Annotated in this window: 115 protein-coding genes and 2 riboswitches (2 of these 117 running past the window's edge); of the genes, 37 read left to right on the top strand and 78 right to left on the bottom strand. The window is 69.9% G+C overall.

Features of this window, described 5'->3' with window-relative positions; translation table 11 throughout:
• From prcB to NQV15_RS09510, 9 genes are all read left to right on the top strand, one after another.
• Positions 1-343 carry the 3' portion of a proteasome subunit beta gene (gene prcB / locus NQV15_RS09470; RefSeq protein ID WP_232399813.1) on the top strand. Its footprint begins 479 nt before the window's first position, so only the last 343 of its 822 coding nucleotides appear in the window; its start codon lies off the left edge, out of view; the stop codon is at positions 341-343.
• A gap of 29 nt (positions 344-372) precedes the next feature.
• Positions 373-1,074 (top strand): proteasome subunit alpha, encoded by a 702-nt coding sequence (gene prcA / locus NQV15_RS09475; protein WP_232399576.1) that lies wholly within the window; start codon positions 373-375, stop codon positions 1,072-1,074.
• Positions 1,075-1,149: 75 nt separating this feature from the next.
• The gene (pafA, locus tag NQV15_RS09480; protein WP_232399577.1) at positions 1,150-2,511 is read left to right on the top strand and encodes a Pup--protein ligase; all 1,362 of its coding nucleotides are present in this window, start codon (positions 1,150-1,152) and stop codon (positions 2,509-2,511) included.
• 72 nt (positions 2,512-2,583) lie between these two features.
• A complete protein-coding gene (locus NQV15_RS09485) occupies positions 2,584-3,495 on the top strand; it encodes an FKBP-type peptidyl-prolyl cis-trans isomerase (RefSeq protein WP_257125035.1) in 912 nt (303 codons plus the stop codon).
• Positions 3,496-3,507: 12 nt separating this feature from the next.
• Positions 3,508-4,476, top strand: coding sequence for a helix-turn-helix transcriptional regulator (locus NQV15_RS09490; protein ID WP_232399579.1), 969 nt, complete (start codon positions 3,508-3,510; stop codon positions 4,474-4,476).
• Positions 4,473-5,450: a helix-turn-helix transcriptional regulator gene (locus NQV15_RS09495; protein ID WP_232399580.1), complete on the top strand. Its 978-nt coding sequence runs from the start codon at positions 4,473-4,475 to the stop codon at positions 5,448-5,450. The genes NQV15_RS09490 and NQV15_RS09495 overlap by 4 nt, the downstream gene beginning before the upstream one ends.
• Entirely contained in the window at positions 5,447-5,680 is a 234-nt protein-coding gene (gene tatA, locus NQV15_RS09500; protein ID WP_249372828.1) for a Sec-independent protein translocase subunit TatA, read from the top strand. Before NQV15_RS09495 ends, tatA begins: the two co-directional genes overlap by 4 nt.
• Before the next feature lie 3 nt (positions 5,681-5,683).
• Positions 5,684-6,529: a twin-arginine translocase subunit TatC gene (tatC, locus tag NQV15_RS09505; RefSeq protein WP_232399582.1), complete on the top strand. Its 846-nt coding sequence runs from the start codon at positions 5,684-5,686 to the stop codon at positions 6,527-6,529.
• A 47-nt stretch (positions 6,530-6,576) separates the two neighbouring features.
• Positions 6,577-9,303 (top strand): DEAD/DEAH box helicase, encoded by a 2,727-nt coding sequence (locus NQV15_RS09510; RefSeq protein ID WP_232399583.1) that lies wholly within the window; start codon positions 6,577-6,579, stop codon positions 9,301-9,303.
• A 55-nt stretch (positions 9,304-9,358) separates the two neighbouring features.
• Here the strand turns inward: NQV15_RS09510 and NQV15_RS09515 are convergent, their stop codons facing one another.
• Positions 9,359-10,273 (bottom strand): 5'-3' exonuclease, encoded by a 915-nt coding sequence (locus NQV15_RS09515; protein WP_232399584.1) that lies wholly within the window; start codon positions 10,271-10,273, stop codon positions 9,359-9,361.
• Positions 10,274-10,331: 58 nt separating this feature from the next.
• Positions 10,332-11,879 carry a M20/M25/M40 family metallo-hydrolase gene (locus tag NQV15_RS09520; RefSeq protein ID WP_232399585.1) on the bottom strand — a complete coding sequence of 516 codons (1,548 nt, stop codon included), beginning with the start codon at positions 11,877-11,879 and terminating at the stop codon, positions 10,332-10,334.
• A gap of 126 nt (positions 11,880-12,005) precedes the next feature.
• On the opposite strand from NQV15_RS09520, the gene NQV15_RS09525 reads away from it, so the two are divergent.
• The 3 genes from NQV15_RS09525 to NQV15_RS09535 are packed head-to-tail and all read left to right on the top strand — an operon-like array spanning position 12,006 to position 15,318.
• On the top strand, positions 12,006-13,085 hold the full coding sequence (locus NQV15_RS09525; RefSeq protein WP_232399586.1) for a M24 family metallopeptidase: 1,080 nt from the start codon (positions 12,006-12,008) through the stop codon (positions 13,083-13,085).
• Positions 13,082-14,590: an apolipoprotein N-acyltransferase gene (lnt, locus tag NQV15_RS09530; RefSeq protein WP_232399587.1), complete on the top strand. Its 1,509-nt coding sequence runs from the start codon at positions 13,082-13,084 to the stop codon at positions 14,588-14,590. Before NQV15_RS09525 ends, lnt begins: the two co-directional genes overlap by 4 nt.
• Positions 14,545-15,318, top strand: a complete 774-nt coding sequence (locus NQV15_RS09535; protein WP_232399588.1) for a polyprenol monophosphomannose synthase — start codon at positions 14,545-14,547, stop codon at positions 15,316-15,318. The genes lnt and NQV15_RS09535 overlap by 46 nt, the downstream gene beginning before the upstream one ends.
• Before the next feature lie 35 nt (positions 15,319-15,353).
• Here NQV15_RS09535 and NQV15_RS09540 read toward each other — a convergent pair whose 3' ends face one another.
• The 7 genes from NQV15_RS09540 to NQV15_RS09570 form a co-directional block, all read right to left on the bottom strand.
• A complete protein-coding gene (locus tag NQV15_RS09540) occupies positions 15,354-15,746 on the bottom strand; it encodes an RNA polymerase-binding protein RbpA (RefSeq protein WP_232399589.1) in 393 nt (130 codons plus the stop codon).
• A 71-nt stretch (positions 15,747-15,817) separates the two neighbouring features.
• Positions 15,818-17,131, bottom strand: coding sequence for an MFS transporter (locus tag NQV15_RS09545; protein ID WP_232399590.1), 1,314 nt, complete (start codon positions 17,129-17,131; stop codon positions 15,818-15,820).
• On the bottom strand, positions 17,128-17,895 hold the full coding sequence (locus NQV15_RS09550) for a glycerophosphodiester phosphodiesterase family protein (RefSeq protein WP_232399591.1): 768 nt from the start codon (positions 17,893-17,895) through the stop codon (positions 17,128-17,130). The genes NQV15_RS09545 and NQV15_RS09550 overlap by 4 nt, the downstream gene beginning before the upstream one ends.
• 46 nt (positions 17,896-17,941) lie before the next feature.
• Positions 17,942-19,477 carry a UDP-N-acetylglucosamine 1-carboxyvinyltransferase gene (locus NQV15_RS09555; RefSeq protein WP_232399592.1) on the bottom strand — a complete coding sequence of 512 codons (1,536 nt, stop codon included), beginning with the start codon at positions 19,475-19,477 and terminating at the stop codon, positions 17,942-17,944.
• A 47-nt stretch (positions 19,478-19,524) separates the two neighbouring features.
• A complete protein-coding gene (locus tag NQV15_RS09560; RefSeq protein WP_232399593.1) occupies positions 19,525-20,169 on the bottom strand; it encodes an MBL fold metallo-hydrolase in 645 nt (214 codons plus the stop codon).
• Between the two features lie 84 nt (positions 20,170-20,253).
• On the bottom strand, positions 20,254-20,502 hold the full coding sequence (locus tag NQV15_RS09565; protein WP_232399594.1) for a DUF2630 family protein: 249 nt from the start codon (positions 20,500-20,502) through the stop codon (positions 20,254-20,256).
• Positions 20,503-20,558: 56 nt separating this feature from the next.
• Positions 20,559-21,773, bottom strand: coding sequence for an oxygenase MpaB family protein (locus NQV15_RS09570; protein WP_232399595.1), 1,215 nt, complete (start codon positions 21,771-21,773; stop codon positions 20,559-20,561).
• Between the two features lie 44 nt (positions 21,774-21,817).
• Here NQV15_RS09570 and NQV15_RS09575 point away from each other — a divergent pair, with 44 nt between their 5' ends.
• Entirely contained in the window at positions 21,818-22,441 is a 624-nt protein-coding gene (locus NQV15_RS09575) for a TetR/AcrR family transcriptional regulator (RefSeq protein WP_232399596.1), read from the top strand.
• 46 nt (positions 22,442-22,487) lie between these two features.
• On the opposite strand, the gene NQV15_RS09580 is transcribed toward NQV15_RS09575, so the two are convergent.
• Positions 22,488-24,329 (bottom strand): thioester domain-containing protein, encoded by a 1,842-nt coding sequence (locus NQV15_RS09580; RefSeq protein WP_232399597.1) that lies wholly within the window; start codon positions 24,327-24,329, stop codon positions 22,488-22,490.
• Between the two features lie 274 nt (positions 24,330-24,603).
• On the bottom strand, positions 24,604-26,523 hold the full coding sequence (locus tag NQV15_RS09585; protein WP_232399598.1) for a thioester domain-containing protein: 1,920 nt from the start codon (positions 26,521-26,523) through the stop codon (positions 24,604-24,606).
• Positions 26,524-26,804: 281 nt separating this feature from the next.
• Between NQV15_RS09585 and NQV15_RS09590 the strand changes: the two genes are divergently transcribed.
• On the top strand, positions 26,805-27,092 hold the full coding sequence (locus NQV15_RS09590; RefSeq protein ID WP_232399599.1) for a Fe-S cluster assembly protein HesB: 288 nt from the start codon (positions 26,805-26,807) through the stop codon (positions 27,090-27,092).
• A gap of 56 nt (positions 27,093-27,148) precedes the next feature.
• Here NQV15_RS09590 and NQV15_RS09595 read toward each other — a convergent pair whose 3' ends face one another.
• Both NQV15_RS09595 and NQV15_RS09600 read right to left on the bottom strand, forming a co-directional pair.
• On the bottom strand, positions 27,149-27,871 hold the full coding sequence (locus NQV15_RS09595; RefSeq protein WP_232399600.1) for a VOC family protein: 723 nt from the start codon (positions 27,869-27,871) through the stop codon (positions 27,149-27,151).
• A gap of 157 nt (positions 27,872-28,028) precedes the next feature.
• Entirely contained in the window at positions 28,029-28,778 is a 750-nt protein-coding gene (locus NQV15_RS09600) for a hypothetical protein (protein WP_232399601.1), read from the bottom strand.
• A 182-nt stretch (positions 28,779-28,960) separates the two neighbouring features.
• Between NQV15_RS09600 and NQV15_RS09605 the strand changes: the two genes are divergently transcribed.
• Positions 28,961-29,668 carry a Type 1 glutamine amidotransferase-like domain-containing protein gene (locus NQV15_RS09605; RefSeq protein ID WP_232399602.1) on the top strand — a complete coding sequence of 236 codons (708 nt, stop codon included), beginning with the start codon at positions 28,961-28,963 and terminating at the stop codon, positions 29,666-29,668.
• 19 nt (positions 29,669-29,687) lie between these two features.
• Here NQV15_RS09605 and NQV15_RS09610 read toward each other — a convergent pair whose 3' ends face one another.
• The 3 genes from NQV15_RS09610 to NQV15_RS09620 are packed head-to-tail and all read right to left on the bottom strand — an operon-like array spanning position 29,688 to position 31,405.
• Entirely contained in the window at positions 29,688-30,071 is a 384-nt protein-coding gene (locus NQV15_RS09610; RefSeq protein ID WP_232399603.1) for a YunG family protein, read from the bottom strand.
• A gap of 51 nt (positions 30,072-30,122) precedes the next feature.
• Positions 30,123-30,578, bottom strand: a complete 456-nt coding sequence (locus tag NQV15_RS09615) for an anthrone oxygenase family protein (RefSeq protein ID WP_232399604.1) — start codon at positions 30,576-30,578, stop codon at positions 30,123-30,125.
• Positions 30,575-31,405 carry a Rossmann-fold NAD(P)-binding domain-containing protein gene (locus tag NQV15_RS09620; RefSeq protein WP_232399605.1) on the bottom strand — a complete coding sequence of 277 codons (831 nt, stop codon included), beginning with the start codon at positions 31,403-31,405 and terminating at the stop codon, positions 30,575-30,577. The genes NQV15_RS09615 and NQV15_RS09620 overlap by 4 nt, the downstream gene beginning before the upstream one ends.
• An 80-nt stretch (positions 31,406-31,485) precedes the next feature.
• Here NQV15_RS09620 and NQV15_RS09625 point away from each other — a divergent pair, with 80 nt between their 5' ends.
• Positions 31,486-32,418 carry an AraC family transcriptional regulator gene (locus tag NQV15_RS09625; protein ID WP_232399606.1) on the top strand — a complete coding sequence of 311 codons (933 nt, stop codon included), beginning with the start codon at positions 31,486-31,488 and terminating at the stop codon, positions 32,416-32,418.
• A 134-nt stretch (positions 32,419-32,552) separates the two neighbouring features.
• Here the strand turns inward: NQV15_RS09625 and NQV15_RS09630 are convergent, their stop codons facing one another.
• The 4 genes from NQV15_RS09630 to NQV15_RS09645 are packed head-to-tail and all read right to left on the bottom strand — an operon-like array spanning position 32,553 to position 39,100.
• Positions 32,553-33,803 carry an amino acid permease gene (locus tag NQV15_RS09630; protein ID WP_232399607.1) on the bottom strand — a complete coding sequence of 417 codons (1,251 nt, stop codon included), beginning with the start codon at positions 33,801-33,803 and terminating at the stop codon, positions 32,553-32,555.
• A gap of 4 nt (positions 33,804-33,807) precedes the next feature.
• The gene (gene lysX / locus NQV15_RS09635; RefSeq protein WP_232399608.1) at positions 33,808-37,191 is read right to left on the bottom strand and encodes a bifunctional lysylphosphatidylglycerol synthetase/lysine--tRNA ligase LysX; all 3,384 of its coding nucleotides are present in this window, start codon (positions 37,189-37,191) and stop codon (positions 33,808-33,810) included.
• Positions 37,188-37,862, bottom strand: a complete 675-nt coding sequence (locus tag NQV15_RS09640; RefSeq protein ID WP_232399609.1) for a DUF998 domain-containing protein — start codon at positions 37,860-37,862, stop codon at positions 37,188-37,190. Before NQV15_RS09640 ends, lysX begins: the two co-directional genes overlap by 4 nt.
• Positions 37,859-39,100: an LssY C-terminal domain-containing protein gene (locus NQV15_RS09645; RefSeq protein ID WP_232399610.1), complete on the bottom strand. Its 1,242-nt coding sequence runs from the start codon at positions 39,098-39,100 to the stop codon at positions 37,859-37,861. Before NQV15_RS09645 ends, NQV15_RS09640 begins: the two co-directional genes overlap by 4 nt.
• Before the next feature lie 53 nt (positions 39,101-39,153).
• Here NQV15_RS09645 and NQV15_RS09650 point away from each other — a divergent pair, with 53 nt between their 5' ends.
• Genes NQV15_RS09650 through NQV15_RS09665 form a run of 4 tightly spaced genes read left to right on the top strand, consistent with a single transcriptional unit; the run spans position 39,154 to position 42,860 of the window.
• The gene (locus NQV15_RS09650; RefSeq protein ID WP_232399611.1) at positions 39,154-40,047 is read left to right on the top strand and encodes a hypothetical protein; all 894 of its coding nucleotides are present in this window, start codon (positions 39,154-39,156) and stop codon (positions 40,045-40,047) included.
• Positions 40,048-40,093: 46 nt separating this feature from the next.
• Entirely contained in the window at positions 40,094-40,702 is a 609-nt protein-coding gene (locus NQV15_RS09655) for a DnaJ family domain-containing protein (RefSeq protein ID WP_232399612.1), read from the top strand.
• A 31-nt stretch (positions 40,703-40,733) separates the two neighbouring features.
• Entirely contained in the window at positions 40,734-41,663 is a 930-nt protein-coding gene (locus NQV15_RS09660) for a DNA-3-methyladenine glycosylase family protein (protein WP_232399613.1), read from the top strand.
• 36 nt (positions 41,664-41,699) lie between these two features.
• Entirely contained in the window at positions 41,700-42,860 is a 1,161-nt protein-coding gene (locus NQV15_RS09665; RefSeq protein WP_232399814.1) for an MFS transporter, read from the top strand.
• 18 nt (positions 42,861-42,878) lie between these two features.
• On the opposite strand, the gene NQV15_RS09670 is transcribed toward NQV15_RS09665, so the two are convergent.
• Positions 42,879-43,502 carry an L-threonylcarbamoyladenylate synthase gene (locus NQV15_RS09670; protein WP_232399614.1) on the bottom strand — a complete coding sequence of 208 codons (624 nt, stop codon included), beginning with the start codon at positions 43,500-43,502 and terminating at the stop codon, positions 42,879-42,881.
• A gap of 66 nt (positions 43,503-43,568) precedes the next feature.
• A complete protein-coding gene (locus NQV15_RS09675) occupies positions 43,569-43,712 on the bottom strand; it encodes a GPGG-motif small membrane protein (protein ID WP_232399615.1) in 144 nt (47 codons plus the stop codon).
• Between the two features lie 225 nt (positions 43,713-43,937).
• On the opposite strand from NQV15_RS09675, the gene NQV15_RS09680 reads away from it, so the two are divergent.
• From NQV15_RS09680 to cobA, 4 genes are read left to right on the top strand one after another with little or no spacing between them, the layout of a single operon-like run.
• Entirely contained in the window at positions 43,938-44,735 is a 798-nt protein-coding gene (locus NQV15_RS09680; protein ID WP_232399616.1) for a phosphoadenylyl-sulfate reductase, read from the top strand.
• 32 nt (positions 44,736-44,767) lie between these two features.
• Positions 44,768-45,679, top strand: coding sequence for a sulfate adenylyltransferase subunit CysD (gene cysD, locus NQV15_RS09685; protein ID WP_232399617.1), 912 nt, complete (start codon positions 44,768-44,770; stop codon positions 45,677-45,679).
• Positions 45,679-46,980, top strand: a complete 1,302-nt coding sequence (locus tag NQV15_RS09690) for a sulfate adenylyltransferase subunit 1 (protein WP_232399618.1) — start codon at positions 45,679-45,681, stop codon at positions 46,978-46,980. The genes cysD and NQV15_RS09690 overlap by 1 nt, the downstream gene beginning before the upstream one ends.
• The gene (gene cobA, locus NQV15_RS09695; protein ID WP_232399619.1) at positions 46,977-48,179 is read left to right on the top strand and encodes a uroporphyrinogen-III C-methyltransferase; all 1,203 of its coding nucleotides are present in this window, start codon (positions 46,977-46,979) and stop codon (positions 48,177-48,179) included. The genes NQV15_RS09690 and cobA overlap by 4 nt, the downstream gene beginning before the upstream one ends.
• Here cobA and NQV15_RS09700 read toward each other — a convergent pair.
• From NQV15_RS09700 to NQV15_RS09735, 8 genes are all read right to left on the bottom strand, one after another.
• Positions 48,145-48,438, bottom strand: a complete 294-nt coding sequence (locus tag NQV15_RS09700; RefSeq protein ID WP_232399620.1) for a hypothetical protein — start codon at positions 48,436-48,438, stop codon at positions 48,145-48,147. The two genes, cobA and NQV15_RS09700, sit on opposite strands and share 35 nt — an antisense overlap.
• 74 nt (positions 48,439-48,512) lie before the next feature.
• Entirely contained in the window at positions 48,513-49,685 is a 1,173-nt protein-coding gene (locus NQV15_RS09705; RefSeq protein WP_232399621.1) for an HNH endonuclease signature motif containing protein, read from the bottom strand.
• A gap of 240 nt (positions 49,686-49,925) precedes the next feature.
• On the bottom strand, positions 49,926-50,366 hold the full coding sequence (locus NQV15_RS09710; protein WP_232399622.1) for a CAP domain-containing protein: 441 nt from the start codon (positions 50,364-50,366) through the stop codon (positions 49,926-49,928).
• A gap of 125 nt (positions 50,367-50,491) precedes the next feature.
• Complete coding sequence (locus NQV15_RS09715) at positions 50,492-51,664, bottom strand: RtcB family protein (RefSeq protein WP_232399623.1); 1,173 nt, start codon at positions 51,662-51,664, stop codon at positions 50,492-50,494.
• A 251-nt stretch (positions 51,665-51,915) separates the two neighbouring features.
• Complete coding sequence (locus tag NQV15_RS09720) at positions 51,916-52,389, bottom strand: SRPBCC family protein (protein WP_232399624.1); 474 nt, start codon at positions 52,387-52,389, stop codon at positions 51,916-51,918.
• The gene (locus tag NQV15_RS09725) at positions 52,390-52,791 is read right to left on the bottom strand and encodes a hypothetical protein (protein ID WP_232399625.1); all 402 of its coding nucleotides are present in this window, start codon (positions 52,789-52,791) and stop codon (positions 52,390-52,392) included.
• The gene (locus NQV15_RS09730) at positions 52,784-53,149 is read right to left on the bottom strand and encodes a hypothetical protein (protein ID WP_232399626.1); all 366 of its coding nucleotides are present in this window, start codon (positions 53,147-53,149) and stop codon (positions 52,784-52,786) included. The genes NQV15_RS09725 and NQV15_RS09730 overlap by 8 nt, the downstream gene beginning before the upstream one ends.
• A 96-nt stretch (positions 53,150-53,245) precedes the next feature.
• Positions 53,246-54,418 (bottom strand): acyl-CoA dehydrogenase family protein, encoded by a 1,173-nt coding sequence (locus tag NQV15_RS09735; protein WP_232399627.1) that lies wholly within the window; start codon positions 54,416-54,418, stop codon positions 53,246-53,248.
• 132 nt (positions 54,419-54,550) lie between these two features.
• On the opposite strand from NQV15_RS09735, the gene sigK reads away from it, so the two are divergent.
• The 3 genes from sigK to NQV15_RS09750 are packed head-to-tail and all read left to right on the top strand — an operon-like array spanning position 54,551 to position 56,646.
• The gene (gene sigK, locus NQV15_RS09740; protein WP_232399628.1) at positions 54,551-55,147 is read left to right on the top strand and encodes an ECF RNA polymerase sigma factor SigK; all 597 of its coding nucleotides are present in this window, start codon (positions 54,551-54,553) and stop codon (positions 55,145-55,147) included.
• A complete protein-coding gene (locus NQV15_RS09745) occupies positions 55,144-55,845 on the top strand; it encodes an anti-sigma factor (protein WP_232399629.1) in 702 nt (233 codons plus the stop codon). The genes sigK and NQV15_RS09745 overlap by 4 nt, the downstream gene beginning before the upstream one ends.
• 42 nt (positions 55,846-55,887) lie before the next feature.
• Positions 55,888-56,646, top strand: a complete 759-nt coding sequence (locus NQV15_RS09750; RefSeq protein ID WP_232399630.1) for an alpha/beta fold hydrolase — start codon at positions 55,888-55,890, stop codon at positions 56,644-56,646.
• Positions 56,647-56,912: 266 nt separating this feature from the next.
• On the opposite strand, the gene gcvP is transcribed toward NQV15_RS09750, so the two are convergent.
• The 10 genes from gcvP to NQV15_RS09800 form a co-directional block, all read right to left on the bottom strand.
• On the bottom strand, positions 56,913-59,747 hold the full coding sequence (gene gcvP, locus NQV15_RS09755; protein WP_232399631.1) for an aminomethyl-transferring glycine dehydrogenase: 2,835 nt from the start codon (positions 59,745-59,747) through the stop codon (positions 56,913-56,915).
• Between the two features lie 79 nt (positions 59,748-59,826).
• Positions 59,827-59,913: riboswitch (glycine riboswitch) on the bottom strand.
• 78 nt (positions 59,914-59,991) lie between these two features.
• The gene (locus NQV15_RS09760) at positions 59,992-60,576 is read right to left on the bottom strand and encodes a MerR family transcriptional regulator (RefSeq protein WP_232399632.1); all 585 of its coding nucleotides are present in this window, start codon (positions 60,574-60,576) and stop codon (positions 59,992-59,994) included.
• A 175-nt stretch (positions 60,577-60,751) separates the two neighbouring features.
• Positions 60,752-61,216 (bottom strand): bifunctional nuclease family protein, encoded by a 465-nt coding sequence (locus NQV15_RS09765; RefSeq protein ID WP_232399633.1) that lies wholly within the window; start codon positions 61,214-61,216, stop codon positions 60,752-60,754.
• Position 61,217: 1 nt separating this feature from the next.
• A complete protein-coding gene (gene ftsR / locus NQV15_RS09770) occupies positions 61,218-61,937 on the bottom strand; it encodes a transcriptional regulator FtsR (protein ID WP_232399634.1) in 720 nt (239 codons plus the stop codon).
• Entirely contained in the window at positions 61,934-62,419 is a 486-nt protein-coding gene (locus NQV15_RS09775) for an FHA domain-containing protein (RefSeq protein ID WP_232399635.1), read from the bottom strand. The genes ftsR and NQV15_RS09775 overlap by 4 nt, the downstream gene beginning before the upstream one ends.
• A gap of 100 nt (positions 62,420-62,519) precedes the next feature.
• Entirely contained in the window at positions 62,520-62,897 is a 378-nt protein-coding gene (gcvH, locus tag NQV15_RS09780; RefSeq protein ID WP_232399636.1) for a glycine cleavage system protein GcvH, read from the bottom strand.
• 17 nt (positions 62,898-62,914) lie between these two features.
• Positions 62,915-63,643 (bottom strand): DUF881 domain-containing protein, encoded by a 729-nt coding sequence (locus NQV15_RS09785; protein ID WP_232399637.1) that lies wholly within the window; start codon positions 63,641-63,643, stop codon positions 62,915-62,917.
• The gene (locus NQV15_RS09790; protein WP_232399638.1) at positions 63,636-63,968 is read right to left on the bottom strand and encodes a small basic family protein; all 333 of its coding nucleotides are present in this window, start codon (positions 63,966-63,968) and stop codon (positions 63,636-63,638) included. The genes NQV15_RS09785 and NQV15_RS09790 overlap by 8 nt, the downstream gene beginning before the upstream one ends.
• Entirely contained in the window at positions 63,965-64,756 is a 792-nt protein-coding gene (locus NQV15_RS09795; protein ID WP_232399639.1) for a DUF881 domain-containing protein, read from the bottom strand. The genes NQV15_RS09790 and NQV15_RS09795 overlap by 4 nt, the downstream gene beginning before the upstream one ends.
• Positions 64,756-65,334: a CDP-alcohol phosphatidyltransferase family protein gene (locus NQV15_RS09800; protein ID WP_232399640.1), complete on the bottom strand. Its 579-nt coding sequence runs from the start codon at positions 65,332-65,334 to the stop codon at positions 64,756-64,758. Before NQV15_RS09800 ends, NQV15_RS09795 begins: the two co-directional genes overlap by 1 nt.
• Before the next feature lie 206 nt (positions 65,335-65,540).
• Between NQV15_RS09800 and NQV15_RS09805 the strand changes: the two genes are divergently transcribed.
• Positions 65,541-66,158, top strand: coding sequence for a superoxide dismutase (locus NQV15_RS09805; protein ID WP_232399641.1), 618 nt, complete (start codon positions 65,541-65,543; stop codon positions 66,156-66,158).
• A 56-nt stretch (positions 66,159-66,214) separates the two neighbouring features.
• Here NQV15_RS09805 and NQV15_RS09810 read toward each other — a convergent pair whose 3' ends face one another.
• Genes NQV15_RS09810 through NQV15_RS09825 form a run of 4 tightly spaced genes read right to left on the bottom strand, consistent with a single transcriptional unit; the run spans position 66,215 to position 69,941 of the window.
• A complete protein-coding gene (locus tag NQV15_RS09810) occupies positions 66,215-68,173 on the bottom strand; it encodes a bifunctional copper resistance protein CopD/cytochrome c oxidase assembly protein (RefSeq protein WP_257125036.1) in 1,959 nt (652 codons plus the stop codon).
• A complete protein-coding gene (locus tag NQV15_RS09815) occupies positions 68,154-68,693 on the bottom strand; it encodes a copper resistance CopC family protein (protein ID WP_232399643.1) in 540 nt (179 codons plus the stop codon). Before NQV15_RS09815 ends, NQV15_RS09810 begins: the two co-directional genes overlap by 20 nt.
• Complete coding sequence (locus NQV15_RS09820) at positions 68,686-69,372, bottom strand: YcnI family protein (RefSeq protein ID WP_232399644.1); 687 nt, start codon at positions 69,370-69,372, stop codon at positions 68,686-68,688. The genes NQV15_RS09815 and NQV15_RS09820 overlap by 8 nt, the downstream gene beginning before the upstream one ends.
• 38 nt (positions 69,373-69,410) lie before the next feature.
• Positions 69,411-69,941 (bottom strand): hypothetical protein, encoded by a 531-nt coding sequence (locus NQV15_RS09825; protein ID WP_232399645.1) that lies wholly within the window; start codon positions 69,939-69,941, stop codon positions 69,411-69,413.
• Between the two features lie 93 nt (positions 69,942-70,034).
• Here NQV15_RS09825 and rocD point away from each other — a divergent pair, with 93 nt between their 5' ends.
• From rocD to NQV15_RS09840, 3 genes are all read left to right on the top strand, one after another.
• A complete protein-coding gene (gene rocD, locus NQV15_RS09830; RefSeq protein ID WP_232399646.1) occupies positions 70,035-71,240 on the top strand; it encodes an ornithine--oxo-acid transaminase in 1,206 nt (401 codons plus the stop codon).
• 127 nt (positions 71,241-71,367) lie between these two features.
• Positions 71,368-71,760, top strand: coding sequence for an SHOCT domain-containing protein (locus NQV15_RS09835; RefSeq protein ID WP_232399647.1), 393 nt, complete (start codon positions 71,368-71,370; stop codon positions 71,758-71,760).
• A 54-nt stretch (positions 71,761-71,814) separates the two neighbouring features.
• The gene (locus NQV15_RS09840; RefSeq protein WP_232399648.1) at positions 71,815-72,333 is read left to right on the top strand and encodes a DUF1269 domain-containing protein; all 519 of its coding nucleotides are present in this window, start codon (positions 71,815-71,817) and stop codon (positions 72,331-72,333) included.
• Positions 72,334-72,338: 5 nt separating this feature from the next.
• Here NQV15_RS09840 and NQV15_RS09845 read toward each other — a convergent pair whose 3' ends face one another.
• From NQV15_RS09845 to argG, 11 genes are read right to left on the bottom strand one after another with little or no spacing between them, the layout of a single operon-like run.
• Positions 72,339-73,160 (bottom strand): spermidine synthase, encoded by an 822-nt coding sequence (locus tag NQV15_RS09845; RefSeq protein ID WP_232399649.1) that lies wholly within the window; start codon positions 73,158-73,160, stop codon positions 72,339-72,341.
• 58 nt (positions 73,161-73,218) lie between these two features.
• Complete coding sequence (locus NQV15_RS09850) at positions 73,219-73,809, bottom strand: DNA-3-methyladenine glycosylase (RefSeq protein ID WP_257125037.1); 591 nt, start codon at positions 73,807-73,809, stop codon at positions 73,219-73,221.
• Between the two features lie 7 nt (positions 73,810-73,816).
• Entirely contained in the window at positions 73,817-74,467 is a 651-nt protein-coding gene (locus tag NQV15_RS09855; protein ID WP_232399651.1) for a peptidylprolyl isomerase, read from the bottom strand.
• Between the two features lie 31 nt (positions 74,468-74,498).
• Positions 74,499-75,911: an argininosuccinate lyase gene (gene argH, locus NQV15_RS09860; RefSeq protein ID WP_232399652.1), complete on the bottom strand. Its 1,413-nt coding sequence runs from the start codon at positions 75,909-75,911 to the stop codon at positions 74,499-74,501.
• A complete protein-coding gene (gene argR / locus NQV15_RS09865) occupies positions 75,908-76,423 on the bottom strand; it encodes an arginine repressor (protein ID WP_232399653.1) in 516 nt (171 codons plus the stop codon). Before argR ends, argH begins: the two co-directional genes overlap by 4 nt.
• Complete coding sequence (gene argF / locus NQV15_RS09870; RefSeq protein WP_232399654.1) at positions 76,420-77,352, bottom strand: ornithine carbamoyltransferase; 933 nt, start codon at positions 77,350-77,352, stop codon at positions 76,420-76,422. The genes argR and argF overlap by 4 nt, the downstream gene beginning before the upstream one ends.
• Positions 77,349-78,521 carry an acetylornithine transaminase gene (locus tag NQV15_RS09875; protein ID WP_232399655.1) on the bottom strand — a complete coding sequence of 391 codons (1,173 nt, stop codon included), beginning with the start codon at positions 78,519-78,521 and terminating at the stop codon, positions 77,349-77,351. Before NQV15_RS09875 ends, argF begins: the two co-directional genes overlap by 4 nt.
• Positions 78,518-79,486: an acetylglutamate kinase gene (argB, locus tag NQV15_RS09880; protein WP_232399656.1), complete on the bottom strand. Its 969-nt coding sequence runs from the start codon at positions 79,484-79,486 to the stop codon at positions 78,518-78,520. The genes NQV15_RS09875 and argB overlap by 4 nt, the downstream gene beginning before the upstream one ends.
• On the bottom strand, positions 79,483-80,634 hold the full coding sequence (gene argJ, locus NQV15_RS09885; protein ID WP_232399657.1) for a bifunctional glutamate N-acetyltransferase/amino-acid acetyltransferase ArgJ: 1,152 nt from the start codon (positions 80,632-80,634) through the stop codon (positions 79,483-79,485). Before argJ ends, argB begins: the two co-directional genes overlap by 4 nt.
• A gap of 52 nt (positions 80,635-80,686) precedes the next feature.
• Positions 80,687-81,733: an N-acetyl-gamma-glutamyl-phosphate reductase gene (gene argC, locus NQV15_RS09890; protein WP_232399658.1), complete on the bottom strand. Its 1,047-nt coding sequence runs from the start codon at positions 81,731-81,733 to the stop codon at positions 80,687-80,689.
• 42 nt (positions 81,734-81,775) lie between these two features.
• Entirely contained in the window at positions 81,776-83,209 is a 1,434-nt protein-coding gene (argG, locus tag NQV15_RS09895; protein WP_232399659.1) for an argininosuccinate synthase, read from the bottom strand.
• Positions 83,210-83,306: 97 nt separating this feature from the next.
• On the opposite strand from argG, the gene NQV15_RS09900 reads away from it, so the two are divergent.
• Genes NQV15_RS09900 through NQV15_RS09910 form a run of 3 tightly spaced genes read left to right on the top strand, consistent with a single transcriptional unit; the run spans position 83,307 to position 87,909 of the window.
• Positions 83,307-85,463, top strand: a complete 2,157-nt coding sequence (locus tag NQV15_RS09900) for an acyltransferase family protein (RefSeq protein ID WP_232399660.1) — start codon at positions 83,307-83,309, stop codon at positions 85,461-85,463.
• A 35-nt stretch (positions 85,464-85,498) separates the two neighbouring features.
• Positions 85,499-87,295 carry a DUF2207 domain-containing protein gene (locus tag NQV15_RS09905; RefSeq protein WP_232399661.1) on the top strand — a complete coding sequence of 599 codons (1,797 nt, stop codon included), beginning with the start codon at positions 85,499-85,501 and terminating at the stop codon, positions 87,293-87,295.
• A 53-nt stretch (positions 87,296-87,348) separates the two neighbouring features.
• On the top strand, positions 87,349-87,909 hold the full coding sequence (locus NQV15_RS09910; RefSeq protein WP_232399662.1) for a LemA family protein: 561 nt from the start codon (positions 87,349-87,351) through the stop codon (positions 87,907-87,909).
• A 481-nt stretch (positions 87,910-88,390) separates the two neighbouring features.
• Here NQV15_RS09910 and pheT read toward each other — a convergent pair whose 3' ends face one another.
• The 7 genes from pheT to infC all read right to left on the bottom strand — a co-directional run bounded on the left by pheT (position 88,391) and on the right by infC (position 95,499).
• Positions 88,391-90,904 carry a phenylalanine--tRNA ligase subunit beta gene (pheT, locus tag NQV15_RS09915; RefSeq protein ID WP_232399663.1) on the bottom strand — a complete coding sequence of 838 codons (2,514 nt, stop codon included), beginning with the start codon at positions 90,902-90,904 and terminating at the stop codon, positions 88,391-88,393.
• Positions 90,901-92,004, bottom strand: a complete 1,104-nt coding sequence (pheS, locus tag NQV15_RS09920; protein WP_232399664.1) for a phenylalanine--tRNA ligase subunit alpha — start codon at positions 92,002-92,004, stop codon at positions 90,901-90,903. The genes pheT and pheS overlap by 4 nt, the downstream gene beginning before the upstream one ends.
• Positions 92,005-92,080: 76 nt before the next feature.
• Positions 92,081-93,121 carry a sensor histidine kinase gene (locus NQV15_RS09925; RefSeq protein WP_232399665.1) on the bottom strand — a complete coding sequence of 347 codons (1,041 nt, stop codon included), beginning with the start codon at positions 93,119-93,121 and terminating at the stop codon, positions 92,081-92,083.
• Between the two features lie 55 nt (positions 93,122-93,176).
• The gene (locus tag NQV15_RS09930) at positions 93,177-94,004 is read right to left on the bottom strand and encodes a TrmH family RNA methyltransferase (protein WP_257125038.1); all 828 of its coding nucleotides are present in this window, start codon (positions 94,002-94,004) and stop codon (positions 93,177-93,179) included.
• Between the two features lie 32 nt (positions 94,005-94,036).
• Positions 94,037-94,429 carry a 50S ribosomal protein L20 gene (gene rplT / locus NQV15_RS09935; protein WP_056214223.1) on the bottom strand — a complete coding sequence of 131 codons (393 nt, stop codon included), beginning with the start codon at positions 94,427-94,429 and terminating at the stop codon, positions 94,037-94,039.
• A 44-nt stretch (positions 94,430-94,473) separates the two neighbouring features.
• Positions 94,474-94,668, bottom strand: coding sequence for a 50S ribosomal protein L35 (gene rpmI / locus NQV15_RS09940; RefSeq protein ID WP_129183993.1), 195 nt, complete (start codon positions 94,666-94,668; stop codon positions 94,474-94,476).
• A complete protein-coding gene (gene infC, locus NQV15_RS09945) occupies positions 94,669-95,499 on the bottom strand; it encodes a translation initiation factor IF-3 (RefSeq protein ID WP_232399667.1) in 831 nt (276 codons plus the stop codon). It lies immediately after the preceding gene.
• 183 nt (positions 95,500-95,682) lie between these two features.
• Between infC and NQV15_RS09950 the strand changes: the two genes are divergently transcribed.
• Positions 95,683-96,702 carry a GNAT family N-acetyltransferase gene (locus NQV15_RS09950; protein ID WP_232399668.1) on the top strand — a complete coding sequence of 340 codons (1,020 nt, stop codon included), beginning with the start codon at positions 95,683-95,685 and terminating at the stop codon, positions 96,700-96,702.
• On the opposite strand, the gene NQV15_RS09955 is transcribed toward NQV15_RS09950, so the two are convergent.
• The 12 genes from NQV15_RS09955 to NQV15_RS10010 all read right to left on the bottom strand — a co-directional run bounded on the left by NQV15_RS09955 (position 96,683) and on the right by NQV15_RS10010 (position 107,422).
• Complete coding sequence (locus NQV15_RS09955) at positions 96,683-97,159, bottom strand: SseB family protein (protein ID WP_232399669.1); 477 nt, start codon at positions 97,157-97,159, stop codon at positions 96,683-96,685. The genes NQV15_RS09950 and NQV15_RS09955 overlap by 20 nt on opposite strands.
• Positions 97,159-97,572, bottom strand: a complete 414-nt coding sequence (locus tag NQV15_RS09960; protein WP_232399670.1) for a PH domain-containing protein — start codon at positions 97,570-97,572, stop codon at positions 97,159-97,161. Before NQV15_RS09960 ends, NQV15_RS09955 begins: the two co-directional genes overlap by 1 nt.
• Positions 97,560-98,405, bottom strand: a complete 846-nt coding sequence (gene hisG, locus NQV15_RS09965) for an ATP phosphoribosyltransferase (RefSeq protein WP_232399671.1) — start codon at positions 98,403-98,405, stop codon at positions 97,560-97,562. Before hisG ends, NQV15_RS09960 begins: the two co-directional genes overlap by 13 nt.
• A gap of 87 nt (positions 98,406-98,492) precedes the next feature.
• Positions 98,493-98,756, bottom strand: a complete 264-nt coding sequence (locus NQV15_RS09970) for a phosphoribosyl-ATP diphosphatase (protein ID WP_232399672.1) — start codon at positions 98,754-98,756, stop codon at positions 98,493-98,495.
• 22 nt (positions 98,757-98,778) lie between these two features.
• Positions 98,779-99,249: a 6,7-dimethyl-8-ribityllumazine synthase gene (gene ribH, locus NQV15_RS09975; RefSeq protein WP_232399673.1), complete on the bottom strand. Its 471-nt coding sequence runs from the start codon at positions 99,247-99,249 to the stop codon at positions 98,779-98,781.
• A complete protein-coding gene (locus NQV15_RS09980) occupies positions 99,249-100,481 on the bottom strand; it encodes a bifunctional 3,4-dihydroxy-2-butanone-4-phosphate synthase/GTP cyclohydrolase II (RefSeq protein ID WP_232399674.1) in 1,233 nt (410 codons plus the stop codon). Before NQV15_RS09980 ends, ribH begins: the two co-directional genes overlap by 1 nt.
• Positions 100,478-101,107 (bottom strand): riboflavin synthase, encoded by a 630-nt coding sequence (locus tag NQV15_RS09985; RefSeq protein ID WP_232399675.1) that lies wholly within the window; start codon positions 101,105-101,107, stop codon positions 100,478-100,480. Before NQV15_RS09985 ends, NQV15_RS09980 begins: the two co-directional genes overlap by 4 nt.
• Positions 101,107-102,144, bottom strand: coding sequence for a bifunctional diaminohydroxyphosphoribosylaminopyrimidine deaminase/5-amino-6-(5-phosphoribosylamino)uracil reductase RibD (gene ribD / locus NQV15_RS09990; protein ID WP_232399676.1), 1,038 nt, complete (start codon positions 102,142-102,144; stop codon positions 101,107-101,109). Before ribD ends, NQV15_RS09985 begins: the two co-directional genes overlap by 1 nt.
• Positions 102,145-102,235: 91 nt before the next feature.
• Positions 102,236-102,368, bottom strand: a riboswitch (FMN riboswitch).
• Between the two features lie 41 nt (positions 102,369-102,409).
• On the bottom strand, positions 102,410-103,081 hold the full coding sequence (gene rpe / locus NQV15_RS09995) for a ribulose-phosphate 3-epimerase (RefSeq protein ID WP_232399677.1): 672 nt from the start codon (positions 103,079-103,081) through the stop codon (positions 102,410-102,412).
• A gap of 42 nt (positions 103,082-103,123) precedes the next feature.
• Positions 103,124-104,407, bottom strand: a complete 1,284-nt coding sequence (locus NQV15_RS10000; RefSeq protein ID WP_232399678.1) for an RsmB/NOP family class I SAM-dependent RNA methyltransferase — start codon at positions 104,405-104,407, stop codon at positions 103,124-103,126.
• Positions 104,404-105,339, bottom strand: a complete 936-nt coding sequence (fmt, locus tag NQV15_RS10005) for a methionyl-tRNA formyltransferase (RefSeq protein WP_232399679.1) — start codon at positions 105,337-105,339, stop codon at positions 104,404-104,406. The genes NQV15_RS10000 and fmt overlap by 4 nt, the downstream gene beginning before the upstream one ends.
• A gap of 61 nt (positions 105,340-105,400) precedes the next feature.
• The gene (locus tag NQV15_RS10010; RefSeq protein WP_232399680.1) at positions 105,401-107,422 is read right to left on the bottom strand and encodes a primosomal protein N'; all 2,022 of its coding nucleotides are present in this window, start codon (positions 107,420-107,422) and stop codon (positions 105,401-105,403) included.
• A gap of 104 nt (positions 107,423-107,526) precedes the next feature.
• On the opposite strand from NQV15_RS10010, the gene NQV15_RS10015 reads away from it, so the two are divergent.
• Together NQV15_RS10015 and NQV15_RS10020 are read left to right on the top strand one after the other, a co-directional pair.
• The gene (locus tag NQV15_RS10015) at positions 107,527-107,871 is read left to right on the top strand and encodes an ArsR/SmtB family transcription factor (RefSeq protein ID WP_232399681.1); all 345 of its coding nucleotides are present in this window, start codon (positions 107,527-107,529) and stop codon (positions 107,869-107,871) included.
• The gene (locus NQV15_RS10020; RefSeq protein ID WP_232399682.1) at positions 107,868-108,359 is read left to right on the top strand and encodes an SRPBCC family protein; all 492 of its coding nucleotides are present in this window, start codon (positions 107,868-107,870) and stop codon (positions 108,357-108,359) included. Before NQV15_RS10015 ends, NQV15_RS10020 begins: the two co-directional genes overlap by 4 nt.
• A 65-nt stretch (positions 108,360-108,424) precedes the next feature.
• Here NQV15_RS10020 and metK read toward each other — a convergent pair whose 3' ends face one another.
• From metK to gmk, 4 genes are all read right to left on the bottom strand, one after another.
• On the bottom strand, positions 108,425-109,618 hold the full coding sequence (gene metK, locus NQV15_RS10025) for a methionine adenosyltransferase (protein WP_232399683.1): 1,194 nt from the start codon (positions 109,616-109,618) through the stop codon (positions 108,425-108,427).
• A gap of 63 nt (positions 109,619-109,681) precedes the next feature.
• Positions 109,682-110,887 (bottom strand): bifunctional phosphopantothenoylcysteine decarboxylase/phosphopantothenate--cysteine ligase CoaBC, encoded by a 1,206-nt coding sequence (gene coaBC, locus NQV15_RS10030; RefSeq protein ID WP_232399684.1) that lies wholly within the window; start codon positions 110,885-110,887, stop codon positions 109,682-109,684.
• Positions 110,888-110,910: 23 nt separating this feature from the next.
• A complete protein-coding gene (rpoZ, locus tag NQV15_RS10035; RefSeq protein ID WP_232399685.1) occupies positions 110,911-111,216 on the bottom strand; it encodes a DNA-directed RNA polymerase subunit omega in 306 nt (101 codons plus the stop codon).
• 62 nt (positions 111,217-111,278) lie between these two features.
• Positions 111,279-111,441: the end of a guanylate kinase gene (gmk, locus tag NQV15_RS10040; RefSeq protein WP_232399686.1), read on the bottom strand. It continues 425 nt past the right edge of the window; only the last 163 of its 588 coding nucleotides appear in the window; its start codon lies beyond the right edge, outside the window — the gene reads right to left on this strand; the stop codon is at positions 111,279-111,281.

The following is a 111,441-nucleotide window of genomic DNA, read 5'->3' on the forward strand; positions in this document are numbered from 1 at the left end:
CTTCTCCTACGACGTGACCGGCGGACGCTACGAGGAGCACAGCGGCTTCCACTCGGTCGGCTCCGGCTCGGTGTTCGCCCGCGGCTCGCTCAAGAAGCTCTACAGCCGCGGCCTGACCGAGGGCGACTGCGTGACCGCGGCCATCCAGGCCCTGTACGACGCCGCGGACGACGACTCGGCCACCGGCGGACCGGACCTGACCCGGCGCATCTTCCCGGTGGTCGCGGTCGTGACCAGTGATGGCTACCGTCGCCTCGCCGACGAGGAGGTCGGCGCGATCGCCGACGACGTCATCGGTGGCCGCCTGGAGCGCCCCGACGGCCCATCCGCCCCCCTGAACTGACGACGTAGGCACCCCGTGAGAGGAACCCGATGACCCAGCCGTTCTACGTCTCGCCCGAGCAGCTCATGAAGGACCGGGCCGATTTCGCCCGGAAGGGCATCACCCGTGGCCGCAGTGTGGTCGTCGTGCACTACGCCGACGGGATCGTCTTCGTCGCGGAGAACCCGTCGCAGGCCCTGCACAAGATCAGCGAGATCTACGACCGCATCGGCTTCGCTGCGGTCGGCCGCTACAACGAGTTCGAGAACCTGCGCATCGCCGGGGTGCGCCTGGCCGACATGCGCGGCTACGCGTACGACCGGCGCGACGTCACGGCCCGCGGACTGGCCAATGCCTACGCCCAGACGCTCGGCACGATCTTCTCCTCGGGCGGCGAGAAGCCGTACGAGGTCGAGATCTTCGTCGGTGAGCTCGGCGAGGACGCCGCCCATGACCAGGTGTACCGGCTGATGTACGACGGCTCGGTCGCCGACGTCCAGAGCTTCGGCGTCATGGGCGGGCAGAGCGAGAAGGTCGAGGCCTATCTCGGCGAGCACTACTCGCCCTCGCTCGACCTGTCCAACGCGATCAAGCTCGCCGTGACCGCCCTGGGGCAGGACACCGACCCCGCCCGCACCGTCGAGGCCTCGGTGCTGGAGATCGCCACCCTCAGCCGCAGCCGTCCGCAGCCTCGCAAGTTCAAGCGCCTCACCGACGCCGACGTCGTGGCGGCACTCGGTTCACAGCCCTGACGGGCACGCCAGCGGCGGTGCCGCGGCGATGTGCGTCATCCCACACGTTTGGCCCGTCCGGACTAGTGTGAACACATGGACCGACGGATCTTCGGTATCGAGAATGAGTACGGCGTCACGTGCTCGTTCAAGGGTCAGCGCCGCCTGTCGCCCGACGAGGTCGCGCGCTACCTGTTCCGTCGGGTCGTGTCGTGGGGACGCAGCAGCAACGTGTTCCTGCGCAACGGTGCCCGGCTGTACCTCGACGTCGGCAGCCACCCGGAGTACGCGACGCCCGAGTGCGACGACCTGGTCGACCTGGTCACGCACGACCGGGCGGGGGAGCGGATCCTCGAGGGCCTGATGGTCGACGCCCAGCAGCGTCTGGCCGACGACGGCGTCGAGGGCGACATCTACCTGTTCAAGAACAACACGGACTCGGCCGGCAACTCCTACGGCTGCCACGAGAACTACCTGGTCAGCCGGCAAGGCGAGTTCAGCCGCCTCGCCGACATCCTGATCCCGTTCCTGGTGACCCGGCAGATCATCGCCGGCGCCGGCAAGATCCAGCAGACGCCGCGCGGCACGATCTTCTCGGTCAGCCAGCGCGCCGAGCACATCTGGGAGGGCGTCTCCAGCGCCACGACCCGTTCGCGCCCGATCATCAACACGCGGGACGAGCCGCATGCCGATGCCGAGCGGTTCCGCCGCCTGCACGTCATCGTCGGCGACTCCAACATGAGCGAGACCACGACGCTGCTCAAGGTCGCCACGACCGATCTCGTCCTGCGGATGATCGAGGCCGGCGTGCCGATGCGCGACATGACCCTCGACAACCCGATCCGTGCGATCCGCGAGATCGCCCACGACATGACCGGGCGCCGCAAGGTGCAGCTGGCCAACGGCCGCGAGCTGTCGGCCCTGGAGATCCAGGCCGAGTACTTCGGCCGGGCCGCCGAGTTCGTGGACAAGAACGGCCTGCACACGCCGACCATCACCCGAGCCCTCGACCTGTGGGAGCGGACGTTGAAGGCCGTCGAGTCCGAGGACCTGTCGCTCGTGGAGCGGGAGGTCGACTGGGTCATCAAGTACAAGCTGCTCGACCGGTACCGCACCAAGAACGACCTCGAGTGGAGCGATCCACGCATCGCCCAGCTCGACCTGGCCTATCACGACATCCGCCGCGACCGCGGCATCTTCTACCTGCTGGAGAACAAGGGCGCGGTCGCCCGCGTCACGAACGACTTGGACGTGTTCACCGCGAAGTCGGTGCCGCCGCAGACCACCCGCGCCCGGTTGCGGGGCGACTTCATCAAGCGGGCCCAGGAGCGGCGACGCGACTTCACCGTCGACTGGGTCCACCTCAAGCTCAACGACCAGGCCCAGCGCACCGTCCTGTGCAAGGACCCGTTCCGGTCCCACGACGAGCGGGTCCAGAGGCTCATCGACGGCATGTGAGCCGCACGCCCTGCTTTTGCCGCGGTCAGTAGCATGGTGCCGTTCTGCTCTCCACCCCGAAGGTCGTTCCACGTGCGTCGCATTCTCCTGGCATCCGTGGCGGCAACGATCTTCCTGGCCGGGTGCGGTGGCAATGGCAGCGCAACGACCGGCAGCTTCGACGACATCACGGTGAGCGATGGCGACACACCGAAGGTCAGCGTCCCCAAAAAGTTCGCCGTCGACGAGACCGACACCAAGGTGTTGACGCAGGGCGAGGGCGACGTCGTCCACGCCGGTGACACGGTGCAGGCCAACTACGTGGCCGTCAACGGACGTACCGGCAAGCAGTTCGACACCTCGTTCGCCTCCGGTACGACCCCTGCGGTGACGCTCGGCTCGAGCACGACCACTGCCGGCATCATCAAGGGCCTGGTCGGGCAGAAGGTCGGAACCCGGGTGCTCGTCGCGATCGCCCCCGAGGACGGCTTCGGCCAGGACCAGGCACAGTACGACCTCAAGACCGGCGACACGATGGTGTTCCTGTTCGACATCGAAGGCAAGTTCCCCGAGGGCAAGGCCAAGGCACTGCCGAAGTCGCTGCCGTCCCTGCAGCTGGACGACAAGGGACACCCGACCGGTTTCAAGAACACCGCCGACATGGCCAAGAAGCAGACCCGCGAGAGCATCCACGTCGTCAACCAGGGCACCGGCGCCGCGATCACGTCCGGCCAGAGCGTCATGGCCAACTACGTCGGCCAGATCTACGGCTCCGACAAGATCTTCGGCGAGACGTGGAGCACGGGCCCGCAGCAGCCGATCGTCCTGGCGGAGGGCAACGTCATCGCGTGCTGGACCGATCTGCTGATCGGGCAGAAGATCGGCAGCCGCGTCGTCCTGACCTGCCCGGCCGACAAGGCCTACGGCGACGGGGGCCGCGAGGACGCATCCATCAAGGGCGGCGACACGCTGATCTACGTGGTCGACTTGCTCGCCGCGTACTGACAGGCTCACCCCATGGCCGAACGCAAGACCGAGAGGTTGATGAACCTCATCTTCGCCTTGTTGGTCAGTCGCCAGTACCTGACGAAGGAACAGATCCGAGAGTCGATCGCCGACTACCGCGAGTCGACCCCGCAGGCCTTCGAGCGCAAGTTCGAGCGCGACAAGGAAGAGCTGCGCGAGATGGGCATCAACGTCGAGATGGGCTCGATCGACAAGTACTTCAACGACGAGCCCGGGTACCGCATCCGCCGCGACGAGGCCGAGCTGCCCGATCTGGAGCTCACCCGCGAAGAGGCCGCCGTGATCGGCCTGGCCACCCAGGTGTGGGAGCACGCCGGACTGGCCAGCGAGTCCACGACCGCCCTGGTCAAGCTCAAGGCGATCGGGGTGGACGTCGACACCAGCGTCCTGCGGATGGCCGAACCCAAGCTGTCGACCGACGAGCCGTCGTTCGACGCCATGTGGGACGCCGTGACCCGCCGCGTCCCGGTGACGTTCACCTACACCCGCCTGGGGCAGGAGCCCATGCAGCGGCACCTGCAGCCGTGGGGCATCGTCTCGTGGCACGACCGGTGGTACGTCGGCGGGCTCGATCTGGATCGCGGCGAGTCACGCCTGTTCCGGCTCTCCCGCATCACCGGTGACGTGACGCCCGACGGACCGGCCGGCTCGTACGAGATCCCCGAGGGCATCGACATGAAGGACGTCGCCCGGGAGCTCTTCCCGGCGCCTCCGCAGGAGGCGGCCGTCCTGCGCATCCGTGCCGGACGAGGGCTGGGACTGCGCCGGCTCGCCGAGAAGATCACCCCGGTCGGCGATGGCGTCGACGAGGTCGAGATCCGCTACTCCTCGCGCTGGGAGCTGGCCTCCGAGGTCGCGTCGTACGGCCCGGACGTCGTCGTGATCTCGCCCCCGGACGTGCGCGACACCGTGGTCCAACGCCTCCGCGCCGCCGTCAACGGACAGCTGGACCCGGCATGAGCAGGTCCAGGCAGCAGGTCGTGCGCATGCTCGCGCTCGTGCCGTACCTGCAGGGCAATGACGGCGTCCCGGTCAACGAGGTGGCCGCCGAGTTCGGCGTCAGCCCCAAGGTCATCCGCGACGACCTGCGCCTGCTCATGTACACCGGCACCGGCGAGTACGCCGGCGAGCTGATCGACTTCGACCTCACCGCGCTGGAGCGCGACGGCATCGTGCACATCCGCGACGCGGAGTTCATGACCCGCCCGCTGCGCATCAGCGCCCGCGAGGGCGTCGCCCTGATCGTGGCGCTGCGCACCCTGCGAGCGTCCGCCAGCGGGCTGGAGCTCACCGTCATCGACAGCGCGCTGGCCAAGCTGGAGAGCGCGGTCGGTGACACGGTCTCCCCGCAGGTCGACGTCGTGCTCGACGAGGTCGACCCGGCCATCCACGAGACGATCGTGGAGGCCCTGACCGGCGCCAAGCGCCTCGAGCTGACCTACGCCACCGCGTCGCGTGACGAGCAGTCGGTCCGTGACGTCGACCCCCGCCGGCTGATCACCGAGCAGGGCAAGCTGTACCTCGAGGCGTGGTGCCTGAAGGCCGAGGACCTGCGGTTCTTCCGGCTCGACCGCATCGTGTCGGCGCGGGTGCTGCCCGTCGACGCGCAGGAGCACGACGCCCAGCCCCGAGACCTGTCCGACGGGTTCTTCACCGTGGGGGAGCAGACCCCGTTCGCGCTGGTCGACCTGCACCCGCGCGCGCACTGGCTGACCGAGTACTACCAGGTCGACCTGCTCGAGCAGCGCGATGACGGCGTCTGGCGGGCCAAGCTCTACGGCGCCGACTGGTCCTGGCTGCGCCGCCTCGTCCTGCGCAACGCCGGCTCGATCACCGTCATCTCGCCGGAGCACCTTCGCACCCAGGTGGTGGATGACGCGCGGCTGGCACTGGCGGCGTACGATGACAGTGCCACGCCCCATAAGGAGTCATGATGTTCCGTCAGATCGGTCCCACCGAGATCTTGATCATCCTCGGAGTCGTGCTGCTCTTGTTCGGCGGCAAGAAGCTGCCCGAGCTCGCCCGTGGCTCAGGCAAGGCGCTGCGCATCTTCAAGACCGAGGTCAAGGCGATGCACGATGACGACGACGACCAGACTCCCAAGCCTGCCTCGCTCGAGACCGTCGAGGCTGCTGAGCGGGACAAGAAGCCCGAACAGGGCTGACGCTTGGCGCTGAGAAGCGGCAAGCCTGCCCCCGCACCGGGCGGCGCGATGCCGCTGATGGATCATCTGCGCGAGCTGCGCAACCGGCTGACGATCGGCGTCGCCGCCGTCCTGCTCGGCACCGTCGTGGGCTGGATCATCTATCCGGAGGCCTTCGACTTCATCAAGCAGCCTTATGTGGACGGCATCAAGCCGCTGCTGGACCGCCGGGGCTTCAATGCCGAGCTGGTGCTGAACGGTGGGGTCGGTTCGGCCTTCAGCTTCCGCCTGAAGCTGTCCCTGGCCATCGGCCTGGTGATCTCTTCCCCGATCTGGATGTGGCAGATCTGGGCGTTCATCCTCCCGGCCCTGCACCGCAACGAGAAGCGCTGGGCGCTTTTGCTGGCGCTCACCGGCGCTCCGCTGTTCATCGGCGGCGTGGTGCTCGGGTACCTGGTGCTCCCCAAGGGCATCGAGGTGCTGATCAGCTTCGCCCCCGACTCCGTCAACGTCCTGCTGTCGCTGGGCGACTACCTGAACTTCGTGATCCGCACGGTCCTCGTGTTCGGCGTGGCCGCGCAGATCCCGCTGGTCGTGGTGATGCTGAACCGGCTGGGACTGGTCAGTGCCAAGCAGCTGGCCGGCGCCCGGCCGTGGACAGTCATCGGCATCTTCGTGTTCGCCGCCATCGCCACGCCGAGCACCGATCCGCTGACGATGCTGTTCCTGGCCGTGCCGATGACCGTCCTGTACCTGATCTCCGAGCTGATCGCCAAGCTCACCGATCGCCGGCGGGGCAAGGCGGCACCGACGGACCTGGCCGACGACCAGGCCGCGCCCCTCGACGGACCCGCCCCGCTCGACGACTGAGGCCGCCGCGGAGCCCAGCGATCCGGTGCCGCACGTAGGCTGGAGGCATGACGAGTCCGGCGGAGAAGTATGCACAGACCCGGGCCTCCCGGCAGTACCCCCACCTGGCGGAGTTCCGGGGTCTCTACGACTTCGGTCTCGACGGCTTCCAGGTCGAGGCCTGCAAGGTCGTCGAGGACGGTCACGGCGTCCTCGTCGCCGCACCGACCGGCTCCGGCAAGACCCTGGTGGGCGAGTTCGCCGTCCACCTGGCCCTGCAGACCGGCCGCAAGTGCTTCTACACGACGCCCATCAAGGCGCTGTCCAACCAGAAGTTCTCCGATCTGGTCGAGCGCTACGGCGCCGACAACGTCGGCCTGCTGACCGGTGACAACACCATCAACGGCGAGGCGCCGATCGTCGTCATGACGACCGAGGTCCTGCGCAACATGCTGTACGCCGGATCCCGCACGCTCGACACGCTCGGCTACGTCGTGATGGACGAGGTGCACTACCTCGCCGACCGCACCCGCGGCGCGGTCTGGGAGGAGGTCATCATCCACCTGCCCGAGTCGGTGTCGGTCGTGGCGCTGTCGGCGACGGTCTCCAACGCCGAGGAGTTCGGCGACTGGCTCACCGCGGTGCGCGGCGACACCGTCACGATCGTCGAGGAGCGCCGTCCCATCCCGCTGTACCAGCACGTCATGGTGGGCCGCCGGATGTACCCGCTGTTCGAGCCCAGCTCGGACGACAGCGGCGTGGAGGTCAACAAGGCGCTGGAACGCCTCGCGCGCGAGGACTGGCAGCTCGGCCGGATGATGAAAGGCCACAAGGCCAAGGGCGGCCGGCGACCACGCAGCCCCAACCGCACGCCGAGCCGCGTCGACGTGGTTGAGCGCCTGGACGCCGAAGGGCTGCTGCCCGCAATCACCTTCGTGTTCAGCCGCGCCGGGTGCGCCGCCGCCGTCCAGCAGTGCATGGATGCCCGCCTGACGCTGACCACCCCGGAGGAACAGGACCAGATCAGGGCCTTCGTCGACACGGCGTGCTCACACCTGCCCGAGGAGGACCTGCACGTCCTCGGCTTCCACGACTTCCGCGAGGGGCTCGTGCGCGGCATCGCCGCCCACCACGCGGGCATGCTGCCGACCTTCAAGGAGTGCGTCGAGGACCTGTTCAGCAACGGGCTGGTCAAGGTCATCTTCGCCACCGAGACCCTTGCCCTCGGCATCAACATGCCCGCGCGGTCGGTCGTGATCGAGAAGCTGTCGAAGTGGAACGGCGAGACGCACGCCAACATCACGCCGGGGGAGTACACCCAGCTGACCGGCCGCGCCGGCCGCCGCGGCATCGACGTGGAGGGCCACGGTGTCGTGCTGTGGCAGCAGGGCCTGGACCCCAAGCAGGTCGCGGGTCTGGCCAGCACCCGCACCTACCCGCTCAACTCGTCCTTCCACCCCTCCTACAACATGGCGGTCAACCTGGTCGGTCAGGTGGGACGCGTCGTGGCCCGTGAGCTGCTGGAGCAGTCCTTCGCCCAGTTCCAGGCCGATCGCGCCGTCGTCGGGTTGGCCCGCAACATCCGCAAGGCCGATGACACCCTCGAGGGCTACCGCGAGAACGTCGTCTGCGAGCTCGGCGACTTCATGGAGTACGCCTCGCTGCGACGCGAGCTGACCGACATCGAGGCCTCGGGCTCGAAGGCGCGCCGTCAGGCCGAGCGTGAGGACGTCATCAGCTCCCTCGTCCGGCTCAAGCCCGGCGATGTCATTCACGTGCCGGTGGGCAAGTTCGCCGGCCTGGCGGTCGTGCTCGATCCGGGTCGGGTCACCGACAGCGAGGGCCCCCGCCCGATGGTGCTGACCGCCAACCGGCACGCGCGGCGGCTCGCGATGATCGACTTCCCCACGCCCGTCGAGCCGCTGACGACGATGCGCATCCCCAAGTCGTTCAACGCCCGCAACCCGCAGGCCCGTCGTGACCTGGCCTCGGCACTGCGCGAGCGCGCCCATGGCGTCTCGTGGCAGCAGGAGAAGCGACAGCGTCACCAGACGACGCGCGAGGACCCGCGGATCGCTGCCATCCGCGACAAGCTGCGTCACCACCCGTGCCACCAGTGCCCCGACCGTGAGAAGCACGCGCGATGGGCCGAGCGGTACCTCAAGCTGGAGCGGGAGACCCAGAACCAGCGCGGACGTATCGAGCAGCGGACCAACACCGTGGCCCGCCAGTTCGACCGGGTCTGCGAGGTGCTCGACGTCCTGGGCTACCTGGACGGCGACGAGGTCACCAGCGACGGCAAGAAGCTCAAGAGGCTCTACAGCGATCTGGACCTCCTGGTCAGCGAGTGCCTGCGCCGCCAGGTGTGGCAGGACCTCGACGCCGCCGAGCTGGCGGCGGCCGTGAGCGGACTGACCTTCACCTCACGCCTCGCCGACGAGCCGGTTGCGCCGCGCCTGCCGACCCAGCAGGTGCGCGAGGTGGCAGCCACGATGGCCGGCCTGTGCACCGATCTGCAACGGCTCGAGCGTGAGCACCGGGTCAGGTTCCTGCGCCAGCCCGACTTCGGCTTCGCGCAGGCGGTCTGGCAGTGGTGCCAGGATGCGAGCCTGGACGACGTCCTCGGCGAGATGGACCTGGCGGCCGGCGACTTCGTCCGTGCGATGAAGCAGCTGATCGACGTCGTGGCCCAGATCGCCGACGCCGCCGGGCCCGGCCCGGTGCGCGACACCGCTCGCGAAGCACTGGACCTGCTGCGGCACGGCGTCGTCAGCTACACCAGCATCTCCGCCTGAGCCCCGCTGGCCCTGACGTTTTTACCGACGCGCGCGGCGCGTCGCGGTCAGAACGTCAGGCCCAGCGGGAACGGGCGGTCAGGGCGCGCTCGGTCACGCCGCCCAGGCCCCACCTCTGGCCGAAGGCGGTGAACGCCTCGGCATCGGCTGCGCCGGACAGATCGGGAAGCTCGCACACGTCACGCCTGACGGCCACGACCTCGCGGGCGGCGGTGATGTAGTCGACCGAGTCGAGCAGTGAGGCACGGACCCGCGGCTTGATCGACGACCGGATGTCGATGGCCTTGGCAGCGGCGAGGATGCCGTCCAGGTCGCCGAACTCGGCGAGCAGTGCTGCCGCCGTCTTGTCGCCGATGCCGGCCACACCCGGCAACCCGTCGGACGCGTCGCCGCGCATGACGGCGAAGTCGACATAGCTGGACGCGTCGACGCCGTACTTGTCGCGCAGCCAGGCGTTGTCGACGACATCGTGCTTCGAGACGCCCCGGGCGACGTACAGCACCCGGATCCCGCGGTCGTCGTCGACGAGCTGGAACAGGTCGCGGTCGCCGGTCACGATGTCGACCGGGCCGTCCCACGCCTCGGCCAACGTGCCGATGACGTCATCGGCCTCGAAGTCGGCGGCGCCGACGACGGGGATGCCCAGCAGGTCGAAGGCCTCGGCGATCAGCGGCACCTGCGGGCCGAGCAGGCCCTCGGTGGTGTCGGCCTCGCCGCCCTCGTCGTCCAGCCGCTGCGTCTTGTACGTGTCGAGCAGGTCGACTCGCCACTGCGGACGCCAGTCGTCGTCCCAGCACGCCACGACGGCTTCGGGGGAGTACTGGGTCGTCAGGGTCGAGGTGAAGTCGAGGATGCCGCGCAAGGCGTTGACGACCGTGCCGTCGGGTGCCTTGAGCGTCTTCGGGATGCCGAAGAAGGCCCGGAAGTACAGGCTCGCGCTGTCGAGGAGCAGAAGTCGGCCGTGGGACATGTCCCGAACTCTAGGCTCTCGCCGGTCCGGAACGCGCCCCACGGCCTCCTTCCGTGTGTCAGTGCGTCAGCGCGTGACCGTTGCCGCGCGCCGCTGCCGCCGCGAGCTTCTTGGCCGAGGCCTTCGCCCGCCTCTGGTCGCCGTACAGACCCTGCTTGGACAGGGCCAGCACGCCGACCGAGTGCGCCGCCGCGTCACCGAGCTGGTCCAGTGCCCGCGTGTTGATGTTGGTGATGTCGTCGCACGCCTGGTGGTAGCACACGTCGTACGCCACCCCGGCCGTCCCGCCGAACAGCGTCGCCTCCTCGGGCGTCTTGATGCCCTCGGCCCCGCTGAACAGGCCACCGGCGGGGATGCCCGCCGCGATGAACGGCCCGTAGTCGGAGCGTCCGTCGAACGCGGTCGGCGCCGTGGCGAGCCTTCGGCCGGCGAAGTAGTCCGTGAAGACCTTCTCGATCTCCGCGGAGCCCGCCGGTCCGGCGTCCCCGTCCGACCCGTCACCGTCGTACACGAAGCGGGCGAAGTTCGGCGACCCGATCATGTCGAAGTTGAGGTTGGCGTAGATCTTGGCGCGCTGGGCGTCCGTGAGGTTGGCGACGTAGTGCTCGGCCCCGAGCAGGCCCTTCTCCTCGGCTCCCCAGAAGGCGAACCGCACCGGGCGCTGCGCCTTCTTGGCCAGCTTGGTCTTCGTGTACTGCTTGGCGATCTCGAGCACCGCAGCGGTACCGCTTCCGTTGTCGTTGATGCCCGGCCCCTCCGCGACGCTGTCGAGGTGGGCGCCGACCACGACGACCTGGTCGGAGTTCTTGGTCTTGCCGGGCAGGTCGGCGATGACGTTGCTCGTCTCGCGGTTCAGGTCGACCTCCGTGCTCGCGAACACGCGGACGGTGGCGCCGTCCTGCTCGGCCAGCGCGACGCCGTCGTCGTAGGAGGTGCCCACGACCGGGATCCCGACAGGCTCCCCGAGCGTGCCGGTGAGCAGCTCCTGTCGCCCATCCTGGCCCTCGTTGAAGATGATCGCCGCGTCGTAGCCGGCCGCCTCCGCATTCGCGGCCTTGACGCCGAAGTTGCAGAAGCCCCGCTGCATGAGGGCGACTGCCGGCTCCGCACCGGCCGGCGGGAAGTCGGCGACTTCACAGCCGGAGGCCGTCGAGCCCGCCTCGCCCGGCGGGATGACCAAGCCGATCGGCGTGATCGTGCCGGTGACGTCACCCGAACCGGAGTAGTCGAACGCGGCGGTCTCGATGTCACGCGCGGTCGGCGTGACCTGCTGCAGCTCGGCCGGCGCGAGATCGCGGCTGAACGCGAAGGTGAACGTCTGCCGCTTGACCTTGTAGCCGGCCTTCTTCAGCTGGGACGCGACGTAGTCGGCCGAGGCGTCGTAGCCGGGCAGGCCGGAGGCGCGATTGCCGTCGTTGCGATTGGCGATGACCTGCAGCTGACGCAGTGTCTTGAGCTGGTTGTTGACCGTCACCGCCTTGGTCAGCTTGCTCGTGTTAACCGGTTTGGCCTTGGACTGATGCCTGTTGCCCGCGTCCGCAGGTGCGGCCACGAAGAGGCTGCCGGTCAGGATGACGGCAGCGGTGGAATAGAGCGCTCGGCGCATGGGACCCCCCCAATAGATGTGTTGCAGATCACACTAGGTCGGGTCGTGGCCGAAGAACACCCCCTGGCGGAGCGCGGAGGGGCGCGGGCACCGTCTCATGAACGTCCGGCCGGTATCGTCGTGGACGTGAGCACATGGCGTAAAGCACAGGAACTGGCAGCATCCCAGGGCATCGACGCGCTGGTCGTGACCCCGGGGGCCGATCTGCGATACCTGACCGGATACGTCGCCCTGCCGCTGGAGCGGCTGACCTGTCTGGTGCTCCCGGCCCACGGCGATCCGACGCTGGTCGTCCCGGCCCTGGAGCGCCAGGCCGCTGTGGCGTCCGGTACCGACATCCAGATCGCCACGTGGCAGGAGACCGAGGATCCCTTCGCTCTGGTGGCCCGACTGGTGGGCGACGTGGCCACCGTCGGCGTCGACGACCACATGTGGGCGTCCCGGGTCTTCGCCCTCGGCGCGGCGCTGCCGACCGCCGACCAGGTGCTGGCCGGATCGCTCGTGCAGCAGCTGCGCATCCGCAAGAGCGCCGAGGAGGTCGAGGCGCTGCGCCAGGCGGGCCTGGCGATCGACCGGGTCCACGCCCGCATGAGCGAGTGGCTGCGCCCCGGCCGCACCGAGCGCGAGGTCGGCGCGGACATCGCCCGCGCGATCATCGACGAGGGCCACGAGACGGTCGACTTCGTCATCGTCGGGTCGGGGCCCAATGGCGCGTCGCCGCACCACGAGCTGTCCGACCGCGTCATCGAGGCCGGCGACCCCGTCGTCGTCGACATCGGCGGCACGATGCCGTCGGGCTACTGCTCGGACTCGACCCGCAACTATGTCGCCGGCGGGACTGCTCCCGCGGAGTACCTCGAGGCGTACCTGGTCCTGGAGGAGGCCCACCAGGCGCAGCGTGAGCACGCGCGGCCGGGCGTGACCGCCGAGTCCGTCGACGAGGTGGGCCGCTCGATCATCACGGCCGCGGGGTACGGCGACCTGTTCATCCACCGCACGGGCCACGGCATCGGGCAGGAGACGCACGAGGAGCCCTACATCGTGGCGGGCAACGACCTGGTGCTCGAGGAGGGGATGGCCTTCTCGATCGAGCCGGGCATCTACTTCGAGGGACGTTTCGGCGCCCGCATCGAGGACATCGCGGTGTGCACGGCCGACGGCCTCGAGGTTCTCAACAACACTCCTCGAGGGCTCGTCTCCCTGTGAGACCTGCCCGTCTCGGGTGGAAGACCGCCTGGCCTGCTGCAGCGGCGCTCGGCGTCATCTCCTCGCTGAACTTCGATCCGGTCGGCATCCCGTTCGCGATGGTTGCCGGTGTCGCCGGCTTCATCTGGTTGATGCGCGGGCTGGCCGACGCCTCGAAGCGCACCGTCGCCGTGACCGGCCTGTGCTATGGCGCGGGCTTCATGGGTCCGCTGATCTGGTGGATGAACGCCGTCAGCAGCGGCGCCTACATCGGGCTCGCCCTGGCCGAGACGCTGTTCTTCATCCCGATCGCGCTCGCGCTGCGCGCTGCGTGCCGGCTGCGCGCGTGGCCGCTGTGGGGCGCGGCCGTGTGGGTGCTGGGGGAGTGGGCACGCGGCAGGTTCCCGTTCACCGGCTTCCCCTGGGGCCGTCTGGCGCACACCTCGATCGACACCCCGTTCTCCTCGTATGCGCGACTCCTGGCGATGCCCGGCACCAGCGCCGTGCTGTTCGTCGTCGCGGCACTCGTGGTGGTCGTGGTGATGGGCCCCGGGCTCCGCACCCGCTTGGGCGCCTCGGCGGGCATCCTGGCCCTCCTGGGCATCGGCGCCGTGCTGCCCACCGGCATCGCGGGCGCCGACGGCACCCGCCAGGTCGCCTTGGTGCAGGGCAACGTCCCCGGCGTCTTCCTCACCTGGCCGCGCGGTGAGATCCTCGACCTGCACGTCGCAGAGACGATGCGCCTCGTGGAGCGCATCGACGCCGGCGACGTCCCCCAGCCCGACATGGTGCTGTGGCCGGAGAACGCCACTGACATCGATCCCTACGCCGACGCGGCCGTGCGCGGCGAGATCGAGACCCTGTCCGCGCTGCTTGATGCGCCGATCCTGGTGGGCGGCCTCCTGAACGGTCCCACCTCCAAGACCGCCTACAACTCCGGCGTGGTCTGGACCGCCGACGGGCCCGGCGACCGGTACAACAAGCTCAAGCCGGTGCCCTTCGGCGAGTACGTGCCCTTCCGCAAGGAGGCGGGGGCGGTCGTGAGCCGGTTGGGGCGCGACATCCCCCGTGACATGCTCCCCGGCGACGAGCCCGGAGCGATGCGGATCGCGAACACCCTGATCGGCGACACGATCTGCTACGACATCGCCTACGACGACGTGACCCGCCGGGCCGTCGACGCGGGGGCGCAGCTCATGGTCGTGCAGACCAGCAATGCGGCGTTCACCGGCACGTCCCAGCCCGAGCAGCAGTGGGACATCTCCCGGCTGCGGGCGATCGAGACGGGCCGCTGGGTCGTCGTCCCCTCCACGAACGGCATCTCCGGTGTGGTCGACCCCACCGGCCGCAGCGTCGAGCGGGCGCCGATGCATGAACCGGCGACGCTGAGCGCGAAGGTGACGCTCGCCTCCGGTCGCACCCCGGCGATCGTGATCGGCCGCTACCTCGAGTGGTTGCTCGTGGCCGCGGGTCTGGGAGCATGGTGGCTCGGTACCCGCCGGCGACAGGAGCACAGCACACCGTGAAGGCCTTGGTCATCGTGCCGACGTACAACGAGTCGGCCAATCTGGCCTGGATCGTCGAGCGCATCCTGACGGCCCAGCCCGATGTCGACGTCCTGGTCGTCGACGACGGATCGCCCGACGGCACGGGCGAGATCGCCGACCGGCTGGCCGCCGACGACCCGCGCATCCACGCGATGCACCGTGCCGGCAAGCAGGGGCTCGGTGCCGCCTACCGGGCCGGCTTCGTGTGGGGTCTGGAGCGCGACTACGACGTGCTGGTCGAGATGGACGCCGATGGCTCGCACCGACCCGAGGACCTCGGACGGCTGCTGGCGGCCAGCGACGGGGGAGCGGACCTCGTCCTGGGCTCTCGCTGGGTGCCCGGCGGCGGCGTCGTGAACTGGCCGTGGCACCGGCGACTGATCTCGCGCGGGGGGACGTTCTACGCCCGCCTGATGCTGGGCATCGGGATCCACGACGCGACCGGGGGCTTTCGCGCGTTCCGGCGCGAGACGCTCGAACGGCTGCCCATGGCCGATGTGGAGTCCCAGGGCTACTGCTTCCAGATCGACATGGCCCGGCGGGTCGTGGATGCCGGGATGACGGTCGTCGAGGTGCCGATCACCTTCGTGGAGCGCGAGCGCGGCGAGTCCAAGATGAGCGCGGCGATCGTGCGCGAGGCACTGTGGCGCGTCACGGTGTGGGGCCTGGCCCGGATGGTGCCGCAACGTCAAAGACCCCGGCCGTAGCCGGGGTCCTCACGCGAAATTGCCGACAGCGCCGACTAGGCGCTCTTCTTCTTGGCCGCCGACTTCTTGGCCGGGCGGTGCAGGTGCGGCGGACCGATCTCGCCGCCGCGGAGCAGCTCGAGCCGCTCGGTCAGGATCTCCTCGAGCTCGTCGACCGAGCGCCGCTCCAGGAGCATGTCCCAGTGCGTACGGATCGGCTTCTCGACCTTGCCCTCGGGCTTGACGCCGTCGGCGAGCTGGCCGATCTGCCCCGTTTTGGGGTCTTCCCACTCGAACGGGATCTCGGCCTCGTCGGCCATGACCACCGTGAAGGTGTGTCCATCTGCGCAGACATACTCGACCTGCTGTCGCGGAGCCATCTCCACGCCGCGTTCGTCCTCGAAGCTCTGTGTCCCGAGTCGGGCACCTCGCAGTGCACGTTCAGCCATGGGCTTCCCCTTTCGTGTGCCTGTCCACTACAACGTAGACGACACTCATGAGATTCCCCTGAACGGTGAATCTATCCGTCGAGCGCGCGATCGCGGGTCAGGGCGGGCACTTTCAGCAGGGCCAGCAGGCCCGCCAGCAGCACCACCATGATGCCCAGGATGCCCCAACGATCGTCCCCGCCGACGAAGGCGAACAGGCCGAACAGCGAGGGCGCCAGGAACGAGGCGGCCCGTCCCGTCATGGCGTACAGGCCGAAGTACTGGCCCTCCTTGCCCGGCGGGGTCAGACGCACCAGGTAGGTCCGCGAGGCGGACTGCGCGGGTCCGACGAACAGGCACAGGACCAGCCCGAACACCCAGAATCCGGCCATACCGTGCACGAACATCAAGATGACGCCGGCGGCCAGCATCGACAGCAGCGAGGCGGTGATGACGCGCCGTGGTCCGAGCCGGTCGTCCAGCCGTCCGGCAGCGATCGCGCCGCCCGCCGCGGCGACGTTGGCCGCGATGCCGAACGGGATCACGCTGTCGTCGGTGAACCCGTAGACGCTGACGGCGATCACGGCGCCGAACGTGAAGACGCCGGCCAGCCCGTCGCGGAACAGGGCGCTGGCGATGAGGAACTGCAGGACGTGTCGGTCCTCGTGCCACAGGGTCCGGAGTGAGGCGAACAGCACCCGGTAGGACTCGAAGAACCCGACGCTCGGCACGGGACTGGCATCGGCCGGGAGCTCGGGCACCATCCGGAGCACCGGGATCGAGAACACCAGGAACCAGACCGCCGCGACCAGCGCGACCCAGCGGATGTTGAGGCCGTTGTCGGTCGAGACGCCCAGCAGGCCACCGTCCCCGGCGATCAGGCCGACGTAGACGATGATCAGCAGCACGATGCCGCCGAGGTAGCCGAACGCCCAGCCGAGCCCGGACACGCGGCCCACGGTGTCGGGGGTGGAGACCTGGCGGAGCATCGCGAAGTACGGCACCTGGGCCAGCTCGAACAACACCGTGCCGACCGCGATCAGGACCAGCCCGAGCCACAGGAAGTCCGGGCTGTCCTCGACCAGGAACATCAGCGCGGTGACCGCCACGACGGACAGCGTGAGAAGCCCGAGTGAGCGCCTGCGGTGGCCGGAGGCATCCGAGCGCTGGCCCATGACCGGCGCGAGGATCGCGATGACCAGGCTCGCCGCGCCGATCGACCAGCCGAGCCAGGAGCTCGCGGAGACCGGCCCGGAGAGGTCCTCGCCGACGGCGTCGGTCAGGTAGACCGAGAAGACGAATGTCACGATGACGGCGTTGAACGCCGCCGATCCCCAGTCCCACAGGCTCCACGCGATGACGGGGCCGCGGCGGGTCGCTTCGGCAACAGCCGGATTGCTGGTCACGAGGGTTCCTTCCAGGTGCCGCGCTCGACCAGGACGTCCTTCAACAGGTCGGTGCGGTCGGTGATGATGCCGTCGACGCCGAGGTCCAGCAGTCGGCGCATCTCGGCGGGATCGTCGACGGTCCAGACGTGGACCTGCAGGCCCAACGCATGGGCCTTGCGGATGAAGCCGTGGGTCACCACCGTGATGCCTCGCCGGCGGACGGGAACCTGCAGGCAGACCGGCGCGAGCCGCAGCAGTCGCAGCAGGGGAGTGGGCACCAGCTTGACGAGGGCGACCTCGGGCGCCGACGCCGAGGTCGCCACGCCGGGCAGCAACCGGCGTGCGCGACGCAGCCTGCGGTGCGAGAACGAGGCCAGCAACGTCCGCTGGGTCGCCCCGAGCTCGCGGACGAGCGCGCAGGTGGGCTCGACGACGTCCTCGGACTTCAGGTCGATGTTCAGGTGCGCATCGGGGAAGTCCTTGTACAGGGCCGCCAACCGGGCGAACGGCTCACGCTGGTCGAGTCGTTGCAGGTCCAGAGCCTCGGCGGTGAGCCCGGCGACCGTCTCGGCGCTGCCGGCCAGGCGGTCCAGTGCCGCGTCGTGGACCGCGTACACGACACCGTCCGAGGTCGCCCGCACATCGGTCTCGAGGTACCGGTAGCCCAGCTCGTAGGCGTGTGCGAACGCCGCCAGAGAGTTCTCGATACCTGCGTTGCCAGCCGTGCCGGACCCGCCGCGATGCGCGAGTGCCAGGGGAGGGGAATCCAGGTAACCGGTCACCCGGATCACGTTATGCCCTGACGGGTGCAGGCCCGGCGCGGTGGTCCTAGATGTCGCGGAACGTCTCGATCTGCGCGCCGAGGGCGTTGAGGCGCTCGGCGAGATCCTCGTAGCCGCGGTTGATGACGTAGACGCTGCGCAGCACCGACGTCCCCTTGGCGGCGAGCATCGCGAGCAGGATCACGACGGCCGGGCGCAGGGCTGGCGGGCAGACCAGCTCGGTGCCGCTCCAGTGCGTCGGCCCCTCGATCAGCACCCGGTGCGGGTCGAGCAGCTTGACCGATGCCCCCAGCTTGTTGAGCTCGGTCAGGTAGATCGCACGGTTCTCGTACACCCAGTCGTGCAGCATCGTCTGGCCCTCGGCCGTCGCGGCGATGACCGCGAAGAACGGGAGGTTGTCGATGTTGAGCCCGGGGAAGGGCATGGGGTGGATCTTGTCGATCGGGGCGTGCAGCTGCGACTCGTAGGTCGTGATGTCGACCAGCCGGGTGTGCCCGTTCTCGGCGGCGTACTCCGGACTGCGGTCGTACTGGAAGCCCATCTCCTCCAGCAGCGCGAGCTCGATCTCCATGAACTCGATCGGCACGCGGCGCACGGTGATGCTGGACTTGGTGACGATCGCGGCGGCGATCAGGCTCATGGCCTCGATCGGGTCCTCGCTCGGTGCGTACTCCACGTCGCAGTTGATGACCGGCTTGCCGGTGACGCGCAGCGTCGTCGTGCCGATGCCCTCGATGCCGACGCCCAGCTTGACCAGGAAGAAGCACAGGTCCTGGACCATGTAGTTGGGGCTGGCGTTGCGGATGACCGTGACGCCGTTGTACCGGGCCGCAGCCAGCAGGGCGTTCTCGGTGACGGTGTCACCGCGCTCGGTCAGGACGATGGGCCGCTCGGGGCCGACGCCCGATGCCGCCTCTGCGTGGTAGCTGCCCTCGGTCGCGACGACCTTCAGGCCGAACGGCCGCAGCGCGGTCATGTGCGGCTCGACGGTCCGGGTGCCGAGGTCGCAGCCACCCGCGTAGGGCAGCTCGAACTCGTCGTACCGGTGCATCAGCGGGCCCAGGAACATGATGATGCTGCGCGTGCGGCGGGCCGCGTCCGCGTCCATCGCGGCGAGGTCGAGCTCAGCGGGGACCACGAGCTCCAGATCGTTGTCAGCGTTGAGCCAGGTGGCCTTCACGCCGATCGAGGTCAGCACCTCCAGCAGCCGGTTGACCTCCTCGATGCGGGCGACCTTGCGCAGGACCGTGGTGCCGGCATTGAGCAACGAGGCGCACAGCAGCGCGACACCGGCGTTCTTGCTGGACTTGACGTCGATCGATCCGGACAGCTTCGTGCCGCCCGCGACGCGCAGGTGGCTGGGGCCGGACGTCCCGACGGTCACGAGCTCGGAGTCCAGGGCGCTGCCGATCCGGGCCAGCATGTCCAGGGTCAGGTTCTGCTGCCCCTTCTCGATGCGGTTGATCGCGCTCTGGCTCGTCTTGAGCTCCGCGGCCAGCTCTGCCTGGGTGAGGCCGCTGTGCTGGCGGGCGTCCCTGATGAGGGCTCCGATGCGGGAAAGGTAGTCGTCACGAACACTCATGCCGGCTACGTTATCTCAGATATGAGATAACTCAAACGGCCCCCTGGTCACACCGTCGTCGTGTCAGTCTGGCCCAGTCGGCGAGCGTCCTCGACCCCGCCGTGCCCCTCCACCTGACCCCAGTAGACACCGTAGGCAAGGTCCGAGATCGTGCAGTCGTGCACCGGGAACACGACATTGGGGGAGACCTGCTGCAGGAACTCCACCGTCTCGCTCACCTTGGCCCACGGGGCCGACAGCGGCAGCGCCAGGACGTCGACCCCGTCGGGCACGTACTCGTACGTGTCGCCCGGGTGGAACAGCGTCGGCTCGCCGGGCGCGCTGATGAGGACGCCGACATTGCCGATGCGGGGGATCGTGGGCAGGATCACGGCGTGCCGTGCCCCGACCCCGCGCACCGTGAGCTCGTTGACCTGCGTCTCGAGCCCGTCGGCGTTCTCGGCCCAGTCTCCGAAGCCGATGCTCGCGGCCGTCTCCGGGTCCGCCAGCAGGAGCGCGTCCGGGTTGCGGTCCAGCAACGCGGGTGCTCGCTCCGGGTCGATGTGGTCGGGGTGCTGGTGGGTGACGATGATCGCGTCCAGATCGGTCAGGGCGAAGGCGTCGACGACGCTGAACACCCCCGGATCGACCAGGACGCGGGTGTCGGACGTCTCGACGAGGATGGTGGCATGGCCGAAGCGAGTGATCTGCATGACACCCATCCTGCACCCATCCACGGAGTCGTCGCTGCCCGCGGCGGGCTCGACAGTTGAGAGCTGTCCGACACGGGCAAGAGGTCAGTCGAGGTAGTTCTCGACCACGTCGCCCGAACGCTCTGCGGCGTCGTCCTCGGAGCCGCCGGTCTCGCGCAGGGCCCTGCGCTGACGCAGCAGGTCCCAGGCCTGGTCGAGCTCGACCTCGAGGGTCCGCAGCCTCGTCCGTTCCTCGTCCCGGCTGATGTCGCCGCTGCCCAGCTGCTCGCGAAGACGCTTCTCCTCGGCGACGAGACTGTTGATGTGCTCGTGGATTCCCTGATCGGTCGTCATCTCGGGAGTCTACGTCCGGCAGCAGGCACGCGGGAGCCCCTTGCGGTGCACCCCGGTCAGGCGGGCAGGTCCGCGACCTGGGGCGCGTCATCGCCGAAATAGCGGTACTGGATCTCCTGCCGATCCTTGGCAGCCTGGGCCAGCAGCCTGCGCTCGCCCCAACTGGTACGACCCAGGACGTGGTGGGTGAAGACGTTGCGGGGGAGCAGCAGCGGCGCCATCCACGGCAGTCGCACCGGCAGGTCGAGATCGCGCAACCCGTCCCGGCCGAGGAACATCCGCAGCATGCTGAGCAGTCGGGCCCGGGTGTATCGGCGCCGGAGCGCAGCGAACCGGTGGAAGTGCAGGGTGTCCTGGGCGTCGAGGATGGCGCCCGCCAGGGCCGGACCGGCCGGCGTGACATCGTCCTGGGCCAGCAGGACGTGGTAGTTGAACCGGTGCTGCTCGCGCTCGGTCTCGGCCAGCCAGTCCTCGTCGACCCCCATGAGCCAGCCGACGTACTTCCACAGGTGCATCACGGCGGCTGAGTCCTCACGGGTGACCCGCACGCCCAGCGCGCGCACGCCCAGGAGCAGTGCACCGTTGAACAATCCGAGGGTGGCCGCCTGGTCGGTCTGGTTGATGGGCAGGCCCCAGTGGGCGGTGTTCCAATGGTCTGCGGACTCGAAGCGGTGGTTGACCATCGCGTGCATGAGGCGGACGTGCACCGTCAGGCGCCATCCCTCGCCGTCGCGGCGCATCGCGTCGTGCTCGGAGATCGCGATGCCCCACTTCTGGGTCTCGCCGAGGCGGCGCATCGTCATGTCGCCGGACAGGCCGCCGGTCATGACCAACAGGTCGGTCGGCCCCCCGAAGCGGTAGCCGCCGATCAGGGACAGCTGCAGCAGGACGTCCGCGGCGCTGCGGCCGAAGCGCCGGTAGGCCAGCGCCCCGCGGTTCACCAGATCCATGTCGACCCAGTCCGGGACGGAGTCCACGTGCGCGAAGAAGTCCGCCAGCGCCGGGGGAGCATCGTGAACCGTCTCGATGCCGTGCTCGAGTGCCTGCCCGAACTGGGCCATCGTCACGCGGTCCTCGCGGGCGCGCATGGCCCGGACGAGGGCGGCACCGATCTCGTCCCGCTGCATGAAGCGCTGCCCGATCAGGGCCATCAGGTCCTCGTCGACCTCGCCGACCCGGCCGACCGTCTTGAGGACGCGTCCGATGCGTTCTCCGCGCTGCTCGGCGGCGCGGAAGCGGCCGGGGAACGCGGGTGCGGTCTGGGTCGTCATGTCAGACACGATGACACGAGCATTTACTCGCATACAATTCGCATATGCCCCGTTCCCGCCCACCGGCCGATCTGCGCCGAGCGCCCCAGCAGGAGCGATCCCAGGCGATGGTCGAGCGCATCGTGACAGCCGGCCAGGCCGTGCTCGAACGCGAGGGCTACAGCCGGTTCACGACCAACCGGGTCGCGGTCGAGGCCGGCATCAGCCCGGGGTCGTTCTACCAGTACTTCGCCGACAAGCACGCCGTCCTGGCCGCCGTGGTCGACCGGCACTCCGCCCAGCTGTCGACCCAGCTGACGGGCGTGCTGACCGCCCATCTGGACCGACCCGGGCCCGAGCTCGTCCGGGCCACCCTGGACGGGTTGATGGACGCGCTGGAGCACAACGTCGAGTTCCTGCGGCTCATCGTCGAGCAGCTGCCGCGCGCCCAGTACGGCGACCGAACCGCCGCACTGGAGCAACGGATCGGCGATCTGGTGTCGGCCTACCTGCAGATCAACCGCCCACGGTCGCGCGTCCACGAGCCGGCCACATCGGCCTGGATGCTGGTGCGCACCGTGGAACACCTCGCCGTGCAGTACGTCCTGGAGGACCCCGACATCACTCGCGAGCGGTTCGTCGAGGAGCTGGCCGCGATGGTGCTGGCCTACGTCGAGCCCCATCGCTGACCCTCCCGCGGCCGGAGACGAGCCGAACGCGAGCGCTCGCGTCCGGTCAGGCCGGTCGTTGTGCGCCCCTCGCGCCCGTGCTGAACGCCTGACGACTGGCCGCCAGCGCGATCCCACCGGTCAGCAGGAGGGCGATGGCCACCGTCAGCGGCACCACGGGGGACTCCGAGGCACCCGCGCCCGGCAGGTCACCGGAGTCCGACACGCCGCCACCGCCGCCACCGCCGAAGTCGCCGCCACCGGAGCCGCCACCGCCGCCACCGCCGTTGTCCTGTTCGCGGTAGATGTTCGTGACGACGACCTCACGGGTCCGGTCCTCGGCGACGATGGTGGCCGTCCCGGGCCGTATCGCGGTCGGCCTGTCCAGCACGACGGTCTCCGTGGTGCCGTTCTGCGACTCAGCGACCTGGCAGCGCGTACCGACCGGGATGTCTCGCACCGTGGCCACGCGGACGTTGCCTGAGGCGGTCCGAGCAGGGATGGTGAACGTCTGGTCGAACTGGTTCCCGGCCCCCGGCCCGTCGCAGTCGAGCGTGAGGACGATCTTGTCCTGCTGGCCTGCTGCCGGGCCGCCGATGCGCTTGGTCAGCCGCAACCTGCCGAGCCCACGCTCGTACCGGTTGGTCGCGGCGACAGCGGCGTTCTCGCCTTCGACGATGGTGACCGCGCCTGGATCGATCGAGGTCGCGGTGACCCTGACCTGGTCGTTGTCACCGTTCTCGGGCTCGGTGACCGTGCACTCCGACCCGGCGGGGAACCCGGTCAACGTCACGGTGTGCGGCCCCTCCGCGGCTCGGGCGGGGATCGTCGCCCTGCGTTCGATCGGGTTGCCTCCGCCCGGTGGCGTGCAGACCGCGCGGATCTCGATGGCCCCCTGGAGGCCGGCGCCTTCGCCGCTGATCGTCTTGGTCACCGCGATCCCGCCGGCGGCGAACTGGGTGATGCGCACACTGGCCACCGCCTCGAGCTCCGTGGTCTCGGCAAGGACCAGGGACTGGGCGGCGTCACGCCCGGGTACCGCGCCGTCGTACAGGTAGACCGTGTTCGCCGCGACCGTCTCCGCCCGTCGGAGCGAGAAGCCCTGGTCCCCACTGGCGTCGGTCGATCGTGCCCACAGCTGCGCCCCGGGCTGCACGGTGGCGCCTGCGGCCAGGGGCTGCGTCCCGGCGGCGTCCGCGAACACCTCCACGCCCTCGAGCTGGAGCGTCGACGGACCGTTCGCCGTGACCGTGAACGGGCCGACGATCTCACCGGTCGACGGCGCGGCGGCGGTGCTGGGGGAGATGGTGAGCGCCGGCTGCGTCGGCTCGGTGACCGGGTCATTCGCGAGGGTGTCCGCAACGATGGCCGCGGTCAGGTCGTACAGCTCGCCCTCTGCCGGGTCGACCACGAAGTTGTCGCTGAAGAACCAGATCGCGGCCTGCACGGCACCAGACCTGACGTTGTCCGGCTGGCCGGCGGGCTGGTCGGGGACCGTGGGGTAGTAGTTCTGCAGGATGTAGCCGACCCTGCCGAGGTTGCGGACATTCGACTCGGCCCAGTTCCCGCGCTCGTAGGTCACCCCGGCCTCTGTGCTGGTGAACAGATCGATGCAGTAGGCCAGGGATTCGCGACCCTGGTCGTCGACTACCGGGATGATGCCGACATAACCCCGCAGGACGGCGCTTGACCCGGCCGGAGCCGTCGCGGGATAGCCGCCCTCGGGATCGAACGTGTCAGGAGCCACGTAGGCGCTGACCCGGGTGACACCGAGGTCGCCTGTGAGGGCAGTGATCCGGAGCTCCGTGAAGGGGGAGTCGGCCGCCGGGACGGGGACGTCACCGATCTCCGGTGCGGCACCTGCCGGACGTCCCACGAGCACGGACAGCGTCAGCAGCACGAAGACCATGGATACACGAAGCGTTCGCCCCGTCCGGTTCGTCAGGTTGATTTCCACAGCCATGTACCTTCCCCCGATAATCACACGCACGCGGACCGTCCGGTACCGCCCTCGAACCCTCACATTGCGGGGAGCAGACGCCGTAGGGTCTTAGGTCCCTAGCGACCCCAGCGGCCCACGGGCGGCGCCCCCTGGTCCAGGGCCATATGGCCCGGCCCGTCCGTCATTTGTGCGGGGATCCATGGCCGGAGGCGCCACTGGGCGCCCCCGCCATGGATCGCGGTCAGGCCGGTCGTCGTGTGCCCGTCGCGCCCTGGGCGGCGGCCTGACGGCAGGCCGCCAGCGCGATCCCGCCGGTCAGCAGCAGGGCGATGGCCACGGTCAGCGGCACGGCGGGGGAGCCCGATGCACCCGCGCCCGGCAGGTTGCCCGACGAGCCGCCGCCGTAGCCGCCGCCGAAGTCGCTGCCACCTCCACCGCCGTTGCCACCACCGCCGTCGTTGTCACCGCCGTCGTTGTCACCGCCACCGTCGTCCTGCTCGCGATAGCGGTTGGTGACGACGACCTCGCGGGTCCTGTCCTCGACGATCGTGGCGGTCCCGGGCTCGATCGTGGTCGGCTCCTCGAGGACGATCGTCTCGGCGGCGCCGGTCTTGTTCTCGGTCACCTGGCACCGCGTGCCGACGGGGATGTCATCGATCCGGGCCACCCGCAAGCTGCCCTCGGCCGACTCCGCGGGAATCGTGAAGGTCTGGTCGAGCTCATTGCCGATGTCGTCCCCGTCACAGTCCACGCTGATCACGATCTCGCCCTGTCGACCGGCTGCCGGCCCCAGGATGCGCTTGGTGATCTCCAACCTGCCGAGCGCCCGTTCGTACTGGTTCGTCGCGGCGACAGCCGTGTTCTGACCTTCGACGACGGTGACGGTGCCCGGATCAATTGAGCTGGCCGTCAGCCTCACCTGATCGTTGTCGCCGTTCTGCGGCTCGCTGACGACGCATGTCGCGCCTTCGGGAAGGCCGGTGAACCTGATGGTCTGGGGTCCCGCCGCCGTTCCGGCGGGAATGGTCGATGACCGCTCGATCGCCTCCCCACCGTCAGCCGGGGTGCAGACGACGCGCACCTCGATGGCGCCCTGCTGCCCGGCGGCGCCGCCGCTGATCGTCTTGGCGACCTCGATGCCACCCGCTGCGAACTGGGTGATGCGGACCCCGGCCACGGCCTCGAGGACCGAGGTCCGCGCCAGGACGAGCTTCTGCGCCGCGTCGCGCCCCGGTATCGCGGCGTCGTACAGATACACGGTGCTCTCCCGCACGGTTTGTTGTCGTTGGAGCGAGAAGCCTTGCCCCTCCCCGGCAGTTGTCGACCGCGCCCACAGCTGGGCTCCGGGCTGGACGGTGTCTCCGGCCCCGAGAGGTTGCGTCCCGGCGGCATCCAGGAACACCTCGACCCCCTGCAGACGCAGCGTCGACGGACCGTCAGCGGTCACCGGGAACGGGCCGACGATCTCACCCGTCGACGGGGCGACCGCCTCCTCGGGGGAGATGCTGAGCGTCGGCTGCACCGGCTCGGTGGCCGGACCGTTCGCAAGGGCCTCGTTCACGATCTGCGACGTGAGGGCGTACAGCTGGGGCTCCGCGGCGGGGTCCAGCACCAGCCTGTCGCTGAAGTACCAGATGGCCGCCTGTACCGCGGCGGCCTTGACGTTGTCCGGGACGCCGGCCGGCGCGTCGGGCTCGGTCGGATAGTAGTTCTGCAGGATGTGCCCGACGTACCCGAGGTTGCGGACATTGGACTCGGCCCAGTCCCCGCGCTGGTAGGTCACGCCGGTCTCGGTGCTCGTCAACAGGTCGATGCAGTAGGTCTGCACAGTCTCTCCGTCGGCGTCCAGGGCCGGGATGATGCCGGCGTACCCGAGGGGGTTGGAAACCGACCCCGCCGGCGGGGCGGAGGGATACGCGTCAAGGCTGAGGGGGTCGAAGTCGGCCGGGGCGACGAAGGCGTCGACGTCGGTGACACCGAGCTCGCCCGTGATCGGTCCGATCCGCAGCTCGGTGAAGGGCGAGTCGGACCGGATCGGTGAACCGCCGATCTCGGGTTCGGCATGTGCCGGGCGTCCCATGAGCACGGACAGTGTCAGCAGCACCAGGACCACGCAAACACGAATCGTGCCCACCGTCCGGCTCGTCAGGTTGATCTCCACAGCCCGTACCTCCCCGATCACCACACGCATGCGGACCGTCCGGCGCCGCCCCCGCACAGTCACATCGGTCTCTCGAAGGCCTATAGGGTCTTAGGTCCCTACGGCACGGAAGAGGACCTAGGGCCCAACGACTCTGGCCCTGCAGCGTGAGGGTTTGCTGCACTGCGCGCCGCGTGGGGGCCGCCGTCTGGCGAACTCCGCGAGCTGCCCCGGGTTGCCTTCTCGCCGATCGTCCGCGAGTGTGGACGTTTGCCCACGAGACCGACGAATGGGAGAACGACATGCTCACCCTGACCGACTCAGCAGCCGACGTCGTCAAGCAGATCGCCGATCAGGTACCGGATGCCGACGCATCCGGACTGCGGATCAGCACCGCCCAGGAGGGCGATGAGACGGGGCTGACGCTCACCGCGGCCGCCGCCCCCGAGCCGGGCGACCAGGTGCTCGACGAGGCGGGCGCGCGCGTGTTCCTCGACGAGACGGCCGCGACCATCCTGGACGACAAGGTGCTCGACGCCGAGGTGCAGCCCGACGGAGCCGTCACGTTCGGGCTCGGCCAGCAGGCCTGACCCGAGCACTGCCGCGGCGCTGATCCCTCCCGGGGATCGGCGCCGTTTCCGTGCGACTACGCGGGGGCCAGCACGCAGAACTCGTTGCCGTCGACGTCGGCCATGACGACCCAAGGGACATCGCCCTGGCCGATGTCGGCCCGGCGTGCGCCCAACGACTCCAGCCGTTCGACCTCGTCCTGCTGCTCGGTGCCGGCGAGGGGAGCGAGGTCGAGGTGCCAGCGGTTCTTGCCGGTCTTCTCACGGAATGGGGGACCGCCCCAGCTGATCTTGGTGCCACCGCGGGGAGATTGGATAGCCGTCTCCTCGTCCTGGTCCCACACCAGCGGCCAGCCGAGCGCCTCGCTCCAGAAGTGCCCGACCGCCTCCGACCCGTCACAGGAGAGCGCGCCGATGCGTGCGGTGTCGGCCAGGAAGCGGTTGGTGGGCTCGACGACGCAGAACTCGTTGCCTTCCGGATCGGCCAGGACGACGTGCTGCTCCTCAGGCAGCTGTCCGACGTCCAGATGGCTGGCACCGAGCCCCAGCGCCCGGTCCACAGTCGCCTGCTGGTCGTCCCACGAGGTGCTGGCGAGGTCGAAGTGCATCTGATTGGGCTGGGTCTTGGGCACGTCCGTGGGCAGGAAACACAGAGCGAGCTCACCGTCACCGCCCGGCAGCATCACGACACCGCCAGGCGAGTCCTGGGGTTCTGGACGGTTCAGCACCCCGGCCCAGAACGTGGCCAGAGCCAGCGGGTCCTGCGCATCGATGTTCAGAGTGACGAGCTCGGACGGCATGGCAGTCCTCCTTGGATATCTCGCCACGCTAGACGAAGCGGCGTGCGGCCACAACGGCAGCCGCAGCCCACTTCGGCGCGTGTTCCTGCTCGTGCTGCCTTTGTCCGATAATGCACATTATGTCAACTAAGACATATTTCGGGCGCCCCCCACTGGGTCAGCCCTTCAGAATCCACTCCGACCATGCCGACGTCTTCGACTTGGACGGCGAGATGAATTCCTTGAAGGATCTGCCCTCGCCGCTCACGGCCAACACGGTGGTCCTGACCTTGATCTTCGACTCGTTGTCGAGGCACGACCGCGGCACCTGCATCTTGAAGAACCCGTTCTTTCCGGTCCTGAGGGTTGTCTTGATGTGCGACTCGGCCGCGGTATCGCACACACGTTCGATACCTCGCGAGTCGTGCAGCTGCGCTAGCCCTTGGGGTTCGCCCACCGGTCCGAAGAGCCGAAAGGACGAGCTCACCGTTCCCGTGCTGTTCGTGACGCTCTTCCGCGCGACGTCGATCCGCGCGGTCTTCTCGTCACCGGCCCGCAGATCGGCGAAGGTGATCGTGACCGACACGTATGTGGACCCGTGTGAGATCTTCACGCTGGTGACGTCCGTGCGCTTCGCGAACGACTTCTGAGCCGCGGTGCGATCGCCGCTCACCTTGCCCCTCATCACGACGTCGTTGCTCTTGTCCTTCACCGTGCCCGAATCGGCCGAGGCGCCCGCCGCGCCGCCGACGACCAGTGCCAGCGAAGCGGCTGACACCATCGCTGTGCGAACCGATTGACGCATGACTCCCCCGAGCTCCTGCAAAGATGACAGGCGATCACCGTAACCGTTCGAGACATCGGGAGCCGCATGCCGCGCTTCGCGCTCAGCCGCCTGCACACGTGGGATGCAGAGTTCCCGGGCCACGACCGCTTCTACACGGCGGACCCGTTTGGGAACCGGCTGGAGTTCTTGGAATCGCGGGGCTGAACAGCATCCAGCCTCGCCCCCTCTCCCCTACCAGCGCAGCGAGCATCGCGAGCTCATCCTCGCCGACCGTCACGAGTGCGAGCTGGAGGGGCCCGTCCGTGCGCTGCTAGCCTCCGCTGATGCGCGGCACCATTCTCACGCTCGGCGGTGGCGGCTTCTCGATGTCGGATGACGGCACGTCGGCCCTGGACGACTTCCTGCTCGAGCTGACCGGCAAGGATCGTCCGCGCATCTGCTTCGTGCCCACGGCCAGCGGTGACGCCGACGGCTACAGCCAGAACTTCGAGTCGTCCTTCGCCGGCCGCGCCGAGACATCGGTGCTCTCGCTGTTCTGCCATGAGCCGTGGGGTTACACGGACCCGGGCATGCTGCTGGAGCAGGACGTCATCTACGTCGGCGGTGGCTCGACGGCGAATCTCCTCGCTGTGTGGCGCCTGCACGGTTTGCCTGACCTGCTGACCGAGGCGGCTGCCCAGGGCGTGATCCTTGCGGGGATCAGCGCGGGCATGAACTGCTGGTTCGAGGGGTCCTCGACGGACTCCTTCGGGCCGCTGGCTCCTCTCGCCGACGGTCTCGGGTTCATCAAGGCCTCCGCATGCCCGCACTATCTCGGGGAGCCGGGCCGTCGCGAGAAGTACCTGGGATGGGTGGCCGATGGTTCGCTCGGCGATGGATACGCCGTCGACGAGTACACCGCTCTCCTCTTCCGGGACGGTGAGCTGGTCGAGGCGTTGACCGAGCGGGACGACCGGCCGGCATTCCGCGTCGAGCGCGACGGCCACGGTGGAGCGGTGGAGACCCAGATCCCGGTTCGCACGGTCACCTGAGCACGAGATCTCCACTTCACTAAGTCGGCGGCGACTCTGCGAGGCGCGCCTTGACCCGCGCTGCCAGCAGTGCGTACTGGGCATCGAGCCTCGTGGGGCCTGTGGGTCGCTCGACCTCGGTGCCGCCCACGACCGATTCGTGCGGGCCGAACTGCCCGATGGTGAGGTCGACCTCCCGCCCGTCAGGTAGACGGTTCCACCAGTGGAAGTCGACACGCGCCCCGTTCACGAGGACCTCCCCCATCACCAGCGACCCACCGAAGTAGTCGTGCATGACCACGGCGGTCGTCGCACATTGACCCCGTGCCGGGTTGCCCGGATGCCACGCCGCGACGTCCTCGGGCGAGCAGGTGTCCGCGCCCCACGACTCGCGCAGGGCAGCAGCGACGGTGTCCAGTTCCATGCGCACGACACTAGGGCGCAGGGCCGACAGCCCTCTCCCCCAATGTGGGTCCTAGAGCTGTGACAACCCCACGAGGAGACACACGAACGCCGCTGTCGTCAGCACCGAACGAAGATGGTTGAAGACGACCCAGCGGTCCTCGAAGGCATCGCGCAGCTGCGCGGCGGCGCCCGTGCCGGTCTCCAGCGCATCGTTCAGCGGGACGTTCACGGCGCCGGTCACGACGAATGCGCCGACCGCGTACAGGATGACCCCCGCCACGAGCCACGGTCGGGCATCGGTGTGCCAGCCCAGGATCGCCGCAGCCAGCGCGGCCACCCCAGCACCTGCGAAGACCAGGAGGAACACCGGATTCAGGATCGCGGCGTTGATCGCTCGCATGCTCTGCACGAAGGTCGCGTCGTCGGTGCGACGCAGCCCCGGCATGACCGCATAGGAGAACGCCGCGAACAGTCCTGCGGAGAGTCCCACCAGCGCGGTCGCGACCACCAACGAGGCGCGCGTCATGCGCTGACCGCCCACACCTCGGTCGCGGCGGTGGCCGTCGCGTAGTCGCGGAAGTCCCGAGGGGATCGCCCGAGGACCTGCTCCAGATCACCGGTCAGGTGCGAGTTCCGACCATCGAGCACTTTCGTGAACAGATGGGTCAGGAACTCGACGAGATCCGCGGGGACCGCCTGCTCCGCGAGGCCGGCAGCGAACTCGGGCGTCGACACCGGGACGAAGCTGATCGGGCGGCCCGAGGCCCCGGCGATCTCCTCCACGGCGTCCCCGAACGTCAGCAGTCGTGGCCCGGTGAGCTCATACGTCCTCCCGGCGTGCTCCGGACGGGTCAGGGCGGCCACGGCCGCGTCGGCCAGGTCGTCGGCGTCCACGAATGGCTCGGTCACGGTGCCGGTCGGAAGGGTCAGCTGTCCGGCCAGGATGTCGTCGAGCAGGAACGACTCGCTGAAGTTCTGCGAGAACCAGCTCGACCGCAGGATGGTCCAGGCAACGCCGGAGTCGCGTACCGCCTGCTCGGTCGGCCAGCCGTCCTCCTCGCCTCGGCCGGAGAGCAGCACGAGCCGCTCGACCCCCGCGTCGCGGGCGATGTGCGACAGCGTGCGGATAGCCTCGGCGGCGCCCGGTGCTGCCATGTCGGGGTGATAGGCCAGGTACACAGCGCCGACCCCCGCCAGTACTGCCGGCCAGGTCGACTCGTCGGCCCAGTCGAAGCGCGGTGTGCCGCGTCTGGATCCGCTCCGGACGGGGATGTCGAGTGCCGCGAGTCGCGCAACGACCCGGCGGCCGGTGGTTCCGGTGCCGCTGAGGACGGCTGTCATTAATGAGGTCATGGATCCATCGTGGGATCCCCCGGTGAGATGATCCATGGCCGAAAACCCCATTTCCATGCTCGGACGTCTACCGTGAACGAGTGGACACTCTGAGCGCGCTCCTCGACGGTCCCCGAGCCAACGGCGCCTTCCTGCTGCGGTCCGTGCTGAGCGCGCCGTGGGCCTTGCGCGTGCGAGACGAGGCACCGCTGTCGATCGCCGTCGTGGTGGCCGGCGAGGCCTGGGTGCTCGGCGACGACGAGCACGCCCGCCTCGGTCCCGGGGACGTCATGATCGCCCGCGGCCCGCACCCCTACACGGTCGCCGACGCGCCGGGCACTCCCCCGAACATCTTCATCGAGCCCGGCCAGCACTGCGTCGACGCCGCGGGCAACAGCCTCGAGGACGTCATGACGCTCGGCACCCGCACGTGGGGCAACGACATCGCCGGCGAGACGCTCCTGGTCACCGGGACGTACGAGTCGACGCGTGCCGTCAGCGACCGACTGCTGCGGAGCCTCCCGGCGACCCTCGTGCTGCGCGCGGACGAGTGGGACGGCCGGCTGGTCGACGTGCTGTGCGAGGAGATGACCCGCGACGAGCTCGGTCAGGAGGTCTATCTGGACCGTCTGCTCGATCTCGTGCTGATCGATGCGGTGCGCGCCTGGTTCGCCGGTGACCCTGCGCGGACGCCGGCCTGGCACCGCGCTGCCCGCGAGCCCGTGGTCGGCCCCGCCCTGCAGCTGCTGGAGGACGATGTGGCCCGCCCGTGGACGCTCGACGTCCTCGCGCGCGAGATCGGCGTCTCCCGCGCGGCACTGGCTCGGCGCTTCACCGCGGCGGTCGGGCAGCCGCCCATGGCGTACCTGACCGATCTTCGGCTGGACGTCGCCGCCGATCTGCTCCGCGATCCGACGATGACGATCGCGGCGGTCGCCCACCGGGTGGGCTACGGCAGCGCGTTCGCCCTGAGCGCCGCATTCAAGCGGGTGCGCGGCGTGAGCCCGAGCCAGCACCGCGTCCGCGCGAGCTGAGGCCGCGGACGGACGATGAGGCTTTGCGGTAGCCCCAGCGACCACAAACCCTCATCCTCCGTCCCTGGCCGGACGAAGGATGAGGGGTTGGGGTTGCCCCAGCTACCGCAAACCCTCATCTTCGGTCCCCCCGCTCAGAGCTTGAGCGCGCCGGTGGCCAGGAGCACCGCGGCGAGCACGGCGAGCGTCCACAGCAGGATGCACACGCCGAGCTCCGGCGCGGTGAGCGTCGTCTTGCCTCGCTCACGGCGTGCCCGCAGGTACAGCAGCGTCCCCGGGGCATAGATCAGGCAGCTGAGCAGGAGGTAGCGCGACCCCGCCGAGTACAACAGGAACACCGCGTACACGATCGCCAGCGCCGCGACGACCTGGTCGCGCCGTCGTCGCTCCGTCGTGGCCCCGTCGTACGTCTGCCCGGTCACCGTCAGCTTGAACGCGTACGCCGCCACGAGCAGGTACGGCACCAGCGCGAGGGCCGTGTCGAGCTTGAGCATGAAGTCCAGTGCGTTGTCGATGACCAGGACGAGCAGGAGGAACAGCTGCACCGAGACGCTGGTTGTCACCAGCGCGGCGATGGGCGTGCCGTTGCTGTTCTCGCGGGCGAGCGCCCGCGGCATGATCTCGGTCCGTGCCGGGTCGAACATCACCTCGGCGTTCAGCAGGGTCCACGCGAGGTATGCACCCAGCACCGACACGATCACCGCGACGTCGATCATCGTCCCGCCCCACTCCCCCACGGCGGACCTCAGCACGACGCCCATCGACGGCTGCTCGGCGTGCGCGAGCCGACTCTGCGGCAGGATGCCGTACGACACGAGCGCCACCGAGGCGAACAGCGCCAGGGTGCTGACGAAGCCCAGCACCGTGGCCCGGCCGATGTCCTCGCGACGACGCGCCAGCCTCGAGTAGGCGCTGGCCCCCTCGACCCCCAGGAACACGAAGGTCGTGATGAGCATCGTGGCCTTGACCTCCTCGAACAAGGACGCACGGCCAGCACCGTGTTGCCCTGACCAAGTCCCGGCAGGAAGGCGCCGATGCTGGCCATCGCGAAGGTCAGGTAGAAGACGTTGCCCACGACGTTGCTGGCCCAGTAGCCCCAGGCGACGTTGAATCCGGCAGTTGCCGAAACCCGCCTGCGCGTACACGTAGATGCCGTTGTCCAGATCCGGGCGGCGCACCGCCAGCGACTGGAAGACGAAGGCCAGCATCAGCATCCCGGTCCCTGCAATGACCCAGGCGATGACTGCCCCCAGGACGCCCGTCGCCGCGCCGAAGTTCTGCGGCAGCGTGAAGACCCCGCCGCCGACGATGGACCCGACGACCATCCCGGCCAGCGTCAGCACCGAGACCTTCGGCGCCCCGGACCTCACGTCCTCGGTGGTCATCTGCTCAACGCTGCGGCTTGACCAGCGGGAACAGGATCGTGTCCCTGATGCTGAGGCCCGTCAGGTTCATCACCAGTCGGTCGATGCCCAGTCCCATCCCGCCGGTGGGCGGCATCCCGTACTCCAGCGCCATGAGGAAGTCCTCGTCGACCTGCATCGCCTCGGCGTCGCCGGCGGCCGCCAGCAGCGACTGGGCGACCAGCCGCTCGCGTTGGTCGACGGGGTCCACGAGCTCGGAGTACGCCGTCCCCTGCTCGGCGCCGAAGATCACCAGGTCCCACTTCTCGGTGAGCCGCGGGTCGTGGCGGTGCGGTCTGGTCAGCGGGGCGTTCTCCTTGGGGAAGTCGGTGTAGAAGACCGGGGTGACGGTGGTCCCCTCGCACAGCTCGCTGTAGATCTCCTCGAGCACGAATCCCCAGGACGGGTCGAGGTCGAGCTCGATCCCCAGCCGGTCGGCGTGCTTGCGCAGGATGCCGATGGGTGTGTCCGCGGTGATCTCCTCGCCCAGCGCCTCCGAGACCGCCTCGCAGATCGTCTTGACCGGCCACTGCCCCGACAGGTCGTACTCCTGGACCTTCCCGTCCCGGTCCGTGCGCCGCGCCATGGGCGATCCGTAGACGGCGGTGGCCGCCTCCTGGATCAACTCCTGGGTGAGGACACGCATCGTGCCGTAGTCGCCGTAGCTCTCGTAGACCTCCAGCGAGGTGAACTCGGGATTGTGCTTGAAGTCGGCACCCTCGTTGCGGAACTGGCGACCCACCTCGAAGACCTTCTCCATGCCGCCCACGAGCAGTCGCTTGAGGTGCAGCTCGGTCGCGATCCGCAGGTACAGGTCCATGTCGTACGCGTTGATGTGAGTCTCGAACGGTCGCGCATTGGCGCCTCCGTGGATGGTCTGGAGGATGGGTGTCTCCACCTCGGTGAAGCCACGCGCCTGCAGCGAGTCGCGGACGCTGCGCACGATCGCGGTTCGCTGGTACGCGACGGTGCGCGAGTCCGGGCGCACGATGAGGTCGACGTACCGCATCCGCACCCGCGCATCGGGATCGGTCAGCCCTTCGTGCTTGTCGGGCAACGGCCGCAGCGACTTGCTGGTCAGCATCACCGACGCCGCGCGTACGGACAGCTCACCGCGGCGCGTGGTGATCACCTCGCCCGTGACGCTCACGTGGTCGCCCAGGTCGATCGAGTGCTCCCAGAACGTCAGCTGCTCGGGCGCCAGGTGCTCAGCGTCCACCATCACCTGCAGGTCGCCGCTGCCGTCGCGCAGCGCCGCGAAGCCGATGTGCCCCATGTCCCGCTTGAGCAGGACCCGTCCCACGACCGAGACCGTGATGCCGGTCAGCGTGTCGGGCGGCAGGCCGTCCCCGGCGAGGGCGCGGACCTCCGCGAGCGTGTGGGTGCGCGGGGCCGTCACCGGATAGGGGTCGACGCCGCTGGCGCGGATCTGGTCCAGCTTCTCTCGGCGGACGCGCATCTGCTCGGGCAGGTGCTCGGTCGAGATGGCCTCGGCCACGACGTCGGGTGCCGGCGGGATCAGCGCCCGGACGGCTGCTGCGTGCTCGGTGTCCCCCGTGCGCAGACCGTCCGGGGCACCGCGCCGGTGGCGCAGGCTCGCGATGGTCGGCGCGACGAGGAACCCCTCCGCGCTGCCGGCCGCCGTGCCGACCCGCGGCAGGTCCGAGGCGTACTCGTAGCCCATGTAGCGCGGCTGCCAGTCCGGCTGGTACTTCGCATTCGAGCGGTACAGGGATTCCAGCTCCCAGTTCTTGCTGGCGATGAGCAGGCTTTGACGCCACAGGCGGGCCACCGGTCCGGCTCCGATCTCGGCGCCGCGGGCGAACGCCTCGCGGAACATCGCGAAGTTCAGCGACACCAGCCCGATGCCGAATGTCGCCGCCTCGCCGGCCAAGGCGGCCACCATGAGCTCCACGACCCCGTTGTCCGCGGACGGGTCGCGCCGCATCAGGTCCAGCGAGAGGCCGGTGCGTCCCCAGGGCACGAAGCTCAGGAACCCGCGGAGCCGGCCGTCGCGGTCGCGGGTCTCCACCAGCACGCACGCCTCGTCCAGCGGGTCCCCCAGCCGTCCGAGTGCCATCGAGAAACCCCGCTCGTCCCCACCGTCACCGCGCCACGACGCGGCTGCCTCGCCGAGGGCCGCGAAGTCCGTGTCGGTCAGGCTTGCGTGCCGCACGACCCGAGTGGTGTAGCCGCGTCTGGTCAGTCGCGTGACCGGCTGGCGCACACCCTTCATGCCCGGCCCGTTGAGCGAGAAGCTCGCCATGTCGACGATCGCCTCGTCCCCGATGTCCAGCAGCGACAGGCCCGCGTCGGCGTACGCCACCGCGCCCTCACGGCCCGCACCCATCACGGCCAGGGACCAGCCGTTCGACCGCGCCTCCGCACGCCACCTGGACAACGCGTCGGGCCAGTAGGCGGGGTCTCCCACGGGGTTGCCACTGGCCAGGCTCACGGAGCCGACCACGCGGTAGGAGACGCCTGCTCTGGCAGTGTCCACCTGCCCGGTGTCCCACACGACCGCCTTGTCGCGTCGCGTCGCGAAGTAGCCAAGGGAGTCGTGTTCGCCGAAGTCGCGCAGCAGGGCTCGGACCCGCGCCTCGTCCGCGACCTCCAACGTGCGGGTGCCGCGCGGCGCGCGGAACAGGATCACCGTTGCGCTCAGGACGACCACCGCCCCCACCAGACCGATCACCATCCGCACCCACCACGGCGCCGTCGCCGACGTGTCGAACCCGGTGCGGCCCAGGTCGAGCAGCATCGAGTCGAAGACGTAGACCGTCGAGTCGCCGAACCCCGGCGACCGTCCGGCCGCGCTGACCAGCGCGGCGCCGCCGAGCACCATCACCAGTCCCCCGCCCAGGAACACCACGACGGCCGTGAGCAGGCTGCCCGACACACGACGTGCGACGAACTGTGGCCGCACGCGCACGGCCAGGACGATGACCGTGCCGACCAGCACCAGGCCCAGCGAGGCCAGCACGACGTTGTCCCCTTCCGCGATCTCCTCGATCCGGCCGATCTCAGGAACTCCGAGCCACCAGATGACTCCGAGCCACCACGCCGCCCTCAGCCGACGACGCAGCCCGACGCCGGTGACCAGCAGCAACGCGGCGTACACCAGGCTCGGCACGACCGGGATGGTCAGCAATGACAACGGGTCGTCGTAGTGGGCAAAGTAGCGCCGCCACGGCGGGACCAGGGTGACGATCACCGTGAAGACGCCGAACAGGAACATCACGCCGGCGAAGCGGTCCGGCCAGCCGTCGTCAGCGGGACGCCGCATCACGGGCAGCTTTGAGCCGGAGCTCCGGTCTGTGTCGGGCGGCTCGTGCGTGCGCTTCTCGCCGGGTGCGGTGGTGTCGGTCATGGCGATCCTCCTGCTCGGGACGCGCGGTCCGGCTGGACCGACGCGAACATGCCTAGGCACACGAGCCATGCGCTCATGCCCGCGATGTGCAGTCGCTGACTGGTGGCCAGCGCCCACTCCGGCCAGTCGGCGACGACGGACAGGCCCATCAGTGCTCCCGCGACCAGGCCGGACCCCCAGAACAGCCACCACGCGCAGCGGTGGAACCAACCGGGGCCGGTGCGCCGGGTCGCTGCCCAGGCTGCGGCCATCCCGATGTACAGGCCGACGTCCGAGGCGGTGGAGAGGGCGTTGTGCAGGACGCTCTGGGAGCGGTCCGCGGCCGAGTCGCACACGGTTCCTTCGCTGCATGGCGCGGTGACCACGGCGGCTGCCGCGGCACCGACCGCGAAGAGAAGCGTGCTGATGAGCACGACGGTGCGCATCGGACGTGGCGGCATCGCCGCACCCACGTATGGCAGCAGCACCAGGACCAGCGCAGCACAGAGCAGGTCCATCATGCGTGACAGCGTCGCGTGCGGAGCGCCCGGCGCTGCCAGCTGGCTGACGACCTCGCTCATGCCCTCGAACCCGCGCAGCACCCAGTCGAGCACGAAGCTCGAGTACGCAGCCCCGGCGAGGACGCCGATGATGATCAGGATCGCCCCACGCCGGCTCACACGGCCACTCATGAGGCGCTCGCCGCGGTGGACGCCTCGGCACGGACGTCCTCGGCGTACTCGCGCGCAGCAGGTGCGGACAGGGCCAGGATCACCAGGACGCTGCCACCGACGGTGAGCAGTCCGTGGAACTCATCGGGCCGGCCGTCGCCGGTGACCCAGTCGGCCATGGCCGCCAGAGCTGTCACCGAGCAGAAGGTCATCAGCAGCAGCCGGGCCCAGTTGCGGCCCGCCAGGATGCCCACGGCCAGCACGGCGTCGACGGCCGCGGCGATCACCAGGAACGCTGCCAGGGCGCGCTGGGACGCATCGCTGTCCAGCGCCAGACCCAGGACCGCGATGACGTATCCCGTGCCGCGGGCCAGGGCGACGCCCGCACCGATCAGCACGGACGAAGGCCACCGCGGCGCCGGCTGCTGGCCCTTCACGGGGTCGGGGCCCGTCGGCGCCACACGGACGTCCAGGATCGGCAGGTCACCGTCGGTGCGAATCCGGTCGCCGCCCCCGTTGACGTGGTGGTACCCGGACGAGAAGTTCTTGATCATCGACACGGACGCACCGGGCAGCGCCGACCGGACCGAGTCGACCACGAAGTCTCGCTCGACATCGGTGTTCTCGTCGATGTGGTGCGTGACCTGCAACGTGAACAGGCTGAGGCCGACACGGCTGTCGAACGTCGCGGCCGCCATCCAGTCGGAGCGGAATCCACCCGGCAGCAGCCACCCGTCGGGACAGCGCCAGAAGCGGACGTGGTGGCGCTTCGACGGGCTGCCACGCACCTCCTGCTCGTAGGCGAAGTCCTGCTGGCGGTCGAACAGGTGCAGGGGGCTCACCGGCGCTGCGGCATAGCTGCGTCCGCGCAGGACGCTGAGGACGATCTTCACCGACGATCGGAGGTCCACTGGGTCGGCCAATGTCCAGCCCGCTGTCGACAGCGCCGTGTGGACCTGGCCCTCCCGACCCAGCAGCCCCAGGTTGACCGGGTCCCCCAGCAGCCCGTCGCTGGTGCGGGTACGACCGATGAAGTAGTCGGGCAGGTAGATCGCCGTCAGGATGCGGTGCAGGCGGGGCAGCACGAGATAGCTGAAGAAGATCCAGAACACGACCAGCAGCAGCGTCGGCCAGCCCGGATGCAGTCCGTCGCGCAGCAGCACGTACGAGAACCAGAGTCCAACGACCGCCGACAGCGCGAAGAACCAGCCGTCCAGCACCGTGCTCGACGGTCCGGTGGCACTGCCCTCAGGGACCATGTACCCACGGTGGCCGTCTCGGACCACGTGCGGCAGAGTCCTCATCCCCTACCGTGGAGGATGTGCTCGCCGGTCTGCTCGCTGCAGCGGGAGCGGCGCTCTGCTACGGCGTCGCCTCCGTCCTCGAGGCTGTCGCGACGCGTCGCACGGCCGCCGTGGAAGGCCTGGATCCGCGGCTCGTCGTCCGGTTGCTCAAGTCCTGGCCCTACCTCCTCGGCCTCTGCGTGGATGCCCTGGGATTCGTGCTCAGCCTCGTCGCGGTCCGCTCGCTGCCGCTGTTCGTGGTGCAGTCGGTCGTGGCGAGCTCGCTGGCCGTCACGGCGATTCTCGGGGCCGTCTTCCTGCGGATGCGACTGCTGCGCGCGGACCGGATCGGCCTGGCGGTCGTGGTGGTCGGCCTAGCGCTGGTCGGCGCCTCCGCGACCGAGGACCGCAGCGTCGACGTGGGTCGCGCCGAGGAGTGGGGCGTGCTCGTGGCGGCCGCGCTCCTGGCCGTTCTGGCCATCCCGCTCGCACGTCTTGGCGGAGGTCGCGGCGCCACTGCGCTGGGGGCCGTCGCAGGACTGGGCTACGGCGTCACGGCGGTCGCCTCGCGGATGCTGCCGGGCAATCTGTCGCCGCAGCACATCGGCGGTGAGGTCGGTCCCCTGCTCGCCAGCCCCGTGACATACGCCCTCGTCGTCGGCGGCGCGGTCGCGATCCTGTCGTACTCGATCGCACTGCAACGTGGCAGCGTCACCCAAGCGACCGCGCCGATGGTCGTGGGCGAGACAGTCGCCCCCGCCCTGGTCGGGCTCGCGCTCCTCGGCGACCAGCCGCGTCCCGGTTGGGGTGCGGTCGCGTTCATCGGTTTCGTGCTCGCGCTCGTGGGCGCGGTCAGCCTCGCCAGGCACGGCGAGGTGGAGACCGACCTCTCGGACACGGGGCTCCGCGACTCCGACAGCTGATTGTCTCCGCTCGTAGACTGGACGGACGACAGGAGGTGCAGCCCTGATGAGCGCCGGAGACCGCATGCGGCACGAGTACCGCATGCGCCTGGAGGCAGAGGCTGCCGCCGCATCCTCGTCCGAGGGCGGCGACGAGGCACCCGACGACGCCGCGCAGCGGGCCCTCCGGGCGGAGCACCAGGCGCAGTGGGTCGACATGCAGATCCAGCAGGCCATCGCGCGCGGTGAGTTCGACGACCTTCCCGGTGCCGGCAAGCCGATCAAGGGGATCGACCGCCCCCACGACCCGGACTGGTGGGTCAAGCAGCTGATCGAGCGCGAACGCATCAGCGTCCTGCACCCGGCGCTCGCGCTGCGCAAGGAGGACGCGGAGCTGGAGACGACGCTCGACCGCATCACGACACCGACGGGCGTGCGCGAGGCGATCGAGGACTTCAACGCGCGGGTCATCGAGGCACGCCGCCAGCTCCAGGGTGGTCCTCCGGTCATCACCGCCCTGCGCGACGCCGACGAGGAGGTCGCGGCGTGGCACCGGCGCCGGACCGAGCGGGTCGCGACACAGAAGGCCCGCCTCGCCGAGATCCGCGCAGCCGAGGCGGCCAATGCTCCCCCGCCGTGGTGGCGCCGGATGGGCCGCTCCCGGCGATCCCGGTGATGTTGTGGGTGCCGGCTGGCACTCTTGAGGCGTGAGATCAACCCTGTCCGATCCGGTGACCCGGGACGTCCACGTCACCTCCCCCGTCAACGTGTACCTGACGTTGTCGTTGCTGCGCCGAGGCCCGGGTGATCCCACCTTCCGCAGGGACGGATCACGCATCTGGCGCACCAGCCGCATGGCCACCGGGCCGGTGACCTATGCGATCGAGCCCCGCAGCGCCACCCACGTGCGCGCCCAGGCGTGGGGACCCGGGAGCGACGAGCTGATCGAACGTGTCCCCCAGCTGATCGGCGCCGAGGACGACCCGACCTCCTTCGAGCCTCGGCACCCGCTGCTGGCCGACGGCGTCCGCCGGTTCCCAGGCCTGCGCGTGCCGCGAACCGGACGCGTGCTCGAGGCACTGATCCCGGCGATCATCGAGCAGAAGGTGCTCGGCATCGACGCCTTCGCCGCCCAACGTCGCCTCCTGCGACGTTTCGGCGAGGCCGCCCCGGGGCCCGCACCCGAGGGCATGCTGGTGACACCGGACGCCGAGCACTGGGCTGCGATCCCGTCGTGGGAGTGGCACCTCGCCGGCGTCGATCCCCGCCGGGCCCGCGCGGCACAGGCCAGCGCCAAGGTCGCCGCGCAGCTCGAACGGCTCGCCGAGTCGGGCGATGACGCCGCGGTCTACCGGGCCATGCGCAGCATCCCCGGCGTGGGCGTCTGGACGGCGGCCGAGGTCGGGTACCGCGCGCTCGGGGACGCCGACGCCGTCCCCTTCGGCGACTTCCACGTCGCCAAGGACACCGGCACCGCGCTGATCGGCCGGCGCATCGACGATGCGGAGCTGGCGACGCTGCTCGAGCCGTGGCGCGGTCACCGGTTCCGTGTGGTGCGGCTCGTGCAGCTCAGCCCGCTGGCCGCCAGGGACCGCCGCGGCCCCCGCATGGCGCGCGTCGATCACCGTCACATCTGACGGCCCGCTTGCGCTCCACCTAGGGTGTCGGGGGTGATGTCCCGTCTGCCGGCCTGGCTGCGCGTCGCGGCCGCGATGTTCGCCGTCGGCTGGGGCGCCAACCAGTTCGCCGCGATGCTGCTGGTGTACCGCGCCGAGGACGGGTTCTCGACCGAGGCGGTCACCGCCCTGTTCGGCGCCTACGCGCTGGGCCTGATCCCCGCCCTGCTGATCGTCGGGCCGGTCTCGGACCGGATCGGCCGGCGCGCGGTCATGCGTCCGGTGCTCGTGCTGTCGGTCATCGCGACCTTGGTGCTGGTGCTCGCGCAGGGCTCCCTGGTGCTGCTGCTGATCGGGCGCCTGCTGGCGGGTGTCGCCTCCGGTGCCGCCTTCGCGCCGGGCACGGCCTGGGTCAAGGAGATGTCCGTCGGCGCGTCCGGAACCGGTGCCCGCCGCGCGACGCTGGCACTGTCGGCCGGGTTCGGATCGGGGCCGCTCGTCGCAGGAGTCGTCGCGCAGTGGCTGCCCGCCCCCACGGTCCTGCCCTATGTGCCACACCTGGCCCTGATGATGGTGGTCGCGGCCATCGCGTGGGGTGCCCCCGAGCCGCCCACGGTCGCCGGCCGCCGTACGTCCCGCCGCAGCGTCGAGGTCTGGCAGGCGCTGCGCAGCCGTCCGTTCGTGCTGGGCGTCGCCCTCACGGCGCCCTGGGTCTTCGGCGCCGCGTCCACCAGCTTCGCCACCCTGCCCACCTTCGTCCAGATCGACGTCGCGCCGATCGCCGTCACCGGGTCCCTGGCCGGACTGACGTTATGGACCGGCGTCGCGATCCAGCCGCTGGGACGACGTCTGGGCAACCCACGAGTCATCGTCACCGCGGGGCTCGCCGCATCCGCTGTCGGACTTCTCGTCGGGGTGGCCCTGGCCCGCACCGGCGCTGCCTGGCTCCTGGTCCCGACCGCCGTCCTGCTCGGTATCGGCTACGGCCTGGTGCTCGTGGGCGGGCTGACGACGGTCGAGCGGCTCGCGCACCCGGACGACCTGGGCACGCTCAATGCCATCTTCTACAGCCTGACGTACCTGGGCTTCGCGGCACCGTTGCTCAGCACCCTGACGCTCAAGGCCCTCTCCCCCACCGAGCTCATGCTCGTCGGGGTCGGCGTCATCGCGGTGACGGTGCCCGGTGTGCTGGTCTCGGGGCGGGTCAGGGGGCGCTGAAGCCGGCCGGACTCGGGCTCACTCGAACGGGGTGGGATCCCCTGCGCCGACACGGACGACCTTGGCGGAGCCGTCCGAGAAATCGATCACCGTGGTCGGCTCGGGGATGACGTCGACCCCCGACTCGATGACGGCGTCGATCTGGCCGTCGAGCTCCTCGGCGATCTCCCACGCAGCCGTCATGGCATCGGTCTGGCCGGGCAGGATCAACGTGGTCGACAAGATCGGCTCGCCCAGCGAGGCCAGCAGCGCGCTGACGATCTTGCTCTCGGGAATGCGAACGCCCACGGTCTTCTTCTTGTCGTGCAGCAACCGGCGCGGGACCTCTCGCGTCGCCGGGAGGATGAACGTGTACGGACCGGGGGTGGCGTTCTTCACGGCGCGGAAGATCGAGTTGTCGACCTGGACGAACTGGCCCATCTGGGAGAAGTCCTTGCACACCAGCGTGAAGTGGTGCTTGTCGTCGAGCGCGCGGATCGCCTTGATCCGGTCGAGCGCATCCTTGTTGCCGATCTGTGCGCCGAGGGCATAGCCCGAGTCGGTCGGGTAGGCAATCAGGCCGCCGTCCTGCAAGATGGCCGTGGCCTGGTCGACCGCGCGCTGCTGCGGGTTCTCGGGGTGGATGTCGATGAATCGCGCCATGGGACGAAGCCTACGTCTTCTGGACATGACGAAGGGCCGCACCGAGGTGCGGCCCTTCGTCTCAGGTCATTTGAAGATGCTGTAGCCGCCGGGTCCGACGGCCGCGGCGACGATCAGCAAGATGATGCCGATCAGGATGTCTCCGCGCACGAGGCGCAGGATTCCGTAGATGGCAATGGCAACTGCGATGATCCACAGAATGAACGCCATGAATACTCCCTCTCTCCGTTGGTGGCGGTGGCCACCGCGAAGCCGGGTACCCGGACCTCACATTCTTCAAACACATTTATTTGAATCGCTTCAATCGAACGTGATGTGACCTGGCTCACGGGTATTCGTTCCGGCATGCGGACGCCCGAAAACGATCACGGACGGGCGGCAGACGGGGACCTAGTCTGAGCGGGACGATCCCCCGTCCCGAAGAGGTGCCGACACATGACCGAAGTCTTGACGTTGGCCCAGCGGCGCGAGCAGCAGATTGCACACGACCGGGAGCGCACGGCACACCTCGCGGACCGCGAGGGGATGCTCGACCCGAGGCGCAGCAGCGACGAGCTGCGGACGATCGCCGAGAAGGCCCAGGCGCGCCTGGCCGACACCGACTGCGACACCGTCCTGGCGTGGGTCGCCGAGGAGTTCGGCTACCGGACCGCGGTCGCGTGCTCGATGGCTGATGCGGTGCTGCCCGATGTGGTGGCCAAGCACCTGCCGTGGGTCGACACGCTCTTCCTCGAGACGGGCTACCACTTCGCCGAGACGATCGGCACCCGCGACGCGGTCGAGTCGTCCATGCGTCTGTCCATCGTCGACGTCACACCAGCGCGCACCGTCGCGGAGCAGGACGCAGAGTTCGGCGAACGCCTCTACGAGCGCGATCCGGCGCTGTGCTGCCAGATGCGCAAGGTCGAGCCCCTGCACGCGACCCTCCAGGGGTACGAGGCGTGGATCACCGGCGTGCGGCGCGACGAGGGCCCGACCCGCGCCGACACGCCGTTCATCACCTGGGACGAGAAGAACGGGCTGGTCAAGGTCAACCCGCTCGCTGCCTGGACGTTCGACGACCTGCTCGCCTACGCCGACGACCACGGCGTCATCGTCAACCCGCTCGTGAATGACGGGTACCCGTCGATCGGCTGCGCGACGTGCACACGACGCGTCCTCCCCGGCGAGGACCCCCGCGCGGGTCGCTGGGCCGGTCTGGACAAGACCGAGTGCGGCCTGCACAACACCTGACCCTTCCCGATCCACCCCTTCCGAAGGCACCGATGACCCTGACTGACGAACGCCGTCTCACCCAGCTGCAGTGGCTGGAGTCCGAGGCGATCCACATCATCCGCGAGGTGGCCGCCGAGTTCGAGCGGCCCGTGCTGCTGTTCTCCGGCGGCAAGGACTCGGTCGTGATGCTGCACCTGGCGACCAAGGCCTTCTGGCCGGCCCCCGTGCCGTTCCCGGTCATGCACGTCGACACCGGGCACAACTTCCCCGAGGTCCTGGCCTTCCGCGACGCCACGGTGGAGCGGCTCGGCCTGCGCCTCGAGGTCGTCTCGGTGCAGGACTACATCGACGACGGCCGGTTGCGCGAACGCAGCGACGGCACCCGCAACCAGCTGCAGACGCAGCCCCTGCTCGACGGCATCACGGGCAACAAGTTCGACGCGGTCTTCGGCGGCGGCCGCCGCGACGAGGAGAAGGCCCGCGCCAAGGAGCGGGTCTTCAGCCTGCGCGACGAGTTCGGCCAGTGGGATCCCCGCAACCAGCGTCCCGAGCTGTGGAACCTGTACAACGGCCGCCACCGTCCCGGCGAGCACGTCCGCGTCTTCCCGATCAGCAACTGGACCGAGCTGGACGTGTGGCAGTACATCGCCGCGGAGAACATCGCGCTGCCCGAGCTCTACTACGCCCACCAGCGTGAGGTGTTCGAGCGCGACGGCATGCTGATCGCCGTCAGCGAGGTCTCGATGCCCCGCGATGGCGAGGTCACCTCGAAGCGCCAGGTCCGCTACCGCACGGTCGGCGACATGTCGTGCACCGGCGCCGTCGAGAGCGACGCCACGACTGTCGAGGACGTCATCGTCGAGGTCGCCGCGACCCGCCTGACCGAGCGGGGCGCGACCCGCGCAGACGACCGAGCCTCCGAGGCCGCCATGGAAGATCGCAAGAAAGAGGGCTACTTCTGATGCGGACGCTGCTTCGCCTGGCCACCGCCGGTTCGGTCGACGACGGGAAGTCGACGCTCGTGGGCCGGTTGCTCTACGACTCCAAGTCGGTCCTCGCCGACCAGTTCGACGCCGTCGAGCGGGTCAGCCGCGACCGCGGACTGGCCTCGGCCGATCTGGCGCTGCTAACGGACGGCCTGCGCTCCGAGCGTGAGCAGGGCATCACGATCGACGTGGCCTACCGGTACTTCGCGACGTCCGAGCGGTCGTTCATCCTGGCCGACTGCCCCGGCCACGTGCAGTACACCCGCAACACCGTCACGGGCGCCAGCACGGCCGATGTCGTGGTGCTGCTGGTCGACGTGCGCCACGGCATCCAGGAGCAGACGCGGCGCCACCTGGCCGTCGCGTCGCTGCTGCGCGTCCCGCACGTCGTCGTGGTCGTCAACAAGATCGACCTGGTCGACTTCGACGAGGCCACGTACACCCGCGTGTCCGACGAGGTGCTCGCATCCGCCCGCAGCCTGGGCCTGTTCGACGTCGCCACGATCCCGGTGTCGGCACTGAACGGCGACAACGTCGTCGACCGCTCGACCCGCACGCCCTGGTACGACGGACCGAGCCTGCTGAGCTATCTCGAGCAGCTCTCCCCCGTCGGCAGCCCGCACTCCGAGCCGCTGCGCCTGCCCGTGCAGCTCGTGATCCGCCCCCAGCAGGCGGCCGGCGACGAGTTCCGCGACTACCGCGGGTACGCCGGCCAGATCACCTCCGGGCTGGTCCGGGTCGGCGACGCCGTCACGGTGCAGCCCAGCGGCCGCACCAGCACGGTCACTGGCATCGACTTCGCCGGCGACCAGCTCGAGGAGGCATTCGCACCGCAGTCGGTCACCATCCGGCTGGCCGACGACATCGACATCTCCCGTGGCGATCTGATCGTCACCTCGCGCAGCGTCCCGCCGGTGACGCAGGACATCGAGGGCACGGTGGCCTGGCTCGCCGACCACGCCTTGGTGCCGGGCACGAAGGTGCTGCTCAAGCACGGCACACGGACGGTGCAGGCGATGGTCCGCGCGCTCGGCGGCAAGCTCGATCTGGACTATGCCCGGCTCCTGCCGGCCGACTCGCTCGGGCTCAACGACATCGGTCACGTGACCCTTCGTCTCGCGGCGCCGATCCCCGCCGAGGAGTACCTGCACTCGCGCGACACCGGCGCCTTCCTCCTGATCGACGCCCAGGACGGTGGCACCCTGGCCGCCGGGATGGTCGGAGACGCCCTGCTGGACACCGTCGCTGCGGTGGGCGCCCAGCCAGCGCCTGCATGACGTCCGCAGGAAGCCTTCCGCTGACCCTGCGTGTCGCCGGCCGTCGCGTCGTGGTCGTGGGCGGTGGGCACGTGGCCACCCGGCGCGCGCTCGCGCTCGTCGAGGCCGGCGCACGGGTCGTCGTCGTGTCGCCGGACGTGTCGGACTCCCTCGCGTCGTCGATCGGGCGGGGCGACGTGGAGTGGATCGACCGTGGCTACGTCTCGGGTGACCTCGCCGGCGCCTGGCTGGTGCAGACCGCCACCGACTCCCCCGTCGACGGCGTGGTGGCCGCCGACGCCGAGGCGGCCCAGATCTGGTGCCTGAAGGGGGGCGACCCGGAGCACGCGACGGCCTGGGCACCCGCCGTCGCCCAGGTCGACGACGTCCTGGTGGCGGTCAGCGGCGGCGGTGATGCCCGCCGGGCCACCGCGCTGCGTGACGGGGTGGCCGCGGCCCTGCAGTCCGGCGAGCTGCCCATGCGCCACCGCACCCACCACCCGGACGGCTTCGTGGCGCTGGTCGGCGGCGGTCCCGGCGACCCGGGTCTCCTGACCACCCGCGGCCGGCGCCTGCTGGCCGAGGCGGATGTCGTCGTGATCGACCGGCTCGCCCCGCACAGCCTGCTGGCCGAGCTGGACGATGATGTCGAGGTCGTCGACGTGGGCAAGATGCCCGATCACCACCCGATCCCCCAGCACGAGATCAACGCGATCCTCGTGGACCGGGCGAAGCAGGGCAAGATCGTGGTGCGGCTCAAGGGCGGCGATCCCTACGTGTTCGGGCGTGGCGGCGAGGAGCTGATCGCCTGCCGTGACGCCGGCGTCCCTGTCGAGGTCGTGCCGGGCGTCACCAGTGCCGTCTCGGTGGCGGCCGCCGCCGGCATCCCGGTGACCCACCGAGGTGTCGCCCGCGGGTTCTCGGTGGTCACGGCGCACGAGGACATCGGCGACCTGCCCCACACGGGGGCTCACACGCTGGTGATGCTGATGGGCGTCAAGCGCTTGGCCGAGACGTGCGCGCAGCTGGTGGCCTCCGGGCACCCGCCCGAGACTCCGGCGGCCATCATCGAACGCGGCTTCTCCCCCACCCAGCGGGTCACGGTGGGGACGCTGGAGACGCTGCCGGGCGCGGCCGAGGCCGCCGGGGCGACATCCCCGGCCATCACCGTGATCGGAGACGTCGTCAGGTTGTCGCCGGCCTGGGCCGCGCGCTCTTGATCGCCAGCCGGCGTGCCTCGTCGATCAGCGCCGCCATCGGCAGCTCGCGCATGTCGTTGCCGGAGATGGACGCGTCCTCGCCGTGCGGGCGGACCGCGATCTCCAGGACGCTCCAGGAGCGATCCGAACCGCGGCGGTGGAGCCGGAATCCGACCTCCCAGTCATCAGCGAGTCGCATCGCCACCAGGCGTTCGCCGTGCTCATCCACATGGAGCGCATAGGGCTTCGAGACGTTGTCCATGAGCTCAGCGAGATTCATGTCGACTCCGTGGGTCGGTCGTGAGCCGACGCTAGCACCGCGCGCCCCGCATCACCATGATGTGCCGTCCGGTCCTAGGCGGCGCGAGGTTCCTGTTTCGTGAACCTGGCGTGGCGTCTGGGTCTCTGCTCGGGGTCGATCCGGGTTGGCGGGATGATCTCGGGGATCCCGTCGGCTCCCATCCGAGCTTCCCACTCCCCTTCGTGGACCAGGAAATGATGGAAGTGGCACAACAAGGCTGCGTTGTTGAGGTCGGTCGGTCCGCCCTCTGACCAGAAGTTGAGGTGGTGGGCTTCGCACCACGCCGGTGGGCGGTCGCAGTCCGGGAACACGCAGCCCTTGTCACGTACGGCCAGCGCCAACCGCTGGTGGCGGTCGTAGAGGCGCTTGGTCATCCCGTGGTCGATGACCCGGGTGCCGTTCTCCAGATACAGAGCGACGAGGTGCGCGTTGCACGCCAGACGCTGGGCCTTGCGGGCTGACATCGGAGTGCCGGAGGTGTTGGTCGCTGTTCCCTGGCCAGTGCGCAAGTCATCAACATCGATCGTGACGGCCACAGTCGCAGCGAGGCCACCGGACTGCGGCAACGCCCCTGTCGGCAGGTGGGTGATGAGCTCGGTGAACGCGTGCCCGAGCTTGCGATCCCTCGGCAACGCCAACCAGTCATCGGCGCCCATGCCGTGGTGCTCAGCATTGGCCGCCGTGCGACGTGGGGCGATGATCCCTTCCAGGGCCGCCCGCAGGGTGTCGGCATCCGCATCGGGGATCGTGAACGCCCCATGCGTGGTTCCATCACCCCGCCGCCGCATCGACAGCTTGGTTGCGTCCCACGCCTTCTGCTCCTGCTTGCGCAGCTGCTCACCCAGGTGCTCATCGGCACCGTCGGGGTCGATCACTTCGAGGACTCTGTTCGCCAGCCGCTTCAGATCGTCCAGACCGTACTCGCCGGCGAGGCGGATCAGGTGCGCCTCGGCATCGGTCCGCTCTTGGTCCCCGCACCAGTCGGGCAACGCATCGATCGCCTTCATGATCACCGCCGCCTGATCGGTGGACAGGTCACCGCGAGCCCAAGCCGCTTGACTGGCCTCGACCCCGGTCACCCGAGCCAGCCCGACCAGCTTGGCCGCCTCGCCCTTGCTGATCCCGGCGCTGGCAGCAAGCCAAGTCGTCGTGGACGTTGCACCGTCGTCCTTCGCGAGGCCCATGTCCTCGGCGCATCCAGCCAGTCGCGACAACGCGGCATCCATCGACGTCCGCGCCCTCACGACCGCGAGCGCGACCTGCTTGACCTCCGAACCGGTCAACGTCCAGGGCTCGAGCGCGGCGAGATCCTCACTGACCGATGAGAGTTGATCGAGGATCATGGACGGGCTCCGGAGCGACTAGAACGTATGTTCGATTCTATCCGACATGCGTCTGCCCTCGCAAGGCCTCATCCGCACTAATTTGCTGTTATTTCAGTACTTAAGCGGCCAAAACTACCGCTATCAGCGGGCGCCGAAGACCTGCGCGTAGTACCAGCGGCCGGAGGAGTCCTTCGCGGCTCCGACCCCGATGTAGCGGTACGACTTGGTCAGGATGTTGCGGCGGTGACCGGGCGACTTCATCCAGGCCTTCGTGACCGACTTGACCGAGGTGTATCCGTAGGCGACGTTCTCACCCACGCGCGACAAGTGGCACTTCTTGAGCACGACCCGGATGTCCTGGTGGAACATCCGCTTCGCCTTGGCCTGCCGACGGGCGTGCGCCTCGGCGTAGCGGTCGACACAGCTGGATGCCTTGAGCTTCTTGAGGTCGCGCTTGGTGCGCTCGGCATTGGTCTTCTTCACGACATCGGACTCGATCTTGCCCGAGGACGCCGCGGACGCCGGCGCGACAGGCAGGATCAGCAGGGCTGCGAAAAGGGCGATCAGGAGGGGTCTGCGCATGAGATGGCTCCGGGGGAAGGCGGATCGTTCACCCGAGGACGCTACCCGCCCGTCTCGACCTCACCAACTCGCGCCGGTGTGACCGTCGCTGGAGGGGGCCGACTCCCGTCAGCCCCCTCCCCCGGTCAGTCGCCCTTCACGTTGACGATCTGCCGCAGCGTGTGACGAACCTCGACCAGGTCAGCAGCGTCCTGCATGATCACGTCGATGTCCTTGTACGCCGCGGGGATCTCGTCGACGAAGGCCGCCGTGTCGCGGTACTCGATGTCTCCCATCGCGACCCGCAGATCGTCCTGGGTGAACTGCTTGCGGGCCTTGGACCTGCTGTACTCGCGCCCGGCCCCGTGGGGGGACGAGTTCAGGGCAACCGGGTTGCCCTTGCCCACCACGACGTACGACCGCGTTCCCATGGACCCCGGGATCAGGCCCATCGTGCCGGAGGAAGCGTCGATCGCCCCCTTGCGGGACAGCCAGACGTCCTTGCCGAAGTGCTTCTCCCGGGCCGTGTAGTTGTGGTGGCAGTTGATCTCCTCGAGCCGCTCCACCTCGTCCGTGCCGACCCAGTCCGCGAAGCACGCCACGACCCGGTCCATCATCTCCGCGCGGTTGAGCAGCGCGTACTTCTGCGCCCACTGCAGCTCGGTGATGTACGCATCGAACTCGTCCGTGCCCTCCACGAGGTACGCCAGATCGCGATCCGGCAGATCGATCCACCATTTGCGGCACAGCTCCTGCGCGATCGCGATGTGCCGCTGCGCGATCTTGTTGCCGACACCGCGCGATCCGGAGTGCAGGAACAACCACACCCGGTCGTCCTCGTCGAGGCTGACCTCGATGAAGTGATTGCCCGATCCGAGCGTGCCGAGCTGCAGCTCCCAGCTCTTCGCCCGGTCGGCCGGGTCGAACCCAGCGGCCTCGGCATCGGCGCGCAGCTCGTTCACGCGCGCCTGGGTGTGCGCTCGGGTGATCGCGCGGTTGGCGACCCCGGCGGACAACGGGATCGCCCTTTCGATCGCCAGGCGCAGCGTCCGGCGATCCGTCGGCAGCTCGGAGGCCACGTACGGCGTCTTGACCGCGATCATCCCGCAACCGATGTCGACCCCGACAGCAGCGGGGATGATCGCGCCGAGCGTCGGGATCACCGAGCCGACCGTCGCCCCCTTGCCCAGGTGGGCGTCGGGCATCAGTGCGAGGTGCGGGTAGATGAACGGCATGCTGCTGGCCGTGTGGGCCTGATCGCGGGCGTTGGAGTCCAGGATGGAAGCCCAGCTGAACAACCGCTGGGAGAGCTTCTCCATGAGATGTCACTTTCGGTGAGTGGGTGGATACAACAAAAAAGCCCCGACCGCAGGCGCGGTCGAGGCTCGGTGTCCGGAGCGGTTGGCTGGTCAGCCAGCGCTGGTTCCCGGGTACGGGGCATCGGCCGCAGGCCATCCCTGGCGATTGCGGAACGAGAGCTCGAGCTGCACGAGATAACTACGGCGAATCGGCGTCGACATCATGAAGCTCCTCTCGGGTACCAGGTGGGTGGGCGATGCGTCGCAGGACGTTACACCATGTCTGGGGTGCCCGGCGATTCCTGCGCTGCGATCCAGGCGTTGAAGTGCCGCTCCCCCTGGCGCATCACCTGCCGGTGGGCCAGGACGAATAGCGGTCGCAGGGCCCACGACGTCCATCGCATCCATCGGCGGCGGGTGTCCACGCGCCAGTCGATGACCATCGAGGTCTCCCCCGGGCCGTCCTCGAACGCCACGGCACCGTGTCCCTCCAGATCACCCGTCGCCGTGAAGCTCAGCGCACCGGGACGCTGCGTCGTCAGGTCATCGAGCGCGAACCGCAGCGAGTACGCGAACGGGCTGTCGACCCGCACGTGCATCCGTGAGCCGTCGAACTCGCTGACCTGCACCGCGGGCCACCAGACCATCGGGTCAGGAGTCGCCAGCAATGCGTCCAGGACGTCCCACAGGTCCTCCCGCGACAGCGGGACCGACCAGCGGGAGACGAGCGAGTAGTCGGCGGCCATCTATGCCTGGTGTGCGGTGCGGGTACGGCGCAACCACCACAGCCCGATGAACGGCAGCACCAGCGGGACGAACCCGTAGCCGCGGCCGAAGTCCGACCACACGGTCTCGTCCGGGAACAGTCCCTCGTCCACGAGCGACACGATGCCGACCGCCAGCACGCCGACCAGCTCGATGCCGATCGTCACGAGCGCGAGCCGACGGCGGTTCAGCGCCAGCGCGGCCGTCGCGAGGATGTAGACGACGCCGGCGAAGGCCGACAGGACGTACGGCACCACGGTGTCGGAGTCGACCTCGGCGATCAGCTGCACGATGGATCGCGCTGACGCGGCCAGCGCGAACACCGCGTAGACGGCGACGAGGGCGCGGCCGAAGCCGTGGGAGGTGTCGGGACGTTCAGGCATAGGTGCCCTTCCAGATGCCCAGCAGGCGGATCGAGAGCACCGCGACGCTGAGCATCGCCACGACCACGACACCGGTCCCCCAGCGGGACTTCTCGGCGATCCCCCACAGCACGGCCGCCGGCGGGATGACGACCATCGTGACCAGGTAGGAGATGAACACGACACCGTCGACGTCGCGTGACGTCTGCCCCAGCGCGATCGATCCGCCGACCAGCAAGCCGATCAGGACGATCTCCAGCACGGACACCGCATAGAACAGCGGATTGCCGAACGGCCGCTGGGTCACGGTGTGCCACGCGGCGAACGCCGCGACCAGCGCCCCGAGGATCGCGATGCCATAGGCGACGGGATCGGTCACGCACTGCCCTTGCTCGAGGCCCCTCGCACGAGAGGGGGCGGTCGGATGTCGAGCCGATTCTCCCACGCGCCCGGGAGAGCCCCGCAGGCCCGTCGGTCAGGAGAAGGCGTTCTCCCCGGTCAGCGCCTGGCCCAGGATCAGCTGGTGCATCTCGACGGTGCCCTCGTAGGTCAGCACCGACTCGAGGTTGTTCATGTGCCGGATCACCGGGTACTCCAGCGAGATGCCGTTGGCGGCCAGGATCGTGCGGGACGTCCGGCAGATGTCCAGCGCCTCGCGGACGTTGTTGAGCTTGCCGAAGCTGACCTGCTCGGTGGTCAGCCCCACCGCGTCCTTGCGGCGTCCCAGGTGCAGCGCCAGCAGCAGCCCCTTGTGCAGCTCGAGCGCCATGTCGGCCAGCTTCGCCTGCGTCAGCTGGAAGCCGCCGATCGGCCGGCCGAACTGCTGACGGGTGCGCGCGTAGTCCAGCGCTGTCTCGAAGGACGATCGGGCAGCGCCCATCGAGCCCCACACGATGCCGTAACGGGCCTCCGTCAGGCACGACAGCGGCCCCTTGAGCCCACGCACCTCGGGGAACATCGCCGATGCCGGCACCCGGACCCCCTCGAGCACCAGCTCGGCCGTCGACGAGACGCGCAGCGACATCTTGTGCTTGATCTCGCGGGCGCTGAACCCGGGGGTCTGCGTGGGGACCGCGAAACCCCGGATGCCCTCATCGGTCTGCGCCCAGATGACCGCGACATCGGCGAAGGTGCCGTTGGAGATCCACATCTTGCTGCCGTCGAGCACCCAGTCGCTGCCGTCGCGGCGCGCCGTCGTCCGCATGCTGCCCGGGTCGGAGCCGTGATCGGGCTCGGTCAGCCCGAAGCAGCCCACGAGCTCGCCGGTGCCCATCCCCGGCAGCCACCGCTGCTTCTCCTCCTCCGAGGCCCAGCGCCAGATCGCGTACATCGCCAGTGATCCCTGCACCGAGACCATCGAGCGGATGCCGGAATCGCACGCCTCGAGCTCGGCGCACGCCAATCCGTAGTCGACCGACGACATGCCCGGCAGCGTGTAGCCCTCCAGGTGCATCCCGAGCAGGCCGAGCTTGCCGAACTCGGCGAACAGCTCGCGGGGATGGGGCGCCCCGCCGGCCTCGAACCACTGCGCCACGTGGGGCTGGACGTGCTCGGCCAGCATCGAGCGGACGCTGCCGCGCACGGCGATCTCCTCGGCCGTCAGCAGGTCGTCGAGTGACAGGGGGTCCGTGGCGTTGAAGACAGGCATGCGCCCACGGTAGACCCACTGGGCGCATCTAGAATCGGATGCGGGACACGCCGGAGAATCCAGCGGCCCACCCATCCTGACCGGAGGCGGCGACGAATGGTTCGTAGGAAGCTCCCCGGAAAGGACGACGCCATGGCGGCATCCGCTGCACACCTCAAGCTCGCGGCCACACCCGAGCACGATGCCGCATCCGATCTGAACGATCTCCTCGTCCGCGTCGCACGCGGCGACGAGAGCGCGTTCGCCGCGATCTACGATGCGCTCGGCGCATCCGTGTTCGGGCTGGCCCGGCGTGTCATCCGCGATCCCGCCCGTGCCGAGGAGATCGCCCAAGAGGTGTTCATGCAGGCCTGGCAGTCCGCCGCCCGCTTCGATCCCGCCCGCGGCAACGCCAAGAGCTGGCTCCTGACGCTGGCGCACCGTCGTGCCGTCGACGCCGTCCGCCACGACCAGGCCGCGACCAACCGCGAGAACAAGTACGACTGGTCCGGGGGCCCGGACTACGACGAGGTCGAGGAGACGGTGACCATCACCCTCGAGCACGAGCAGGTCAACCGCTGCCTGGACGGGCTGACGGAGCTGCAGCGTGAGGCGGTGAACCTGGCGTACTACCAGGGCTACACCTACGCCGAGGTGGCCACCGCCCTGAACGCGAACACCGCCACGATCAAGACCCGGATGCGCGATGGCATCATCCGCCTGCGCGACTGCATGGGAGTTGGGGCATGAGCACCGATCTGCACTCCCTCATGGCGCCCTACGCGCTCAACGCCCTCGACGACGAGGAGCGGGCCAGGTTCGAGGCCCATCTCGAGCAGTGCGCCGACTGCCAGGCCGAGATGGCCGGGTTCATGGCCACGGCCGTCCGTCTCGGCGGCGCCGCCGAGCACACGCCTCCCCCGGGTCTGCGTGAGCGCCTGCTCACCGAGATCGGCTCGACGCCCCAGGAGCGTCCCATCGTCACGTCGCTCGCCGACCGCCGCGGGCTGCGCCGCAGGCTCCCGCGCATCCTGGTGGCAGCGGCCGTCCTGGTCGGCGTCGTCGGCGCGGGTGGCTATGTCGTCGAGCGCCAGAACGCCCAGGAGGAGCACGAGCAGCGGGTCGCGGTCTCGCGCGTGCTGTCGGCACCCGACGCACAGACCGTCGCGAAGAGCTTCCCCGGCGGCGGCAACGTGCGGATGGTCATGTCCTCGAAGGTCAACTCGGCGGTGATCTACGCCAACAACCTGCCGCGGGCCGGCAAGGACAAGGTCTACCAGGTGTGGCTGATCGGGTCGGACGGTCCGCACAGCCAGGGCACGTTCGTCACCAGCGGCGACATGGTCATGGACGGCATCGACAAGGTCGACCAGGTCGCTGTGACGGTCGAGCCGAAGGGCGGGTCCAAGAAGCCGACCACCGCGCCCGTCGCGCTGATCCCGGTCTGACCGGGGTGCCCGCGTGCCACCGGACGATGGGATCATGACGGCGTGACTCCACCGCTCGTCCTGATCGCGGCCGCGATGGCGGTGCCGTCGGGCTTCTACCGTCCGCTGGTCGCCGCATTCGCCGAGCGTGGCTGGGAGGCGCGGGCGCTGCCCAACCGCGGCTTCGAGCGCGGTGAGCCGATCGCCTCGCGCGCGCACGACTGGAGCTATGCCGACGAGATCCAGGCGATCGCGGACGCCGTGGGCAAGGCGCGCGCGGACGATCCGGACCGTCCGGTCATCGTGCTGGGGCACAGCCTCGGGTCGCAGCTGGGCGCGGGCCACCAGCTCCACCACCCGCCGGCGGACGGATTCGTGACCGTCGGCGCCTCAGTGCCGCACTTCCGCACCTATCCGTACGGCGGGCTGGGCGTGCTGCTGCTCGGGGTCACCGTCCCGCTGGCGACGCGGGTACGCGGCTTCCTGCCCAAGCCGTTCTTCGGCGCTCCGGGCGCCAGGACACTGATGCGCGAGTGGGCCCGGTTCGTCCGCACCGGGAAGCCACCCTTCGACGTCCCGCACCGCATCACGTCGCCGACGCTCGTCATCCAGCTGCAGGGCGACACCTACGCCGTGTCGGCGTCGAACAAGGTCTTCACCGCGATGATGGTCGAGCCCGACGCCGTCACCCGGTGGGTCTACACCAAGGACGCCGCCCTGGCCGCTGGCGGCACGTCCCACCACGTCCAATGGGTCAAGACCCCAGGCCCGGTCGTCGACCGCATCATCGACTGGTGGACCACCACCCACCCCATCCGCTGACGCGTGGGTTGTAGACGCTGACGCGTGGGTTGTAGACGCTGACGCGTGACTTACGCATCGCGACGCGTGGGTTGTAGACGCTGACGCGTGACTTACGCACCGCGACGCGTGGGTTACGTACCACGGACACGCTGGGTCAGGTCAGGCATGGACGGGAACCAACCCACGCCTCAGCATGCACAACCCACGCCTCAGCATGCACAACCCACGCCTCAGCGTCTACAACCCACGCGTCAGCGTGCGGAAGCCACGCGTCAGCGGTGGGGTCAGTCGGCGAAGGCCTCGACCGGGGGGCAGGAGCAGGCCAGGTTGCGGTCGCCGTAGGCCTGGTCGATGCGGCCGACCGGCGGCCAGTACTTGTCATCGACCGTCCCGGCCGGGAAGGCGCCTGTGCTGATGTCGTAGGCGTGGTCCCACTCCAGCAGCGTCCGCATCGTGTGCGGCGAGTTCACCAGCGGGTTGTCCCCGGCCGGCCACTGCCCCGCGATGACCTGGTCGATCTCCGAGCGGATCGCCAGCATCGCGTCGCAGAACCGATCGAGCTCGGCGAGGTCCTCGGACTCGGTCGGCTCGACCATCAGCGTGCCCGGCACCGGGAAGCTCATGGTCGGCGCGTGGAAGCCGTAGTCGATCAGCCGCTTCGCGACATCATCGATCGTCAGCCCCGCAGCCTTCGTCAGCGGCCGCAGGTCCAGGATGCACTCGTGCGCGACGAGGTCGTTGTCACCCGTGTAGAGCACCGGGAAGGCGCTCTCGAGGCGCTTGGCGATGTAGTTCGCCGACAGGACGGCCACCGAGGTGGCGTCCGTCAGGCCCTCGGCGCCCATCATCGCGATGTACGCGTACGGGATCGGCAGGATGCCCGCCGAGCCGTAGGGCGACGCGCTGATGGCGCCGACGCCGACCCGCTTGCTCTCCACGGGATGCAGCGGGTGCGTGGGCAGGAACGGCACCAGGTGCTCGGCCACCGCGACGGGTCCGACACCGGGGCCACCGCCGCCGTGCGGGATGCAGAATGTCTTGTGCAGGTTCAGGTGCGAGACGTCGCCGCCGAACACGCCGGGCTGGGCGTGACCCAGCAGCGCGTTGAGGTTGGCGCCGTCGACGTACACCTGGCCGCCGTGCGCGTGCACGATCTCGCACAGCTCGGTGATGCCGTGCTCATAGACGCCGTGCGTCGACGGGTAGGTCACCATGATCGCCGCCAGGTCGTCGGTGTGCTTCTCGCACTGCGCCCGCAGGTCGGCCAGGTCGACCTCGCCCTGATCGGTCGACTTGACCAGCACGACCCGCATGCCGGCCATGACCGCCGACGCGGCGTTGGTGCCGTGCGCCGAGCTGGGGATCAGGCACACCGTGCGGTGCTGGTCGCCGCGGCTGTGGTGGTAGGCCCGGATGGCCAGCAGCCCGGCGAACTCACCCTGGGAGCCGGCATTGGGCTGGATGGAGACGCCGGCGTAACCGGTCACCTCGGCGAGCCAGCCCTCCAGCGTCTCGATGAGCTCGATCATGCCCGCGGCGTCCTCGGCCGGCACGAACGGGTGCAGATCGGCGAACCCGGGCCAGCTGATGGGCTCCATCTCGGCGGTCGCGTTGAGCTTCATGGTGCACGAGCCCAGCGGGATCATGCCCCGGTCCAGAGCGTAGTCGCGGTCGCTGAGCTTCTTGAGGTAGCGCAGCATCTGCGTCTCGCTGTGGTGCTCGTGGAACACCGGGTGGGTCAGGATCTCGTCGGTGCGCAGCAGGTCCGACGGCAGCGCAGCGGGCGCGTCGTCGACACCGGGGACGCCGAAGGCGTTCCAGACCGTCTCCAGGTGGGCGCGCGTCGTGGTCTCGTTGGTCGAGATGCTGATGGTGTCGGCGTCGACGAGCCGCAGGTGGACGCCCGCCTCGCGAGCCTTGGCCACGATGCCGACAGCGCCGCCGGGCACCGTCGCCACGACGGTGTCGAAGAAGTCGCCACCGGCGACCTCCACTCCCCCGGCACGCAGGCCCTCGGCGAGCAGGCTCGCGGACGCGTTGACGTCCGTCGCGATCCGGCGCAGGCCGGCCGGTCCGTGGTAGACCGCGTACATCGACGCGGTGACCGCCAGCAGCACCTGGGCGGTGCAGATGTTGGACGTGGCCTTCTCGCGGCGGATGTGCTGCTCGCGCGTCTGCAGGGCCAGGCGGTAGGCCGGACGGCCCGCGCTGTCGACCGAGACGCCCACGAGGCGGCCGGGCAGGTGGCGCTCCAATCCGGAGCGGACGGCCATGAACCCGGCGTGCGGGCCGCCGTAGAACATCGGGACGCCGAAGCGCTGCGTCGAGCCGACGACGACGTCCGCGCCGAGCGAGCCGGGCGAGGCCAGCAGGACCAGGGCCAGCGGGTCCGCGACGACCACCGCGAGACCGCCGCCCGCGTGAGCCGCCTCGATCGCGGCGCGGGGATCGACGATCCGTCCGTCGGCGCGCGGGTAGGCCACGATGATGCCGGCCATCTCGACGTCCGGGACCCCAGCCGCCAGATCGGCCTCGAGCAGCTCGATGCCGAGCGCCTCGGCGCGGGTGTGCGTGACGGCGAGCGTCTGCGGCAGCAGGCCGGAGTCGATCACGATCGGCAGGGCGTCCTTGCCCTTGGTCGCCCGGCGGATCAGCGTCATCGCCTCGGCGACCGCGGTGCCCTCGTCCAGCAGCGAGGAGTTGGCCGTGGGCAGCCCGGTCAGGTCCGAGATGACGGTCTGGAAGTTCAGCAGCGCCTCGAGACGCCCTTGGGAGATCTCCGGCTGGTACGGCGTGTAGGCCGTGTACCAGGACGGGTCCTCCAGCACGTTGCGGCGGATGACGGCCGGTGTGACGGTCGGGTGGTAGCCCAGGCCGATCATCGCGACGCCCGGGTTGTTGCGGTCGGCCAGCGCCCGCAACGTCGCCAGCGCCTCGGTCTCGGTGCGGGCGGGCGGCAGGTTCAGCGCAGAGCTGCTGCGGATGCCCGAGGGAACCGCTGCCTGCATCAGCGCGTCGAGCGAGTCGTAGCCGACGCGCCGCACCATGGCGTCCTGGTCGGCAGCCGTCGGGCCGATGTGGCGGCCGGCGAAGTCATGGGAGACACGATCTTGGGACATCTGGGGCTCCGAAGGTAGAGGCGACGACTGTGCCTCCCCTTCTGTCGTCCCGCCACGATCGGCGGTGCTCCAGAATTGCCTCGGTCGCGTGGTTCGGTGCCTGAGAGATTCCGGGGAGGAATTGCCCCTTCGGCGTCGCCTGGGCGAACTCTCCCACGCGCGATCGACAGCGCGTTCAGCCTACCAACACGGTGGCTCCGTGCACCGCCGCATCAGGTGACGTGGCGCACTCGGCGGCGTGGGCTCAGCTGGACAGCCGCGCGCGGCGGCGGGCGGCGAGCTCGTCGTCGGCCGAGGAGATCTCGACGGCACGCTCGCTGGGCAGCTCGTGCAGGGAGCCCTCGATCTCCTTCCACACACCGCCGATCGCGATGCCGAAGACGCCCTGGCCACCCTGCAGCAGGTCGATGACCTCGTCGGCGGAGCGGCACTCGTAGACGCTGGCGCCGTCGCTCATGAGCGTGACCTGCGTCAGGTCGTCGGTGCCGCGGACGCGCAGGTGGTCGATGGCGACCCGGATCTGCTGCAGCGAGACACCCGCGTCGAGCAGACGCTTGATGATCTTGAGCAGCAGGATGTCCTTGAAGGAGTAGAGGCGCTGCGTGCCCGAGCCCGTCGCCGAGCGGACGGTCGGCTCGACCAGGCCGGTGCGCGCCCAGTAGTCGAGCTGGCGGTAGGTGATACCAGCGGCACTGCAGGCCGTGGGGCCGCGGAATCCGGCGTCCTCGGGCAGCGGGGAGACGTCGTCGGTGAAGAGCAGTCCCTGGTCACGGGCGTCCGCAGCCGCTTGATGTGTGGCGGTGGCGTCGTTGTCGTGCGACTCGATCATCCGGAATGCCTTCCAAAGCTGGTATGGGGGAAGACTACCGCCACGGAACTACATCCGTGTACCTTCGGCAGCACTCTCAACGTAGAGGTGAGAGTTTCGCCGGTCAACGACCGAGCGCACATGTCGGCGTTCTTTTCTCAAGTCTCACTCAAGGGTTGAGACTCTCCGCCGGCGCTCATTCCGAGAAGTCCTCGGGTTCCACCTCGTCGAGGAACTCACGGAACTTCTCGATCTCCGCGTCCTCCTCGTTCGTCGACGTGATGCCCGCCTCGTCGAGGACGTCCTCGGAGCACACGATCCGGGAGCCGGTGCGCAGCGCCAGGGCGATGGAGTCCGACGGTCGGGCCTCGACCTCCACGCCCGAGGAGAACACCAGCACCGCGAAGAAGATCCCCTCGCGGACGTCCAGGATGCGGACCTCCCGCAGCTCGTCGCCGAGCCCTTCGATGATGCGCTGCATCAGCTCGTGCGTCAGGGGACGCGCCGTCGGCGTGCCCTGCTGGGCGTACGCGATCGCCGACGCCTCCACCGCACCGATCCAGATCGGCAGGTAGCGAGCACCCTCGACCTCCCGCAGGAGCACGAGCGGCTGGTTGGTCGGCATCTCGACGCGGACACCCACGACCTCGACCTCGCGCATGTCAGCCGCGCAATCGACTTCTGACCAGTACGGACTGGAAGCGGATCGACAGCGCGGCCAGGCTTGCCACGGTGCGCTCGGCCGCTTCCTTGTCGAGCTGGCGGGAGCGCGGCGTCACGACCTGGTCGAACAGCGCGACCTCACGATCCGCGGCAGCGCCGAAGATCTTCAGGTGGCGCGGCTCCAGGCCGAGCTCGGCGAACTCCCCCACGATGGAGGCGACCTGCAGGGCCGTGCCGTCGTAGTAGGTCTGGGTGGGACGCTGCGAGATCAGGCCGTACTCCTGGATCGCGTCCAGCGTCGCCGAGTCGATGCCGGCTGCCTCGAGCAGCTCCTCGCGCGACAGGCGGATGCTGCTGGACCCCTCCAGGAACGTCGCCTCGTTCGGCAGGCCGTCCTCGGCCAGCGTCAGGTGCGGGACGCGCGCGGTCGAGCCCTGGACGGTGTCGGGCACCACGCCACGGTCCATCTCGTCCAGGACCTGGCGGATGTGGCCGAGCGGCCAGAACTTGTCGCGCTGCTGCCGCAGGATGAACCGCAGTCGCTCGACGTCGTTGAAGGAGAACTTGCGGTACCCGGACGGCGTGCGCTCCGGCTCGAGCAGGCCCTCGGACTCCAGGTACCTGATCTTGGTGATCGTCAGGTCCGGGAACTCCGGCAGCAGCTCGTCCAGCACCTTGCCGATGCCCAGCCGCGAGAGCTCGGGAAGCGGCTCGGTCACTGCGCGCCCTTCAGGGATCCGGCGAAGTAGATCAACCGGTACTTGCCGATCTGCACCTCGTCGCCACCGGAGAGGGTCACCTCGCCGTCGATCCGGTCACGGTTGACATAGGTGCCGTTCAGGCTGCCCAGGTCGGTGACGGAGTAGCCCGAGCCGTGGCGGGTGAAGGTGCCGTGACGGCGCGAGACGCTGATGTCGTCGAGGAAGATGTCGCTGTCGGGATGACGTCCCACCGACACCTGGTCGCTGTCGAGCAGGAACCGCGCGCCGGAGTCGGGACCGCGCTGCACCAGCAGCATCGCGCTGCCGGCGGGGAGGTTCTCGACGGCCGACACGTCCGAGGCCGACATCTCCTCGGTGTCCGCATCCAGGATCGGGATGTGGGTCGTGTGGTCGGAGACCGGCCCCGAACCGGGGCCTCCCCCGAGGGCGTCCTTGTGCGCAGCGGCGGTGTCGTCGGGCTCTTGGTCCGGCGTAGACATCGGCTTCACTCCTGTGTGCGGTCGACCTCGGAGAGGGTGTGGGACGTGACTTCCAACCTAGCATCCACGAGGGACCGGTCAGAGCGGCTTGAGGGGTGCGTCAGTCGGACGCGAGGGCCGCGTAGGCCTCGGCCTCGAGCAGGGCACCGGTCGGGTCGTCCTCGGACGGACGCAGCTTGATGAGCCAGCCCTCGCCGTAGGGATCGGAGTTGATGACCTCGGGGCCGCCGTCGAGCGCGTCGTTGCGGGCGACGATCTCGCCGCTGAGCGGGGAGAAGATGTCGCTGACCGACTTGGTCGACTCCAGCTCGCCGATGGTCGCGCCGGCCTCCACGCGGTCGCCGACGGCCGGGAGCTCGACGTAGACGATGTCGCCGAGCTGATCCTGCGCGAAGTCGGTGATGCCCACGGTGGCGATGTCGTCGTCCATCCGCACCCACTCGTGCTCTTCGCTGTAGTACAGGTCCTCAGGAATCACCGCAGGCTCCTTGCCGGTCAAGATGTGGGTCGAGCGTACTCGGGGCTCTTCACGTCGGCCAAGGCGGTGATGGTGATCTTCTTCTTCTCCTTCACGAAGGCAGATCCACCACGGTTGGCGACGCGGTCGATGAGCCCGCCGCGAAAGCGTACCGCCTCGGCCAGGTCCTTCGGATCACCGATCGCCTCGATGACATACGGACGCTTGACCTCCCGGCCCCCGACGCGGATCTGGTTGTCGTCGTCCAGGAAGTAGGTCTGCGCCACGACCCGGGCGACGCCGTTGATGGCGATGACCTCGGCTCCCGCGTCGCGCAGCTCCTCGACGGCGTCCAGGAGCGCGGCGGCGTCGATCTGCTCGTCAGGATCGTTGATGGTCAGCTCGATGCCGCTGCCGGTCGCGCCGGCCGTCCCCGCCAGGATCGCCAGCTGGTCGGCGCGCTGCTTGGCCTGCTTCTCGGCCCGCTCTGAGCGTCGGGTGCTGCTGAGCAACCCGTTGCGGGTCTCGGTCAGATCCTGGATCTGCGTGCCGAGGCGCTCGTTCGCGACGTCCAGGGACTTGAGCAGCTCGACGAGCTCCTCGCTGCGTGCCCCGGAGTAGTCATCGGTGCCCGCGTCGTTGATCTGCACCGTGATCGCGAAGGCCAGTCCACCGATCAGCAGCGCGACGATGACCTGGGACGCCTTGGGGCGCAGCAGCCCTCGCCAGCCCGATGTCGCCGGCGTCGCCCGTCGCGACTCAGGCATGGAAGATCCTGCGGCGGATGGCGGCGGCGTTGGCGAAGATCCTGATGCCCAGCACGACGACGACGCCGGTCGACAGCTGGGAGCCCACGCCGAGCTGGTCGCCCAGGTAGACCATGAATGCCGCGATGACGACGTTGGAGATGAACGAGACCACGAAGACCCGGTCGTTGAACCGTCGCTCCCCCAGGGCGCGGAGCGCGCCGATGACGGCATCCAGCGCCGCGACGATCGCGATCGGCAGGTACGGCTGCAGACCGGTCGGCACCGTCGGCTGCAGCACCAGTCCGGCGATGACGCCGATGGCAAGACCGATCACCGGAATCATTCGTCCCCCTTGACGGCCTTGGCGTGCTTGACGGTGAGTCGGTTCTTCGGCGCGGACTCGACAACGAGGTCGTCCGATCGTGCTATGTCAAAGCGTACGCCCGAGGCCTTCCGCCTCTGTTCCCAGGCACGACCGACCGCCGACTGGCCGAACCGGTCCTCCAGCGCCGCGGGGTCGCCGAGTGCCTCGATCTCGAAGGGCTCGCCGATCGGCTCGTAGTTGACCTTGATGACTCCGCCGGCCGAGCGGATCGACGTCTGAGGGCCGATGCGCTTGCCATTGATGGCGATCGCCTCGGCCCCGGCGTACCAGAGCCCGTTGACCAAGGTCTGCAGATCGCGGTCGGTGATGGGTCGACCCGCGTCCGGCCCGGAGCTGACCGTGACCCGGACACCCGGACCGGCAGCGCCCCGGTCGGATGCCAGAAGCCGAAGCTCCTCGAAACCGGCGTCGAAACCGGCGACGGAGGCGTTGAGCTCCGCGACGGACGTGCGGAGCCGCTCGGCGGTCGCCTCCCGGCGGGCCAGCTGTTCCTTGCGCGCGTTGATGTCGCTGATGAGGGTGTCCCGCTCGCGCTCGGTCGCCGGTCGGTCGGTACGGGTCTGGATCGCCGCGATCGCCACCAGCAGCGCGAAGACGCCGAGCACGACGGCGGTCAGGACCGTGTTGAACTGGCGGGACTGCTCCCCCGGTCCGCCCCGGACGACGTAGTAGTCGTCATCCAGTGCGGTGTCTGCAATCTTCTCGAGCAGGCCGTCGACCTGCTCGGGTTGCCCGGGCCCGGCCATCACCTGGTCCGGACGACCCGGGGGGTGGTGGCCAGCAGCCTGCGGACCTGGAAGGCGTACAGGATCCCGCCCCACCAGTAGAGGGCGACACCCCAGATCGTGAACGCCCAGCCGAACACATTGGCCAGATCGGCGACGGTGCCGGTCGAGTCACCCAGCAGCAGCAGCGGGAAGGCGTAGAGCAGGCTGGCCGTGGCCGCCTTGCCGAGGAAGTGCACCGGCAGCGAGCTGTAGCCGCGGGTGCGCAGGAAGGGCACCAGGCTGAACAGGAACACATCGCGCAGCGGCAGGAGGACGGCCAGCCACCACGGGATGACGTCGCGGAATCCCAGCCCGATGACGACGGCCAGGATGAAGAAGCGATCGGCGACCGGATCCAGGATCGCGCCGATCTTGGAGGCCTGGTTGAACTTGCGGGCGAGCTTGCCGTCGAGGTAGTCGGTGATGCCGGAGACCATCAGCACCAGCAGGGCCAGGCCGTCCTTCTCCGGACCGAGCACGAGCCACAGGAACACCGGCACGAGCAGCAGCCGGATGAAGCTCAACGCATTGGGCACGGTGACGATGCGCTCCTCCACTCGTGACCTCCTCGTCTGGTGCTCGTCCCCGTAATGTCACCAGACAGACTAGGTCATCGCCGGTCGCCGGCCTGCGCCGGACACGGCCGGGCCCGTCCATCGGGTGGGCACCGCCGTTGCGTGCGGGAACAGGACTGACAGACTGTGGGTTGCAAGCACACAACCGAACATTCTGGGCACGTCGTGCCCATTTCCCGAGGAGGAACGTGGCGCTTTACACACTTCCGGACCTGCCGTACGACTACGGCGCACTGGATCCGCACATTTCGGGCAAGATCATGGAGCTGCACCACTCCAAGCACCATGCCGCCTACGTAGCCGGCATCAACCAGGCTCTCGAGCAGCTCGAGGAGGCCCGCGACAAGAACTCCTTCGGCAACATCAACCTGCTGGAGAAGAACCTCGCGTTCCACCTCGGTGGTCACATCAACCACTCGATCTTCTGGAAGAACCTGTCCCCCGAGGGCGGCGACAAGCCCACGGGCGAGCTGGCCGCGGCGATCGACCAGGACTTCGGTTCGTTCGACGCCTTCCGCGCGCAGTTCGAGGCGACGGCGCTGGGCCTGCAGGGCTCCGGCTGGGCCATCCTGACCTGGGACACCCTGGGCCAGAAGCTGGTCGTCGTGCAGCTGTTCGACCAGCAGAACAACATCCCCGCCACGCTGATCCCGATCACGCAGCTGGACATGTGGGAGCACGCGTTCTACCTGGACTACCTCAACGTCAAGGGCGACTACGTCAAGGCGTGGTGGAACATCGTCAACTGGGCCGATGCCCAGGAGCGCTTCACCGCAGCAACCTCCGGTGGCCAGATCATCTTCTGATCCGATCCACCTCAGCGACGGCGGGCATCCCTCACGGGGTGCCCGCCGTCGCTGTCTCAGGGCTCCCGGCGGCGGCCGTGGTCGGCCAGGTCGCGCAGGTGGGCGTTGTACGCCTCCAGCGCCGCGTCCTCGTTGCGATCCTCGGCTCGGTCGAAGCGCTTGGCCTCGCGGGCGTCCGACCGGAACCACTGGAACAGGATCGCGATCATGACCAGCAGCAGCGGGACCTCGCCGGTGGCCCACGCCATCCCGCCACCGAGGTACTGGTCGGCCAGCAGATCGGTCCGGTACGGCCGGTCAAGCGCCTTCCAGTAGTCCAGCGCGAAGACCACGTTGGACGACATCAGCGCGACCGCGAAGAAGGCGTGGAACGGCAGCGTGACCAGCAGGGCACCGAACCTGGCGATCGGTGCGAGCGCACGCGGCGCCGGGTCGATGCCGATCAGGACGTAGTAGAACAGCAGTCCCACCGCGAGGAAGTGGATCTCCATGATCGCGTGGCCCCAGTGATTGCTCATCAGGGTCTCGAACAGGCCGGTGAAGTACAGGCCGTAGAGGCTGCCCACGAACATGACCGGCCCGAACAGCGGGTGGGTCACGAAGCGGGAGAACCGCGAGTGCAGGAACGACAGCAGCATCGCCCGCGGTGAGATGTCACCCGGCTGGCGCGGACCGGGCAGGGTCCGCAGGGCCAGGGTCATGGGCGCGCCAAGTACCAGGAAGATCGGCGCGACCATCGACAGCAGCATGTGGGAGGCCATGTGCGCGCTGAACAGGACGTGCGAGTACTCCCCCAGCCCTCCGAACGTCGCCCAGGCGACGGCCACCATGCCGAGGAGCCAGGAGATCGTCCGGCCGACCGGCCACTTGTCGCCGCGGCGGTGCATCGCCCACACGCCGCGCAGGTACAGCGCGGTGCCCAGCGCGACGATCGCGATGCCGACGCCGTTGCCGGTCCATCCGGTCAGCAGCCGCAGGACCGTGGGCGCGGCCGGGAGCGGGCCGCCGAGCAGCTCCTCGACCGGCGTCTGCAGCACGCCGTCGCCGACCGGCGTGGGGGTGCGGGACAGGGCAACGGCCAGGCCGACCGCCGCCGCCATCACGAACAGCTCGGTGATGGCCAGCCGCAGGAATCCGCCGCCGGCGGCGATGATGCGGCGCCGCTGCTGGTAGCCCAGCACGCCGAGGGCGAGCAGCGCCACGACCTTGCCGATCACCAAGAGGCCGTACGAGGTGCCGAACACGTCCGAGAGGTTGCGCAGGCGCACCAGGGCGTTGACGGCGCCCGAGGCCGCGACGACGACGAACGCCCACAGCGCCAGCGTCGAGTAGCGCGCGGTGGCCGCCCCCAGCCGCTTGCTGCCGCGGATGGCGACCCAGCCCAGGACGGCCAGCCCGCCCACCCAGATCGTCGCCCCGACGATGTGCAGGAACAGGCTCGTCGTGGCCAGGCCGTGCGAGCCCGAGGACGCCGAGTGTCCGGTCAGCGCGATCGGGGCCATCGTGGCCAGTGCGACACCCAGCAGCACCGCCAGCGAGCGGACGCCCAGCGCCAGTCGCGTGGCGACGGCGATGACCGCCGCGCCCAGCGCCTGCAGGAAGATCGCCCGCCCGTTCGACGTCCCCGCGTAACCGGAGATGAACGCCCAGGTCTGACCGCTCAGCGGAACGCCGAAGACATCGGACACCTTCACGATGAAGTACAGGACGCTCGAGACCGACCAGACCGTCGCCCACCGTGAGGCGAGCCGGACGGCCTGGACCGACAGTCCCTGCACCTCTGGCCCTGACGAGGGCAGCAGGAACGCCGCCCCCAGCAGGAACCCGACCACCGCGATGGCCGCGAGGTCCGTCACCAGCTTGAGCAGCGGCACCGCCCAGCCGACCAGGAGGCCGGGGTCGGCGATGCCGACGGGCGCCTGCTCCGGCGACCCGCCGCCGAGCACCAGGAAGGCGATCAGCGACAGGCCGGCGACGACGAAGCCGACCGTGGTGTCACGCAGCGTCTGGGTCATTGCGCCTCCTGAGCGGTGCGAGAAGCAGTCCCAGCGCGACGACCGCCGCGAGGATGCCCCAGAAGAGGTGTGAGCTGTGCCGGTGCACGAAGGACTCCTGATCGGTATCGGTGGGGGTGGCTGCCGTGACGGCGCGACCGGCGGTCACGTCGTAGGTCACGGTGCCGGTCACGGGGTGGCCGTCGGACGAGACGATCCGGAACGAGGCGCGATAGGTGCCGCGTTGGTCGACATCGGCGACGGTGGCGGTCAGATCCGGGCCGACGGCCCGGATCCCGGTGACGTCGACCTGCGTCCCGTCGGGGGCCGCGATCGCGACGTCGGCGGGCTTGCCCACGTTCTGGTTGAAGGTGAGCGTGATCTGGGTGGGTGCCGCCGCCAGGGTCGTCCCGTCCGCCGGGTCCGAGGAGACCAGGGCCGCGTGCGCGCTCGCGGGTGCCGCGCCGAGCCCGGCGGCCGCGAGCAGCACGGGAACCACGAGCCCCAGGACGATCCCGCGGAGCACGACGACGTTATGCACGTCGTCGATTCTGTCTCAGGGCGACAACCAGCGCGGCTGCGGCGACGACGAGGGCTGCTCCGCCCAGCCACGTGCCGAGCTCGGTGCCCTCGTCCGCCGAGGCGTCCGACCCGCCCGCTGAGTGCGCGGTCGTCCCGTGCCCACCGTCGCCGGCAGCGGCGGCGAGGGTCAGCACCGGTCGCGGGTGCTCGGGCTCCGTGTCGCCGGTCTGCTCCTGGTCCCAGTCGACGACCTCGCCGTCGCTGTACGTCTGCTGGGCGGAGAATCCGACCGACGAGGCGTCCGGAAACGGGCCGGCCGAGATCGCGAACTCGTCGAACTGTCCGACCGGTGTGCCCTCCCCCTCGGCCGTCCAGGTGATCGTGCTGACCGCCTCGGTGAGCTCGAAGTCGCCGGTCTTGACCGGCTTGTCGAAGGTCGTCGTGGTCGTCTTGACCGTCCAGCCCGGCTTGGCGCCGGTCGAGACGAAGGCGAACGGTGTGTCGGCCGGCAGGGTCACGACGAGCTTGGTCGTGGTGGCGGCATCGGACTCGTTGGGGACCCGGAACACGACCTTGCCGAATCCGCCCTGCGCCGCATCGGTCGACGAGACGCCGACGTGGGCCGAGGCAGGGGCGGCGACGGCCACGAGGGCAGCCGTCGTGAGCGCAGCACCGAGCCGCGCGAGAGTGCGTGTCATGAAAATGGGTTCCTTGCTGAGATGGAGTGAACGGCTGGTCAGACGAGGCCGACCGGCGGTCCTCTCCGCGACCGCACGCAGGCGAGCCACAGCTCGTGCGGCGAGGTCAGTGCGACGACCGCGCGCACCGGACGCAGGTGCGGCGCCCGCACGAGCCGGCCCCGCGAGGGCAGGACCCGTCGGACCAACCGGCGGCCCATCTCCCACACGAACCGCTCGCCGTACGCCAGGACGGCGACGCTGACGCCGGTGGCTGCCAGGTGCCCGGCGATCATGCCGGGACCCATCGTCATCTCGCCCGAGCCGCCGGCAAGGTGCACGCCCGCCTGGCACAGCACCAGCAGCCCCAGCAGCTGGCCCGGGGTGACCCGGCGTGCGGACAGCAGCCACGCGACGCCTCCGGAACCGGCCAGCACCGCCGCGACGGCTCCCGTCGGCATCGGCCCACCCGCGAACCGGTGTCCCAGCGCGGCGGCGGTGACGCACACCAGTGCTGCAGCCAGGGATCGAGCCACCCGCAGCGGACGTCCGTCCGGACGCGCTGCTTCGAGGCGGTCCGGGAAGCTCACCTCCTCACGATATCCGCGCCACTGCCGCGGACGACTCCCAGGTCCCGCCGCGGGCAGGCGCGACAGGGCCACTGGTCCCGTTACCGTGGTGGCATGAGCATCGACACCGCGTCCTACATCACGCTCGACGAGCACTGGGGAGCGCACAACTATCACCCGCTCCCCGTCGTCATCGCCGAGGCCGAAGGGGCGTGGGTCACCGACGTCGACGGTCACCGGTACCTCGATTTCCTCTCCGGGTACTCGGCCCTCAACTTCGGTCACCGGCACCCCGTGCTGGTCGAGGCGGTGCGCGAGCAGCTCGATCGGGTGACGCTGACGTCCCGGGCCTTCCACAACGACCAGTTCGGGCAGTTCTGCCGTGAGCTGGCCGAGCTGACGCAGACCGAGATGGTGCTGACGATGAACACCGGCGCCGAGGCGGTCGAGTCGGCCATCAAGGTCGCCCGCAAGTGGGCCTACGAGGTCAAGGGCGTGCAGTTCAACGGCGCCGAGATCATCGTCGCGGCCGGCAACTTCCACGGCCGCACCACCACGATCGTGTCCTTCTCGGACGATCCGGGCGCGCACGACAACTACGGCCCCTTCACTCCGGGCTTCGTGACGGTCCCGTACGGCGATCTCGCTGCCATCGAGGCCGCGATCACCCCCAACACCGCCGCCGTCCTGATCGAGCCCATCCAGGGCGAGGCCGGTGTCATCGTTCCCCCGTCGGGCTACCTGGCCGGCATCCGTCGTGCCTGCGACGAGAACAACGTGCTGATGATCGCCGACGAGATCCAGTCCGGCCTCGCCCGGACCGGCAAGCTCTTCGCCCTCGACCACGACGACGTCCGCGCCGATCTGTACACCTTGGGCAAGGCGCTGGGCGGCGGCATCATCCCGGTCTCGGCGGTCGTCGGGCGCGGCGACGTGCTGGGGGTGCTCAAGCCGGGACAGCACGGCTCGACCTTCGGCGGATATCCCATGGCCTGTGCCGTCGGACGAGCCGTCGTGGGCCTGTTGGCGACCGGTGAGTTCCAGGCCCGGTCGCTCGAGCTGGGGCGCTACCTGCACGGTCGCCTCGACGAGCTCGTGGGCCGCGGCATCGTGGCCGTCCGCGGGCGCGGACTGTGGGCCGGCGTCGACATCGACCCGCTGTCCAGGACCGGTCGCGAGGTGTCGATGGCGCTGCGGGACCGGGGTGTGCTGTGCAAGGAGACGCACGAGCGCACCCTGCGCATCGCTCCCCCGCTGGTCATCACCCAGGACGAGATCGACCACGCCGTCGACGCGCTGGCCGACGCCCTGCAGGCCTAGCCGTCGAGCGGGTCGTCACCGTCCGGGATGCCGCAGGTCCGCCCGGCGCGGGACGTTGTGCCCTGAACCCCAGGGGGCGCACGGGTGACGCTGAAGTCTCCAGCGTCCATCGCGAATCGGGGTTGTCATGTCAGCATTTGGTGTCGACGGGTGGGAGCTGGTCTGGTCGATCTTCTGGGTCCTGGCGTTCTTCGTGTACATCTTCGCGCTGTTCGCGATCATCAATGACCTGTTCGACGACCACGGGCTCAGCGGATGGTGGAAGGCCCTGTGGGTCGTGGCCCTCCTGGTGTTCCCGTTCCTGACGATCCTGGTGTACCTGATCGCCCGCGGAAAAGGCATGCAGGAGCGCTCCCAGCGCCGCGCCGCCGCTGCCCAGAAGGCCACCGACGACTACATCCGCCAGACGGCCGGCCGCCCGTCCCCGGCCGACGAGATCGCCAAGGCCAAGGCATTGCTGGACGACGGGACGATCACGCAGGACGAGTACGAGTCGATGAAGGCCCGTGCACTCACCTGACCCGCCGGCCGCGGCACTCCTGCCATCCGCGGCACCGACGAAAGGCCCACCACCATGACCGACCGCAACTGCTCACTGCTCGTGGCCGCGTACGACGACGAGTCGACGGCCCGCGAGGACTTCGCCGCCATGAAGACCGTCGACGACCTGGACGTCGTCGCGGCCGTCGTGCTGTCCCGTGACGCCGAGGGAAAGGTCCACGCCAAGGAGCACGGCGGCAAGCTCGTGCGATACGGGACCGCGGTGGGCGCCGTCGGCGGTGTCGTCGTCGGCCTGTTCGCGCCGTCGCTGCTGGCCTCGGGCGTGGTCGGGGCCGTCATCGGGGCCGGCGCCGGAGAGATCCTCCAGCGTCACGAGGAGCGGCAGATCGGCGTCGACGCGCAGGAGTGGCTGCCCAACGGTGCCTCGGCGATTGTGGCCGTCATCGACGACCTCTATCTCGACCGGGTCGACAAGGCCGTCGAGCACGCCGCCAGGAACATCACCAAGGCGATCGGGAAGGGCGACTACGACGCGGTCGTCAAGGCCGTCAACAAGGGCGAGGATCAGATCATCGAGGCCATCGCGACCTGACGCGCTCAGCCGAAGAACGTGCCCAGCCGGGGGCGTGCCGGTGACGGCTGCGAGTCCTGGTCGGTGAAGGCCGTCTTCGCCGCGAAGCCCTGCACGACCTCGCGGTACGGCAGCACCCGGTACGGCAGCGGCGAGCTCGCAGCCCGGCGGGCGAGGGTCTCCCACGGCAGCGTCGCCTGCGATGCCACGACCAGCACGTTGCCGAACCGGCGCCCCTTCAAGGTCGCCGGCTCGGCGCTGATCATGACCTCGGCGAAGGCGTCCAGCACTCCCCGCACGGCGCGGCGCAGATACGGGAACGGGGCGTGGTCGGCCAGGTTGAGCAGAACGAGCCCGTCCGGCGTCGTGACGCGGGCCAGCTCGCCGAAGAACTCCCTCGTCGTCAGCTCGGCGGGCACCTGGTCGCCGTCGAAGGCGTCTAGCACCACGACGTCGGCGAAGTCATCACGCATCGCGGCGATGCCGGTGCGCCCGTCGACCGGACGGACCTTGATGCCGCTGTGCCGCGGCAACGGCATGCGCTCGCGGACCAGGGCCGTGATCTCCTCGTCCGGCTCCAGGACGATCTGGGCCGATCGGGGCCGGGTGGCGGCGACGTAGCGGGCCAGGGTCATGCCGGCGCCGCCGATGTGCACGCAGCGCAGCGGCTCCCCCGCCGTCCCGTGACCGTCGATCACGTCGGCCATCCGCTGGATGTAGTCGAACTCGAGGCGTCGCGGATCGTCCAGGTCGACGTACGACTGCTCGGTGCCGTCGACCCGCAGCGTGAACGCCGAGGGACGATCCCGGTCGACCACGATCTCGATCCGCCGCACGTCCTCGCTCACCGGACCACTGTAGGGCGCGTCCTCGTCGGTCCGCCGGGCCGGTGAGCTGACCCACCGCTCAGGCTGTCGTCCCGGCAGCCGGAGCCCGAGGGCTGCGGCGATAGGCCGACACCGTCGGATCGCCCGTGACCCAGAACCGCCACGGGACGTCGGCCGCCTTCGACACGCCGACGCGCGGGCCGGCCGTGACCTGGACGGGGTCCGACGGCGGCTCCCCCAGGCGCACGCCCTCGCTGACCAGCAGGTCCGCGCCCAGATCGTCCAGCGTGAGACCCAGGGCGCGGGCCAGGTTGCCGGGGCCCCGCGCCAGGGCGACGTCCTTGACGCCCGGACGTCGCGACCGCGCGGTCTCCAGGCCCTCGGCCACCTCGCCGGCGCGGATCAGCACCGCCGCGGCGCGATTGGTGGGGCCGGTGACGACATTGGCGCAAAAGTGCATCCCGTAGGAGCGGTAGACGTACAGCCGCCACGGCGGCCCGTACATGATCTCGCTGCGCGCCGTGCGGGTGAATGCGTGCGACGCCGGGTCGTCCACCCCGCCGTAGGCCTCGACCTCCGTGATCCGCACCGCGACGCCGTGGCCGTGCAGCACGCGTCCGAGCAGACCGCGGGCCCGGACGGCGACCTCGCCGTCCGGGCCCGCGGGCATCAGCCGATCAGCTGACGGACTCGATGACGACATCCTTGGCCGGTGCGACGCCGTCGGGACCGTTGCCTTCCTTCTCGATGTCCTGGGCGACCTTGAGGCCGGCCGCGTCGACCGTGCCGAAGACGGTGAACTCCGGTCGCAGATCGGCTTCCGCGAGGACGATGAAGAACTGCGATCCGTTCGTGTCGGGGCCGGCATTCGCCATCGCGAGCGTCCCGGCCGGGTAGGTCTCGGAGCCGCTGAGCTCGTCGCCGAAGCTGTAGCCCGGTCCGCCCGTGCCGGTGGCCGTGGGATCGCCGCACTGCAGCACGAAGCCGGGCACCAGACGGTGGCACTTCGTGCCGTCGTAGTAGCCCTGCTCGGCCAGCGAGATGAACGAGTTGACGGTGCACGGTGCCGTGTCGGGCTTCAGTGTGGCCTTGATGGCACCGCGGTTGGTCTTGATGGTGATCTGGTCCGCGCTCTTCGGCTCGGTCGGGGGCAGCTTGGCCTTCTTGCCCGGCTCCTCGCCCTCGGTGTAGGTGCAGGTCCCGTCCGAGGCCGGTGCCTTGGACGAGGCGGCCGGCTTGTCGGCCGAGTCGTCGTCGGAGCCACCGCATGCGGTCAGCAGGGTCAACAGGGCCGTGGCCGCCGCGGCGGCAGCAAGACGAGAACGCATGCCGCCGAGCCTAGCCAACGTCCCTGTGACGTCAGGACAGCCGGTCGCGGATCTCGGCCAGCTGCTCTGCGACCCGCACCTGCGCGGTGCCGCCACGGGAGTCACGGGAGGCCAGCGATCCCTCGACCGTCAGGACCTCCCGCACACCCGGCGTCAGGGCAGGCGAGATCGCCGCGAAGTCCTCGTCGGACAGGTCCCACAGCTCGATGCCGCGCTGCTCGCACGCCTGCACGCAGGCGCCGGACAGCTCGTGCGCGACCCTGAACGGGACGCCCTGGCGGACGAGCCACTCGGCGATGTCGGTGGCCAGTGCGAAGCCTTGGGGCGCCAGCGCCTGCATGCGCTCGGTGTTGAAGGTCAGCGTCGCGATCATGCCGGTGAACGCCGGCAGGAGCACCTCGAGGGTGTCGATCGAGTCGAAGACCGGCTCCTTGTCCTCCTGCAGGTCGCGGTTGTACGCCAGCGGGAGGCCCTTGAGGGTGGCCAGCAGACCGGTCAGGTTGCCGATGAGGCGACCGGACTTGCCGCGAGCGAGCTCGGCGATGTCGGGGTTCTTCTTCTGCGGCATGATGCTGGAGCCCGTGGAGTAGCCGTCGTGCAGCGTGACGAAGTCGAACTCCTTGGTGTTCCAGATGATGATCTCCTCGGCCAGCCGGGAGACGTCGATGCCGATCTGCGCCGTCACGAAGGCGAACTCGGCCACGAAGTCACGGGCCGCGGTGCCGTCGATCGAGTTGGCCGTCGAGCCGGAGAACCCCAGCTCGGCGGCGACCTTCTCGGGGTCCAGGCCCAGCGACGAGCCGGCCAGCGCACCCGAGCCGTAGGGCGAGTCGGCGGCGACGCGGGCGTCCCAGTCGGCGAGCCGGTCGAGGTCGCGCACCAGCGGCCAGGCATGCGCCAGCAGGTGGTGCGACAGCAGGACGGGCTGGGCGTGCTGCAGGTGCGTCCGGCCGGGCATCGCGACGCCCAGGTGGGTCTCGGCCTGGGTGGCCAGCGCCTCGGCGAGCTGGGTGACCAGCGCGGCGATCCGGCGTCCGTGGTCACGCAGGTACATCTTGAACAGGGTCGCGATCTGGTCGTTGCGCGAGCGCCCCGCCCGCAGTCGTCCGCCCAGATCCGGCCCCAGGCGCTCCATCAGGCCACGCTCCAGCGCGGTGTGGACGTCCTCGTCGTCCGGCTGGGCCACGAACGCACCGGACTCGACGTCGGCGGCCAGCGCATCGATGCCGGCGATCATCGCGGTCAGGTCGTCGCGGCTCAGCAGCCCGGCTGCCTGCAGGACCCCGGCGTGGGCGCGCGAGCCGGCCAGGTCGTACGGCGCGAGCCGCCAGTCGAAGTGGGTGGAGCGTGACAGCTCGACGAGCTCGGGCGAGGGGCCCGATGCGAAGCGACCGCCCCACAGAGAATTGCCCTCGCCGTGGGTCGAGGTGGGCTCAGTGGTCACTGGTTCTCCTTGGATGCGGGACCGGCCAGGTCCGTGAAGCGGTCGACGACGGCCTGGCCGCCGTTGGGGTCTCGGGTGATCATGAGGACGGTGTCGTCGCCGGCGATGGTGCCCATGATGTCCTCCGGTGCCGCGTGGTCGATGGCCGAGGCCAGGTACTGGGCCGCGCCGGGCGGTGTGCGCAGCACGACCTGGTTGGCCGAGGCCTCGATCGTCACGAGCAGCTCGCGCACGATGCGGGCCAGCCGGTTCCTGGCAGCCGCGCCGCCGGTCGCGGGACGGGGCGTGCGGTCGCCACCCTCGGCCGGGACGGCGTAGATCAGCCCGATGCCGTCGTGGCGCACGCGCACGGCGTCCAGCTCGACGAGGTCACGCGAGACCGTCGACGGCGTCGCGTTGACCCCCCGGGCCTCCAGGAGGTCGACAAGCTCGCCCTGGGAGCGCACCGCATTGCGCGTCAGCAGCTCGATGATCAGCTGCTGCCGGGCGGTCTTGGTGTCCGCGGCGCTCATGTGCTGCTCTTCTCCAGCAGCCACACCAGCAGGGCCTTCTGGGCGTGCAGGCGGTTCTCGGCCTCGTCCCACACGACGCTCTGCGGACCGTCGAGCACCTCGGCGGAGATCTCCAGCCCGCGGTAGGCCGGCAGGCAGTGCAGCACGATGGCGTCGTGCGCGGCCAGGCCGAGGGTCTTCTCGGTGATCGAGTAGTCGCCGAACAGCGCGAGGCGGGCCTCCTTCTCGGCCTCCTGCCCCATCGAGACCCAGGTGTCGGTGATGACCACGTCGGCACCGGCCAACGCCGCGGAGGGGTCGGCCGTCACGGTGACCGAGCCGCCCGTGCCCGCGGCGATCGCAGCGGCGTCGTCGACGATCCGCGGATCGGGCTGGTATCCCTCGGGCGCACCGATGCGCACGTGCATCCCGGCGGTCGCGCCGCCCAGCAGGTAGGAGTGCCCCATGTTGTTGGCGCCGTCGCCGAGGTAGGCGACCGTCAGTCCGGCCAGGCTGCCCTTGTGCTCGATGACGGTCTGCCAGTCGGCCAGGATCTGGCACGGGTGGAAGTCGTCGCTCAGGGCGTTGACGACCGGTACGCCGGCGTGGGCGGCCATCTCCTCGAGCCCTGACTGCGCGTAGGTGCGCCAGACGATCGCACTGGTCATCCGGCCGAGCACCCGGGCGGTGTCGGCGGGCGACTCGCCGCGACCGTTCTGGGTCGCCGCGGCGTCCAGGATCAGCGGGCTGCCGCCCAGGTCGGCGATGCCGACGCCGAACGAGACCCGGGTACGGGTCGACGCCTTGTCGAAGATGACCGCGACGGTCTGCGGACCGGCCAGCGGCTTGCGGCTGTACGGATCGGCCTTGAGCTCGGCGGCGAGCGCCAGCACCTCGGCCTGCTCGGCGGGTGTCAGGTCGTCATCGCGCAGGAAGTGGCGGATCGTCATGCCGACACCTCGTCGAGCACGCCGCGCAGCACCGCCACCGCGGCGGCGGCCTCGTCCTCGCTGAGCACCAGCGGGGGTGCCAGCCGGAGCCGGTCGGGGGTCGCGTTGTTCAGGATGAGCCCGGCGGCGAGCGCAGCCTTCTGCGCCTCGGCGGCGACCGGCTGGTTCAGCACGACACCGATCAGCAGCCCCCGTCCGGTGACGTCGGCGACGAGCGGGTGCTCGGCCAGCCCGCGCCGCAGCTGGTCCCCGATCGTGACGGCGTGCTCCAGCAGCCCGTCCCGCTCGATCGTCGCGATCACGGCCAGTGCGGCCGCGGTCGAGACGGCGTTGCCGCCGAAGGTCGTGCCGTGGTTGCCGGGCTGCAGCAGCGTCGCGGCGTCGCCGAGGGCGATGCACGCGCCGATCGGCAGGCCTCCCCCGAGTCCCTTGGCCAGCGTCACCACGTCGGGCACGATGCCCGACTCGGTGTACGCGAACCAGGCCCCGGTGCGGCCCATGCCGGTCTGCACCTCGTCGATCCACAGCAGCGCGCCGTGGGCCGAGGTCACCGCGCGGGCCGCCTGCAGGTAGCCCTCGGGCGGGACGACGACGCCGGCCTCACCCTGGATCGGCTCGACCAGGACCGCGGCCACGCTGTCGTCGACCGCTGCCTCGAGGGCGGCGACATCGCCGTACGGCACCCACGTGACGTCGCCGGGCAGCGGCTCGAACGGCTCGCGGTAGGCGGCCTTGGACGTCAGCGCGAGCGCGCCCATCGTCCGTCCGTGGAACGAGCCCTCCGCCACCACGATGCGGGTGCGGCCGGTGCGGCGGGTGATCTTGAACGCGGCCTCGTTGGCCTCGGTGCCGGAGTTGGTGAAGAACACGCGGGCGTCGCCGCCCACCAGCTCGTCGAGCTTCTCGGCCAGCCTGATCTGGGGCTCGGTCGCGAAGAAGTTGGACGTGTGGCCCAGGGTCGTCAGCTGCCGGGTGACCGCTTCGACGATCGCCGGGTGCCCGTGCCCGAGCGCGTTGACCGCGATACCGGCCAGCAGATCCAGGTACTTGGCGCCGTCGGCGTCCCAGACATGGCAGCCCTCTCCGCGGACGAGCACCGTCTGCGGCGGGCCGAAGGTGTTCATGACCGCGCCCTGGTAGCGCTCGGTCCACTCCTGGTTGCTGCTCATGGCTTGTCCTTGTCGACGCTCGTGGCGTACAGCGCGGTGCGGATGCGGGTCGGCGCGCCCGGCACGACCTGCGTGCCGACGCCCTCGTCGGTGAAGATCTCCAGCAGGACCGAGTGCGGCTCGCGCCCGTCGACGACCGTCGCCCGGCGGACACCCTCCTGCACCGCCTTGAGGCAGGCGGTCATCTTGGGAATCATGCCGGTCGCGAGGGTGGGGATCAGCTCGGCGAGCGCCTCCGGGCTGATCTCGCCGATGACGTCCGAGCTGTTCGGCCAGTCGGCGTACAGGCCTTCGACATCGGTCAGCACCAGCAGCTTCTCGGCGCCCAGGGCGATCGCGAGCGCCGCCGCGGCGGTGTCCGCGTTGACGTTGTGCACCTGGCCCGAGGCGTCCGGGGCGACGGTCGACACGACCGGGATGCGGCCCGCGTCGATGAGATCCTGCACGGCCTCGGGGCGGACGCCGACGACCTCGCCGACCAGTCCGATGTCGGTCTCGACGCCGTCGATGACCGGCATCGTCCGCTTCGCGCGGAACAGGCCGCCGTCCTCACCGGACAAGCCGACCGCGAGGTCACCGTGCTGGTTGAGCAGGCCCACGAGCTCGCGGCCGACCTGCCCGGTCAGAACCATCCGGACGACCTCCATCGTCTCAGGGGTCGTGACCCGCAGACCGCCGCGGAACTCCGACTCGATGCCCAGCTTGTCCAGCATCGTGTTGATCTGCGGGCCGCCGCCGTGCACGACGACGGGCTTGAAGCCCGCCATCCGCAGGAACACGATGTCCTCGGCGAAGGCGCGCTTGAGGGCCTCGTCGGTCATGGCGTTGCCGCCGTACTTCACCACGATGACCTTGCCGTGGTACTTCTTCAGCCACGGCAGGGCCTTGGCGAGCGTGGCGGCCTGGCCGGTCGCCTTCGTCCACTCCTCGGCGTTCCACTCGTGGTCGGGGGTGTCAGGGCTCATGAGGAGTACGCCGAGTTCTCGTGGACGTAGGCCTGGGTCAGGTCGTTGGTCCAGATGGTGCCCGACTGGTCGCCGGACTTGAGGTCGATCGTGACCGAGACCGCGCGGGCCTCCAGGTCGATGGAGTCGGGGGACTCCCCCGGTCCACTGTTGCGGCACACCCAGACGCCGTTGAGCGCCACGTCCAGGTCGGCCGGGTCGAAGACCGCCTGCGTCGTGCCGACCGAAGCGAGGATGCGTCCCCAGTTGGGGTCCTTGCCGAAGATCGCGCACTTGAACAGGTTGCTGCGGGCCACGGAACGTCCGACCTCGAGCGCGTCGTCGACCGACGCGGCGTTCACGACCTCGATCGCGATCTCGTGGTCGGCGCCCTCGGCGTCGGCGAGCAGCTGCATCGCCAGGTCACGGCACACCTCGGTGACGGTGGCGGTGAGCTCGTCGGGATCCGGGGTGACGCCCGAGGCGCCCGACGCCATCAGCAGCACGGTGTCGTTGGTCGACTGGCAGCCGTCGGAGTCGAGCCGGTCGAAGGTCTGCGCGGTGGCCGCGCGCAGGACGGCGTCCGCGGTCGCGGAGTCGATGTCGGCGTCGGTCGTGATGACCACGAGCATCGTCGCCAGGGCGGGAGCCAGCATGCCGGCACCCTTGGCCATGCCGCCGACGGCATATCCGTCGCCGCGGGCCACGGCCTCCTTCGCGACGCTGTCGGTCGTCATGATCGCCGTGGCCGCGGTGTGGCCGCCGTCCGGGCTCTGCCCCTCGACGGCCGCACGGACGCCGGACAGCAGCGCCTCGCGGTCGTTGAGCAGGCCGATGAGCCCGGTCGAGCACACCTGGACGTCGATCGCGCCGACGTCGAGCAGCTCGGCGACGGTCTCGGCCGTCCGGTGCGTGATGGCGAAGCCCTCGGCGCCCGTGTAGCAGTTGGCGCCGCCGGAGTTGATGACCACCGCGGCGGCCGAGCCGCCCTTGATGGCCTCCTGGCTCCACAGCACCGGATTGGCCTTGCAGCGGTTGGACGTGAAGACGGCCGCTGCGTCCTTCGACGGCCCCTGGTTGACGACCACGGCGACATCTGGCGCGCCGGTCGACTTCAGGCCGGCGGCGACGCCGTGCGCGGTGAATCCCTGGGGAGCTGTGACGCTCATGCCGGGGCCCCCGCGGAAGCGTGAGCGCAGCGAGCGGTTGCGTGGGGAAGGCTCATGGAGCGAGTCCGATCGTGGAGAGGCCCGTGGTCTCGGGAAGACCCAGGGCGAGGTTCATGGACTGGATGGCACCGCCGGCGGTGCCCTTGACCAGGTTGTCGATCGCCGAGACGACCACGAGCCGGCGCGCGCGCTGGTCGACCGCGATCTGCAGCTGCGCGGTGTTGGCGCCCAGCGTTGCGGCGGTCGTGGGCCACCGCCCCTCGGGCAGCAGGTGGATGAACGGCTCCGCGTCGTACGCCGCCTCGTACGCGGCACGGATCGCCGGCAGCTCGACGCCGTCGGCGAGCCGGGCGGTCGTGGTCGCCAGGATGCCGCGCGCCATCGGCACCAGGGTCGGCGTGAACGAGATGGTGACGTCGTCGGCGCCGGCCTGCCGCAGGTTCTGCATGATCTCGGGGACGTGCCGGTGCACTCCCCCGACGCCGTACGGCGACGCCGCGCCGAGGCCCTCGGCGGCGAGCAGGTGCTGCTTGGGCGCCTTGCCGGCGCCCGAGTAGCCATTGGCCAGCACCGCGACGATGTCGGTGGCCTCGACGAGCCGTGCCGCGACGGCCGGCTGCAGGCCCAACGTGATGGCAGTGACGTTGCAGCCGGGCACCGCGACGCGGTTGACGCCCTTCAGCGCGTCCCGCTGGCGTCCCTGCCCGACGATGAGCTCGGGCAGGCCGTACGGCCAGGTGCCCGCGTGCTCGCCCCCGTAGAACTCGGCCCACTCGTCGGCCGACTGCAGGCGGAAGTCGGCACCGCAGTCGATCACCAGGACGTCCTCGCCGAGCTCGGCCGCGACCGCCCCGGACTGCCCGTGGGGCAGCCCGAGGAAGACGACGTCGTGCCCCGACAGCGTCTCGGCCGTCGTCGGCTGCAGGATGCGGTCCGCGAGCGGCACCAGGTGCGGGTGGTGATCGCCCAGGGGCGTCCCGGCGCTGGATGCCGCGGTGAGCGCGCCGATCTCGACATCCGGATGCGACAGCAGGAGGCGCAGCACCTCACCGCCGGCATATCCACTGGCGCCGGCGACGGCGACGGTGATCGTGGTCATCTCTCCACCTTTGCAGAAGTCGGTTCGTGAGGGGCGCCGGGACTAGTCGGTGCCGAGCTCCATCGCGGCGGCGTCCAGCAGCGGCGCCTCGACCTCCGACAGGGACGGGTTGGCCTCGATGCGGGTGGCGCCGCCGGCGGGCAGCTCGCCGAACAGCGTGCCGTTCTCGACCAGCACCTGCCCCTGGTCGAGGGGCTGCTCGGCGTACAGCTCGAGCATCGCGCGCGAGTCGGCGATGTCGAGGTTGCGCATCGTCAGCTGGCCGATGCGGTCGGTCGGACCGAACACGGCGTTCTCGGTGCGCTCCATCGACAGCTTGTGCGGGTCGTAGGAGAAGTTCGGGCCCTGCGTGTCCAGGACCGTGTAGTCCTCGCCGCGACGCAGCCGGACGGTCACCTCACCGGTGACGACCGAGGCGATCCAGCGCTGCACGGACTCGCGCAGCATCATCGCCTGCGGGTCCAGCCAGCGACCCTCGTACATCAGCCGGCCGAGACGACGGCCGTGCTGGTGGAAGTTGGCGATCGTGTCCTCGTTGTGGATCGCGTTGACGAGCCGCTCGTAGGCGATGTGCAGCAGGGCCATGCCCGGCGCCTCGTAGATGCCGCGGCTCTTGGCCTCGATGATGCGGTTCTCGATCTGGTCGGACATGCCCAGGCCGTGCCGGCCGCCGATCGTGTTCGCCTCGTGCACCAGCGCGACCGGGTCACCGTCGAACGTCTCGCCGTTGATCGCCACCGGACGGCCCGCCTCGAAGGCGATCGTGACGTCCTCGGTCTCGATCTGGACCGAGGGGTCCCAGAACTTGACGCCCATGATCGGGTCAACCGCCTCCAGGGAGGTGTCGAGGTGCTCGAGCAGCTTGGCCTCGTGCGTCGCGCCCCAGATGTTGGCGTCGGTCGAGTAGGCCTTCTCCTGGCTGTCGCGGTACGGCAGGTCCCGCTCGGTGAGCCACTGGCTCATCTCGGCGCGGCCGCCCAGCTCGGCGACGAATGCCGCGTCGAGCCACGGCTTGTAGATGCGCAGCGCGGGGTTGGCCAGCAGGCCGTAGCGGTAGAACCGCTCGATGTCGTTGCCCTTGAAGGTCGAGCCGTCGCCCCAGATGTCGACGCCGTCCTCGTGCATGGCGCGCACCAGCAGCGTCCCGGTGACCGCACGGCCCAGCGGGGTCGTGTTGAAGTACGTCCGGCCGGCCGAGCGGATGTGGAACGCACCGCACGCCAGTGCCGCCAGTCCCTCGTCGACCAGCGGACGCTTGCAGTCGATCGACCGGGCCAGCTCGGCGCCGTACTCCATGGCGCGGCCGGGGATGCCGGAGATGTCGGGCTCGTCGTACTGGCCGATGTCGGCGGTGTACGTGCAGGGCACGGCGCCCTTGTCGCGCATCCATGCAACGGCAACGGAGGTGTCGAGCCCTCCGGAGAAGGCGATGCCGACGCGTTCGCCGACGGGAAGACTGGTGAGAACCTTGGACATGGTTCACATTCTTGCACAGGTCTGCAAAAACTTGCATTCGGGGTGGGGCTGTCCGGGATGTCTAGGACGCGCGCCACGGGGCAAATATGCAGACACCATGACATCACGTGGGGCCACGGAGGGACCCGCGACCCGCCGGGGCCGGCGTCGCGGCGACCGCAGCACGGCCTCGGGCCGCTCCGGCACGTTCCGGCCCGACATCCAGGGCATGCGCGGGCTGGCGGTGCTGCTGGTCGTCGTCCACCACGCCTGGCCCGACGTCCTGCCCGGCGGCTTCGTCGGCGTGGACATGTTCTTCACGGTGTCCGGGTTCGTGATCGGGTCACTGCTGCTCGGCGAGATCGGCCGGACCGGTGCGGTGGACCTGTACGACTTCTGGACCCGCCGGGCGCGCCGCATCCTGCCCGCATCGCTGCTGGTGCTCGGCGCCACGCTGACCGCGACGTGGCTGTGGGCACCTGCGACCCAGCGTCGTGCGATCGGCGACGACGGGCTCTGGGCCACGCTGTTCGCCGCGAATCTGCGGTTCATCCAGCAGGGCACCGACTACGCGGCCGCGGACCGCGACCCGTCGCCGTTCCAACACTTCTGGTCCCTGGCGGTCGAGGAGCAGTTCTACCTGGCCGTCCCGGTGATCGTCGCGGTCTGCGCGGGCGTTGCCGTCCGCCGCGGCTGGGCCACCCGCCGGTTGCTCGCCCTGGTCATGGTGGCCGTCTGCGTGCTGTCGTTGGCGTACTCGGTCCACCTGACGTCCGCCAGTCCGACCGCCGCGTACTTCTCACCGTTCACCCGCGCCTGGCAGCTCGCCGCCGGGGTCGCCGCCGCCTGCGTCGTGCCATTCCTCGCCCGCCGCTGCGACGAGCTGCGGGACGCCCTCGGCGTCGCCGGGCTCCTCGGGCTCGGCGCCACCATCGCACTGCTCGCCGAGACCGGGATCGGCGGCACCGGCTATCCCTCCTACCTGTCCGCGGCGCCCACGCTCAGCACCGTGGCCGTCCTGCTGGCCGGCGCCGGCCGTCCAGGCCTCGGCGCACAGGTCCTGTCGTACGCTCCCCTGCGCCACGTCGGCGACATCTCGTACTCGCTGTACCTGTGGCACTGGCCCGTGCAGATCGTCGCGGCGTGGCTCGTCGCCACCGGACCGCTCGTGAACGGCCTGCTGATGCTGCTCTCGTACGTGCTGGCCGTGCTCTCGTACCGGCTGGTGGAGAACCCGGTGCGGCGGTCCTCGTCGCTGGCGAGCAGGCGGTGGGTCACGGCCGCGGCCGCGATCTGCTGCATCGGTGTCGTCTCGGCGTGCGCGAGCCGGGTGGCTGCGTTCGACCCGCGCGTCGCCGTGCGGGTCGCGTCCGCGCCTGCTGCCCCCACGCCGCCCGCGGACCGACCGGGACCCGGCCGCACGACCGAGTTCGACCTGCGCCCGTCACAGCTGCCGAGCGGCTCGTCCCGGATCCGGATCGATGCTGCGACGGTCCTCGCCGACTACGTGGACCTGGCTCAGAAGGGATGCCAACGCGGGTACGTCGGCACGTCCTCGCTGCCCGATCCCGCCACCTGCACCTTCGGCGACGGCCGGCGGACGTTCTACCTGGTCGGCGACTCGATGGCGACCGCGCTGACCCCCGCCGTCGGACGCGCCGCGGACCGGGTCGGGGCCCGGCTGCGGGTCATGGCGAAGGCGAGCTGCACCCTGGCGACGGGCGTCACGGTCCACAAGGACGAGGTCGGCGGCGCGTACCGCTCGTGCGACCGGTTTCGGGCCGACCTGCTCGACCACCTCGAGCAGGAGAAGCCGGATGCCGTGTTCATGGTCAACTCCAACGGCTCGGCCGCCGGCCAGGTCGACAGGGACGGCCGGCGCACCCGGGCGTCCACGTGGCAGCGGGCCACCACGGCGGGCCTGGTGAGGACGGTCCAGCGGCTGCGCGCGGCAGGCATCCCGGTCGTCCTGATCGAGAACCCGGCGCGGCCCGGTGATGACGACCGCGCCACCGGCTGCCTCCTCGACGGCGGCACCGTCAAGGAGTGCACCTTCACGGACACGCCGGCCGTCGGCGCTTACGAGCGGGCCCATCGACGTCTGGCCGGTCGGGTGCCGCTGGTGCGCGTCAACACCCACATCTGCCCGGAGCACCGTTGCAGGCCGATCCTCGGCGATGTCGTGGTGTGGCGCGACGACTCGCACTTCACCAGGACGTACGCCCGGGTCCTCGCGCCCGCCTTCGTCCGCGCCGCCCGGCACGTCCTGCGCTGAAGCGACGCGGACCCGTGGGTCCCTAGGATGCAGCCATGAATCGCAACGTGCTGCGGGTCGTCGCCCTGCTCGTGACCGCGGCACTGGTCGTCCTGCCGGCCGTGGTCTCGGCGATCCCATCGGACGAGACCCCCGGCCCCGACCCGGTCAGGATCACCGATTACCGGGTCGACCAGGTCCTGACCGCCGACGGGACCCTCGTGGCCAAGGAGACGCTCACGACACAGTTCCCGGCCGGGCGGCACGGGATCTTCCGGTTCTGGGACCTGAAGGACCCCCAGGACGAGCACGTGCGGCTGAACCCCGAGAAGATCCGGGTGCAGATGGACGGCGACGCGGTGCCCGTCGAGCTGCAGTGGCAGATGGGACGACGTCTGCGCGTGGCCAAGATCGGCGACCCCGACTCCACCGTGCCGGCCGGCGAGCACACGTACACGATCAGCTACGTCGTCAAGGGCGCGCTGGCGCCGGCGAGCGCAGGCGGTGGCTCGTCGACCTCCAGCTGGGCCGAGGACGAGCCGACTGCGTCGGTCTTCTACTGGAACGTGATCCCCCAGGGCTGGCAGACCGACATCGATCGCACGACGATCCGGATGACGTTGCCGGCCGCCGCCGGACCGGTGCAGTGCACATCCGGGCTCGACAGCAGCGGCGAGTGCGAGATCGAGGGCGAAGGCACCGACGTGGTGACCGTCTCGACCGGTGCGCTGCCGCCACACACCCCCGTCACCGTCCGCATCGGGCTGCCCGTCGCGACACCTGACCGGGTGAGCGTGCCGTGGCCCGTTGCAGCCGACCGCGCCCTCGGACGTTCGGTCGGCACGCTGGCAGGTGTCCTGGTGCTGGCCATCGCGCTCGGCGTGCTCGGCTACCTGCTCGAGCGACGGTCACGCGAGGACGAGCCCGGCTTCCCGGTCATGTACGAGCCCCCCGCCGGGCTCGGGCCCGTCCAGACGGCCTACCTGGCCGACGAGGCCGTCCCGCAACGTGGCCTCGTGGCGACCTTGCTCTACCAGGCCGAGCAGGGTCTGACCACCCTGACGCGCAACGACGACGACAGCTGGACGATCGTCGGCGTCGGCGACGCGGACGCCTGGAGCCGCACCGACGACATCACCCGCTTCGTGGGCACGTCGCTGGGGGTGACCGATCCGGGCGCGACGTTCACCGCGAGCAAGGAGGCGGTCGAGGCCGGCGAGACGCTTCAGGCGACCAAGGCCGCCCTGGCCGTGGAGACTGGCACGTGGGCCGACGGCATCGGCGTGCAGCGGCAGGTGTCGTCCGAGGTGCGGTCGCGCCTCGCAGTGATGTTCGCCGGGATCGCGCTGCTGGTCGTCGGCATCATCTGGCACCCGCCGGCGTCGGTGTATCTGCTTCCCCTCGGCGCCTTCGTGATCGGCGGTGCCGGTCTGCTGACCCGCGGCGTCGGCACGCGGCGCACCACCCTGGGCCGTGAGCTGTGGTCGAAGGCCGGCGGCTTCGAGCGGCTGCTGTCCACGACGTCGGCCAAGGACCGGTTCGACTTCAGCGGACGCCGGGAGCTGTACACCGCATTCGTCCCGTACGCCGTCGCTTTCGACTGCGCCGACCGTTGGGCCCGCAAGTACGAGACCAGCACGGGCACCCCGGCGCCCACGCCCGTCTGGCTCGCCGGCGGCGCAGGAGTCGGCGCGTCCGCCCGCGGCGGCGATCCGCTGGGCGGCTTCGAGTCCTCGCTCGCCGCGGCCGTCGGCGCCTACGCGGCCACGCAGTCGTCCTCGTCGTCCGGTGGAGGGGGCGGCAGCTTCAGCGGCGGTGGCGGCGGAGGGGGCGGTGGCGGCGGCTCCTGGTAGATCAGCACGACCGGCACGTCCCCATCGACCTCACCACCCAGCAGGAGGAATCCATGACCATCGTCCTCATCATCGTCGGCATCGTCGTCGTCCTGGCGCTGTTCGCCGTGTACGCCTTCAACCGGCTCCGCCGTCTCGACATCGGAGCCCAGGAGGCACTGGGCGGCATCGACGTGCAGCTCACCCGCCGCGCCGACCTGATCCCGAACCTCGTCAACACCGTCAAGGGCTATGCCGAGCACGAGCGCGGGGTGTTCGAGGAGGTGACGCGCGCCCGGACGTCCGTCAAGACCGCGGCGGACCACGGGAGCGTGCCGGAGAAGGCAGAGGCACAGGCCCAGCTCGACCGGGCGATCGTCGACGTGCTGGCGGTCGCCGAGGCGTATCCCGACCTGAAGGCGTCCACGAACTTCGTGGAGTTGCAAAAGGAGCTGTCGGACACCGAGAACAAGATCTCGTTCGCCCGTCAGTACTACAACGACGCCGTCGCATCGCTGAACAAGATCGTCCAGACGATCCCCTGGCTGCTGTTCACCGGCCTCGCCGGCGTGAAGCCCCGCGAGTTCTACAACGCTCCCGACACCCACCAGGCCCCGCCCACCGTCACCTTCTGACCCACCCCCACCGCTGACGCGTGGGTTATGAACGCTGACGCGTGGGTTATGAACGCTGACGCGTGGGTTACGAACGCTGACGCGTGAGTTATGAACGCCGACGCGTGGGTTATGAACCCTGACGCGTGGGTTACGAACGCTGACGCGTGAGTTATCGACCCTGACGCGTGGGTTACGAATGCCGACGCGTGGCTTGGCGACTCTGACGCGTGAGTTACGAATACCCGCCAGCGTTCACAAGCCACGCATCAGCGTGCGCAACCCACGCCTGGCCCCGCGCAAGCCACGCGTCAGCGTGCGCAAGCCACGCCTCAGCGTGCGCAACCCACCCCTCGCCCCGCGCAAGCCACGCGTCAGCGTGCGCAAGCCACGCCTCAGCGTGCGCAACCCACGCCTCGCCCCGCGCAAGCCACGCGTCAGCGGGCGCAAGCCACGCGTCAGCGTGCGTAACCCACGCGTCAGCGATGGGGGTGGGGTGTGGTCAGGTGCGGAGGGTGGCTCCGTGCTGCTGGGCGGCGGAGACGGCGGCGTCGCGGGCGGTCCTGATGTCGTCCTCGGTCAAGGTGCGGTCCGGGGCGCGCAGGCGCAGCGCGAAGGCCAGCGACTTCTTGCCCTCGCCGACCTGCTCACCGGTGAAGACGTCGAACAGGCGCGCGGACTCGATCAGCGGGCTGGCCGCTGCCAGCGTCGTGGCGAGTGGACCAGCCGGGACGTCGGTGTCGACGACCAGCGCGAGGTCCTCCTTGGCCACCGGGTAGGACGAGAAGTCCGGCCGCGGACCGACGGCGGGCGACGCCTCGATCAGCGCGTCCAGGTCGATCTCGGCCGCGACGACGCGCGGCGGCAGGCCGTAGGCCTTCAGCACCCGAGGGTGCAGCTCGCCGGCGAATCCGACGGTGACCCCGTCGAGCACGATGGCGGCGCACCGCCCGGGGTGCCACGGGGCCAGGTTGGCGGCCTCGACCGTCACGTCGACGTGCAGGACGCTCGCGATGTGCTGGACGACCGCGATGGCGTCGGCCCAGATCGCCGGCCGGCCCGCGCCGGCCCATCCGGAGCGGACCCGCTCACCGCTCATGACGATGCCGACGTGGTGCGGCTGGTGCGGCAGCGCGGCGCCGAACGCCGCGAGCTCGTCGGCGGTGGGGCGCCGGTCGACGCCGTAGATCGGCGCCTCGGCATCCTCCGCCTGCGGCAGGAACACCCGGCCCGTCTCGGTGATGTGGACATCGGAGTGGCCGCGCCCGATGTTGAGCACGAGGCTGCGCAGCAGACCCGACAGCAGCGTCGTGGTCATGCCGGGCTCCTCGGCCGACAGCGGGTTCTCCAGCAGCACCTGACGACGGCGGACGTCATCGGCCGGCAGGCCCATGCGGTCCCAGTCGGCCGGTCCTGCGAACGGGAACGTCTTGACCTCGACGAGTCCCTCACCGGCCAGGACGTTGCCGACCCGGCGACGCAGCTTCTGCGCGGTGGTCAGCCCGCGGCCTGCCGGGGCCACCGGGACGATCGAGGGCACCTTGTCGTAGCCCACGACCCGCAGGACGTCCTCGACGACGTCGTAGGGATCGGTCAGGTCGGGACGCCACGGCGGCGGCGTGACCGTCAGCCAGTCGTGGTCGACCTCGACCGTGCAGCCATTGGCCTCCAGCGCCTCGACGGCCTCGACGGTGCTGATCTCGACGCCCGTGACGCGGGCGGGCAGATCGGCGCGCAGGACGATGTCGGCCGGCACGGGCGGCTCACCGAGCAGGGTGAGCCCGTCCTCGAGGGTGCCGCCACCGTGCTCGACGAGCAGATCGGCCACGCGGCGCACGGCGCGCACCGGCAGGGTCGGGTCGACGCCGCGCTCGTTGCGCTTCGCGGCCTCGGACGTCAGTCGCTGCGTGCGGGCGGTGCGGGCGATCATCGGCGCGGTCCACACGGCCGCCTCGATCACCACGTCGGTGGTGGCGGCGGCCAGCTCGACCTGCTCGCCACCCATGACGCCGCCCAGGCCCACCGGTCCACGGTCGTCGGCGACCACGGCGTCCTGCGCGGTCAGCACACGAGTGACCCCGTCGAGGGTCGTGAGCTTCTCGCCCTCGGTGGCCCGACGGACCACCAGAGGCCCTTGCAGCAGCGAGCGGTCGTAGCCGTGGATCGGCAGGCCCAGCTCGAGCATGACGTAGTTCGTGACGTCGACGGCGAGCGAGATCGACCGCATGCCGGCCAGCTCGATGCGCTGCGCCAGCCAGGCCGGCGTCGTGGCGGACGGGTCGACGCCGGTCACCGTCAGCGCGGCGAACACCGGGCACGCCGTCGGGTCCTGGACGTCGACGGGATAGGCGCCAGGCCCCTCGGTCGCCGCCGTGACGGCCTCGACGTCGGCGGGATCGTGGAACGGCACGCCGAAGGCGATCGCCGCGTCACGCGCGACGCCGCGCATCGACAGGGCGTAGGCGCGGTCGGGGTTGACCTCCAGGTCGAGGACTTCCTCGTCCAGCCCGAGCATCTCGATGGCGTCGTCGCCGGGCTCGGCCGAGCCCGGCTCCAGCACGATGATGCCGTCGGCGTCGCTGGACAGGCCCAGCTCCGCGCCGGAGCAAATCATGCCGTCCGAGATGTGTCCGTACGTCTTGCGCGCGCTGATCTCGAAGCCCAGTGCGGGCAGCACGGTGCCGGGCAGCGAGACGACCACCAGGTCGCCCTCGACGAAGTTGTGCGCGCCGCAGATGATGCCGCGCGACGGGACGTCCTCCCCCGGAGCGTCGGGCACGGACGCGTCGTTGTGCGCTCCGACGTCGACACGGCACCAGTTGATCGTCTTGCCGTTCTTCTGCTCCTCCTTGACGAGGTTCAGGACACGGCCGACCACGAGGGGTCCGCTGATGCCCGAGGAGAGGATCTCCTCGAGCTTGAGGTCGAACGCCGTCAGCCGTGCGGCCAGATCGGCCGTCGACAGGTCGGCAGGCAGGTCGACGTACTGGCGGAGCCAGGAAACAGGTGCTTTCACAGCTCGACTCCGAACGGCTCGGTGAAACGGATGTCGCCGTCGAACAGATCGCGCAGGTCGGCGATGTCGTAACGGGACGTGATGGTGCGGTCGATGCCGATGCCGAAGGCGAAGCCCGAGTACCGCTCGGGATCGACGCCACAGGCGGTCAGGACGCGCGGGTTGACCACACCGCATCCGCCCCACTCGACCCAGCCCTCACCCTTGCAGGTGCGGCACGCGGCGACGGCGTCCGGCTCGTTGTGACAGACGTAGCACAGCAGGTCCATCTCGGCGCTCGGCTCGGTGAACGGGAAGTACGACGGACGGAACCGGGTGATCATGCCGTCGCCGTAGATGGCCTGGGCGAAGTGGTCCAGCGTCCCCTTCAGGTGCGCCATCGACAGGCCCTCGTCGATCGCGAGCCCCTCGACCTGGTGGAACACCGGCGAGTGGGTCGCGTCGAGCTCGTCGGTGCGGAACACCCGGCCCGGGCACGCGATGTAGATGGGCGGCGTGCGGGTCAGCATCGTGCGGGCCTGCACCGGCGACGTGTGGGTGCGCAGCACCATGGCGGCACGCTCGGGCGTGACCCAGAAGGTGTCCTGCATCGTGCGTGCCGGGTGGTCCGGGCCCAGGTTGAGCGCATCGAAGTTCAGCCACTCGGCCTCGACCTCGGGCCCCTCGGCGATCTCCCAGCCCATGGCCACGAAGATGTCGGCGATGTGCTCGGACAGCGTCGTGACGGGGTGGCGGGCACCGATCGGCTCGACGTCCCAGGGCAGCGTCACGTCGACGGTCTCGGTGACCAGCGCCCGTTCCTCCTCGACAGCCTCCAGCTCGGTGGTCCGGGCGGCCAGCGCCTGGTTGATCGCACCGCGGGCCTGGCCGACACGCTGACCGGCCTCCTTGCGGGCCTGGGGCTGCAGCGCGCCGATCTCGCGGTTGGCCAGGGCGATCGGGGACCGGTCACCGGCATGGTCGATGCGGACCTGCTTGAGGTCCTCGAGCGTGGCGGCAGCGGCAATCGCCGCGAGGGCCTCGTCCCGCATGCGCTCGACCTCATCGGCTCGCAGCGGGGTGACCTCGACGGGATCGTACGAGGAGTTGGGCGCAGACACAGCGGACCCTTTCGTGAATTACGGCGTCGACCGGGCGCGATCGCCCGTCCAGTCTAGTGACCCCGCGTGGAGATCCTCAGTCGGACATGGAGGCGGGCTCGTTGATCGGGAACCACACCCGGATCAGCGCCCCTCCCCCGTCGGCGTCGTCGATCTCGATCGTGCCGCCGTGCTCCTCGACGATGCCGCGCACGATGTACATGCCCAGCCCGCTGCCGGCGCCGGGTCCGGACCGCCAGAACCGGCTGAACACCCGTTGACGCATCTCCAGCGGGATGCCCGGCCCCTTGTCGAGCACCTGCAGGCAGACCCCGTCGCCCAGTGTGGCGTCCTTGGCGTTCTCGACCACGACCTCGCGCAGGCCGAAGCCGTGTCGCATCGCGTTCTCGACCAGGTTGGTGACGACCTGGTGGATGCGGTCGCTGTCGCCCCAGATCAGGTCAAGGTCCTCCTTGATGGAGATCTGGAACGGCTCGGTCGCCCCGCCGGAGACACTGGTCAGGACGTGCCCGACGACCTCGTCGAGGCGGACCGGACCCCGGCGCAGCGTCAGCCGTCCGGCGTCGATGCGCGCGGCGTCCAGCAGCTCGGTGATGAGTCGGCTCAGCCGGTCGGCGTCGGCGTCGACCGTCTCCAGCATGAACTGGCGCTGCTCCTCGGAGAACTTGTCCCACTTGGTCAGGAGCGTCGAGGTGAATCCCTTGATGCCGGTCAGCGGGGAGCGCAGCTCGTGGGCGACGGTCGCGACCAGATCGGAGCGTTCACGGTCGGCCTGGTTGCGGATGCGGGCGTTGCGGACGCCGACGAGCACCCGCTGGACGGGCCCGCCCCGCCGGTCCCTGACCAGGCTGGCGGTGATGAGGTACTCGCTGCCCCGGGGAGACCACCAGGACGCCTCGGAGATCCGCGTGCGGGTGTTCAGCCCGTCGTACGGACGCGTGCAGTCGTACCAGGAGTTGCCGTTGAGGTCGTCGAACGGCACGGCATCGGACAGGTGCATGCCCAGCATCTCGTCGCCCTTGGCCCGGGCCATGATCTTGATGCGCCGGTTGACGTACTCGACGATGCCGTCAGCGCCCGCGATGATGACGCCGTCCGGGTAGTCGTCCAGGTCCATGCGCAGTGAATCTAGTACCAAAGGACTAGGCCTGACGACTCGGCCGGCATCATCGTCAGCGATCCATCCGTGCCCGGGCCGTCGCGTACAGGCAGACGGCGGCGGCGGTGGCCAGGTTCAGGCTCTCGGCGCGGCCGAAGATCGGGACCGCCACGACCGCGTCACTGAGCGCGCGCACCTGCTCGGGAAGACCCCACGCCTCGTTGCCCATCAACCAGGCGGTCGGGGCGGACAGGTCCAGCGCCTCGTCGAACAGCCCTACGTCACCCTTGCCGTCGGCGGCCAGCACCGCGAGCCCTGATTCCTGGATGGCCGCGAGCGTCCCGGGGATGTCGCGCGACACCACGATCGGCACGTGGAAGATGCTGCCGACCGTCGCCCGCACCGACTTGGGGTTGTACGGATCGACGCTGTCGCCGATGAAGATGACCCCGTGGGCGCCGGCGGCGTCGGCGCACCGGATGACCGCGCCGGCGTTGCCGGGGTCACGGATGTCGGCGCACACGACCAAGAAGGACGGTGAGCGGTCCAGCAGCGCCTCGAGCGGACGGTCCAGCATCGCGCAGCGTGCCACCACGCCCTGGGGATGGACGGTGTCGGTCATCGCCGCGACGACGTCATCGGTCACGACGTGCCAGGTAACGTCTCCGCGGCGGGCGGCGGCGACGAGGTCGGGATGCTGCTCGGTGGCCTCGACGGTCGCGAACACCTCGAGGACGGCCCGCTCGTGATCGAGTGCCTCCCGCACGGCCTGCGGTCCCTCGGCGAGGAACTCACGCTGCTCGGCGCGGAACGCACGCGTGGCGAGCCTCCTGGCGTGCTTCACACGTCCTGAGCGGACGGTGAGCTCGCCGGGCCCGATATCGGGTGGAGGACTCGCCACGTCGTGGGAATTCAACAGTTGACGGACCGCGGTCAGGCCGCGGCGCCGTCCTTGGGAGCGTTGACGTCGGCCGGAAGGTTGTCCTTCGCGGTCTGCACGAGCGCCGAGAACGCGGCGGGCTCGTGGACGGCCAGCTCGGCCAGGATCTTGCGGTCGACCTCGACACCAGCGGCCTTGAGGCCCTGGATGAAGCGGTTGTACGTCATGCCCTCGGCGCGGACCGCAGCGTTGATGCGCTGGATCCACAGACGACGGAAGTCGCCCTTCTTGGCCTTGCGGTCGCGGTAGCTGTAGACCAGCGAGTGAGTGACCTGCTCCTTGGCCTTGCGGTACAGGCGCGAGCGCTGGCCGCGGTAGCCCGCAGCGCGCTCCAGTGTCTGACGGCGCTTCTTCTGTGCATTGACTGAGCGCTTGACGCGTGCCATCTCAGTTCTCCTTACGAATCAGTGGGAAATGGGGTGGAACGCGGTCAGAGACCGAGCATCTTCTTCACGCGGGGGACGTCGTTCTTCGAGACGGCCGTGGAGCCCTCGAGGCGACGCTTGCGTGCCGACGACTTCACCTCGAGAAGGTGACGACGGTTGGTCTGCTCACGACGGAGCTTGCCGCTTCCGGTGACCTTGACGCGCTTCTTCATCCCCGAGTGGGGCTTGAACTTCGGCATTTATGCCTCCATGTCTGGGTCGAGGTTCTCTGAACGACGACGGGGCTTCTTGGGGGTTGCGACCGCCTGGGCGGCTTCACGGTGGGCCTTGACCTCGGCCTCCTCGGCTGCCTTGTCGGCGGCCTTCGCATCCATGCTCTTGACCTTCTCGGCCTTGACCTCGGCCTGGGCCTCGGACTTCTTCTTGTGCGGTCCGAGCACCATCGTCATGTTGCGGCCGTCCTGACGGGCGTTGGACTCGATGAAACCGAGATCCTCGACGTCGGCGGCCAGCCGCTGCAGCAGGCGGTAGCCCAGCTCGGGGCGGTGCTGCTCGCGGCCGCGGAACATGATGGTGATCTTGACCTTGTCGCCGGCCTTGAGGAATCGGACGACGTGACCCTTTTTGGTGTCGTAGTCGTGCTGATCGATCTTCGGACGCAACTTCATCTCTTTGATGATGGTGTTGGTCTGGTTGCGGCGGGACTCGCGTGCCTTCTGGGCCGTCTCGTACTTGAACTTGCCGTAGTCCATGAGTCGGCACACAGGCGGGCGGGCCGTCGGAGCGACCTCGACGAGATCGAGATCGGCTTCGGCCGCCAGTCGCAGGGCATCTTCGATACGAACGATGCCAACCTGTTCACCGCCAGGACCGACGAGGCGTACTTCGGGGACGCGGATTCGGTCGTTGACGCGCAGTTCTGTGGTGATGGATCCTCCTGAGGTCGTGAAGGAGGCCACGGAAACGTTTCCAAAAAGGAAAAGTGACCCCCATACGAAACGGACGCCACCGGCTACGCATTCCCGACACGCGGGATGCGCAACTATGGTTCTTCCGAGCACGATGTGCATCGCACACGAGAAGAACCGCTACCCCGCAGTCTGGAACCACGCAGGTGGGAGGTGGACCTCCACTTCGCCCTCAAGGCTACCAGTGCCTGCCTGCGGTTGTGAAATCGCGGTCCCCCGCGGCATGTTGCAGCGCCGAAACACCACGGACCCCGCCCGGAAAACATCTGCTGTCACGGTGGAGCCATGTTGTGGCGCGTGCGGACGACCCTGGCCGATCGACCGGGGTACCTGGCCGAGATCGCCCTGGCCTGCGGCCGCGCCGAGGTCAACATCGTGGCCCTGCAGGTGTTCTCGACGAGCCCTCAAGTGACCGATGAGCTGGTGGTCCGCGCGCCGGACGGCTGGACCGATGTCCAGGTCGCCGAGCTGTTCGAGGCCGCGGGCGGAGCAGGCGTGTCGGCGACCCGGGTCAGCGAGGCGTCCTTGACCGATGCGCCCACCCGGTACCTGCGCGGGGCCCACCAGGTGCTCGAACAAGGACGTTCGGTCGAGCACGTGCTGCGTGAGCTCCTCGAGACCGAGCCGCCGGACGTCGCGGACTACACCGGCCACGACGTGATGACACTGACCCGGCGCGACGGCTCCCACCTGCACATCGACCGGGCCGTCCCGTTCACCACCGCGGAGCGGGACCGCGCCCAGGCGCTCCTGTCGTTGGTCGGCGGCGCCGGCGGCGAGGTCCCGCCGGCCACACCGTCCCCACGCACCGAGGCGCCGGTGGTCCGGGCGGCGACCCTCGACGACATCGAGGCCGTCTCGGCGATGCACGAGCGCTGCGGGGCACAGACGCTCTACGACCGGTACCAGGCTCCGCTGACGATGCCCATGACGTCGCGGATGACCCGCCGCCTGGTCGTGCCAGACGCCGGGACGGCGCTGGTCGTCCAGGTGGGCGCGGAGATCGTGGCGCACGGGGTGCTGGAGTGCGTCGACCGGACGTGGACGTTCCGGATGATCATCGAGGACGCCTGGCAGGGGCGGGGCCTCGGCACCCGGCTGATGCGACAGGCCGCCGGGGTCGCCAAGCACGAGGGCGCAGCCCGCCTGGCGATCGTGACGGCGGGCTCCAGCGACAAGCTGCTGCGGGCGGTCGGCAACGCCGGTTTCGTGGCCCGGGTCGAGCGCCACGACGGCAACGTCCACATCACCGTCCCGCTGCGCGAGGTGCGCGCCGTCGACGTGGCTAGCTCGGCGGATCGCTGAGCCAGGCCGGACCGACCTCGCTGCGCACGAGCCGGTGCCCCGCGGCCAGGTGGCGGACGTCGGCGTCCTCGATCACGGTGAACGACGGATTGGCCAGGTCGAGCAGGATGGCCGATGCGCCCTCGTCGAGCGCGGCCCGGGCGGCGTCCCGTCCCAGGATCGGGACCGGGCGCGCCTTCGGGTCCCACGCGGTCATCGTGGCGATGCTGCTGAACGCGAGCAGGGCCTGCCGCCCATCGGCACCCGTCATGAGCACCGCGGCCATGTCGGCGTTCTTGTCACCCTCGGCCGGTGTCTCGCCCAGCAGCGCGACGATGGGCACGAAGACGCGGACGTCGGGCAGCGCCTGCAGCACCGCGACGTCGTCTCCGAGCGCAGCCGCGAGCTCGGGCGCCACGGTGCCGTCGTCTCCGGGGAACTGCGGGCTGGCCAGCGAGCGGCCGTCTCCGTGGACCATCAGGGCATCCGTGCGCGCAGGTACTCGAGCGACTGGCGGGCGTACGCGCGGTCGCTGCCCTGGATCGCGAACAGGTTGATCCGATCGTCGTTCTTGGTGACCATGGTCGGCCAGGGCGCGCCGCTGTTCATCGCGAAACCCTTGATGTCCGCCCAGGCGACGTTGTGCCTCCGGTATCCGTTGCGCACCTCGACGCCCTCGTCCGTCACCCGGACGAAGCTGCGCCCCACCCCGTGCAGCAGCGCCAGCACGGCCAGGATGATGAGCCACAGGGTGACGGTCTCGGAGGTCGTGAAGTAGATCTCGTCGGGCAGCGCGAACGCGATCACCGCGGTCAGGACGACCATCAGCACGCCGACGGCGTACGCGACGATGCGCGTGCTGCCGGGGCGGAACGTCCTCAGATCCGACATGCCAGGATGTCCGTCACGAGGATGCCGCGGGCGCCCAGGCGGAACAGCTCGTCCATGATCTTCTGCGCAGCGTCGCGCGGGACCATCGAGCGGACGGCGACCCATCCCTCGCGGTGCAGCGGCGACACCGTCGGGGACTCGATGCCGGGCGTCAGCTCGACGGCCCGCTCGACCTGGTCGACGCGGATGTCGTAGTCCATCATCACGTAGGTTCGCGCGACGATGACGCTGTCGAGGCGGCGCTTGAAGACTGCGAAGCCGTCGGGCTCGACGCCGTCCTGCTGGGTGATCAGCACGGCCTGGGAGGACAGGATCGGCTCGCCGAAGACCTCCAGGTCGGCCTGGCGCAGGGTGCTGCCGGTCTCGACGACGTCGGCGATCGCATCGGCCACGCCGAGACGGATCGAGGACTCGACGGCACCGTCGAGGCGGACGACGTCGGCGGTGATGCCGCGCTCGGCCAGGTAGTTGCCCACGATGCCCTCGTAGGACGTCGCGATCCGCAGGCCCTGCAGGTCCTCGACCTTGGACAGCGCGCCGATCGGCCCGGCGAACCGGAAGGTCGAGGCGCCGAAGCCCAGCTCGACGTTCTCGGCGGCGTGGGCGCCGGAGTCCAGCAGCAGGTCGCGGCCGGTGATGCCTGCGTCGAGCGTCCCCTCCCCCACGTAGATCGCGATGTCACGCGGTCGCAGGTAGAAGAACTCGACACCGTTGTCGGGGTCGAGGGTCACCAGGTCCTTGGAGTTGCGACGCTGGCGGTACCCCGCCTCGAGCAGCATCTGCGCGGCGGCCTCGGCCAGCGCGCCCTTGTTGGGTACAGCGATCTTGAGCATGGATTCTCTATCTCGAGCAGTTGTCACGCAGGTGGACGTCGGAGGCACGGACGGTCACGGACCGGCTGGCAGGCCGGGACCGATCCGTCACAGATGTGCGTAGACGTCGTCGAGCGAGATGCCGGAGGCGATCATCATGACCTGCGCGTGGTAGAGCAGCTGGCTGATCTCCTCGGCGGTCCGCTCGGGCCCCTCGTGCTCGGCGGCCATCCAGGACTCGGCGGCCTCCTCGACCAGCTTCTTGCCGATCGAGTGCACGCCGGCATCGAGCTCGGCGACGGTGCGCGAGCCCTCGGGTCGGCGAGCAGCCTTGTCGGTCAGCTCGGCGAACAGGTCATCGAAGGTCTTCATCACGGTGGAGTCTATCGGTGCGTCAGGCGAGGGCGCGCAGGACGTTCCAGGTGGCCAGTGCGGCCTCCACCGCCTCGCGTCCCTTGTCCTCGCGGCTGTCGGCGAGACCGGCGCGATCCAGCGCCTGCGCCTCGTCGTCGGTGGTCAGCAGGCCGAAGCCGATCGGGACGCCGGTGTCCAGCGCGACCCGGTTCAGGCCGTCGGTGGCGGCAGCCGAGACGTACTCGAAGTGGGGCGTGCCGCCGCGGATGATGACGCCCAGGGCGATGACGGCGTCGAACCCCTGCCGGGCGTACGCCTGGCACAGGATCGGCAGCTCGAACGAGCCCGGTGCGCGCACCAGCGTCACATCGGTGACGTGGGCATCGGCCAGCGCGGACTGCGCCCCGGCGATCAGTCCGTCCATGACCTGGGTGTGCCACTGGGAGGCGACGATGGCGACGCGTGCTCCCGCGCCGTCCACCGTGATCGTGGGTGCTCCAGCTCCTGACATCAGATGTTCTCCTCGAGTCCGGGAAGGTCGTGGCCCATGCGCTCGGCCTTGGTCTGCAGGTAGCGCAGGCTGTCCTCGGTGGGCGCGATGACCAGGGGCAGCCGCTGGCTGACCTTGACCCCGTACGCCTCCAGGGCGGTGGTCTTGTCGGGGTTGTTGGTCAGCAGGCGGACCGACGTGATGCCCAGGTCGCGCAGGATCTGCGCGCCGGCGGCGTAGTCGCGCTCGTCCTCGCCGAAGCCGAGCTGTAGGTTGGCGTCGACGGTGTCGCTGCCGGAGTCCTGCAGCGCATATGCCTGCAGCTTGTGCAGCAGCCCGATGCCGCGTCCCTCGTGCCCGCGCAGGTACACCACGACACCGGCGCCGGCGGCGGTGATCTCGGTCATCGACAGCTCGAGCTGCGGGCCGCAGTCGCAGCGCCGTGACCCGAACACGTCCCCGGTCAGGCACTCGGAGTGGATGCGCACCATCACGTCCTCGGTGCCCGGGTCGCCGTGCACCAGGGCGACGTGCTCGGAGCCCTCGATGCGGTCGCGGTAGCCGAGCGCCGTGAACTCGCCGAACTCGGTGGGCAGGCGGGTCGTGGCGAGCCGGTCGACCTGCGACTCGTGCAGTCGGCGGTACACCTGCAGGTCCTCGATCGACACCAGCGCGATGTCGTGGCGGTCGGCGAACTCGCGCAGCTCGGGGGCGCGCATCAGGGTGCCGTCGTCGTTGAGCACCTCGCCGATGACGCCTGCGGGCGTCAGCCCGGCCAGACGGGCGAAGTCGACGGCCGCCTCGGTGTGGCCGGCGCGCTCCAGCACTCCCCCGGGCTTGGCGCGCAGCGGGATGATGTGCCCCGGCTGGTTGAGCTCGAACGGCTCGGTCGCGGAGTCGGCCAGCACCCGGCACGTGCGGGCCCGGTCCGCGGCGGAGATGCCGGTCGTGATGCCGTCGCGGGCATCGATCGACACGGTGTAGGCCGTCCGCATCTTCTCGCGGTTGTGCGGCGTCATGAGCGGGATGGCGAGCCGGTCGAGGATCTCCCCGGTGATCGGGGCGCAGATCAGTCCGCTGGAGTACCGCACCAGGAAGGCCATGAGCTCGGGCGTCGCCTTGCTCGCGGCGAAGATGATGTCGCCCTCGTTCTCACGGTTCTCGTCGTCGACGACGACGATCGCCTTGCCCTGGCGGAAGTCCTCGATCGCGCGCTCGATGCTGTCGAGCCTCACGGTGGCGTGTTCGGTCATGCGGTGTCTTCTTTCTTGGCGGCGAGCAGGCGCTCCACGTACTTGGCGAGGATGTCGACCTCGAGATTGACCCGGTCGCCCGGTGTCTTGGTGCCCAGCGTCGTGTCGGCGAGGGTGGTGGGGATCAGCGAGACCGAGAACCAGGACTCGCCCCCGGTCGACGGGTCCGCGTCGACGACCTCGACGACGGTCAGCGACGTGCCGTCGACCGTGATCGATCCCTTGTCGACGAGGTACTTGGCCAGCTCGGCAGGCAGCGCGACCCGGACGATCTCCCAGTGCTCGCTGGGGGTGCGGTCCAGGATGCGTCCGGTGCCGTCGACGTGGCCCTGCACGATGTGGCCGCCCAGCCGGGCGTGGACCTGCGTCGCGCGCTCGAGGTTGACCTCGTCACCGACGGTCAGGTCGCCCAGGGACGTCTTGTCCAGCGACTCCTTCATGACGTCGGCGCCGAAGGTGTCGCCGTCCTGGGTCATGACGGTCAAGCAGCAGCCGTTGACCGCGATTGAGTCGCCGTGGCCGGCGTCCGAGGTCACGAGCGGTCCACGGATCATCAGGCGCACGGAGTCGCCGAGATCCTCGACGGCCGTGACCCGGCCCTTCTCCTCCACGAGTCCGGTGAACATCAGTCGAAGTCCTCTCGCTGCATGCGGCCTGGGGTGCCGATGATGCGGATGTCGGGGCCGATCATCCGCAGGTCCTCGATGTGGATGGGGCGCAGATCGGCCAGGGTCGTGGCCTCGCCCTCGAGGGCGGCCCGGCCGGAGCCCAGCATCGCGGGCGCCATGTAGCCGATGATCCGGTCGATCACGCCGGCGTTCCAGAAGGCGCCGGCCAGTCGCGGACCGCCCTCGAGCCAGATGTGCCGGATGTCGTTGTCGACCAGCTTCTTCAGCACCGTCTCGGGATCGCGCGACTGGATCATCAACGTCGGCGCCACCCGGTCGAAGACCCGGAAGTAGTTGGGGATCTTGGTCTCGCCGACCACGACCCGCAGCGGCTGCTGGTCGTAGGGCAGCGGCATGTCGTCGGCGTCACGGACGGTCAGGCGCGGGTCGTCGGCCAGGACGGCACCGGTTCCCGCCACGATGGCGTCGGCGCGGGCCCGGAAGGTCTGCACGTCGCGGCGCGCCTCGGCACTGGTGATCCACTTGCTGGTGCCGTCGGGTGCGGCGCTGAGGCCGTCGAGCGTTGCGGCGTACTTCCACGTCACGAAGGGACGGCCGGACGTCACCGCGAACGTCCACTCGACGTTGAGGTCGGTGGCCTCCTCGGCCATGACCCCGGCCTCGACGTCGATGCCGGCGGCGCGCAGCGTCGACGCTCCCCCGGACGCGGTCCGGTCGGGGTCGATCTGCGCGAAGACGACCCGGGCCACGCCGGCCTCGATCAACGCCTGTGCGCAGGGGCCGGTCCGCCCGGTGTGGTTGCACGGCTCCAGCGTGACGACCGCGGTCGCACCACGGGCGGACTCACCGGCCTGTGCGAGGGCGTCGACCTCCGCGTGCGCGGTGCCGGCTCCCCGGTGCAGGCCGACGGCGATCTCCCGGCCGTCCGGCGCCAGGAGCACGCAGCCCACGCGAGGGTTCGGGAGCGCGCGCTGCACGCTCGCCGCGGCCTCGAGCGCGCGATGCATCGCACTGATCTCGATGTCGGTTGCCATGATCCTCCGGTGGTGATGATGTGCTCGCACACCCCGGGGACTGGTGGTGACCGGACCGCTGGCCACCGGCCGCGGCGCACAGCACCACGACCTCATGCTCCTTCCATCCGGACTTTCACCGTCGGTGCCGGAATTCCACCGGCTCAACCGGGCCCCACCGAGATGGGACACGGGTCGCGGACTGTCACCGCCGGTTCGGAATTGCACCGACCCCGGAGCACACGAGACGAATCTCGTGGGCCCAGTCTAGCCAGTCGGCTCCAGCTCAGTGAGCGTGGCGTCCGCCACGTGAGCCGAGGGCCCGCAGCTGGGCCACCATGTCGTCCGGATCGTCCGCGCCGAACACCGCGGAGCCGGCCACGAACACATCGGCGCCGGCGTCTGCGCAACGCTCGATCGTCTCGACGGACACACCGCCGTCGACCTGCAGCCAGATGTCGCCGCCGTGGCGATCGATCAGGTCACGGGTGCGGCGGATCTTGGGCAGGCAGATGTCCAGGAACTTCTGCCCACCGAAGCCGGGCTCCACGGTCATGATCAGCACCATGTCGAGCTCGGGCAGCATGTCGGCATACGGCTCGATCGGCGTGGCCGGCTTGAGCGCCATGGACGCCCGAGCGCCCTTGGCGCGGATCTCGCGGGCCAGGCGGATCGGCGCGGCCGCCGCCTCGACGTGGAACGTGATGCTCCCGGCACCGGCCTCGACGTACTCGGGCGCCCACCGGTCGGGGTCCTCGATCATGAGGTGCGCGTCGATGGGCTGCTTCGCGACCTTCGCGAGCGCCTCGATGACCGGGGCGCCCAGCGTCAGGTTGGGGACGAAGTGGTTGTCCATGACGTCCATGTGCAGCCAGTCGGCACTGCCGATGCGGGCCGCCTCGGCCTCGAGGTTCGCGAAGTCGGACGCCAGCATGCTGGGGGTGATCTGAATGCCCATGGCGTCAGCCTATGGCCCCGCTCACGATGGCTCGGCGACGGCTCAGCGCCGGCGCAGGACCGCGGCGAACATCGCGTCCGTGCCGTCGATGTGCGGCCACCACTGGTGAGTGGACTCCACCTCGACGTCATCGCGTCCGCTCGTGACCGCGTCGACGACGCCACGGGTCTCGCGCACGTGCGGCGAGCAGGTCGCGTAGACGACGACTCCGCCCGGCCGGACGAGCTCGAGCGCCCGGGTCAGCAGGGCCTCCTGCAGGGGCACGAGGCCGTCGAGGTCGGACGGCTTGCGGCGCCAGCGCGACTCGGGGCGACGACGCAGGGCGCCCAGACCGGTGCAGGGCGCGTCGACCAGCACCCGGTCGAACGCGGCGGGCTCCCACGGGCCCTCACGGCCGTCGAAGACCGTGACCTCGACATTGTCCAGGCGGCGCACGCCGTGCCGGACGAGCTCGGCGCGATGCTCCTGCATCTCGTTGGCCACGAGCTTCGCGCCGCGCTGGGCGGCCAGGGCGCCGAGCAGCGCGGCCTTGCCTCCCGGCCCTGCGCACAGGTCGAGCCAGCGGGCGTCCGCGCCCTCGACGGCGGTCTCGGCCAGCGTGATCGCGACCAGCTGGGAGCCCTCGTCCTGGACACCCGCACGGCCGTCACGCACCTCGGGGATGGCGCCCGGGTCGCCGCCCTCGTCCAGGATGCGGGCGTAGGGCGACAGCCGGCCGGGTGTCCCCGGCAGCTGGTCGGGCGTGCTGAGCCCGGGCCGCGACACGAGCGTCACCCGCGGCGGCTCGTTGTCGGCGGCCAGCAGCTTGTCGATCTGCGTCGCGTGCCCGCCGAGGGCCTCCTTGAGGGCCCGCACGATCCACAGCGGGTGCGAGGCGCGGACGGCGCGCGCAGCGTCCTCGTCGAGTCCGGCGGTGACGATCGAGAGCCAGCCGTCCAGGTCCTTCTGGCCGATCTTGCGCAACAGCGCATTGGCGAAGTGGACCGGCTTGTGGCCGATCTCGCGGCGGACGACGTCGACCGTCGTGGACACCGCGGCGTGCGCAGGCACGCGCATGTTGAGCAGCTGGTGGGAGCCGAGTCGCAGGGCGTCCAGCACCGGCGCGTCGATCGAGCCGATGCCCTTGCTGGCCACGTGGTCGATGATCGCGTCGTAGGTTCCCTGCCGGCGCAGGGTGCCGTGCACCAGCTCGGTTGCGAAGGCGGCGTCGCGACCCTCGATGTGGTGCTCGTCCAGCATCGCCGGGAGGATCAGGTTGACGTAGGCGTCCTGCTCGGAGACCGCCCGCAGGGCGTGGAACGCGACGGACCGCACGGGATCGGTCATGCCGAAGTCCCGTCGAAGGCCGGCTCGGCGCCGAAGCTCGTGCCTCGCGCCCAGTCGGCGGCGGCCATCCGCTTCTTGCCGACGGCCTGCACCTCGCCCAGCACGAGGTCCGTCGTGGCCGTGCCGACCCGCACCTCGCGCTTGCCGGCCTCGATGTGTCCCGGCTCGAGCGTGCGCTCGTCGGCGATCGTCGCGGGACCGATCTTGACCCGCTCCCCCGCCAGGGTGGTCCAGGCGCCGGGAGCAGGCGTGCAGCCGCGGATGTGCCGGTCGACCGCGAAGGCGGGCCGGTTCCAGTCGATGCGCGCCTCCTGCGTCGTCAGCTTCGGGGCGTACGAGATGTTGTCCTCGGGCTGCGGCACCGCCGCGATGTCGCCGTCCTCGATGTGGTCGATGACGTCGACGAGCAGCTTGCTGCCCCAGTGGGCGAGCCGCTCCAGCAGCTCGGCGGTCGTGTCGTCCTCGCGGATCAGCTCGGTGATCGTGCCCAGCACCGGACCGGCGTCGAGCTCCTCGACGAGGCTGAACACCGTGGCCCCGGTGACCTCGTCACCGGCCATGATCGCGCGCTGCACCGGCGCGGCACCGCGCCACGACGGCAGCACGGAGAAGTGCAGGTTGACCCAGCCGTACTGCGGGATGTCGAGCGCCTCGCGCCGGATCAGCGCGCCGTACGCGACGATCGGCACGCAGTCGGGCGCCAGCTCGCGCAGCCGGGCCATGAAGTCCGGATCGGACGGCTTGGCCGGCTTGAGCACCTCGATGCCGTGCTTCTCGGCTGCCAGAGCGACCGGGGACGGCGTCAGTGTCCGTCCGCGTCCGGCTGGTGCATCGGGGCGCGTGACGACCGCGACGACGTCGTGGCGGCTGGCCACGAGCGCCTCGAGGGACGGGAGCGCCGTCTCGGGAGTTCCTGCGAAGACGATTCTCACGGATCGAGTCTATGTGCCGGCCCTCGCGCCGGGGTGGGCGGCGTGGGCCCCGGCCACCGGCTCAGAAGGTCGGTGGATCGACCTGGATGCGCAGCCCCGGCAGCTTCGCGGCGCTGCGCTCGGCGGCGACCGCGGCCAGCGCATCGGCCAGCGCCGCTCCCTCGCGCCGCGGGGCCCGCAGGATGAGGCGCTGACCGGCATCGGGCGATCGCTGGTCCACCGGCACGGGTCCCAGCACCTCGGTGGTCGGCGTCCAGTCCCGCTCGGCGAGTGCCGCCAGGACGTCGTCAGGGCCGTCGACCGTCGCGAGGCGGGCAGTCGGCGGCAGGTGGGTCTCGGCGCGGGCCGCCAGCTCGCGGGCCGCGAACCCGGCTGGATCGGCGCGGACCAGCGCCTGCAGGGTCAACGCGTCACCCACCGCGACGGCTCGGCCTCCGGGTCGCGCGAGCGCGAGGGCGTTGAACCAGCGCCGGTGCGACTCCTCGTCGACGCGGACGTCCTCGCGCGCCATCATCAGCCAGGTGTCGAGCAGGATCACGACGTCGTACCCGCCCTCGACGTGCGGCTCCGCGCCCGGAGTGGCCAGGACCAGTCGGCGACCGGCGGGCAGATCGGGCAGCACCGATGCGCCGCCGGACGTCACGACCTCCCGATCGGGAAAGGCGCGGGCGAACTCCTCGGCCGTCCGCAGGGCACCCACGACCGGCGACCGGAGCTGGTGGCCCCGGCAGTGCGGGCAGGTCCACGGCGACTCGGTGCGACCGCACCACCGGCAGGTGACCGCGGACGAGGCGGACGGCTGGCCCATCGGGCCCTGGCAGTCGGGGCAGCGAGCCGGCTCGCGACACGTCTGGCACGACAGCGAGTCGCGGTAACCGCGGCGCGGCACCTGGACCAGGACCGAGCCCTCGGCGGCGCGGATCGCGCGGAACGCCTCGTGCGGCAGCCGGACCGGCGCCGATCCCGCTGTGGACCCGTCGGTGACGTCCAGGCGCGGCCACGCCTTGCGCCGCGTGCCGCGCTCGGCGACCAGCTCGGTGCACCAGCCGCTCTCGATCAACGACTGCCCTTCCGCGGTGCGGGCATAGCCACCAACCAGCAGCGCCGTCTCCTGCTGGCTGGCGCGCAGCAGCAGCACCTCGCGGGCGTGCGGGTACGGGGCCCGCGGCTCGGCGAACATGTCGTCGCCGTCGTCCCACATCGCGACCAGACCCAGCTCACGGACCGGCGCGAACGCCGCCGCACGGGTGCCGAGCACCACCTGGACGTCGCCGCGTGAGGCGGCCAGGAACGACCGGTAGCGGTCGGCCGGCTGCTGGGCGGCGGTCAGCGCGACGTGGCGTCCCTCCCCCAGCACCTCGGTGAAGACCGCGTCCCAGCGGGCGACGTCGCGCACATCCGGCACGCACACGACCGCGCCGCGACCTGACCCCAGGGTCGCCAGCACCGCCTCGGCCACGAGCCGCGCCGGATCGGGGCCGGGCACGGCGGTGAGCCACGCCCGCGGACGATCACCCGCCCGCAGGGAGGCCACGAACGCCAGGCCGTGCACATAGGTCTGCCATCCCTCGACGCTGCCCACCGGCGGCGGGTCGTCGACGCGCGATCGGGCGGCCTTCTCGGCCCGGGCGTGCCGTGGCGGCACGGCCAGTCGCAGCACGTCGCCCAGCGCGCCGGCGTACCGGTCGGCGACGGCGCGGGCCAGCACCAGCACCTCGGGTGCGAGCACGGGCTCGGACGAGACGACCTTGGCCAGGAAGGCCAGCCGGCCGGCGTGATCACTGCGCTCGACCCGCTCGACCACGAATCCGTCGACGAGCCGGCCGGCGAATCGCACCTTGACCCGGCACCCGGGCACCACGCCGATCGACAGCTGCTCGGGCACGAGGTAGTCGAACGGCCGGTCGAGGTGGGCGAGGCCGGAGTCGACGACGACCCGCGCCACCGGCAGCCCAGGCGCCGGCGCCTGGGCCGGCTTGGCGGGCTTGGCGGCCTGCTTGCGCGCCGGAGCCGTCGACGGGACGAGAGCCAGCTGCTCCGGTTCCGTGGTCGCTCGTCCTGAGCCTGTCGAAGGGTTGGCCACGGTGCTGTTCTACCAGCCGCCACGGACGGTCCTGAAGTTCTCCCCCGGGCATCCCTTGCCACGCGTCCCTCACCCGCGTAACGTACAACCACATGGTTGTATCAATGATGCTTGACGATGCGCAGATCGACCGTCTGTTCCACGCCCTCGCCGACGCCACCCGGCGCGACATCGTGCGACGCACCGTCGAGGGCGAGCTGTCGGTGACGGCGCTCGCCGAGGGCTACCCCATCAGCTTCGCGGCCGTGCAGAAGCACGTCGCGGTGCTCGAACGGGTGGGCCTGGTCACCAAGTCACGACACGGCCGAGAGCTGCGGGTGCGCTCGGAGCTGCAGAGCGTCGAGCGCGCTCGACACGCCCTGGACGAGCTCGCCGAGGCCTGGCAGGGCCGCGTGCAGCGGATGTCGGACCTGCTCGACACCCCCACCGACACCACGACTGGAGAATGACAATGCAGCTGGACATCGACAAGGACCTGGACGCGCTCACGCTGATCGTCGTGGCGACCTTCGACCATCCCGTCGAGGAGGTGTGGGACCTGTACGCCGATCCCCGCAAGCTCGAGCGCTGGTGGGGACCGCCCACCTACCCGGCCACCGTGGTCGAGCACGACCTGACCGCCGGGGGCACCGTCCACTACTACATGACCTCGCCCGAGGGCGAGCAGCACCACGGGCGGTGGGACGTGCTCGACGTGGACGCGCCGACGTCGTTCAGCATCCTCGACAAGTTCGCGGACGCCGACGGCAACCCGGCCGACGGCATGCCCGAGGCGACGATGCGGCTCTCGATCGCCGGGACGTCCGGCGGCGCGCAGATGACCGCCGTGACGACCTATGCATCCCGTGAGGCCCTCGAGCAGGTGCTCGCGATGGGCATGGAGGAGGGACTCAGGACGTCGATGGCCCAGATGGACGGCGTGCTCGCCGGCGCCTGAGGTCGACCGCACGACGAAGGCTCCCCACCCGATCCGGGTGGGGAGCCTTCGTCGTGGTCAGTGCGTCAGGCGCCGGCTGCGGCCTTGAGCGCCTCGGCCCGGTCGGTGGTCTCCCACACGACGCCGGGCAGCTGACGACCGAAGTGGCCGTAGGCCGCCGTCTGGGCGTAGATGGGCTTCAGCAGGTCCAGGTCGCGGATGATCGCGGCCGGGCGCAGGTCGAAGACCTCCAGGACGGCCTCGCGGATCTTGTCGACCGGGACGGTCTCGGTGCCGAAGGCCTCGACGTAGAAGCCGACCGGGTGCGCCTTGCCGATCGCGTAGGCGACCTGCACCTCGACCTTGGAGGCCAGGCCGGCGGCGACGATGTTCTTGGCGACCCAGCGCATCGCGTAGGCGGCCGAGCGGTCGACCTTGCTCGGATCCTTGCCGGAGAACGCGCCACCGCCGTGACGGGCGTAGCCGCCGTAGGTGTCGACGATGATCTTGCGGCCGGTCAGGCCCACATCGCCCATCGGGCCGCCGATGACGAACTTGCCGGTCGGGTTGACCAGCAGGCGGTAGTCGGTGGTGTCGATGTCGAAGTCGGCCAGGACGACGTCGACGACGTGCTTCTTGATGTCGACCGTCAGCTGGGAGTCCAGGTCGATGCCGTCCTCGTGCTGCGTGGACAGCACGACGGTGTCGACGCGAACCGGCTTGTCGTTGTCGTCGTACTCGACCGTGACCTGGGTCTTGCCGTCGGGACGCAGGTACGGCAGCGTGCCGTCCTTGCGGACCGCGGTGAGCTGCTCGGCCAGACGGTGCGCGATCGTGATCGGCAGCGGCATGAGCTCGGGCGTCTCGTCGACGGCGAAACCGAACATCAGGCCCTGGTCGCCGGCGCCCTGCTGGTCCAGCGGATCGGCCGACTCACCGGTGCGACCCTCGAATGCGGTGTCGACGCCCTGGGCGATGTCGGGCGACTGCGCGTCCAGGGTGATCTGGACGCCGCAGGACGCACCGTCGAATCCCTTGACCGACGAGTCGTAGCCGATCTCGAGCACGCGGTCACGGGCGATCTTCGCGATGTCCGCGTACGCCTCGGTCGTGACCTCGCCGCCGACGACGATCAGACCGGTCGTGATGAAGGTCTCGCAGGCGACGCGGCTCTTGGGGTCGGCCGCGAGCAGGGCGTCGAGGACGCTGTCGCTGATCTGGTCGGCGATCTTGTCCGGGTGACCCTCGGTCACGGACTCGGACGTGAAGAATCGGCTCACAAATTACTCCTGGGTTGATGGCTGTTCGACAGTGTAACGAGCGCGGAGGACCGCTGTTCCTGCTCAGTCCATGCGCTGGACGACGGAGTCCCACACCGTGTGCGCCAGTACCCGTTTGGGTCCGGGCGGAACCTCGACGACGCTGCCGTCGGCGCCGAGGACGACCGCCTCGGTGTCGTCGCGCCCGAACACCTTGCCCTCGCTGACGTCGTTGACGACCAGCAGATCGCATCCCTTGCGGGCGAGCTTGGCGCGGGCGTGCTCGATCACGGTCGCGGTCGCGTCGCCGGTCTCGGCGGCGAAGCCGACGATGACCGGGCTCTTGCTGGTGCGGGCCGCGACGAGCTCGACGAGGATGTCGGGATTCTCCACCAGGTGGATCTGGGGCGCGACACCGTCGGGGGTCTTCTTGATCTTGGCGTCGACGAACTCGGCCGGACGGAAGTCGGCCGGCGCGGCGGCCATCACGACGGCGTCGGCATCGACGGCGGCGCGCAGCATCTGCTGGCGCAGCTCCTCGGTGCTGACGACGGGCACGACGTCCACGCCCGCCGGGGACGGCAGGCTGACATTGGCCGCGATCACCGTCACCTGCGCACCGCGGGCCACGGCGGCCTCGGCCAGGGCGAATCCCTGACGACCGGACGACCGGTTGCCCAGGAAGCGGACGGGATCGAGGAACTCGCGCGTCCCACCGGCGGAGATGACCACGCGGCGGCCGACCAGGTCCTGCGGCCGTCCCTCCAGGACCGCCACGGCGGCACGGAAGATGTCGGCCGGGTCCGGCAGACGTCCCTTGCCGGTGTCAGTACCGGTCAGACGACCCACGGCCGGCTCCAGCACGATGTGCCCGCGGGCCCGCAGCGTGGCGACATTGGCCTGCGTCGCGGCGTTCTCCCACATCTCGGTGTGCATCGCCGGGGCGAACATCACCGGGCACCGCGCCGTCAGCAGGGTGTTGGTCAGCAGGTCGTCGGCCAGTCCGTGCGCTGCCTTGGCCAGGGTGTTGGCCGTCGCGGGTGCGACCACGACCAGATCGGCGGACTTGCCGATCCGGACGTGCGCGACCTCGTCGACGTGCTCGAACACCCCGACCTGGACGGGCTTGCCGCTCAAGGCCTCCCACGTGGCAGCGCCCACGAAGTTCAGTGAGGACTCCGTGGGCACGACCCGGACGCTGTGACCGGACTCGGTGAACAGTCGCAGCAGCTCAGCGGCCTTGTAGGACGCGATGCCGCCGGAGACACCGAGAACGACTTCCGTGGTCATGGCGCGACCCGGGGCCGGGACGGTCAGGCCTGCTCGGCAGCGGCAGCTGCAGCAGCCGCCTCGGCCTCAGGATCGATGTCCTCGACCGTCAGCAGGTCGGCGTTGATCTCGCGCAGCGCGATCGACAGGGGCTTCTCCTGCACGCCGGTCTCCAGCAGGGGTCCGACGTACTCCAGCAGGCCCTCGCCGAGCTGGGAGTAGTAGGCGTTGATCTGGCGCGCCCGCTTGGCGCTGTAGAGGACCAGCTTGTACTTGCTGTCCGCCTTCTCGAGCAGATCGTCGAGGGGCGGGTTGGTGATGCCGATGGCAGTCGAGCGTGTCGTGGACACAGAGCCTCACAGAAAGACGTTTGATGGGAAGGCCGGGCGATGGACAGCCGGCCGGTGTTCGGTCAGGAACTGACCCGGCTGGTGCCGGATCGAAACAAGTCTACCAATTCATCGCACGCTGTCTGGACATCGGTGTTCACGATCGTCACGTCGAACTCCGACTCGGCCGCCAGCTCGGTGCGTGCGGTCCTCAGCCGGCGCTCGCGCTCCTCGGGTCCCTCCGTG

This window comes from Aeromicrobium wangtongii (genome assembly GCF_024584515.1).
In the GTDB taxonomy this organism is placed as follows: domain Bacteria; phylum Actinomycetota; class Actinomycetes; order Propionibacteriales; family Nocardioidaceae; genus Aeromicrobium; species Aeromicrobium wangtongii.

Coding starts and splice junctions, on each gene's coding strand:
- rpmI (WP_129183993.1), bottom strand. CDS start 94,668: ATGCCGAAGTTCAAGCCCCACTCGGGGATGAAGAAGCGCGTCAAGGTC.
- NQV15_RS09565 (WP_232399594.1), bottom strand. CDS start 20,502: ATGACGACCGATCAGGGAATCCACGAGCACATCAACAGTCTCGTCGCC.
- sigK (WP_232399628.1), top strand. CDS start 54,551: ATGGCGGCATCCGCTGCACACCTCAAGCTCGCGGCCACACCCGAGCAC.
- NQV15_RS09520 (WP_232399585.1), bottom strand. CDS start 11,879: ATGCGCCGAGCGCTCTATTCCACCGCTGCCGTCATCCTGACCGGCAGC.
- NQV15_RS09670 (WP_232399614.1), bottom strand. CDS start 43,502: ATGGCGCGATTCATCGACATCCACCCCGAGAACCCGCAGCAGCGCGCG.
- NQV15_RS10020 (WP_232399682.1), top strand. CDS start 107,868: ATGACAATGCAGCTGGACATCGACAAGGACCTGGACGCGCTCACGCTG.
- cysD (WP_232399617.1), top strand. CDS start 44,768: ATGACCCTGACTGACGAACGCCGTCTCACCCAGCTGCAGTGGCTGGAG.
- NQV15_RS09970 (WP_232399672.1), bottom strand. CDS start 98,756: ATGAAGACCTTCGATGACCTGTTCGCCGAGCTGACCGACAAGGCTGCT.
- coaBC (WP_232399684.1), bottom strand. CDS start 110,887: ATGACCACGGAAGTCGTTCTCGGTGTCTCCGGCGGCATCGCGTCCTAC.
- NQV15_RS09790 (WP_232399638.1), bottom strand. CDS start 63,968: ATGATTCCGGTGATCGGTCTTGCCATCGGCGTCATCGCCGGACTGGTG.
- NQV15_RS09910 (WP_232399662.1), top strand. CDS start 87,349: ATGACCATCGTCCTCATCATCGTCGGCATCGTCGTCGTCCTGGCGCTG.
- NQV15_RS09605 (WP_232399602.1), top strand. CDS start 28,961: ATGCGCGGCACCATTCTCACGCTCGGCGGTGGCGGCTTCTCGATGTCG.
- hisG (WP_232399671.1), bottom strand. CDS start 98,405: ATGCTCAAGATCGCTGTACCCAACAAGGGCGCGCTGGCCGAGGCCGCC.
- NQV15_RS09765 (WP_232399633.1), bottom strand. CDS start 61,216: ATGCGCGAGGTCGAGGTCGTGGGTGTCCGCGTCGAGATGCCGACCAAC.
- cobA (WP_232399619.1), top strand. CDS start 46,977: ATGACGTCCGCAGGAAGCCTTCCGCTGACCCTGCGTGTCGCCGGCCGT.
- NQV15_RS09655 (WP_232399612.1), top strand. CDS start 40,094: ATGAGCGCCGGAGACCGCATGCGGCACGAGTACCGCATGCGCCTGGAG.
- rpe (WP_232399677.1), bottom strand. CDS start 103,081: ATGGGCATTCAGATCACCCCCAGCATGCTGGCGTCCGACTTCGCGAAC.
- NQV15_RS09785 (WP_232399637.1), bottom strand. CDS start 63,643: ATGCCTGAGTCGCGACGGGCGACGCCGGCGACATCGGGCTGGCGAGGG.
- NQV15_RS09630 (WP_232399607.1), bottom strand. CDS start 33,803: ATGACCACCGAGGACGTGAGGTCCGGGGCGCCGAAGGTCTCGGTGCTG.
- argC (WP_232399658.1), bottom strand. CDS start 81,733: ATGACCACGATCACCGTCGCCGTCGCCGGCGCCAGTGGATATGCCGGC.
- NQV15_RS09580 (WP_232399597.1), bottom strand. CDS start 24,329: ATGGTCTTCGTGCTGCTGACGCTGTCCGTGCTCGTGGGACGTCCGGCA.
- ribH (WP_232399673.1), bottom strand. CDS start 99,249: ATGTCAGGAGCTGGAGCACCCACGATCACGGTGGACGGCGCGGGAGCA.
- NQV15_RS09925 (WP_232399665.1), bottom strand. CDS start 93,121: ATGGACCTGGACGACTACCCGGACGGCGTCATCATCGCGGGCGCTGAC.
- NQV15_RS09705 (WP_232399621.1), bottom strand. CDS start 49,685: ATGGATGCCGCGTTGTCGCGACTGGCTGGATGCGCCGAGGACATGGGC.
- argB (WP_232399656.1), bottom strand. CDS start 79,486: ATGAGCCCTGACACCCCCGACCACGAGTGGAACGCCGAGGAGTGGACG.
- argG (WP_232399659.1), bottom strand. CDS start 83,209: ATGTCCAAGGTTCTCACCAGTCTTCCCGTCGGCGAACGCGTCGGCATC.
- NQV15_RS09725 (WP_232399625.1), bottom strand. CDS start 52,791: ATGCCTGAACGTCCCGACACCTCCCACGGCTTCGGCCGCGCCCTCGTC.
- NQV15_RS10015 (WP_232399681.1), top strand. CDS start 107,527: ATGATGCTTGACGATGCGCAGATCGACCGTCTGTTCCACGCCCTCGCC.
- prcA (WP_232399576.1), top strand. CDS start 373: ATGACCCAGCCGTTCTACGTCTCGCCCGAGCAGCTCATGAAGGACCGG.
- NQV15_RS09540 (WP_232399589.1), bottom strand. CDS start 15,746: ATGGCTGAACGTGCACTGCGAGGTGCCCGACTCGGGACACAGAGCTTC.
- NQV15_RS09905 (WP_232399661.1), top strand. CDS start 85,499: ATGAATCGCAACGTGCTGCGGGTCGTCGCCCTGCTCGTGACCGCGGCA.
- NQV15_RS09745 (WP_232399629.1), top strand. CDS start 55,144: ATGAGCACCGATCTGCACTCCCTCATGGCGCCCTACGCGCTCAACGCC.
- NQV15_RS09795 (WP_232399639.1), bottom strand. CDS start 64,756: ATGGCCGGGCCCGGGCAACCCGAGCAGGTCGACGGCCTGCTCGAGAAG.
- NQV15_RS09570 (WP_232399595.1), bottom strand. CDS start 21,773: ATGACGACCCAGACCGCACCCGCGTTCCCCGGCCGCTTCCGCGCCGCC.
- NQV15_RS09710 (WP_232399622.1), bottom strand. CDS start 50,366: ATGCGCAGACCCCTCCTGATCGCCCTTTTCGCAGCCCTGCTGATCCTG.
- NQV15_RS09510 (WP_232399583.1), top strand. CDS start 6,577: ATGACGAGTCCGGCGGAGAAGTATGCACAGACCCGGGCCTCCCGGCAG.
- NQV15_RS09775 (WP_232399635.1), bottom strand. CDS start 62,419: ATGTCTACGCCGGACCAAGAGCCCGACGACACCGCCGCTGCGCACAAG.
- NQV15_RS09700 (WP_232399620.1), bottom strand. CDS start 48,438: ATGAATCTCGCTGAGCTCATGGACAACGTCTCGAAGCCCTATGCGCTC.
- NQV15_RS09820 (WP_232399644.1), bottom strand. CDS start 69,372: ATGACACGCACTCTCGCGCGGCTCGGTGCTGCGCTCACGACGGCTGCC.
- NQV15_RS09760 (WP_232399632.1), bottom strand. CDS start 60,576: ATGATCGAGTCGCACGACAACGACGCCACCGCCACACATCAAGCGGCT.
- NQV15_RS09980 (WP_232399674.1), bottom strand. CDS start 100,481: ATGACCGAACACGCCACCGTGAGGCTCGACAGCATCGAGCGCGCGATC.
- rocD (WP_232399646.1), top strand. CDS start 70,035: ATGAGCATCGACACCGCGTCCTACATCACGCTCGACGAGCACTGGGGA.
- NQV15_RS09665 (WP_232399814.1), top strand. CDS start 41,700: ATGTCCCGTCTGCCGGCCTGGCTGCGCGTCGCGGCCGCGATGTTCGCC.
- NQV15_RS09610 (WP_232399603.1), bottom strand. CDS start 30,071: ATGGAACTGGACACCGTCGCTGCTGCCCTGCGCGAGTCGTGGGGCGCG.
- lysX (WP_232399608.1), bottom strand. CDS start 37,191: ATGACCGACACCACCGCACCCGGCGAGAAGCGCACGCACGAGCCGCCC.
- NQV15_RS09985 (WP_232399675.1), bottom strand. CDS start 101,107: ATGTTCACCGGACTCGTGGAGGAGAAGGGCCGGGTCACGGCCGTCGAG.
- NQV15_RS09675 (WP_232399615.1), bottom strand. CDS start 43,712: ATGGCGTTCATTCTGTGGATCATCGCAGTTGCCATTGCCATCTACGGA.
- argF (WP_232399654.1), bottom strand. CDS start 77,352: ATGACGATCCGCCACTTCCTGCGCGATGACGACCTGACACCCGCCGAG.
- gcvP (WP_232399631.1), bottom strand. CDS start 59,747: ATGTCCCAAGATCGTGTCTCCCATGACTTCGCCGGCCGCCACATCGGC.
- NQV15_RS09875 (WP_232399655.1), bottom strand. CDS start 78,521: ATGAGCAGCAACCAGGAGTGGACCGAGCGCTACCAGGGCGCGGTCATG.
- NQV15_RS09715 (WP_232399623.1), bottom strand. CDS start 51,664: ATGGAGAAGCTCTCCCAGCGGTTGTTCAGCTGGGCTTCCATCCTGGAC.
- NQV15_RS09590 (WP_232399599.1), top strand. CDS start 26,805: ATGCTCACCCTGACCGACTCAGCAGCCGACGTCGTCAAGCAGATCGCC.
- NQV15_RS09690 (WP_232399618.1), top strand. CDS start 45,679: ATGCGGACGCTGCTTCGCCTGGCCACCGCCGGTTCGGTCGACGACGGG.
- NQV15_RS09615 (WP_232399604.1), bottom strand. CDS start 30,578: ATGACGCGCGCCTCGTTGGTGGTCGCGACCGCGCTGGTGGGACTCTCC.
- NQV15_RS09560 (WP_232399593.1), bottom strand. CDS start 20,169: ATGCAGATCACTCGCTTCGGCCATGCCACCATCCTCGTCGAGACGTCC.
- argJ (WP_232399657.1), bottom strand. CDS start 80,634: ATGAGCGTCACAGCTCCCCAGGGATTCACCGCGCACGGCGTCGCCGCC.
- tatA (WP_249372828.1), top strand. CDS start 5,447: ATGATGTTCCGTCAGATCGGTCCCACCGAGATCTTGATCATCCTCGGA.
- pafA (WP_232399577.1), top strand. CDS start 1,150: ATGGACCGACGGATCTTCGGTATCGAGAATGAGTACGGCGTCACGTGC.
- NQV15_RS09515 (WP_232399584.1), bottom strand. CDS start 10,273: ATGTCCCACGGCCGACTTCTGCTCCTCGACAGCGCGAGCCTGTACTTC.
- NQV15_RS09640 (WP_232399609.1), bottom strand. CDS start 37,862: ATGAGTGGCCGTGTGAGCCGGCGTGGGGCGATCCTGATCATCATCGGC.
- NQV15_RS09735 (WP_232399627.1), bottom strand. CDS start 54,418: ATGCCTGTCTTCAACGCCACGGACCCCCTGTCACTCGACGACCTGCTG.
- NQV15_RS09950 (WP_232399668.1), top strand. CDS start 95,683: ATGTTGTGGCGCGTGCGGACGACCCTGGCCGATCGACCGGGGTACCTG.
- infC (WP_232399667.1), bottom strand. CDS start 95,499: ATGCACATCGTGCTCGGAAGAACCATAGTTGCGCATCCCGCGTGTCGG.
- NQV15_RS09555 (WP_232399592.1), bottom strand. CDS start 19,477: ATGAGTGTTCGTGACGACTACCTTTCCCGCATCGGAGCCCTCATCAGG.
- NQV15_RS09535 (WP_232399588.1), top strand. CDS start 14,545: ATGGTGGCTCGGTACCCGCCGGCGACAGGAGCACAGCACACCGTGAAG.
- NQV15_RS09495 (WP_232399580.1), top strand. CDS start 4,473: ATGAGCAGGTCCAGGCAGCAGGTCGTGCGCATGCTCGCGCTCGTGCCG.
- NQV15_RS09720 (WP_232399624.1), bottom strand. CDS start 52,389: ATGGCCGCCGACTACTCGCTCGTCTCCCGCTGGTCGGTCCCGCTGTCG.
- NQV15_RS09645 (WP_232399610.1), bottom strand. CDS start 39,100: ATGGTCCCTGAGGGCAGTGCCACCGGACCGTCGAGCACGGTGCTGGAC.
- NQV15_RS09595 (WP_232399600.1), bottom strand. CDS start 27,871: ATGCCGTCCGAGCTCGTCACTCTGAACATCGATGCGCAGGACCCGCTG.
- argR (WP_232399653.1), bottom strand. CDS start 76,423: ATGAGCGCCGCGGACACCAAGACCGCCCGGCAGCAGCTGATCATCGAG.
- NQV15_RS09575 (WP_232399596.1), top strand. CDS start 21,818: ATGCCCCGTTCCCGCCCACCGGCCGATCTGCGCCGAGCGCCCCAGCAG.
- NQV15_RS09855 (WP_232399651.1), bottom strand. CDS start 74,467: ATGCGTTCTCGTCTTGCTGCCGCCGCGGCGGCCACGGCCCTGTTGACC.
- NQV15_RS09900 (WP_232399660.1), top strand. CDS start 83,307: ATGACATCACGTGGGGCCACGGAGGGACCCGCGACCCGCCGGGGCCGG.
- NQV15_RS09955 (WP_232399669.1), bottom strand. CDS start 97,159: ATGGTCCACGGAGACGGCCGCTCGCTGGCCAGCCCGCAGTTCCCCGGA.
- NQV15_RS10000 (WP_232399678.1), bottom strand. CDS start 104,407: ATGACCGATCCCGTGCGGTCCGTCGCGTTCCACGCCCTGCGGGCGGTC.
- rplT (WP_056214223.1), bottom strand. CDS start 94,429: ATGGCACGCGTCAAGCGCTCAGTCAATGCACAGAAGAAGCGCCGTCAG.
- ribD (WP_232399676.1), bottom strand. CDS start 102,144: ATGGCAACCGACATCGAGATCAGTGCGATGCATCGCGCGCTCGAGGCC.
- NQV15_RS09620 (WP_232399605.1), bottom strand. CDS start 31,405: ATGACCTCATTAATGACAGCCGTCCTCAGCGGCACCGGAACCACCGGC.
- NQV15_RS09680 (WP_232399616.1), top strand. CDS start 43,938: ATGACCGAAGTCTTGACGTTGGCCCAGCGGCGCGAGCAGCAGATTGCA.
- NQV15_RS09850 (WP_257125037.1), bottom strand. CDS start 73,809: ATGCCCGCGGGCCCGGACGGCGAGGTCGCCGTCCGGGCCCGCGGTCTG.
- NQV15_RS09810 (WP_257125036.1), bottom strand. CDS start 68,173: ATGACCCAGACGCTGCGTGACACCACGGTCGGCTTCGTCGTCGCCGGC.
- NQV15_RS09835 (WP_232399647.1), top strand. CDS start 71,368: ATGTCAGCATTTGGTGTCGACGGGTGGGAGCTGGTCTGGTCGATCTTC.
- NQV15_RS09490 (WP_232399579.1), top strand. CDS start 3,508: ATGGCCGAACGCAAGACCGAGAGGTTGATGAACCTCATCTTCGCCTTG.
- NQV15_RS09840 (WP_232399648.1), top strand. CDS start 71,815: ATGACCGACCGCAACTGCTCACTGCTCGTGGCCGCGTACGACGACGAG.
- NQV15_RS09960 (WP_232399670.1), bottom strand. CDS start 97,572: ATGTCGGATCTGAGGACGTTCCGCCCCGGCAGCACGCGCATCGTCGCG.